Source organism: Brevibacterium spongiae (assembly GCF_026168515.1).
Classification (GTDB): domain Bacteria; phylum Actinomycetota; class Actinomycetes; order Actinomycetales; family Brevibacteriaceae; genus Brevibacterium; species Brevibacterium spongiae.
Genome location: NZ_CP093443.1, coordinates 2,927,956 through 3,043,298, shown reverse-complemented (window position 1 = coordinate 3,043,298; position 115,343 = coordinate 2,927,956). Strand labels below are relative to the sequence as shown.

The following is a 115,343-nucleotide window of genomic DNA, read 5'->3' as shown; positions in this document are numbered from 1 at the left end:
ACCGCCTCGTTCGCACGGATCGCCGCACACGGGGATCTCGACGAATCCCATGCGTCGACGAGCATCCACGAGACTCTCAACCGACAGCATGGCGAACCGATCGTGACCAAACGCCGGATCAGCGCCTTCACCGGCAGCGACCTCGAGGTGCTGCTGCGCGGGTATGGGGCACAGTCACTCGTCTTGGCCGGGGTGGCGACCAGCGGAGTCGTGCTCTCCACGCTGCGGCAGGCCGCCGACCTCGACTTCGAACTCACCGTGCTCACCGACGCCTGCGCCGACCGTGACCCGGAAGTCCACCGAGTCCTCACCGAGAAGGTGTTCCCGATGCAGGCGAAGGTGCTCACCGTCGACGACTGGACTGCGAGCCTCAGCTGACGCATGCCCGCAGAGCGCGTTCACGTCAGTACGGCAGCGTGTTCTCCAGCCCGGAGTTGACCATCGAGCTGAACCCGCGGCCGAGCACCTGCGGCGCAGGATTCTCGATCGCCCTTGAGTAGTGGCCCACGAGCTGTGAGCACACGCTCTTCCACGAACGGGACAGCACCTGCTCGCGCCCGGCCACCCCGAAGGCCCGACGTTTCGCCTCATCACCGAGCAGGTCGATGACATGGCTGCGCATGGCTCCGAGGTCCTTCGGAGTGTAGAGCCATCCGGTGCGCGAGGAGTCGACGAGGTCGAGTGGGCCGCCTCGGGCAGGGGCGATGACGGGAACTTCGGAGGCCATCGCCTCTTGGATCGTCTGGCAGAAGGTCTCGAGCTCGCCCGGGGCGACCATGAGGTCGAAACTCGCGACAGCCTGCGCCAGAGCCTCTCCTCCGAGGAAGCCGGTGAAGTGGGCACCGGGCAGCGTCCGCTCCAGCCGGGTCCGCCACGGTCCGTCACCGACGATGACCACCTTGGCACCGGGCACATCGTTGAGCACCGCCAGGTCCTCGACCTGCTTCTCTGCTGCCAGACGGCCGACGAACCCGATGATCTTCTCACCGTTCGGGGCCACGGACCGTCGCCACACCTCGGATCGGTGGCCTGGGTCGAAGCGGGAGGAATCGACCCCACGGGCCCACAGGGCCACCTCGGCGACTCCGAGATTCTCCAGCTGATCGATCGTGTAGCTCGACGGAGCAAGAGTCAAGGAGGAATGCTGGTGGATGTTGCGGACGTGGTTCCACAGCATGGCCTCGATGCCGTGCATGCCGTACCGGGCGGCGTAGGCGGGGACCTCGGTCTGGTAGATCGCGACGGTCGGCAGGTTGAGCGCCTGGGCGGCGAGTACCCCGCGCCAGCCGAGGACGAACGGGCTGGCCAGGTGGACGACGTCAGGGGCGAAGCGCTGCAGCAGGCGGCGGATGCGGGTGACGCCGCCTGGCGCGACTCGGATGCGGCGGTACTTCGGCAAGGCGATCGAGGGAACCCGAACGACACGGGCGCCGGCGACCTCCTTCGGTCCGTCTCTGCGGGTGCCCGGGGCGATGACGAGAACTTCGTCGCCTCGGTCGGCCAGATGGTCGAGGACCCGCAGGAGTGAGTGGGTGACCCCATTCATGTTGGGGAGGAAGGATTCTGCAATGATCGCTACTCTCACGGCTTCCAGCTAAATCCGCCTCGGTGACCAACGCATGACCCGAAGGCGACGCCGCGGCGACTTCTGGCCGAAATCGCCGGAACCCTTGTCTGCGGGCCGTGCCGCGGTGGGCTGCTCCGTAAGACGCCGGGCCGATTCGCCGTGCCTGAGGGGGTCTCCGGTATCCAAACGATGGCCCCGGTGTCTAGACGGTGGCCCCCGGTATCCGGATGGTGGCCTGTTCGCGACGAGTCTGAACCCCGCGTAAACTTAAGCCTCGGGCGAAGCGATTCGCAATGCGATGCGACGTGCCCGCAGCACCAGCAGTGACAACAGCGGCATAAGCACCAACAGCGGCACAGAACGAACGAGGGGAGCGGCAGTGGTCTGGTTCATCGTCGGCGGCTGCCTGATCGCAGCCCTCGTCATCGTCTTCGTCGTCTTCACCGTGCTGCGCTTCAACCAGCTGTCGATGGCCCGGTCGGTCTGCGATGAGGCCAAACGCCAGCTCATCGGCGAGATCCGGGCTCGTCACGCGCTCGTGCCCGCCTATATCGGCACCCTGAATCAGGTTGCCGGGCACGATCTGTCCAGGCTCGAACTCGCGCTCGCCTCCGCGGAACGGGCACCTTTCGACCATCGAGGCGCCGCCGCCGAGAACGCCCTCACCGAGGCGATCAGCGATGCGGCCCGGACACCCGCAGCACGCGCGGAGAGAGTCGCGACCTCGGAATTCGCGCGCACCCAGCAGGCAGCGGTCAACGAGGAGATCGACACGACGGTCCAGCTTCTGCACGACCAGCTGCAGGTGCTCACCGAGCGGATCCTCACCGCCTCCCGCTTCTACAATACGAACGTCGACCGCTATCACCGGCAGCGCCGACGCCCGATCTCCCGCCTGTTCACGCGCGTCTTCAAGGCACGCGAACCCTTCACCGAATCCGCCGTCGACGGCGACAGCGCAGACACTTCACCCGGCCGCGCCACGGCGGGGTCATCCTCGGCGGGGACGGCTTCGGCGGGCGCAGCCTCGGCGGGGACGGCTTCGTGACCCGCTTCCGCATCGATCTCGGCTACCGCGGCACGGACTTCCACGGCTGGGCGAAGCAGCCGGGACTGCGCACCGTCCAGGCCGCCGTCGAATCCGGACTCGCCCGCGTGACCGGCACCGATGTGACCACAGTCGTGGCCGGCCGCACCGATGCCGGTGTCCACGCCCGCCGACAGGTCATCCACATCGACGTGGACGAGGAAGCGATCGGCAAGCTCGTCGGGCGGTCGAATCGGTCCGCCGAGGCGGCTCTGCTCTCTCGTCTGCGCGGAGTCCTCGCTGCCGGTGAGTTCTTCGACATCGTCATCCACGCCGTGACCGAGGTGCCCGAGGACTTCGACGCCCGGTTCTCCGCTTTGTGGCGCTCCTACCAGTACCGACTTGCCGACAACCGGTCATTCATCGACCCGCTGCTCACGCCGGTCACTCCCCGGCACAAAGGCGAACTCGACGTCGAAGCCATGGCCGAAGCCGCCGCGGAAGTCCAGGGACTCCACGACTTCCTGCCCTTCTGCAAACCGCGCGCCGGCGCGACGACGATCCGCACTCTCCACGAGCTGCACGTCGCCCGCGACCAGGAAGCGGTGATCACCATCGACCTGCGCGCCGACGCCTTCTGCCACCATATGGTCCGGGCCTTGGTCGGCGGTCTGATCAAGGTCGGTTCCGGCAGCTGGGACGTGACTCGTCCCGCGGAGCTCATCGCCGAGGCGGACGCTGGGCTGACCCCGGACGTGCCCATGTTCGTCACGCCCGCCGAGGGCCTCGTCCTCACCGAAGTCGGGTACCCGGCCCCGGAGGACTACGCCGCCCGAGCCGCGCAGACCATGGCTCGCCGCGACCAGGAGTGAGCGCCTGACACGGACGACCGATGTCGTCAATATGAGAGAACACCTCTTCCCAGGTGTGAGAATCCTGTGTAGATTCACGTTGAGGTAACTCACAGTTCGCATTGGCACTGCAGGATGGAATCCGTCTTCATCCCCACCAGCACGGTTGATGTGCGCCTGACTCGATGATCGAAGGAACTGAATACATGTCGAAACTTGTGACCAAAGTGCTGGCCACCGGTGCCGCAGTGTCGATGCTGACGCTGCCGGGACTCGCGCCGGTCGTCGCGGCACCGTCCCTGGGTAACGGAAACTCAGCCGAAGACAGCGCCACATCGCCGAGAGAATCTGCTCCCGCCGACCCCGACGAAGCGTCGAACGACTCGTCAGCCGGCAGCCGGTCCGCGTCGTCGGGCGATGCCGCAGGCGACGAACCGGACTCCGGCAGCGATGCACAGTTCGCGCCCGAGGGGACCAAAGTCCAACTGCTCAACATCACCGACTTCCACGGACGCATCTCCGAGGCAGGCACTCAGGTCGCCTCGGTCGTCGAGGATGAGCGGGCGAAGTTCGGCACCGGCGGCGACAATGCTGGCACCGCGGTGCTGTCGACCGGTGACAACATCGGAGCGTCGACTTACACCTCCTCGTCGCAGAACGACACGCCCACGCTCGATGTGCTCAATGCGATCGGCGTCCAGGCCTCGGCCGTGGGGAACCACGAATTCGACAATGGCCTCGACGATCTCACCGGACGTGTGAGCGACGAAGCCGACTTTGCGTACTCGGCTGCCAACGTCTATGACAAGGGAACGGAGAACGTCGTCGACGGACTCGACGAATACTCCGTCGTCGAGGTCGCAGGGGTCAAGATCGCCGTCATCGGCGTCGTCACGAAGGACACCGCCTCGCTCGTCTCTCCGGACGGCATCGCCGACGTCGACTTCGGCGATCCCACCGACGCGGTCAACCGCGTCGCCGAGGACATCGAAGAGCTGCCCGAAGACGAACGACCGGATATGACGGTCGTCGAGGCGCACCTCGGCGCGTCTTCGACGGAGAGCCTCGAGGATGCGGAAGCCTCGAACGCCGAGTTCAAGAAGCTCGTCACCGAGGCCGACGCCTCGGTCGATGCCATGTTCACCGGCCACACCCAGCTGCCGTATGCATTCGAAGCCCCGGTGCCCGGAGAACCCGACCGCACCCGTCCCGTCATCGAGGCCGGCAGCTACGGCGAATACGTCGGGCAGGTGACCATGGAGGTCGACGGCAACCTTGACTGGCAGGCCAGTGGCATCGACCTCATCGAGACCAAGGACAAGAGCTACGACTCCGAGGTCGTCGACAAGGTCGCCGGCATCGTCAGCGATGCCGAGGACAAGGCGAAGGAACTCGGCTCCGAGGTCTCCGGGACGATCAGCGAGGACATCACGCGCGCATCGAAGGACGGCAAGGAAGACCGCGGTGCCGAGTCCACGTTGGGCAACCTCGTCGCGGATGCTCTGAAGGAAGGCGTCGAAGAGACCCAGCTGGAAGAGGCCGACTTCGGCATCACGAACCCCGGTGGTCTGCGCACGGATCTGCTGTGCGACGAGATCTACAACACCGAGGAGAAATGCGAAGTCACCGTCGCCGAACTCAACGGCGTGCTGCCGTTCGCGAACGACCACGGAGTCGTGACGATGAAGGGTGAGGATGTCATCGGTCTCTTCGAGGAGCAGTGGCAGCCCGATGGTGCGTCGCGTCCGTTCCTGCACCTGGGGATCTCCGATGACCTCGACGTCGTCTACGACTCCGATGCCGACAAGGGCGAGCACGTGGAGTCGGTCAAGGTCGACGGTGAGACGATCGATCCGAAGAAGGACTATCGGGTGGCGACGCTGAGCTTCCTCGCCGCCGGTGGTGACAACTTCACCTCCTTCGCCAAGGGCGACTTCGAGCAGTCGGGGCTGACCGACTTCGAGACCTGGGAGAACTACTTCAATAAGCACCAGGCCGAAGGCAAGGATGTCACCCCCGACAAGAACGAACGCCAGGCCGATGCGGCCAAGGACGTCATCGACAACGGTGACCTGACCGCGGAGCTGACCGGGCCGAAAGCGATCAAGCCTGGTGAGAGCGCCGACTTCGTCCTCAAGACGAACGCGAAGTCCGAGGTCGCCGGACCGATCGACGTCACCGTCGATCTGCCGGACGGCTACACCGCCGAGGCGGCCGGGAAGTCGTCGTCGCAGTCGGCTTCCGCTGACGCCCCCGAGGTCGATGCACCGCGGGCCGAGGCAGAGGCGGATGCAGCGAAGACGATCTCTCTCGACTCGATCCCGGCTGGGGAGTCCGAGACTCCCGTGACCGTGACCGCTCCGAAGGATGCCTCAGGTGAGGTGACCGTCAAGACCAGTCTGCAGGCCAATGCCGACGGCCCGTGGTGGGATGACAACCCGCTGCCGCTGGCGCACGAGTTCGAAGCCACTGCCTCGGTCGTCGACGATGCGAATGCTTCGGCCGGTGACGACGGTTCAGCCGATGGCTCGGCTGATGGCGGCAACGCTGATGGTGGCGCCGCTGACGGCGGCAATGCCGATGGCGGAGACAGCGCAGCCGGCGGTTCGGACGGTTCGTCGGATGCCGACGGAGCGAACGCTTCGGCCGACGGCGGCAACGCCGATGGCGCGAACGCCTCCGCCGACGGCGGGTCTGCCGACGGGTCCGGATCGGATGCGAACGGGTCGAAGGACGGCGGCGACCTGCCGCGCACCGGCTTCGAGACCTTCAACATCGTCGCAGCTGCTCTTGCGCTCATCGTCGCCGGCGGCACCGCGATCACGTTGGTTCGCCGCCGCAAGCTACCCACCTGAACCGACGCCACGCTGAAACACGACTGCGGGGCCGGAGAGAACTTCTCTCCGGCCCCACAGTCGTTTGTCGTGCCGTTCACACCGCTTCGCGGCTCCAGCATCCCTCACGGTTAGCCGCTTAGCGCACCGTTGCACCGGGGTGTATTGCCGCTCCCGCGGGGTTGTGCGGCGAACGGTAGGTGCCGTCGCTAACGGTGAGGGATGCTGCGGGCGTCGGCGGGGCCAGCGCCGTCAGCATCAGCTAGTGGGCATCCGCCACCAATAGCTCTAGATCCCCCTGGCAGCGGCTTAACGCACCGTTGCACCGGGGTGTATTGCCGCTCCGGCGGGGTTGTGCGGCGAACGGTAGGTGCCGTCGCTAACGGTGAGGGATGCTGCGGGCGTCGGCGGGGCCAGCGCCGTCAGCATCAGCTAGTGGGCATCCGCCACCAATAGCTCTAGATCCCCCTGGCAGCGGCTTAGCGCACCGTTGCACCGGGGTGTATTGCCGCTCCGGCGGGGTTGTGCGGCGAACGGTAGGTGCTGCGGCTAAGGGTGAGGGATGCCGTGGGAGTCGGTCGAGCCGTCGCCGTCCCGTTCGGGCACGCGCGGCAGGCTGGCGTGGAACGTCTCGAGGTGCACGAGGATCGGGACGAGGAAGAGGATGCCGACGGCCGGCACGACGATGCCCGAGTCGTTGATGACAGTGCCGACTCCCAGCAGGATCGCCAGGCTGATCATCGCCGCACGCAGCAGCGGGATCCGGCGGTAGGTGTCGAGAAGCCCGCGCAGCCGGAACCGCGTGGGATTGAGCGCCATCCAGAAGACGCCGATGATGATGAGCGGCAGCACAAGAGTCATCCACGATTGGGTGAGGATGTCGATGTTCATCCCGATCTTGCGGGCGAGCACGCTCAGCGCCTGGCCGCTGATGATCGAATCGAAGAATCGTCCGAAGTGTGTGCGCTGATCGGCCGGGCGCAGCCAGTCGAGGAACAGCACGGCAAGCATGACGAAGCCGGCGATGCCCACGGTCAGTCCCAGGCGCTTGAGGGAGAAGCGGATGCTCGCGGCGGCCAGCACGAGGTAGGCCACGCCGACGATGAGCGTCGGCACCGACCCGAACTTCGTGCCCAGTCCCGGTGCGGCGAGGATGACACAGGACACGAGCACCGGCACCGTGACGATGAGGATCCGGTGCAGCGGCTTCGTCACCAGGGACGCGAATCCGGCGACCGCCAACAGCAGCGCACAGCAGTAGAGCGCCAGCGCCGAGTTCCCGATCCCGTAGAACCTCGAGGCGATGAGCAGCGGCTCACCCAGCAGCGTCGACATCTGCAGCTGAGAACCGGTGACGACGTCATAGGCGAGCACACCGACGGTGATGGTCGAGACGAAGAGGACCGGCCCGAATTTGTGCCTGCGCCAGGGTCCGAGCAGCGCCGCCACCCCGAGCAGCAGCGACCATCCGGCCAGCGCCCCGAGCATCGCGATGTCCGGGTTCGTCGCCCGCTCCCACGGCACAGTGTTGACCAGGTACGTCGAGATCGGCATCGCCGCAAACATCACGCCGAGGCGGTACGCCCCGGAATGGACGAGGTCACGATGGTTCTTCCGCAGGAACCACGCGCAGGCGAGGAGCCCGACCATGAGCACGGCGACGACGGGGAAGAACCACGTCGACAGGTCGTTCTGCGTCTTCACCGCCACCTGCCGGTCGAGCACCGCCTGATAGCGCGCTTTCCAATCAGTTCCCGTCGAGCCGACCGTCATCGGCGCACCGGCCGCGTTGTCCATCTCCTCGGCACTGGTCAGCGATACGAGGGTGGGCGCGAGATCGGGTACCTGCACGAGCCCCGGCTGCCGGGTCGACGACGACGTGAGCAGCCCAGCCGACTGACCGGGACGGACCATCATCGTCGCCTGCATCGACGACCCGTCGTGCGTGCCGTCGGCGATCGAGGAGAACACCACAGGCACTGTCCCCTCGCCGAGGCGGTTCGGTCGGTCCGCACTCATCCAGCCGGTCGCTTCGAGGATGTCCCCGACCTCGGCGTCGAGCTTGCGCAGCGAGTATCCGTCGGCGGCGGTGTTGCCGAGATCGACGAGGGTGAGCTCGCCGTCTCCCGCGGCCTTCGCCACGTCCGTGCCGAGGTCGGAGCCGACAGGCGACCAGTTCTCGACGCGGCCGGACGGGGTGGCGGCGGCGATCGCGGCACCGTCACCGAAGGAGCGGATGTCGGGGACCGCCTCGGCGAGGGCACCGAGGGAGGCATCGTAGTTGTCACCGCGAGCGACCTGAGCGTACACGTCCCAGTCAGCGACCCACCCGTCGAGGGGAGGGGCCGGTTCGCGGCACTGGTCGCGGGGTTCGTCGGCGGCACGCCGCCCGGATCCCAGCCCCAGCCAGCCGTCGACCGGGCAGCTCGTCGAGCGCACGCTGCGCGGGGTGATCGTCCCGATCTGCCCGCCCTTCATCATCACCCACAGGTTGGGGGTCGTGCGCGGGTCGAGGTCTTCGAAGCTGAATCCGGAGACGCTGATCGAGACGGCCCCCTGACCTTCGGGATCGGCGCCCTGATTCGCCGAGGCGGCCGTGCTCGAATCCTCCGACGTGGCCTTGTCGTCGGTGCCAGATCCGGCACTCGCCGAGGCGGCCCCGCCGTCCGTCGACGTCGAGCGTTCGGTGGCTGCCGCAGGACCGGTCTGGCCGGTCTGGGGGAGTGCGAGGAAGACGAGCGCGATCGCCAGGGCGGCGAGCAGAACTCGAGCGGTCGAGGAGGGAACGGACGGCCTCATGGGCGGACCTCCTCGGTGCCGTCATCGGTCGCAGTGCCAGTGCTCGTGACCGTGGCGGCGTGGGCACCGGACTTCTCGACGTCGTCGGCGCTCAGCGCCAGCAGATACGGCAGCAGCACCATCGCACCGGTCGAGGGCACGGCGACACCGGAATCCGTGAGTACGAGCCCGACGCCGAGGCCGGTGACGGCGGCGAGGAACCCGAAGTGGAGATCGGAATCGGTGAAGACCTGCGGCAGTCTGCCGCCCCACCTGTCCACCAGGCGTGCGGTCCGGCCGGTCCCGGTGGAGGAGAACCGCGGGAAGTGAGCGAGATAGCGGAGGAAGATGAGGACGGCGATCACCGCGAGCGGGGTGACGATGGCCAAGGCAGGGTTGACCTGGATGATGTGCAGGTTCGCGCCGAGCTTCCGGCCGATCACCTGCAGGGCCTCACCCGAGACGATCTGGTCGAAGAAGGTGCCGAAGTGCGAACGTGAGCCGGCGGGGCGCAGCCAGTCGAGGAACGCGATGCCGATGAGCACGGCCAGGGACGCCGCGCCGATGAGCCCGAGGCGCAGCAGGGACAGGCGGATCTTCGTCAGCAGCGCCAGCAGGACCATGAGCCCGGCGAGGATGGCGATCGTGCCGCCGAACTTCGCGCCCCACGACGGATTGCCGGAGACGAACACGGCGAGGAGGCCGATGACGATCGGCGCGATGATGACCGCACGTCGGTGACCGCGGCCCCGCAGCCACGAGATCAAAAGGCCCAAGAAGATGAAGAGGCTGACGATGAAGATCGCGGCACCCTGATTGCCCAGACCGTAGTAGCGGCCGCCGACGATCGGGTTGTAGCCGAGCAGCGAGTTCGCCTGCAGATGCGAGCCGGTCGCCAGGTCGATGCCGATGATGAGCAGATTCGCCCCGGACAGAGCCGCGACCCGGCCCCGCCAGCTCCGGCCCCATGGCGGGATGAGCGCCAGGACGAACAGTGCGGCAGCGGTGCCGAGGACCGAGAGCAGCAGCCCCAGATCAGGCCGGTCCATCCGCGACCAGGGGATGAGCCCGGCGAGGAACGCACCCATCGGCAGAGCCGCGACGCCCAACGACACCCAGCCGAGCCCACGGTGGATGCGCGGTGCCGCAGTGCCGCCTCGGCGAGCGAGGATCGACCGGCTCAGCAGCAGCCCGCAGAGGATGAACAGGGAATAGAAGATGATGTCGAGGGTGATCGAGAACGTCGCCAGATGCTGGTGGATCGTCGTCGACTTCTGTGCCACTGCGACGAGATCGTCGATGCGCTGCTGCGGATCATCATCGGTGGCCGTCTGGGTGAGGCCGACGGCGGCCGGCGAGTCGATGCCGAGGGAGTCGAGGATGCCCGGGGCCAGGTCCGTGATCTGCAGCAGGCCCTCTGTGCGGGTCGTCGCCGAGGACAGGGAGCCGGGGGAGAAGCCGGGACCGGAGGCGATGAAGGCCCGCAGCTGCGGCAGCCCGGAGCTGTCGCCGAGGCCCGCGACGATGATCGTCGGCTCGGCGGCACCGTCCTTCGCGTTGTCCTCGATCGCTTCGAGCCTGTCGCCGAGGCGGCGATCCGCCTCGGCGACGCGGGTCTCCCGGTCGAAGTCCGGCGGCACCGTATAGGAGTAGTTCGGGATCGGGTCGAACAGCCAGGACCGGATGCCGATCGCGCCGAGGTCGACGAGATCGAGGCGGCAGTCGGTGGAGTTCGCGTTCTCCGCGTAGTTCGTCACGACCCCGTTCTCATCGGCGGCCGCATAGGCGGCACCGGGTCCTTCGGCGGCCACACAGGGTTCGAGGATCGAATCGACGCTGCCGGCGGACGTGCCCGCGGGCACGACCTTGCCCTGGTCGGCGACGATGCGGGCGAGCATCCCGTAGTCGACGGTGTAGCCGGAGCCGATATTCGGGTCCTTGACCGCGTCGAAGTCCTCGATTCGTGCCGTGGTCGCCCCGGCCACAGATTTCTGGGCATGAGGTTGGTCACTCTTCCCGGGCTCGTCGCCGGTTCCCTCGCCGGTCTCTTCGCCTTCGCGGATCGGGTCGGCGGCTCCGTCATCGGAGTCGAGCGAATCCTGTTCGAGGTCTGTGCTCGGCGCGATCATATTCGGGCACCGGGCCGTGTCCTGCTCATCGGCCGCCTCGGCGTCGGGGATGGGTCCGGCCTGCGCGCGGGCACCCGCACCGAAGGACAGCCACCCTGAGGCGGGGCATGTGGCAGCGCCGATCGTGCGCACATTGAGGTTCGCGGCCGCACCGTCGGAGAGCAGCCGGTAGAGGTTCGGTGTGCGCTCGCGGTCGATATCGTTGATGGTCAGGCCCGGTATGCCGAAGACGATGGTCTTCCCGTCGGGTGCCCGTGAGCGGTCGTCGGAGGTTGTGGTCGTTGAGTCGGCCGATGGCTGCACCGAGGCGCTCCCCTCCGCCGAGGATGTGCTCCCTGCCGTGGTGGTGCCTTCGGTCGACGCCTGCGCTGAGGCGGCGCTGAGTCCGAGTCCTGTCGCGAGGAGGCCGACCGTCAGGAGCCCGACCAGCAGACCCAGCATGAGGATTCTCGATGCGGGAAGTCGGAGAGGCTGGCTGGAATGAGTCGGCACAGATCAATAGTATCGGCTCAGGTTTCGGCTGGGTCTGAGACCGCTCTGAGCGTTTGCTCCTCGGGCCCGTCGCCATGTATATTTGATTGTCGTTGTGTGTGCTTGTCGCACTCCCTTACATAGCCTCATGCGTTGCAGGCCCGTAGGTGAGGGGAATGCGTCGATAGGTTCACCCGATTGAAGACAACCAGCGCTTGAGACCCATCGGACTCACGACTCGATGAGGATCCGGCGCTGCACTGAACAAGATACGAAAAGAAGGCTACTTTTGCGTACGTATACAGCTAAGCCCGGTGACACTGAGCACCAGTGGCACGTCATTGACGCCACTGATCAGGTGCTCGGTCGCCTTGCTTCGCAGGTTGCACGCCTCCTGCGCGGCAAGCACAAGACCACGTTCACCCCGAACACCGACACCGGTGACTTCGTCATCATCATCAACGCCGACAAGGTCGCGCTGACTGGTGCGAAGCTCGAGAAGAAGCGCGCCTACCGCCACTCCGGATACCCGGGTGGCCTCAAGAGCGTGAACTACGCCGAGCTCCTCGCCACTCACCCCGAGCGTGCAGTCGAAAAGGCTGTCGCCGGTATGGTCCCGAAGACTCGTCTCGGACGTGCCCAGATGCAGAAGCTGAAGGTCTATGCAGGTGCCGAGCACCCGCACGCCGCTCAGAATCCGCAGCCGTACGAACTCAGCCAGGTCGCGCAGTAAGCGCCTGAGCTCTAGACATCCCGAGGAGAACCGTGGCTGATACCACCAACGCGACAGAAACTGTCGACGAAGAGATCACCGAATACACTTCCGAGACTCCCGCATCTGCCGGCCTGGGCGAAAGCACCGCTGGCGGACGTGGACAGTCCCTGACCGCTCCCGGCAACGGAGTCGGACGCCGCAAGCAGGCAATTGCTCGTGTGCGCCTCGTCCCCGGCACCGGCGAGTGGACGATCAACGGACGTACTCTCGAAGAGTACTTCCCGAACAAGCTGCACCAGCAGCTCGTCAACGAGCCCTTCACCCTGCTGGACCTGGGCGGACGTTTCGACGTCATCGTCCGGATCTCCGGCGGTGGACCCTCCGGCCAGGCCGGCGCCGTCCGCCTGGGCGTGGCTCGTTCGCTCAACCAGATCGACGCGGAATCCAACCGCGCCGAGCTGAAGAAGGCCGGATACCTCAGCCGTGACGCTCGCGTTCCTGAGCGCAAGAAGGCCGGTCTCAAGAAGGCCCGTAAGGCACCTCAGTTCTCGAAGCGCTGATCGACCTGTTCGAGAAGCTGCGACTGGTCTGCCACTGAGTCGCAGTCATCGACAGTATCGACAGTTCAGTTCGACGAACTTTGGAATGCGGCCCCGAACCTGGTTCGGGGCCGCATTTCTCATATCCGGGGCGAAGCCGACCGTCACCACGGTGACTGCGGTGGTGCTCGGCCGCCGCGGTGAGCGCGGCGGTCACGGTCACGACCGGCCGCCTCGGCGAGGGAATCGACTAAGATCGACTCCGACATTGACGAAAGGAACCCCACTATGTCTCGACTCTTCGGCACCGATGGAGTGCGCGGACTGGCCAATCGCGACATCACGGCCAAACTCGCTCTCCAGCTCTCGGTCGCAGGTTCACGCGTGCTCAGCCGCGGCTGGACGGGTGAGAAGCGCCCCTTCGCCGTGGTCGGACGTGACACGCGCGTGTCCGGCGAATTCCTCTCCGCCGCGCTGAGCGCCGGCATCGCCTCGACGGGAGTCGACGTCCTCGACGCGGGCATGCTGCCGACGCCGGGCATCGCGCAGGTCGTCAAGGATACGGGGGCCGCCTTCGGCGTCGTCATCTCCGCCTCCCACAACCCCATGCCCGACAACGGCATCAAATTCTTCGCCGCAGGAGGCACGAAGCTCGACGACGCGGTCGAGGACGAGATCCTGGCGATCTTCGACGAGGACTGGGAGCGTCCGACCGGCGCGGACGTCGGCCGCATCTCCCGCTACCCGGCGGCAGCCGACGAATACACCGAACACCTCGTGCACTGCGTCGACGCCGAGAACGTGCGTCCGCTGTCCGGGCTCAAGGTCGTCGTCGACTGCGCCCATGGGGCGGCTTCCATCGTCGGGCCCGCCGCACTGCGCCAGGCCGGCGCCGAGGTCATCGTCTCTGCCGCCGAACCCGACGGCTTCAACATCAACGACGGAGTCGGCTCCACCCACCTCGAACCGCTGCAGCGACTCGTCGTCGAAACCCAGTCCGACCTCGGTGTGGCCTTCGACGGCGACGCCGACCGCTGCCTGGCCGTGGACTCGCTGGGCCGGGTCGTCAACGGCGACCAGGTCATGGGCATCCTCGCGATCGGGCTCAAGGAGCTCGGTGAGCTGCGCGGGAACACCCTGGTCACCACTGTCATGTCGAACCTCGGTCTCACGCAGGCGATGGACAAGTACGGCATCAACACCGTGCAGACGGCAGTGGGAGACCGGTATGTGCTCGAGCGGATGGTCGCTGACAGGTATGTGCTCGGTGGGGAGCAGTCCGGGCATGTGCTCATGCTCGACCACGGAACCACCGGCGACGGAGTGCAGACTGCCCTGCACCTGATGAAGCGGATGGCCGACGCCAAACGCACCCTGGCCGACCTCGCCGCAGAGATCCCGCAGCTTCCGCAGGCACTCGTCAACGTCAAGGGCGTGGACAAGAACAACGTCGACCACCCGCAGGTCGCCGCCGAGGTTGCCGCCGTCGAAGCCGAGCTCGCCGATACCGGCCGTGTGCTGCTGCGTGCCTCGGGCACCGAGCCGCTCATCCGCGTCATGGTCGAGGCATCGACCGAAGACGCTGCCACCGCGCAGGCCGAGCGTCTCGCCGCCTCGGTCAAGGAGCACCTGGCGCTGTAAGGAGCCGGGCTGCCGCTGTAAGGAGCCGGCGGCAGCAAGCCTTGAGAAACCACTTTTCGTCCTCTGCATCTGTTTCGATCCAGATGCAGGGGACGACATGTGTTTGCACGCGTATCTTTTGTGGGAGCAGGCGTTACAAATGTGGGTTATAGGCCAAAATGTGCTTGCCGAGGGGGCATCGAGGGCCCGTTGCCCCAGCTATCGCCAGTTAAGTGGGGCCAGAGTGCACATAATCCGCTGGAATCTGGCAATCTGAGCCCACTTAACTTGTGGGAATCCGCCCGCGCCCGCGCCCACGCCCTCAGCCCTCAGCTCGAGGCGAACTGGGTGGCGTAGAGCTCGGCGTAGCGGCCGCCGCGGCCGACGAGTTCGGCATGCGACCCCGACTCGACGATGCGACCGGCCTCGACGACGAGGATCGTGTCGGCCTGACGGATCGTCGAGAGTCGGTGCGCGATGACCAGGGCTGTGCGACCGTGCATCGCCTGCGCCAGTGCCCGTTGGATCGCGGCTTCGTTCGTCGAATCCAGCGCCGAGGTGGCCTCGTCGAGAACGACGATCTCCGGGGCAGCGAGCAGCATCCGTGCGATCGTCAGCCGCTGACGTTCACCGCCGGAGAGCCGGTACCCGCGTTCGCCGACGACCGTGTCCAAGCCATCGGGCAGCGCGTTGATGACTCCAGTCAGCTGCGCGCGGTCGAGCGCATCGAGCATCTCCGCCTCGGTGGCGTCGGGGTTGACGAGCTCGAGGTTCGCCCGGATCGACTCGTGGAAGACGTGGCCATCTTGGGTCACGACGCCGACGGACTCACGCAGATCCGCGAATGACAGATCCCGGACGTCGACGCCGCCGATGGTGATCTTCCCACCGGTGACGTCATAGAGGCGCGGCAGCAGGGACGCGATCGTCGACTTGCCGGCGCCGGACGATCCGACGAGAGCGACAGTGTGTCCGGCAGGGATTGTGAAGCTCAAGTCGTGGATGACCTCCTCGCCGCCGCGCGAATCGAGTACGGACACGTCCTCGAGACTGGCCAGGCTGACCTGAGAAGCGCTGGGGTAGGCGAAGTCGACGTGATCGAACGTCACATCGAGACCCCCGGCCGGCAGCGCACGAGGCTGCGAAGGTTCCTTGAAGTACGGCACGAGGTCGAGGATCTCGAACACCCGCTGGAACGATACGACGGCACTCTGGATGTCCAGGCGCGCGTTGGCGAGCATCGTCAGCGGAGTGTAGAGCCTGGTCAGCAGCAGCGCCAAGGTGACAACCTGACCGGCATTGAGGTTGCCGAGGACCGCCTGTGCACCGCCGACGCCGTAGACCAGCGCCAGTGCCAGGGCAGAGACCAGCGTCAGTGAGGACACGAACGTCGACTGCAGCATCGCGACCTTGACTCCGATGTCGCGGACCTGACCGGCACGGTCGGCGAATTCCTCGTTCTCCTTGCGGGGGTTGCCGAAGAGCTTGATGAGCGTGGCCCCGGCCGCGGAGAATCGCTCCGTCATCCGTGTCGACATGTCCGCGGAGTTGTTCGCGGCCTCGAACTGCAGGGACGCGAGCTTTCCGCTGAGCATGCGGGTGGGGATGATGAACAGCGGCAGCAGGAGGATCGACATCACGGTCACCTGCCAGGAGATCGTGACCATGACACCGACCGTCAGGGCCAGTGAGACGAAGTTCGACACGATGCCCGACAGAGTGTTCGAGAACGCCCGCTGGGCGCCGATGACGTCGGTGTTGAGACGCGAGACCAGTGCGCCGGTGCGGGTGCGGTTGAAGAAGGCGATCGGCATCGACTGGACATGGTCGTACACAGCGGTGCGCAGATCGAAGATGAGCCCTTCACCGATGCGTGAGGACAGGTACCGGTTCGTGATCGAGATGGCGGCATCGGCGATGGCCAGCCCGCCGATCGCCACGGCCAGCCACACCACCGTGGACACGGGACCCCCGCCGGTGATCGCATTGACGACGTCGCCGGCGAGCACCGGGTTGAGCACGCCGATTCCTGCGGTGAGCACGGAGAGGATGAGGAAGACGATGAGCTTGCGCTTATGCCGCGTCGCATAGCCGGCGATCCTCTTGTAGATGCCCGACTGGATGGTCGTCTCCGGGGTCCTCTTGCTTTTGACCGAGGAGTACATCAGGTGATGCGCTGAGGGCGTGCTCATAGTGGGTCCTTTTCTGCTGCCGAAACGACCGAGCATGCACGGGGACTCCCGTGACGGCGCGAGGATCGCTCGCATCCGGTCGCCGCCGCAGGCGGGTGGCCTGTCGGCGGTGAGTAGGTCAGTGCACACTGTGCAACCGCGGAAGGGGTGAAACTATTTCCTCACCCGCCGGCGACCCGTGTCACAAGCTCGCCGAGGCGGCCGACCCGAGCACGGGTTCCGATCCGACCGAACGGCTCCCGCGCACAGGCTCCGACTCTGCCGAGCCGCACCGGCTCACAGCTTGCGCAGCTGCACCTTGCGGATCGTGTGGTCGGCGGACTTATGGAGGACGAGGTCGGCTCGACCGCGGCTGGGCTGGACGTTCTCGCGCAGGTTCGGGAAGTTGATCGAGTCCCAGATCTCCGTGGCCAGAGTGATCGCTTCGTCGTCGTCGAGCTTCGAATAGCGGTGGAAGTAGGAGTCCTCGTCCTGGAACGCACCATGTTTGAGCTTGAGGAACCGGGAGATGTACCACTGCCGGATGTCGCGGGAGCGCGCGTCGACGTAGACGGAGAAGTCGAAGTAGTCGCTGATTGCCAACCCCACGGTGCCGTCCTGGCGGGGCCGGGCCGGTTGGAGGACGTTGAGCCCTTCGACGATGAGCACATCGGGGGAGCGGACGACCACCTCGGCGCCGGGGACGATGTCGTAGGTGTGGTGCGAGTACACGGGCGCGCGGACCTCGGGGGCCCCGGATTTCACTGCGGAGATGAACTTGAGCAGTTTGCGCCGGTCATAGGATTCGGGGAATCCCTTGCGTCCGTTGAGGCGGCGACGCTCGAGTTCGGCGTTGGGGTAGAGGAACCCGTCGGTGGTGATGAGTTCGACGCGCGGGGTATCGGGCCAGCGGGCGAGCAGTTCGCGCAGCACGCGCGCGGTCGTGGACTTGCCCACGGCCACGGAGCCGGCGACGCCGATGACGAACGGGGTGCGCTTGGCGTCTTGCGGTTCCAATCCGCGTTCGTGCAGGGGAGAGAAGAATTCCCTGGTCAGATCGTGTTTCGCACGGCGGGCGGAGACGTAGAGGTTGAGCAGCCGTGACAGCGGCAGGTAGACCTGGGCCACTTCGTCGAGGTTGATCCGATCGCCGAGACCGCGCAGCCGTTCGATGTCCCGCTGCTTCAGCGGCAGGGGAGTGGCCTGGGCGAGCGTGCCCCACACCTCGCGATCGAATTCCCAGAACGGGGACGTCGTGTCCGGCTCGCTGCGACGGGCGGTGTTGAGGCCCGCGAGCCGGCGTGCGCGGTCCAGTTGAGGGTCGACTGTGCTCATGCGCCCATTGTGTCATGCGTCATGTTCCCAACCCGCGCCGAGGTGGGGCGACGGCCCGTACCAACCCGCGCCGAGGTGGTGCCCGAGTACCGCACACACCCCCGCCGAGGTGGGGCTGAGGTGCCCCCGGCCCGTGCAGTTCGTCACGTTGACCCGATCGTGACTCGCCGAAATACACGAGAACGGCCGGGAGTGCGTAAAATCTCCCTCATGTGTGGAATCGTTGGCTATGTATCCAAGGCCCCCGTTGACAATGCCGATCATCAGGCGCTCGACGTCGTGCTCGGAGGGCTGAAGAGGCTCGAGTACCGCGGCTATGACTCGGCCGGAGTCGCGCTCGTGACCCCGGAAGGCGAACTCGCCTCGGCGAAGAAGGCCGGAAAGTTCTCCGCCCTCACCGAGGAGATCGAGGCCAATCCTCTGCCGGCCGCGCAGACCGGCATCGGCCACACCCGCTGGGCCACCCATGGTGGGCCCACCGATCTCAACGCCCACCCGCACCTTGCCGACGGCGGCAAGCTCGCGCTCATCCACAACGGCATCATCGAGAACTTCGCCCACCTGAAGAAGGACCTCGTGGCCGAGGGCGTCGAATTCCTCTCCGAAACCGACACCGAGGTGGCCGCCGCCCAGCTGGCCAAGAACTACCGGGCCACCGGCGACCTCACCGCTGCGATGCGTGCGACCGCGAGCCAGCTCGAAGGTGCGTTCACCCTGCTCGCCGTCCACGCCGACCTGCCCGGCCAGGTCGTGGCGGCACGCCGCAACTCCCCGCTGGTCATCGGCCTCGGCGAGGGTGAGAACTTCCTCGGCTCCGACGTCGCAGCCTTCATCGACTACACCCGCACGGCCGTGGAGATCGGCCAGGACGAGGTCGTGACGATCACCCCGGACGAGGTCACGATCACGGATACGGACGGCAACCTCGTCGAGGGTGAGCAGTTCGAGGTCGACTGGGACACCGCCTCGGCGGAGAAGGGCGGCTTCGCGTCCTTCATGGACAAGGAGATCCACGATCAGCCGCAGGCCGTGGCCGATACGCTGCTCGGCCGTCTCGACACCGAGGGCCGGCTGACACTCGATGAGATGCACATCGACGAGAACGTGCTCAAGTCCGTGGACAAGATCGTCGTCATCGCCTGCGGCACTGCCGCATACGCCGGTCAGGTCGCGAAGTACGCGATCGAGCACTGGTGCCGCATCCCCACCGAGGTGGAGCTCGCCCACGAATTCCGCTACCGGGATCCGGTGGTGACCGAGAAGACGCTGGTCGTGGCGATCTCGCAGTCCGGGGAGACCATGGACACGATCATGGCCGTCCGCCACGCCCGTCAGCAGGGCGCGAAGGTCATCGCGATCTGCAACACCTTCGGCTCGACGATCCCGCGCGAATCCGATGCCGCGCTGTATACGCACGCCGGTCCCGAGATCGCCGTGGCCTCGACGAAGGCCTTCCTGTCCCAGGTCGTCGCCTGCTACCTGCTCGGCCTCTACCTCGCACAGCTGCGCGGGAACAAGTTCCGCGACGAGATCGCCACGATCCTGTCTGAACTGCAGACCATCCCGGAGAAGATCCAGCGGATCCTCGACGAGACGAAGGACCAGGTCCTGGCCCTGGCCGACCGGAACAAGGACGTCGGCTCGGTGCTGTTCCTCGGCCGTCACGTCGGCTACCCGGTGGCGATGGAGGGCGCGCTCAAGCTCAAGGAGCTCGCCTATATCCATGCCGAGGGCTTCGCCGCCGGTGAGCTTAAGCACGGACCGATCGCCCTCATCGACGACGGTCAGCTCGTCATCATCGTCGTGCCGTCCAAGCGCGGCCGCGACTCGCTGCATGCGAAGGTCATCTCCAACATCCAGGAGGTGCGCGCCCGCGGTGCGAACACCGTCGTCATCGCCGAGGAAGGCGACGAAGAGGTCGACCAGTTCGCCTCCGAGGTCATCGCCGTTCCCGAGACGACGACGCTCATGGCCCCGCTGCTGACGACCGTTCCGCTGCAGATCTTCGCGATGGAACTGGCCACGGCCAAGGGCCTTGACGTCGACCAGCCGCGCAACCTCGCGAAGTCGGTCACTGTCGAATGATCCGCCTCGGTGCCGGGCCGGGCGATGTCCGGTCCGGCACCGTTTCGACAGCGTTCCGGTGAGGGGTTCGGGCACGGGGTGTGCCACAGGTTTCTGAGGAGGTTCGGTTATGGCGATTCTAGGGATCGGCACTGACATTGCCGATGTGCCGCGTTTCGCCGAGCACATCGAACGCGTGCCTGAGCTCCTCGACCGACTGCTCACCCCTGGTGAGCAGCTCAAACGCAACGGCAAGCGCCGCACGGACGCGTCGCTGGCGGCACGGTTCTCCGCGAAGGAGGCGCTGAAGAAGGCGATCGGGTTCCCCGGGTGGCTGCCTTGGCAGTCCGCCGAGGTGGTTCCCGCCCTGTCCGGTGCCCCGTCGTTTCGTCTGCGCGGGCTCGTCCTCGAACATTTCAAACGCATCGGCGGGACGAATATCCACTTGTCGATCACCCATGATGCGCACCTGACGATGACGTTCGTCATCGCCGAGGGGGAGGGGCCGTCTCTCAGCCCCGATATCGCAGGGGTCGCCGAGCACTTCACCCACTCGATGTACGGGCGAGATATTCGCCCGAATTCCTGAATCCTCGGCTGGAAGACTGACGTTGCAGCTGAGACCAAGATTCAATGGCCTCAACGACTTGCAATGTGGCGGTAGTGCTCTTCGACGGCTTCGAAGTTCTGGATATCTTCGGCCCCGTCGAACTCTTCAGCCGGCTATCCGACTTATTCTCTCTGTCCTATGTCGCCGCTCAGCCGGGTCGAGTCCACAGCGCTCAGGGCATCGAGGTCGTCGACACAGCGAACACCCCGGACATCGTCATGGTTCCCGGCGGGATGGGCACCCGGCGGCTGGTCGAAGATCGAGCATTCCTCGACAGCCTGGTTGAGTCGCGCCCGATCTGGGACAATAGCTGTATGGAATCTGCCGTGGTACTCGACGCCGACGCAATCAGGAGCGCGTGCGCAAGATTCGGTGTGGAACGACTTCGCATCTTCGGTTCCGTACTCACTGACCGGTTCAATCCGGAGACGAGCGACATCGACTTCCTCGTCTCTTTCCTGCCGGATCGGGACAATCTGTTCCACGACTACTTCGATCTGAAGCTTGAGTTGGAGCGGATCGTCGGACGGCGAGTCGATCTGGTCATGGAACGCTCGGTGAAGAACCCTTTTTTCAAAGCGTCTGCGTTCGAGAGTGCGCAGGAAATCTATGCAGCGTGAGACAGGCGCGCATCTCTGGGATGCTGCTGAAGCGGCCAAGCTGGTCCGTGAGTTCGCTGGCGGCAAGACCGAGGCAGAGTTCAATTCGGATCTCGTCGTTCGCTCAGCGATCGAGCGCCAGTTGGAGATTCTGGGAGAGGCGCTGAAACGCCTCCGCAGAGACGATGCTGACACCGCTGCTCGAGTGCCCGGTCTCGATCGAATCGTCGGGTTGCGGAATGTCCTTGCCCATGAGTACGGCGACATCAACTACGAAATACTTTGGCTGGCGACCACAACCGAAATCCCCGGCCTGATCACGATTCTCAATGATCTCGTCGATGAGGCCAGAGGCGCTGCAGGACTGTAGCGGTACCACTGCGAAGGCTGCTGCTCGATCACTGCCGCGGGTAGAATTGTGCATAATGCGCGGATTTCCAGGAAGGCTGAACGGCTTCAATCCGCCTGTTCCTGATGGGTAATAGACTCAGCACCATGAGCTCACTTCCCAACGACGTTGTCGATACTCCCAACGACACCGACACCGACACCGACACCGACACCGACACCGACACTCCCGCCGTCCACCTGCCCACCGCCGATGACGCGAACGACATCGCGCCTGGCCTCGTCACGCTCCGTCGGGCCCTGCACGAGAACGTCGAGGTCGGACTCGACCTGCCGGTGACGCAGAAGCTCGTTCTCGAGGCCATCGAAGGCCTCGATGTCGAGGTGAGCACGGGGGAGAACCTGTCGTCGATCGTCGTCGTCTTGCGCGGCGGAGCCCGCAAGGAGGACTCGACCGGCGTCGTGCCCGCCGTGCTCCTGCGCGGTGATATGGATGGACTGCCCGTCACCGAGGCGACCGGATTCGACTTCGCGGCCACCTCGGGGAGGATGCACGCCTGCGGGCACGACCTGCACACGGCAGGACTCGTCGGCGCCCTCAAACTCCTCCACCGCGACCGCGACTCCCTGCCCGGCGACGTCGTCTTCATGTTCCAGCCCGGCGAAGAAGGCTTCGACGGGGCCGGGAAGATGATCGACGAAGGCGTCCTCGATGCCGCCGGGCCCCGCGTCAAGGCCGCCTTCGGCATCCACGTCTCCGCCGACGCTGATCTCGGCGTGGCCAGCTCCCGCCCGGGCCCGTACATGGCGGCATTCTCGAAGATGACCATCACCGTCAACGGCAAGGGCACCCACGCCTCCCGCCCCGCCACCGGCAAGGACCCGATCCAGGTCGGAGCGATGCTCGTCGGCCAGCTCCAGGAATACGTCACCCGCCGCTTCGACATCTTCGACCCGCTCGTGGTCACAGTCGGCCAGTTCAACGGCGGCACCGCACCGAACGTCGTCCCGGACTTCGCAACCTTGGTCGTCAGCGTGCGCACCTTCTCCGAGACCGTGACCTCCCGCGCCGAGGCGGAGCTGCCCCAACTCGTGCGTGACCTCGTCGCCGCCCACGGTCTGTCCGCCGAGGTCGACTACGAGCAGATCCTGCCCCCGACGATCAACAACGACGCCGAGGCGGAGTTCTTCCTGGCCACCTTCACCGACCTCTTCGGTGAGGACCGGACCGTGCGCAAGGCGAACCCGCTGCCTGGCTCCGAGGATTTCTCCCGCGTCCTCGACGCCGTGCCCGGTGCGTACGGACACTTCGGGGTCGCTCTGCCGAACCTGCCGATCGAGGAACGCGAAGCGAACCATTCGCCGCGCGCTCGCCACAGCGACGACGGACTGGCCGATCAGGCGCTGTTCCTCGCCCACCTGGCCGGACGCAGACTCGCGCAGCTGGCCGAAGGCTGACCCGGCCGGCACGGGCCAGGCGTGCCCGACCGCCTCTGGCCCTGACGGGGGAGAAGGCATACGGTGCAATGAGGAACCGAAACGTGACAATGTGCAGGAGCAGTCGATGAGTGTGTTTGCCTACCCGAGCGAGGTCATCCGCGAAGCCGAGGTGCCGCTGCTCGAGGCAGGCGTCCCGCTCATGGCGCGAGCGGCCCGGGCGCTGGCGAACATCGGCATCGACACCCTTACAGCAGACCTCGGTCGAGTTACCGGCACCAGGGTGTGTGTGCTGGCGGGTCCGGGCAACAACGCCGGGGATGCGCTCTTCGCCGCCGCGACCTTGGGCAGACGCGGTGCCGCCGTCACGGTCATCGCCCTCTTCGACCGCACTCACGACGAGGGGCTGACCGCCGCACGCCGCTCCGGGGCCCAGGTCCTCGCGTTCGCCTCCACCGAGGCGGACGACGACCCCACCTCCACCGAGGCGGCCGACCCTTCATCCGATTCCACCCGCACCGTTCCCGCCCGCAACGGCTCCACCCGAGCCGAGGCCCTGCGCGAACTGTCTCGGGCCGATCTCGTCCTCGATGGCATCCTCGGCACCGGTGGGCGGCGCGGACTGCCCGGGCACATCGCCTCACTCATCGCCGCATGGGCTCCGCACCGCACCGGGAACCTCATCGCCGTCGACGTGCCCTCCGATCTCAGCCCGGACTCCGACGGCGCGGAGACGCGACTCCATGCCGACCGCACCGTGACCTTCGGCGGCCTGAAAGCCGAACTCGTCGACCCTCGTGTGCACGAGTTCACCGGCAGCATCGACGTCATCGACATCGGACTGGGACTCGACACCGGGCTCGCAGTCGCCGAACTCCTCGACGCCGACGATCTCGCAGCCGACTTCCCTCGTCCTGAAGCGAGCGGTCACAAATACTCCCGCGGCGTCGTCGGGGTCCTCGCCGGCTCCGAGGACTATCCGGGTGCCGGCGTGCTCACGACCACCTCGGCGGTGAATACCGGGGCAGGGATGGTCCGCTACCTCGGCTCGCCCTTCGTCGCCGAGTTCGTCATCGGCGTCCACCCCGAGGTGGTCAGCGCGTCAGGACGAGTCAACGCCGTCATCTTCGGGCCCGGTGACCCCGAACCCGAATTCGTCCAGGGCGCCACAGAGGCCCTCAGTGATTCGCATATCCCGGTGGTCATCGACGCCGGGGGACTAGACATGGTCGGACGCGCCGAAGCGATGATCGGCACCTGGATGGCCGAGCGTCCGATCATCATCACCCCGCACGCCGGCGAGCTCGCACGAATGCTCAGCCGCCTCCTCGGCGAGATCATCACCGCCGGCCGGATCGGGCAGGACCCGGTCGGGTGGGCCAGGCAGGCTGCAGAGGTGACCGGCACGATCGTGGTCCTCAAAGGCCACCACACGGTCATCGCCGCCCCCGACGGTCTGGTCGTCCTCCCCGAGCCGGGGCCGGCAAGCCTCGCGACGGCAGGATCCGGGGATGTGCTGGCCGGGATCCTCGGCACCTTGGCGGCGATCGCATCGGCTGAGCACCGCTACGACGGTGATGACAGCCCGCTGCCGCACGCCGATTGGGCACGGCTGGCGGGGCTCGGCGTGCTCGTGCACAATGCCGCCGGGCAGCGGGCCGTCTCCGCGTCCGGGTTCGCCGATGCCCTCACCGAGGTGGTCGGCGAACTCATCCACGGCGCCGAACTCATCTCCGGCACCGACTGAATCCGCGGCACTGACTGAATCAGCTCAGTGGATGACGATCTGCGTCTTCGTCGTCCCTTCCCACTTCATCGCCTTGACCAGGCTGGACTCGTACATCGACACGCAGCCGGCCGTCTTCATCGACTCGGTGTTCGCGTGGAGGAAGATCGCTGACCCCTTGCCCGGTGTGCGGGCTTCGTTGTAGCCGATGACCTGGGCGTATTTGTAGGGCTTCGGCTGGTAGAGGGATTCGCCCTTGTACCCCTTCGACTTCAGCTGCATCGTGTTGTAGCCCTCGGCCTTCGTGGCATCGCCGTCGACCCACACATGGTCGCGGGTGACCTTCGTCCACGCCTTCTTCAGCCCGGGATTGGCCGAGGTGCCGAAGCCGTCGCGCATCCAGAACACGCCCTTCGGCGTCTTCCCGTCGCCCTCACGTTTGTTCGCCGTCGTCCCGTTGTAGCCCAGTCGCGCCTTGTACGGGCCGGAATCACGAACATAGCGGGACCCGGATTTCCGACACAGGTAGATGTCGGCGGTGATCGTCGACCGCTGTTTGACCTCGATGGCCTTGCCGGCGGTGACCTTTGAATTCGATTCGATGCCGGTGCAGTACTTCGACGCCGCCGAGGCGGGCGAACCGTGACCGGCCACCGTGAGAACCGTGGCGAGCAGTGCGGTCACGAGCACCGCGGCGAGCGAACGGCTGAGTCGACTGGTGTGCATGATTGCTCCTTGTTCGTCGTTCAAGACCGCTGACAGGGGTGCCGGCGGCCGGGTCCGCGGTCGTCGGCAGGAGTGCGTCGGCAGAGACTGCCCCGGCAGGTCCACCGTCGATCGCGGAGGTTCATCGTAACCGCGGACTCCGGCTGCGGTTCCCCGTTTCGTGGTCCCGATTCCTCGTGGTCCGTTGGGTCGGCGGTAGTCTTATCCAGTGACATCTTTCGACATCCCCGAGGCGCTGGTCCGGGCCGAGATCGACGCGGCGGCCCTGCGTGAGAATGCCGCCGTCCTCGCGAAGCGACTGGCTCCCGCGCGTCTCAAATGCGTCGTCAAAGCCAATGCCTACGGCCACGGCGTCGACCTCGTCGCCCCGGTGCTCTTCGCCGCCGGGTGGCGCGAGTTCTGCGTGGCGACGATCCCCGAAGCCCTGCAGCTGCGGACCCTGCTCGGTCCCGATGCCGAGATCCTCGCATGGCTCTACGGCCCGACGACCGACCTCGACGAGGCGGTGCGTGCCGGCATCCAACTGGGAGTCTCGACGGTCGAGAGCCTCGATCGTCTCGTCGACGCCGCCCGCCGCACCGGTGCCACCGCACGCATCCATCTGAAGATCGACACCGGACTCGGCCGCAACGGTCTGTCCCCGGAAGCCCTCGTCCGCGCCTTCGACTGGCTGCGCAGCTATGATGAGGACCGCCTCGCCGCGGGGCATTCCGGCGGAACTGACGATTCCGGCCCTACCGCGGGCATCCGCATCGTCGGCATCATGAGCCACTTCGCCGTCGCCGACGAACCCGAACGCCCCGAGACCGCCGCACAGGCCGCCGTGTTCTCCTCCGCCCACGGGCAGCTTCGGGCGGTGCTCGACGCTGCGGACGGCCGCCTCGGCGAATCCGACGCACTCGATGTGCACATCGCGAACTCACCGGGGGCGCTCACCCTCGGACCGTGCCCGGGCACCTCGGCGCGGGTGGGACTCTCCCTCTACGGACTGTCCCCGCTCGAAGACGGCGATGCCGCGGCCCTCGGACTGAGGCCGGCGATGCGGCTGGTCTCCACTGTCATCAATCTCAAGGACATTCCCGCAGGTCACGGAGCCTCGTATGGGCTGACGTTCACGGCCGCGACCGACACCCGCTTCGCGCTCGTGCCCGGCGGGTACGGGGACGGGCTTCCTCGAGCGGCATCGAACCGCGCCGAGGTGGCCATCCGCGGTCGTCGGTATCCCGTCGTCGGGCGGATCGCCATGGATCAGATGATCATCGACATCGGGTCCGGCAATACCGAGGTGGCCATCGGCGACGAGGTCGTCATCTTCGGTCCCGGCGGTCCGAGTGCTGCCGAGTGGGGGACCTGGGCGGATACGATCAACTATGAGATCGTCACCCAGCTCAGTGCCCGCGTCGACCGCCGACTGATGTCAGGAGGCCACCGATGAGGCTCCGTGTGGAATCGCTCGAGCAGATGCGCCGCTTCGCTGCCATCCTGGCGGGCCACCTGCGTGCCGGTGATCTGCTCATCCTCACCGGCAACCTCGGTGCGGGGAAGACGACGTTCACCCAGTCGCTGGGGAAGGCACTCGACGTGGTCGGTCGGATCACGTCGCCGACGTTCATCATCGCCCGCGAACACCCCTCCCGCGGCGACGGACCAGCGCTGGTGCACGTCGACGCATACCGGTTGGCCGACGGGGAGGAACTCGAAGACCTCGACCTCGACTCGGAGCTCGACGAATCGATCACCGTCGTCGAATGGGGCGCCGGAATGGCCGAGCAGCTCAGCAGCGACTACCTCGAGATCACGATCACCCCGGTGTGGGGAGATGGCGGGGACGCCGAGGACGAAAGGCGCATCGTCGATCTCATCGGCCATGGTCCCGTATGGGCGCAGCGCCTGCCGCAGGTTCGCGCGGCGCTGACCGAATTCGAGGGAGACGAATCATGATCATCCTGGCCATCGACACCTCGCAGTCGGCCTCCGTTGCGCTCGTCGACGCTGATACCGGAGATGTCATCGCCGCCGAACAGGCTGATGACCAGCGCCGGCACGTCGAATTCATCGGACCCGCGCTCGCCCGCGTGCTCGCTGCGCAGAAGGCACCCGAACTCGTCGTCGTCGGCATCGGACCCGGCCCCTTCACCGGGCTGCGTGTCGGCATCGCTGCGGGAATCGCCGTCGGTCAGGCCCGCGGGATCCCGGTCAGGGGACTGCTGTCCCAGGCCGCGGTCGCCGAGGAATTCGTGCGGACGAGTTCTCAAAGGGCGACCACAGCCGACGACGCAAGCCGGCCCGGAGCCGATGCCGCCTCGGGCACCGCCGGAGGTGCTCCCGTCCTCATCGCCTCGGACGCCCGACGCAAAGAGGTGTACTTCAGCGTCTACGACTCGTCCGACGCCTCACTGAGCGCGGGACCGTTCGTCGCCAAACCCGCCGAGGTCGCCGCCGTTCTCGCCGATCACTCTTTCGCACTCGACGATCACGGTGACGCACTCACCGGGCACGCTGACGCACTCCGCAGCGGCGATGCGTCGGCCGATGCCGGCGAGATCCGGGAGCGGCTCGGACGCGGGTTCCTCCTCTACCCCGAGATCCTCGGCGCTGCGACCCGGGAGCCGATCACTGACCCCCGAGCCGAGTTCCTCGCCCTGGCCGCCGCCCGCGACATCGCCGCCGGACGCTCCTTGAGCGAACCGGTTCCCGAATACCTGCGCGAACCCGACGCGAAGGCGACCCCGGTGCGCGAGAGCTCACTGAAATGACCTTCACGACCATCGCCGAGCTGCCCTGGTGGGACCTCGCCGAGGTCGCTGACCACGATGCCGCCATCTTCGGCCCGACGGCGTGGACGCTCGGCTACTACTGGGCGGTGAAGGCGCAGAACGGCACGATCATGCTCGCCGCCAGGACCACCTCGGCGGGGGACACGAATGCGAACGTGAACTTCACTGACGACGGCGAGGACGCGACCGCCTCGGCGCGGGAGCTGGCCGCGAACGCGAACTTCGCGGACGACGGTGAGGACGGCACCGCCTCGGCGGGGGAGCTGGCCGGGTGGATCGTCATGTCCAGCGCCGGTGCGGAAGCCGATGTCATGACGATCGCGACCACCGAGGCGGCGCGCGGCAAGGGCATCGGCCGGGACCTTCTGCAGGCCGGGATCGACTGGGCGAAGGACTGTGGGGCCGACGTCGTCCACCTCGAAGTCGACGAACGCAACGCCTCGGCGCTGGCGCTCTATGCATCCTTCGGATTCGAAGAATGGGGGAGGCGACCCGACTACTATCCGGGCGCCGCAGGAATCCTCATGCGGCTGCGGACGACCGCCTAGCCGTACGCCTGCCGTACGCCTAGCCGACGGGGACCGCTCGTTCCTCCGTGGCCTCGGTGAGGTCGACGAGAAGGGCACCGTTGAGACGGAAGGCGACCATGGTCTCGTCGATGACGATCTGCTCATCACCACCGGTGGCGGCCACCTCGTCGAGGAGCCTGCGGTAGGCGTCCTTGTACGGCTTCGTCTTGCCGATTTCGGCGAAGTCCCACATGGTCAGCGCGTCAGTTCCCAGACCGTAATGGCGGCCCATGAGGGTGTCGATCGCCTGACCGCCGGAGAGATCGCCGAGGTAGCGGGTGTAATGGTGAGCGATGACCTGCTCAGCCCGTTCGAGTCCGGCGAGGCGGGCGGCATAGGCGTCTGCGCTGGGCATCACGGGCAGATCGCTGCCGTCGAGGGCGGTCAGGTCGGCTGCGATGCGCTCGCTGCGGAAGAGGTTCACATCGTGGAAGGGCGCGAAGACGGGATCGTCGGCGAACTGCCGCGATGTCGATTCGAGCACGGAGTAGATGGCCTGGTACTGACGCAGCAGCAGGGCGTAGGCCCGGGAGTCGAGGCGACCCTCCATGAGATCGACCATGAACGTGGTGTGCTCGACCTCGTCGTGGATGGCGGCGGTGCTGGCCTTGAGGCGAGCTGAGAACTGTTCGGACATGGTGTCTCCTCGGGGATCACTCGGGGATTGCGACGAAGATGTGATCGGCATCATCGCCTGTTCATAGCTTAGCCTAACCTGTGTTCCGGGTGGTGATCCGAGCCGAAAGCGCGGAAGCCGAACCGGTAGGCTGGAGGCATGACACGTGTGCAATTGGCAGATACCGATCTCTTCGTCCACCCGCTGCAATTGGGCGGCAATCCCTTCGGATGGGGCGCGGATCGGGATCAGAGCTTCGCGGTCCTCGACGCCTATGCTGCGGCCGGCGGAAACTTCATCGACACGGCCGACGCGTACTCGGCGTGGGTGGATGGGAACTCCGGCGGAGAATCAGAGACGATCATCGGCGAATGGATGAAGTCCCGCGGCAACCGCGACGAGATGATCATCGCGACGAAGGTCGGCATGCACCCGAAGCGCAAAGGCCTCGACCCGGCGAACATCCGCGACTGCGTCGATGATTCACTGCGTCGGCTGGGCACCGACCGCATCGACGTCTACTACGCCCACCAGGACGATGAGGACGTCGATCAGGTCGCCGTAGCCGAGACCTTCGATGCTCTCGTGCGCTCCGGCAAGGTCAGCTACCTCGGGGCGTCGAACTTCAGCCTCAAACGACTGCAGAAGGCCCGGAAGATCTCGACGAAGTTCTCCCTCGCCTGCTACCGCGTCGTCCAAGACCGGTTCAACCTCGTCTCCCGTACCGCGGTCGACGAGGCGAAGCAGGCCTACCTGCGAACCGAGGGCATCGCCGAACTGCCCTTCCACTCCCTGGCCTCCGGGTTCCTCACCGGCAAGCACACCGGCGGAGACGCCACCGGCAGCGTGCGGGGTGAGCGGGTGGCCGGCTTCGTCGAGGACCAGAAGGCGCTCGGCGCCCTCGAAGTCCTCCACGATGTGGCCTCGACTCATGATGCGACGATGACGGCCACCGCCATCGCCTGGCAGCTCAGTCACGACTTCATCCCCTCGACCATCGCCTCGGCTCGCGTGCCCGAACAGCTCACCGAGCTGCTCGCCGGCACCGAGATGCAGCTGAGTCCTGATGAGAAGGCCGCCCTCGACGGAGCCTGGGTGGAAGCATGACCGAGACGAGTCCGCGCCTGGTCACCTGGGAGAATGGCACCGACCTCGTCATCGAGCTGCCGGTGGCCCGCGATATCGAGACTGTCTGGAACGCCCTCACCGACAGCGGAAGTGCCGGTGCCTGGTTCGCGCCGTTCCGCCTCGGCGAAGGGGACGACTCGGGCGATGATTCGGCTGATGACTCAACCGACGAGCCGTCGGCACTGCCGATCACGTTCGAACTCGAGGACGCCGACTTGAACGGTTCGGTCCTCAGCTGCGAGGAGTACGACCACGTGCTGCTCGAACTCGAGGCGTTCGGGGTTGTGGGCGTCCGCCTTGTGCCGGCAGGCGGCGAGGCCGCAGACGCGGGCGAGGAGACTCTGCTCGTGTTCACCCACACCGCCGCCGACGTCGACTCCGCCCGCGCCCAGGCCGCCGATTTCGGGCCCATGTGGGACACCCACCTGCGGCTGTTCGCCCGCTCGCTGGGTCTCGACGTCGCCGAGGCGACGGAGCCCGAGCTCGACGCCGCCTATGCGGACCTCGACGTGGAAACTGCGGACTCGGCTGGCGGATTTCCCTCCGTTATCGCAGGGGACGACGCATGAGCGAACCACTCGTCCTCGGCATCGAATCCTCCTGCGACGAAACGGGAGTCGGCATCGTCCGCGGACGCACGCTGCTGACGAACACCGTGTCCTCGTCGATGGACGAACACGTCCGATTCGGCGGGGTCGTGCCCGAGGTCGCCTCCCGCGCTCATGTGCAGGCCATCGGCCCGGCCATCGCCCAGGCTTGTGAGGCCGCCGAGGTGGGGCTGACCGATATCGATGCCGTCGCCGTGACCGCGGGGCCGGGTCTCTCCGGTGCGCTCATGGTCGGTGTGGGAGCGGCGAAAGGGCTCGCCGCGGCTCTCGGCAAACCGCTCTACGGGGTCAATCACCTCGCCTCCCACGTCGCCGTCGACCTCGTTGCAGAAGACGTCGACGGACTGACCACCCCGACCATCGCCCTCCTCGTCTCCGGCGGGCATACGGAGATCCTGCGCATCGGCGATGTCGTCGACGACATCGAACTCCTCGGTGCGACGATCGACGATGCTGCCGGAGAGGCCTTCGACAAAACCGCGCGTCTGCTGGGACTGAACTATCCCGGTGGGCCGAACATCTCGAAGGCTGCTCTCGGTCTGCTCGACGGCACCGGAGTGCCCGGTGACCGGACCGCCGTGAAGTTCCCACGCGGACTGGCGAAGAAACAGGACCTCCGTGATCCCGAGCGCCGGTACAATTTCTCGTTCTCCGGGCTCAAGACCGCAGCTTTGCGCGAGGTGACGAAGGCCGAGACTCTCGGCACCGACCTGCGCGTGGCCGATATCGCCGCAGGGTTCGAAGACGCCGTCGTCGACGTGCTCGTGACGAAGACCCTGTTGGCTGCCGCTGACACAGGTATCAACTATGTGGTGCTCGGCGGGGGAGTGGCGGCGAATACGCACCTGCGTGAGGTGCTCGCAGCACGCTGCGCCGAGGCCGGCGTGACCCTGCGGGTGCCACCGCTGCGGCTGTGCACCGACAACGGAGCCATGGTCGCGGCTCTCGGTGCCGAGCTCGTCTCCCGCGGAATCGGGCCGAGCGACCTGTCCTTCGCCGCCGTCTCCTCATTGGATGTCGATCATGTCCTCGTCTGAGAACACCCCTGACAGCGCTGCCGAGCAGAACGCTCGGGCGGCGAAGTCAACACACCTGCCTGACGGTCGGCCGCCTCGGCGATCCGGGGACGGGTGGACGTACGGATCTGATGGGAAGAAGCATTGGGGGCTCAACGGGGCCGCCGGGCTCATGCTCGTCGACCCGGAGCGAGGCGTGCTCATGCAGCACCGGGCGCTGTGGTCGGTCGAAGGTGGGACCTGGGGATTCCCCGGCGGGGCCCGCGACGTGGGAGAGTCGGCCGTCGAGGCCGCGGTTCGTGAGTCCTGGGAAGAGGCCGGGGTGCCGGATCAGGACGGTTCGGGCATCGAGATCCTCGAAACGCATGTGCTCGACCTCGACACCTGGAGCTACACCACTGTGATCGCGAGGACCTTGCGCCGCTTCGAAGCCGTCATCAACGATCCCGAGAGCATCCAGCTGTCCTGGGTCCCACTCGATGAGCTCGTTGACTACGAACTGCACCCGGGAGTGGCCGCGAGCCTGCCCAGGCTGCTGGAGCTGCTGCGCCCTCATCTGTGAGTGGGGCGGGATGGCTGGTGCGCTGTGAAGCCACCTGCCTGGGATAAGAAGTGGTCACAATCGGATACTTCTGGCGCTCAGAAATGTCCGATTGCGACCTGGATTTGGATCAGAATGTCCGATTGCGACCTAGGCTTCTGGCCAACCGCGCAGTTTCCGCTCGACGAACGCGTTGAGTGTGGGCAAAGGTCTGATATCCCACGTAAATTCAGACTTATCGCCACTGTGAACTGCCTGACCACGTTAAGGACCACAGCACCATGATTCTGAGGATTGAGCTCAGGCCGCACTGGATCAACGGCTGGTTTGTCAGAGCGTTCTCGACGCCGTTTCTGCTCGTCGGTTCCACGGAGGATAGGGAGTATCGGCTGAGCTGGCTGGCTCCCACAGAAGTTGAAGTTGACGAGAGGCAGAGTCTCAAAGTCGGTGTCGGGGTTCGCTATTTCGGGAGAGGAGCGTTGCTGGGCGTGAGTATGAGCGAGCTGCCCGGAGAATCCACCTCTCAGACAGCACCAATTGATCTGACCTTCCGCAACGGGGCGTGGAATCACGATCCGTTCGTCCTTGCGGATTGATGTCGCAGCGTCAGTTCGTTGGGAGGAAGCCCGTTCGGCCTCTGACCATGCGAGTCATGGTGATGTCCGAATCTGCAATGCGATGTTGAGCGTCGATGTTGAAGCCGAACCGTTCGTAGAAAGAATGATTGCGTGGATTCGTGGTTTCGAGCCAAGAGCCGTCTGTGCCGTACTCGTCGAGACCAGCCTCGAGCAGTTTGGCACCGATTCCAGAGCTGCGACATCCATCATCGACAGCCAAATCGTGAAGGTAAGGGGTTTCAGGAGTTCTACCCGTCGCCCTAGCGGCTTTCATGGCCGAAGCGAGCTCCTTCAGTTTCTCGCCTAAGAGTATGGTCGCCACCGTCGTAGAAGAGGGAAGCACCGACGCGGGCCGAGTGGTATTAGGCAAACTCCACATTGAAGCACCGACTACCTCGTTTCCATCAAGTGCCACATGGCCGGTACCGGCTGCGGCATATGCTTCGACGTCGGGCCAATAGAAGATTGCGATGGCATCGAGACGCTGATCGAGGCTCATATCTGTCGGCGGGAACAACCAGTTGATGAGTGGATCGTTGGCAAACGCGCGGGCGATGAGCGTGCGTGCCTGCGGTCCGTGTTCAGGGGTGATGCGCGCAATCGTGATGCCCATGAGCACACGCTACACGGTGCCCGACAACCCAACAGGCCCTGTTGGCCACAGGACTCAGCGAGAAGTGGTCACAATCGGATACTTCTGGCGCTCAGAAATGTCCGATTGCGACCTGGATTCGGGGCCGGATGTTCGTTTGCGACCTGAGTTCCTGCCAACCCGCGTCCGCATCCGGCCACACTCAACCTCTCACTGGTACGAGTTGCGCAGGTCGCCGATGAGCGAACGAGTCACCTCGGTCAGCGACCCTGTGGCGCCGAAGACCTTCTGCAGACGCTGGTAGGGCACCCCGCGTTCGATGATCGACGTGATCGAGTGCAGCTCGTCGGTGCAGCCCAGTCGTTCGGCGACCGGTGAGAGACGCTCGATCTCGTCGGCCAGGCACTCGGTGACGAGTCGCTCGTCGGCTTCGGCGTTTTCGATGATGATCGCGTCCATGCCGTAGCGTGCGGCCCGCCACTTGTTCTCATTATGGAACCAGTCGGGCATCGTCGGCAGCGTCTCACCGGCGTCGAGGCGCTCGGACATGTCATCGACGAGGCACTGGATGAGGGCGGTGATCGCGAGGATCTCCTCGAGCGTGGGCAGTCCGTCGCAGACCCGGACCTCGACGGTGCCCCAGTGCGGGGCGGGGCGGATGTCCCAGCGGATCTCGTTGATGTGATCGATGATGCCGGTGGTGAGCATGTCGTCGACGTACTTCTCGTAGTCGGACCACTTGTCGAACTGGAAGGGCAGACCTGCGGTGGGCAGCTGCTGGAACATCATCGCCCGGTTTGAGGCGTACCCGGTGTCAGTGCCGCCCCAGAACGGGGAGGATGCAGACAGTGCCTGCAGGTGCGGGACGTAGGCGAGCAGGGCGTTGACGATCGGCAGGACCTTGTCGCGGGAGTCGATGCCGACGTGGACGTGCACGCCGAAGATGAGCATGTTCCGCCCCCACCACTGGGTGCGATCGACGAGTTCGAGGTAGCGGTCCTTGGCACGGACTTCCTGCGACTGCCATTGTGCGAAGGGATGCGTGCCTGCGGACATCAGCTCGACGCCGCGGGCCTCAGTGAGCTTCCGCAGCGCCCCGATCGAGGCCGCCAGATCCTCGGCGACCGTCCCGACCTCGGTGTGCACACCGGTGACGAGTTCGAGGGTGTTCGTGAGCATCTCGCCCACGATGTGCTTCTCGAACTCGGGAGCGTGCTCGGCCACATCCGCCAACAGGGTCTCGGCGGCAGGGGTCAGGTCCAAGCTCGGCGAGTCCAGCAGAGCCAGTTCCCATTCGACACCGAGGGTGGAACGAGGGGAGTGTGCGAAATCGACCATGGATCGATCATAAACGCGCGAACCCGTTTCGCCTGATTCTGCGGTGCGATTCGGACTGTGGGATCCGCCCCATCCCTCGGCTGAGGCGCTGCGGACTTCCTCCGGCGTGACGGCCTCTGCCGTTCGTGTGTCCCTCACGCGGCCTGACGTTCGCCCTCCTCGAGGCGGTGCCCCGATTCGGTGTCGAACAGGTGCAGGCGTGCCGAATCGGGGGTCACCCGAACGGTGTCTCCGCGGCGAATCGTCGACCGTCCGGCGACCCGGGCCACAACTGTCTTCTCTCCGGCGGGCAGGTTGGTCCGACCGTGGACATAGGCATCGGCACCGAGCTCCTCGACGAGATCCACCGTGACCTCAAGCCCCTGGCCGTCGTCGACTCGCAGATCCTCGGGACGCACCCCGACCGTGACCGTCTCACCGGTGACCTGCCCGCGCTGACTCTCCGTGAGCGGCAGGTCCACCTCGCCGAGGCGGAGCGCCGTCCCCTCGACCGGAACCTCAATGAGGTTCATCGCAGGCGAGCCCATGAAACCGGCGACGAAGAGGTTCGCCGGACGGTCGTAGAGGTTCGCGGGCGTGTCGACCTGCTGCAGGCGTCCGTCGGCAAGGACAGCAACGCGGTCGCCCATCGTCATCGCCTCGACCTGGTCGTGGGTGACATAGACGGTCGTCACACCCAGCCGGCGGGTCAGGGAGGCGATCTGTGCGCGGGTCTGCACGCGCAGCTTCGCATCGAGATTCGACAGCGGCTCGTCCATGAGGAAGACCTGCGGGGAGCGCACGATCGCCCGACCCATCGCCACGCGCTGCCGCTGCCCGCCGGACAGGGCCTTGGGCTTGCGGTCGAGGTACGCCTCGAGGTCGAGCAGGCGGGCGGCCTCCTCGACGCGTTCGTCCCTCTCCTTCCTTGCGACGCCTGCGATCTTGAGGGCGAAGGCCATGTTCTCGCGCACGCTCATGTGCGGGTAGAGAGCATAGTTCTGGAACACCATCGCGATGTCGCGTTCCCTGGGGGAGAGGTCCGTGACATCGTGGTCGCCGATGCGGATGTGCCCGGAGTCCACGGGTTCGAGACCCGCGAGCATACGCAGGGTCGTCGATTTCCCGCAGCCCGAGGGTCCGACGAGGACGAGGAATTCCCCGTCAGCGATGTCGAGACTGATCTCGTCGACGGAGGGCGTCAGCGCTTCCGGGTACTGACGCAGAGCTTTGTCGAAAGTGACTGTGGCCATTTCTTCTCAACCTTTCACGGATGCGTTCGCATCCGATGATCCGCGGTGATCGTGCAGTGAGCGATGAGTTCTGGACTGTGGCTCGTCGGTGACGGATTCGAAGGGGGTCTCGACGGGTGTCTGCTGCGCATAGGACCGGTACTGCTCTCGCACCCGAGACGGTCGCGGGTGCAGGGTGGCGACAAGCTCGACCTGCCAGTCCGGCAGCACACCGTTGAGCGTCCAGGCGGCCTGCCGGGCGGCACCGATCGCCACGTATTCGGCCTGTTCGGGGACGTCGATGGGGACGGTGAAGATGTCGCGGGCAACCTCTCGGACGGCCGGGTTGCGGGCGGCCCCGCCGATGAGCAGCAGCCGTTCGGCGACGATGCCGTGTGCCTGGACCGCGTCGAGCCCGTCGGCGAGCCCGCACAGCATCCCTTCGACGAAGGCGCGGGCGACGTTGGCCGCCGAGGCGTTGCCCAGAGTCATCCCCTCGAGGCGGGCCTTCGCATCCGGCAGGTTCGGGGTGCGCTCGCCCTCGAAATACGGCACGAGCGTGACTCCGTTCGCGCCCGGGTTCGAGGACAGAGCGAGAGCGGCGACCTCGTCGTGGCTGATGCGCAGGAGCGTGCTCGCTGAGACGAGGACGCGCGCGGCGTTGAGGGTCGCGACCAGCGGCAGGCGACCGCCGTCGGCTGAGGCGAAGCCCGCCACCGCTCCGGTGGCATCGGCGACGGGCAGGTCGGTGGTGCCGAAGACCGTGCCCGAGGTGCCGATGGAGATGACGACGTCCCCCGAGGTGACTCCTAGGCCCAGCGCTGCCGCCGCATTGTCGCCGGCTCCGGGCCCGACGAGGATGCCCTCGTCCGTGGTTCCGGCAGCTTCGTGGGGTCCGAGGACCCGAGGAACGACGATCGCCGAGGTGGTGCTCGGGTCAGTCTCGGCCGTGCCCGTCGCTTCGCGCGCTTCGGCCCCGAAGACGGTGCGGAACAGGTCGAGATCGTAGGTGCCCGTCGCCGGGTCGAAGTAGGCGGTGCCGCTGGCGTCCGAAGCATCAGTGGTCAGGGCCTCGAGCACGGGGCCTCTGGCAGTGCTGGCGGCAGGCCCGTAGCCGAGGAATCGCCAGGTCAGCCAATCATGGGGGAGAGCGACGGCGGCGACCTTCCCGGCGTTGTCCGGTTCCGCATCCCGCAGCCACCGCAGCTTCGCGGCGGTGAAGGAGGCGACGGGCAGGATTCCGGTGCGGGCGACGAAGTCCTCAGCACCCACCTCGGCGATGAGATCCCGGGCGGCGGCCTTGCTGCGCAGGTCGTTCCACAGCAGCGCATCGCGGATGACTCGTCCCTCGGCGTCGAGAGCGACGAGGCCGTGCTGCTGGCCGCTGATGCTCAACCCCGCGACATCGTCGAGTCCCCCGGCGTTCGTCAGCGCCTCGTGCAACGCGTTCCACCACTGTTCGGGATCGACCTCGGTGCCGGGAGGATGAGGGGCCGAACCGGTGCGGATGACTGCACCGTTCGCCGGATCGACGATGACGACCTTGCAGCTCTGCGTCGAGGAATCGACGCCGGCGACGTACCTGCGAGCCGTGCTCATGGTTCGTCCTCGGGAGCGGACGGCACGGACGACGCGGACGGCACGGACGACGCGGACGACGCGGACGGGGAAGCACCCGCCGCCTCGGTGCCGGTGTGCCCATCCTCGGGCAGAGCGCCGCCGGACTGGCCCGCCTCGGTGAGCACCGCCTCGGCGAGGGAGCGGTCGATGACGGCGATGTCGAGGATCCCCGCGGCACAAGCCGCCTGCACGGCACGGGCACGCTCGGCTCCGCGGGCGACTCCCACGGTTGTCGTGGCACGACGGAGCTGATCGAGGGTGACGGCGATGACCCGATCGTCGATCGTGGTCACGTCCTGACCGGCGGCGTCGAAGAGACGACCGGAGACTTCGGCGACAGCACCGTCGTCGATGCCGGCTTGGCGCTGGGCAGGCGAGCATTTCTCCCACACCGAGGACAGGCCCTCGGCCCACGAGGCGACAGAGACCACGGCGAGGTCGAGGTCATCGGCTGCGGCGAGAGTGCCGGAGATCTCGGGCAGGGCCCGCAGGTCGTCGGCGGTTCTGGACTCGGTGACGAGCAGCGGGGCCGGCAGGCGGACCATGCTCACGGCCGGATCCTGACCGAGTCGAGTGAAGATCTCGGCACTGGGGCGGTGGGATTCGAGTCGGAGAGCTCCGGCGAGCTGGACGATCGTGCACCGTGGCAGGGCAGGGGTGAAGGCGGCGGCGGAATCGAGGGTGCGCGACCAGGACAGGCCGATGCGCATCCCGGCGCGAGCATGGCGCCCGACCAGGGACAGCGCCGCCCGCCCCATCTGCTGGGAAGCCTGGGATTCGTCGGGGATGTCGACGATGACGACCGAGCCGAGGCCCAAGGCCGCGGCGACCTGTTCGGCCAGGCTGTTCTCCTCACCGGCATCGGCTTCTATGGTGATCGTGACGACGCCGGTGTCGACGGCCTCCTGGAGGAGACGAGCAACCTGAAACCGGCTGAGCCCGTGGGTCTTGCCGATCTCGACCTTCGACCTGCCCTCGAGGTAATGATCGCGGGCCAACTGCGCGAGAAAGCGGCGGTGACGGGCGGTGGGTGCTGTGCTCATGGTCCTCCCCTCGGCGTCGACGACAGTGTGTTCGCTCATATGTGAAGTGTTGCACATCTGATTGGTTCGTGACACAGTATTGCACATATGAGCACCGATGCTCATATGATTTTCTCGCAGCGAACCCGATGGCGGGCAGCAATCCCGCAAGGACGAGGGAAGGCACAATGATGAAACACCTGATCACGAGCCGAGGCGCCGTATGGGCGGCCATCGGAATGGTCGGAGCACTCGCACTCTCCGGATGCGGTGGTGCCGGCGGCAGCTCTTCCGGGGGCGGAGGCGATGAGGTCAACGTCCTCATGGTCAACAACCCGCAGATGCAGGACCTGCAGAAGCTCACCGCCGACCGCTTCACTGAAGACACCGGCATCAAGGTCAACTACACAGTGCTGCCCGAGAACGAAGTGCGGGCGAAGATCGGCCAGGAGTTCGCCGCTCAGGCCGGCAACTACGACGTCGCCTCGATGTCGAACTATGAGATCCCGACGTATGCGAACAACAAGTGGCTGACGCCCATGGACGACGGCGTCGCCGACGCTGAGGGCTTCGACCAGTCGGACATCCTCACCCCCATGGCCGAATCGATGACCGTCGACGGCAAGGTGTACGGCGAACCGTTCTACGGTGAGGGCTCGTTCCTCATGTACCGCACCGACATCTTCGACAAGGCCGGCGTGACGATGCCGGAGAAGCCGACGTGGGACGAGGTGGCCAAGCTCGCCGCGAAGGTCGACGGAGCCGAGGAGGGCACGAAGGGCATCTGCCTGCGTGGGCTGCCCGGCTGGGGCGAGATGTTCGCTCCGCTGACGACGGTGGTCAACACCTTCGGCGGCACTTGGTATGACAAGGACTGGAACGCCCAGGTCGATTCGAAGGAGTTCAAAGCCGCGACGAACTTCTACGTCGACCTCATCAAGGACCACGGCGAGTCCGGGGCTCCGCAGGCCGGATACACCGAATGCCTGACGAACCTGCAGCAGGGCAAGGTCGCCATGTGGTACGACTCGACCGCGGCCACCGGCACACTCGAAGCCGACGATTCCCCGGTCAAGGGCAAGATCGGCTACGTCGCCGCCCCGGTGAAGGAGACGGATTCGAGCTCCTGGCTCTACACGTGGGCGTGGGGCATTCAGGCGGCAGGGAAGAATCAGGACGCGGCGAAGAAATTCGTCGCCTGGGCCTCATCGAAGGACTACGAGGAGACCGTCGCCGAGGAGCTCGGCTGGCAGCACGTGCCCGCGGGCAAGCGAACTTCGACGTATGAGAATCCCGAGTACCAGAAGGCCGCCGAACCGTTCTTTAAGCAGACCGAGGACGCCATCAACTCGGCCGATCCCGAGAACCCGGGAGTCCAGCCGCGTCCGACGCTCGGCGTGCAGTTCGTGACGATCCCCGAATTCGCAGACCTCGCCACGGGCATCTCCGAGGACGTCAGCTCCGCCATCGCCGGACGCACGACCGTCGACAAGGCGCTGGAGAAGGGCCAGAAGGAAGCCGAGAAGGTCGGAGACAAGTACAAGAAGTGACCGCGCAGCCTCGGGGCGGATGATCGACCCCGCCCCGAGACGGCTCCTGCCCTACTTCCCAACCGGCCCGCATCACCCACCTGACGAAGGATGTTCGAAGTGTCAGCACCCGCCGCCGAGCGTGCATCGCAGCCGATCACGCCGCCCAAACCCCGTGCCAAGGACCGATGGCTCAAACGCGCGCCCATGCTGCCGGCGCTCATCTTCGTCATCATCGTCACCCAGATCCCGTTCGCGATCACGATCATCATCTCGTTCATGAACTGGAATGCCGCCTACCCGGATGACATCGCCTTCGGCACCCTGCAGAACTATGTCACCGTGTTCACCGACGCGAACCTGCTGCGGGCGGTGTTCGTCACCGTCGGCCTGACCGTCGGGGTGGTGCTCGTCTCGGCGCTGCTGGGTCTGGGCATCGCCCTGCTCCTCGATCGGAAGTTCATCGGCCGCGGCTTCGTCCGGACCCTGATGATCACCCCGTTCCTCGTCGTGCCCGTGGCCGCGGCGCTTCTGTTCAAGCATGCGATCTTCAACCCCTCCTATGGTCTGCTCAACGGACTGCTGACCACCGTCTTCGGTGAGTCCGCCCCGCAGCCGGACCTCATGACGAGCTTGCCGCTGGTGGGCATCGGGCTCGTCCTCGTGTGGCAGTGGACGCCATTCATGATGCTCATCATGCTTGCCGGCCTGCAGTCCCGACCGATGGATGTCTACGAGGCGGCTCTCGTCGACGGCGCCGGTCCCTGGCAGACGTTCCGCTTCATCACCCTTCCCCATCTGCGCCGCTACATCGAACTCGCCGCACTGCTGGGCACGATCTACATCGTGCAGAACTTCGACATGGTCTTCACGATGACCTCCGGGGGACTCGGCACGGCAAACCTGCCGTACGTCATCTACCAGGAGTTCTTCGTCGCCCAGGACTACGGAGTCTCCTCGGCCGTCGGCGTCATCGTCGTCGTGGCCTCCCTGATCATCGCGACCTTCGCCCTGCGCACCGCATCCACCCTGCTCAAGGAGGAGAACTCATGAGCACCCCCGACCTGACCGTGGGCACACACCCCGAGCCCGGAGTGACCCCCACCGCGATCGAACCGGGCTCACCAGGATCGGTCGAGCCGCCTCGGCGGAAGGCGAATGCACCGCGGCGGCCCGGCCAAGGTCGGATCGGAAAGGTCCTGCTCGGCCTCCTGGCTTGGCTGATCGGACTGCTCTTCGTCTCACCGCTGCTGTGGATGCTGCTGACCAGCCTCCACGCCGAAACAGACGCCTCGACGAACCCGCCGAGCTTCTTCGCTCCGCTCACTCTCGATTCGTACGTGAACTTCTTCGGCGGAGGCAACGGCGCGAACCCGTGGCCGTTCCTCATCAACTCCGCCGTCGCCGCGATCGTCTCGACGCTCATCGTCCTCGTGCTCTCCACGATGGCCGCGTACTCGCTGGCCATCCGCCGCATCGAACGCTGGTCCGATGTGCTCTTCTTCCTGCTGTCGACGAAGATGCTGCCGATGGTCGCGGGCCTCCTGCCCGTCTACCTCGTCGCGAAGTCCACAGGAATCCTCGACACCTGGCTGCTGCTCATCATCATCTACTCGGCGATGAACATGCCGATCGCGGTGTGGATGATGCGCTCCTTCCTCGCCGAGGTGCCCGTCGAGGTCCTCGAGGCCGCCGAACTCGACGGAGCCCGACTGCCGCGCGTCTTCGTCCAGATCCTGCTGCCGCTGACCGCGCCGGGCCTGGCCGCCACTGCGCTCATCTGCTTCATCTTCTCCTGGAACGAGCTCCTCTTCGCCACCGTGCTCACCTCGACGGCGGCGTCGACGGCACCGGTGTTCCTCACGAGCTTCGTCACCTCCCAGGGCCTGTTCCTGTCCCAGGTGTGCGCGGCCTCGCTCATCATCTCCGTCCCGGTGCTCGTCGCCGGCATCGCCGCCCAGGACAAACTCGTCCAGGGCCTGTCCATGGGAGCCGTCAAATGACCTCATCCGCTGCCGTATCCCCCGAACCTCGCCGAGGCGGCCCCACCCTGGCCCTGTCCGCGGAGAATCTTTCGGCGCTGTCAGACTGCGGCATCACCGTCCCGACCTATGATCGGTCGACAGTGACGCCGGGCATCGTCCACTTCGGAGTCGGCGGGTTCCACCGGGCACACATGGCCATGGTTGTCGATGACCTCATGGAGTCCGGCCTCGCGACTGACTGGGGGATCGTCGGCGCCGGAGTGCTGCCCCATGACGCGGCCATGCGCGATGCCCTGGCCGGTCAGGATCACCTCTACACGCTCACCCTCAAACACCCGGACGGAGCCAGGGAACGACGGGTGATCGGGTCGATCATCGACTACCGGTTCGGCCCCGATGACCCTGCCGGACTGCTCGACCTGCTCACGGATCCGGCCATCCGCATCGTCTCGCTCACCGTCACCGAGGGCGGCTACAACGTCAACCCCGTCACCGGCGAGTTCATCACCGACGAACCGGCGATCGTCGCTGACGTCGAGGCGCTGCGGGCAGGGGAGCTGCCGTCCACGGTCTTCGGCTACGTCGTGTCCGCGCTGCGGGCACGTCGGGACGCCGGTCTCGCCCCCTTCACCGTGCAGTCGTGTGACAACATCTCCGAAAACGGCGAGGTCGCGGCGAAGATGTTCTCCGCCTTCGCTCGCCTCGTCGATGCCGAACTCGCCGACTGGATCGGGGCGAACGTCGCCTTCCCGAACTCGATGGTCGACCGCATCACTCCAGCCACGACCGACGATGACAGGGCCGATCTGCTGACCGACACCGGCGTGCAGGACGCCTGGCCAGTCGTGGCCGAACCCTTCTTCCAGTGGGTGCTGCAGGATGTGTTCACGTCCGGGCGTCCGCCCTACGAGCAGGCCCGTGTGCAGGTCGTCGACGATGTGCAGCCCTATGAGCACATGAAGCTGCGGCTGCTCAACTCCGGACACCAGGGTCTGGCGTACTTCGGATTGCTCGGTGGATACACCTTCGCTCATGAGGCGATGGCGAATCCGGACTTCCCGATCTATCTGCGCCGCTACATGGACGAAGAGGGCACGCCGAGCCTCGCACCGCTGCCGGGAATCGACCTCGATGCTTATAAGGACTCGCTCATCGAGCGATTCAGCAACCCGGAGATCCGCGACACCCTCGCCCGGCTCGGCGCGGAATCCTCCGATCGGATTCCCAAATGGCTGCTGCCCGTCGTCAAGGACAACCTTGCCTCAGGGCATCCCGTTGACGTGGCCGCCGCGATCTGCGCCTCCTGGGCCCGTTATGCCGAAGGGCATGACGAGACCGGCGGTCGGTTCACCATCGTCGACCGCTACTCCGACCGGCTGCAGGAGGTCGCCGGCACCCAAAACGACGACCCGCTGGCTTTCCTCCGGCAGGAACAGTTCTTCGGCGGTCTGGCCCAGGAACCGCGATTCACTGAACCGTATCTCGCGGCACTGACATCGCTGCACGAGCGAGGCGCGAAGGAGACCGTGCGCCGCCTGGCCGCGCACGAAGAACTCTGAACGGGCGTCGAGTCAGGGTCAGCCATTAGCATGGAGGCATGTTGCGTTCTCGCCTGAGCATCCTGGCCCTGACCACGACTCTCGCGCTCGTCGGCTGTTCCGGCGGTGCGGCCGACCCTGCGACCTCTTCAGGCGAACAGAAACCCGGCACGAAATCAGAGTCACAAGCGCAGGCTCAGGCCGACGCCGAACCCACCTTGGACGACCCGGCCGACGCTGACCCGAAAGATTTCAAGAACGAGGCGAAGGAGATCGTCGGGAACTTCTCCGACGATGAGCTCGCCGGCTCGCTCATCATCGGCACCTGGGACGGCACGGATACGAAGACCCCGGTGGACATGGTCAAGGCGAACCACCTCGGCGGGGTCATCGTCATGGGCTACAACCTGCCGGAGAATCCGACGAGTGACCAGGTTACCGGCCTGACGGAGAAGATCTCGGGGGCACGCACGAAGGGTCAGCCGGTGTCGATCGGCGTCGACCAGGAAGGCGGACCGGTGTCCCGGCTCGGCACCGCGGCGCTGCCATTCCCGCCGCTCATGGGGCTGGCGGCCACCGATGATCCGAAGCTCATCACCGATGCGACGACGGTGCAGGGGCAGAACCTCACCGACCTCGGCTTCACCATCGACTTCGCTCCGGATTCCGACGTCACCGTGGGGCCGAAGGACAAGGCGATCAACGTCCGCTCGGCCGGCACCGACCACAAGGACGTCGCCGACGTCGTCGCCGATGCCGTCGAGGGATACCGCTCCGGCGGAGTCGCGAGCTCGGCGAAGCATTTCCCCGGACACGGCCGCCTCGGCGTGGATTCGCATGAGAGCCTGCCTGTATCGGAGAAATCGATCGACGAACTCGAGGACACGGATCTCCTGCCGTTCAAATCCGCGGTCAAGGCCGGGGTGCCGATGGTGATGATGGGCCACATCGGGCTGCCCGATGCGAAGACGACGCCTGCCACGCTCAACGACAAGGCCTATGACGCTGTGCGGGAGAAACTCGACTTCGACGGCGTCATCACCACCGATGCGCTGAACATGAAGGCCGTGCCCCAGAACCTCAAGGGCGGGGAGACCGTCAAAGCCATCGCGGCCGGAGCCGACGTTGCGCTCATGCCCCCGGATTCGGCAGCCGCGCAGAAGGCGATCGTGAAGGCGATGGGCAACGGGACGCTGAAGAAGAAGGACCTCGAGGAGAAGTCCGAACGCGTCGTCGCCGCGCAGCTGGCCATCGCCGAGGCGCAGAAGACCGCGAAAGCCGACGACTCGGGCGAGGATCCGAAGAAGGTGCTCACCGAGGTGGCCGAGAAATCCCTGACCGTACTCAAGGGCGAATGCTCGTTCGCCGGCACCGACGCGATCTCCATCGTCGGGGGCAGCGACAAGGAGAAGGCCGCGCTGAAGAAGGCAGCCGAGGACACCGGACTCACCGTCGGATCGGGTGGAACCTCGGTGAGCCTGAGCCCGAGCACGTCTGCCGAGGTGGCTGTCGGCACAGCTGCCCCGTGGACGATGCGCAGCACCTCCGCCGAATCGGCGGTGACCGCGTACGACTCGAACCCCTATGCGCTGAAGGCCGTGGCGAAATGGCTCAAAGGCGATCTCAAGGCATCGGGTCAGCTGCCCGCCGAGTATGACGGCAGCGACAAGGCTCCCGACTGCGGGTGAGGCTCAGTGCCGTTGAACCGGCGGTGACCGGCCGAGCACGGGCCGCCGCGGACACGAAGAACCCCTCGTCGGCTAAGCGCCGGCGAGGGGTTCTTGGGGTAGCGGATCGGATTGATCAGAGTACGCGGATGAACGTGACGTCGCCCATCCAGCTGTAGCTGCGCTTCGAGGTTCCTGATCCGGGCGAACCGGCGTCGTACATCTGTCCGTCTCCGGCATAGATGCCCACGTGTCCCGGACGCCAGATGAGGTCGCCGGGCTTCGCCTCAGACTGCGAGACGATCTGGCCCGCACCCTTCTGCGCACCGGAGCTGCGGGGCAGATCCACACCGACGTGGCTGTAGACCCAGGAGGTGTACCCGGAGCAGTCCCAGCCGCTCTGCGATGATCCACCGTAGACGTACGGAGTTCCGACGCCCTTCTCTGCCCAGCCGAGGACCTGCTCGGCCTTGGACCCGTCGATCGGGCCCGAGTCGTCAGAGCCGCCGGTGTCCTTCTTCGGACCCTCATCCTTTGAACCCTCGTCTGGGCTCTCGGAATTCGACGAATCATCCTCGGAGTTCTCGCTCGGCTCCTCCTCCGGCTCCTCGGCGGGCGCCGGCTCTGCGACGGTCGTCTCCGGCTCCTCCTTCGGCTCAGGCTTCGGTTTCGGCTTGGGCTTGGGGGCGGCTTCGGCGGTGACGACGTCTGTGTCGACGGTGACCGATGCTTCCTGATCGCCCTTCTTCGAGGAGCCGCCGGCGTCGATGGTCGGTGCTTGGTTCTTGAACTCGACCGGTGCCTGCTTCTCGGTCTCGGCCGAGACCGATGCCTTGTCGTCGGCTCCCTGTCCGGCGGCGGGGAGGACGGCTGCGGTGAGCAGTCCGCCGCTGGCGGCGACGACTGCGGCCCGGCGGCCGAATGCGCCGGAGTTCGCAGCGAGCAGTTCGCTCAGCTCGGTCAGTGGTGTCTTGGCCTTGACGTCGGCGGCGCGACGGCCGTGCTGCTTAGATGCCACGTGTTCCTCTCATTGCCTGTCTGATGTGACGATGTCCTCCACTGTAACGAATTCGTGATCTTCTGTCACGTTTTTGTTACAAAAGGATTTCTCGACGAATTATGAGGAGTAATCCCAGGTCACAGCGCTATAAGAGGTGAGACGGGTGGTCGAAAGGGTGATGATCCAGCACGATTGCATTCGTGATTCAGCGCGGATTCTCCGGCTTGAATAACTTTTCGTGACATTCGCCGAGGATGTTCTCCTCAGTGCGGCGGCAGCGCCGAGGGTCCCGGAAACGCCGGGAACCGAGTGGCGAGCGGTCGAGCGCGGATCGGTCGAGTTCCGGGCGATCCGTGCGGAAAGACTCTGGGATCCAGCACAGATCGACCGGAACTCCAGCTGTCAGTGGCGATCTTCAGTCGCCGGTGGCGACGGGGCGGTCGGGATCGGACGACCAGCCCGACCAGCTGGCGGGGTAGAGGCTCGCCTCGATGCCGAGCGTCGCCAGTGCCAGGGCATTGTGGCAGGCGGTGACTCCGGATCCGCAGTAGACGCCGACCGACTGATCCAGGGCACCGAGCGCTTCGAAGCGCTGTCGCAGATCTGCCTCAGGCAAGAACGTCCCGGCGGGGACGTTGTCGGTGGCCGGGGCATTCTTCGCTCCGGGAATATGACCGGCCTGCGGATCGAGCGGTTCGGTCTCTCCGCGGAAACGCTCCCCGGCACGGGCATCGAGCAGGACACCGTCGAAGCCGGCCGCCGCATCGGCGTCAATGACCGGCAGCTGGCCCGGGGTGATCACCATGGAGCTCGGCTCGACCGGCACCGAGTCACCCGTCTCCAGCTGCCCACCGGCGTCCCGGAAAGCCGCCAGCCCGCCGTCGAGGACTCGCGCGCTCACACCTGCCCAGCGCAGCAGCCACCAGGCCCGGGCCGCTCCGAGCGAGGCATTGTCGTCATAGACCACAACCTCGGTGTCGGCGTCGATGCCCCAGGAGCGCACCGTCTCCTGGAAGGCCTCGGGGCTCGGCAGCGGGTGCCGCCCGGCCGTGGGGTCGGTGTTGTCGTGGCTGGCGAGTTCGGTGTCGAGATCGACGTAGATGGCGCCGGGAATGTGCCCGGCGGCGAAGTCATCCCGGCCATCGGGTTTCGGCAGGGTCCAGCGGACGTCAAGCAGCCTCGGTGCCGGTGCGGACTGCAACCGGTTGAGCAGCTCATCGGCGCTGATGAGAACGTCGGTGCGGGACATTGGATCTCCTTCTGTCGGGTCAGCTCATACGGGTTGGGTGAACTCACACGGCCAACGTCAGTTCACACGGGTCCGGCGAACTCACACGGGCTGCGTGAGCAGCACGACGTGCTTATCGCCGAGGCGAGTGAATACGAGCGTGGCCTTCTCGCCCTTGGGCAGCTTGAGCTGCCGTCTCACCTGGTCGGGGACGATGTCGGCGCCGCGCTTCTTGATGACGACGGAACCGATTCCGCGGGAGACGAGCTCCTTGCGCAGGCTCGGGATCTTCGCGGGCAGGACGTCGACGACCTCGTAGGCGGTGACTCCTGCAGAGGCCGGTCCACTCGGTGCGACGTCGGTGGTCAGGTAGGCGATCTTCGGGTGCACGCGTCTGGCCTGCAGGGGACCGCAGAGGGCGGCGACGAGTCCTGCGCGCACGATCGCCCCATCGGGTTCGAGCAGGTATTTCCCGAGCTCGCCGATGCCCGCCTCGTCCTCGGTCGGCAGGTCATCTTCGTGGACGAGCAGGGTGCGCTCGCCCATGACGAGAGCTGCGCGGCCGGGACGCTGTCTGGCCGCCCCGAAGTAGAGGCAGACCTCGACGACCTCGCCGTTGTGGGAGACCCATTGGGCCTCGGCCTCATCGGGAACGAGGTCATGATCGAGGGCCGGGCCGAGTTTGACCCCGGCTGCCTTCGCGCCCAACGCCTGGTCGATGACCCAGGACAGAGAGGGGGAGAACGCTTCGGGATCGGTGATGCGGGCGGTCGATCCGCGTTTGTCGGCCTTGCCGATCGTGCGACGGGCAGGGTCGAACCACAGGGCATCGAAGCCGTCCAGGTCGACATCCTCGGCGCGGGCGTGTTCGACGGATGCGTCGGGGAGGTGACGGAGGTTGAAGGCGGCGATGGCGGCGGTGACCTCGTCGGCGTCGACGGCGGTCACCTGCGCGCCCATACCGGCGAAGGCGACCGAATCGGCACCGATCCCGCACCCGAGATCGGCGATGCGGAAGGCCGCATCCTCGGCGGCGTCCCCGGCCGAGTCCTCGGGTGAGTGGCCGATGAGGCGGCGCGCGTGGTGGGCGGCGACCGGCAGGCGGGTGGCCTGGGCGAGCCCGTCGCGGGTGAAGAGCATATCGTCGGCGAAGGGACCGAGCTTCGCGGCCGCCTCCTGCCGCAGTCTCGCCTGGGTGAGCAGGGCGGCGGTCACCTCGGCGGAATAGCCTTCCTTCCGCAGGGCCGATGACTTCGCGAGTTCATCGCCGGTCAGGTCGTCGATGCGGTCGAGCCGGTCGAGGACGGCGACGTCGAGCAGTTCGGTGAGGGTCTGCGGATCCATAGCCTTCACCCTATCGTTCGGGGGTGAGTTCCTCCGCCAACGCATCAGCGGCATCGACCCAGCCCGGGGCCCCGCCCTGCGCACCGACTGCCGCGATCGACTGCCAGAGGAGGATGATGGGGAACCACACCGATTCCGCCAGGCCGAGCGGCCGCACGGACTCATACCCCTCGCACAATGCGATCTGCGCGGCGCGTTCGGTCGGAGCCCAGTCGTGGAAAAGCGTGCCCAGATACACGCTGGCCTGGGCAAGATCGCGAATCCGATGATCGACGGTCATCTCGTCGAAGTCGAGGATCGCGGTGACCGCACAACCCTCGACGAGGATGTTCGCGGCCCGGAAATCGCGATGGATGAGCTGCGGTGCATCCTCGAGCGCTGGAGCAGACTCGAGTAGGTCGGCCAGCGCCGCCGATGCCTGCGGGGCCAGGCTCTCGCCTCCCTGCGCAAGCCAGGACCGGATCCGACCCCGCATGTCTTCGGGCTCAGCCGCGGAGACACCGACCGCAGAGCGGCGGGGCACCTCGCCTCGTGCCAGCGGTGCGGGAACATCGATGACCTCGCCGAGGCGGTTGTGGAGTTCGGCAAGAGCACGTCCGGCGGCAGCGACGGCATCGAGATCGGTGGTGTCCAGCCACTGTCCCGCGAGTTCCGGCAGCACCGCCACAGACAATGGGCAGCGGGGACCGTCGACGACCGTGCGCACTGACCCGTCTCTGTTGTGCACCGGTGGCGCCACTGGCGCACCGGTCTCGGAGAGGTGGGAAAGCACTGTCGTCGTTGCGTGCAGCCGGTCGAAGAGTCCGGTCTCCATCGACCATTTGACGACGAGGCGGTCGTGCCGGCGGGTGGTCACCCAGCCGATGGCGTTGTGGTCGCTGATGGCGATCCGAGTGCATCTGTCGATGTCGATGTCCCAGACATCGCGGAGGGTCTCCCGAAGCCATGACTCGGCGTGCCGGAGGTCGCGGAATCCGAAGCGGTCGGTCAGAGCGGCAGCGGAATCGTCGTTCTCCCACAGCATGGAGAGTCCGTCAGGAAGCATGTCACCACACTAGTTGCTGTTTCGGCTGAGCGTGCTCGGGATCCGTGGCGCGCGGTGATTGTGCCAGCCGGGTGGTGCGGTAAGTTGTTGGCTGTGACGTTATTGACCGCCCGCGACATCCGCGAACTCGCCGCTGACATCGGTCTGCGCCCGACGAAACAGAAGGGGCAGAACTTCGTCATCGACCCCAATACCGTGCGCTCGATCGTCACCGCCGCCGGACTCGACAAGCCCTCGAACGTCGTCGAGATCGGGCCCGGGCTCGGTTCGCTCACCCTCGGCCTGCTCGAGGCAGGGCACAGCGTCACGGCCGTCGAGATCGACGAGGTCCTCGCCGCGAAGCTGCCCGAGACTGTGGAGAGATTCGCCGGCACCGAGGCGGCCTTCTCCCTGGTCAACGCCGATGCTCTGCGCGTCACGGAGCTTCCGGAGTCCCAGCCCGAAGCGCTGGTCGCGAACCTGCCCTACAACGTGGCTGTGCCCGTGCTCCTGCACTTCCTCGAGACTTTCTCGAGCCTGAAGTCCGTGCTCGTCATGGTCCAGCTCGAGGTCGCCGAACGCCTCGCCGCGCCACCGGGATCGCGCACCTACGGAGTCCCCAGCGTCAAGGCCCAGTGGTACGGAGACGTGCGCCTGGCCGGACGGATCGGCAAGAACGTGTTCTGGCCGGCACCGAACATCGACTCCGGACTCGTGCGCATCGACGTCACCCGCACCGACCGTGACCCGGCGGACCGACGCCGCCTCTTCGGCCTCGTCGACGCGGCCTTCGCGCAGAGGCGCAAGACGCTGCGGGCCGCCCTGTCCGGGTGGGCCGGCAGCCCACAGCGCTCCGAGGCGCTGCTGACCGCAGCCGGCATCGACCCGAAGACCCGCGGTGAGGCACTGACCGTCACCGACTTCGAACGCCTCGCCGCCGTCGAGGAACCGTCACAATGACCACCTCGCTGCACTCACGCACGGTCAACCCGGCCCCGGTGAAAGTCCAGGCACCGGGGAAGATCAACATTCACCTCGGCGTGGGGGCGGCGAACGACGACGGGTATCACGAGCTCGCGACAGTATTCCAGGCGCTCAACCTCGGCGAGACGCTCACCCTCATCCCGGGCGGAACCCGGTCGATCCTCATCCAAGGCCGCTACGCGGATGCGGCGGTTCCGGTCGATGATGCGAACTTCGCCCGCCGCGCCATCGACCTCCTCATCGACGCGCTCGAGGGCGACCGTGACGTCGACGTGCTGCGCGACCTCGACATCGTCATCGACAAACAGGTGCCCGTGGCCGGCGGAATGGGCGGGGGATCGGCCGACGCGGCCGCAGCGCTCGTCGGCGCCGCCCACCTCATCGGGGGAGTCGACGAGGCGACCCTCCACGACTGCGCGGTCGCCGTCGGCGCCGATGTCGCCTTCCTCCTGCGCGGGGGCACGGCCATCGGCCACGGTCGCGGGGAGCTGCTGAGCCCCGTGCTCACCCGCGGCACGTTCCACTGGGTCATGGCCACCTCGGCGCAGAAGCTGCCGACCCCGGACGTCTACGCCCGCTTCGACGAACTCAACTCCGCACCCGCCTCGGCGCAGGTCCCTGACCAGGTGCTCACGGCGCTCGCCGCCGGGGAACCGGGGACCCTCGCCGAATTCGCGGCCAACGACCTCACCGAGGCGGCTGTGTCGTTCCTGCCCGAGATCGCCGAGGTGATGGAGGCCGGGGTCGCTGCCGGGGCGCTGCTGCCCCTGCTCAGCGGGTCGGGACCGACGATCGGATTCCTCGCCCGCGACGCCCACCACGCCCTCGACCTGGCCGTGCTCCTGCAGGCCACGCGAGGCGTCAACGAAGCCCTGCGCACCACCGGACCCGCCCCGGGAGCCCACGTCGTGGACGTGGCGTGATGGCCGCCGACGACAGAGAACCCGCCGAGGCGGCGCCCGGCCGGGCGGACGGTGCGGGCCCTCGCGACAGCCCGGGCAACCGCGGGGACTCCGGCCATCGCGGAAACCTCCACGAACGGCTGCGCGATCAGGTCGGGCAGGACATCGTCGCCGGGCGCCTCGCCGCGGGGACGATCATCAAGGCCGAGGATCTGCGTGCACGCTACGACGTGTCGCTGTCGGTGGTGAGGGAAGTCGTGCGGGTGCTCGAGTCCCTGGGGCTGCTGCAGCCGATCCGTCGGGTCGGCCTCGTCGTGCTCGCGATGAGCGAATGGATGCTGCTCGACCCGCTGGTCATCCGGTGGAGGATGACCGAGGCTCCGGCGCGGCAGCTGCGGTCGCTCACGGAGCTGCGGGTGGCCATCGAACCCGAAGCTGCCGGTCTGGCCGCGCAGCACGCGCCGGCTGACGTCGCCGAGGAGATCATGGGCCTGGCCGCTCGGATGCGGGCGAGCGGTCGCCAAGGGGACGTGGAGTCGTTCCTCGAAGCCGATGTCGCGTTCCATCGGGCGGTGCTCGGCGCCGGCGGCAATGAGCTCTTCGCCGCCTTCGACACCGTCATCGGAGAGATCCTCGCCGGACGCACCGAGGCGGGGCTGATGCCGAAGTTCCCGCACCCGGACGCCCTGCAGTGGCACTTCGACGTCGCCGATGCGATCGGCGGGCAGGACGCCGACCGCGCCAGGGAGGCGATGGCGAAGATCGTGGCGAAGGCCGATGCGGAGATGGGCAGCGTCTGGGCCGACGAGCCCCGCCACTGAGGCGGCTGAGCGCCCGGCGGCTGAGCGCCGACCTCAGAACAGGCTGACGACTCCGTAGAGGGCGAGGCTGAGCAGGAAGCCGACTGTGCCCAGCAGCGTCTCGGCGACGGTCCAGGTCTTCAGCGTCGTCTTCGTGTCCATGCCGAAGAACCGGGAGACGAGCCAGAATCCGGAGTCGTTGACGTGGCTGGCGAAGACCGAACCGGCTGCCAGCGAGAGCACGATCGCCACGACCTGCAGGCTCGAGAAGTCCGGGTTGCCGACGACGACGGGCTGCACGAGAGCCGCGGCGGTGGTCAGCGCCACGGTGGCCGAACCCTGGGCGATGCGTACGATCGCGGCGATGACGAAGCCGGCGACGATGACGGGCAGGCCGAGGGCAGCGAGCGAATCAGCGAGCGAATCGCCGATGCCGCTGGCGCGCAGCACCCCGCCGAACATTCCGCCGGCACCGGTGATGAGGATGATCGAGCAGACCGGTCCGAGCGCCGAATCGACGACGGTCTCGACGAGTGACTGACTCTTCTTATGCTTCCAGCCGAGCAGCCACATGGCGATGACGACGGTGATGAGCAGGGCGATCGGGGTTTCGCCGAGCAGCCGCAGGGAGGCGATGAGGGTGGACTCGGCGTCGACCCAGCCGGCCTCTCCGGCGAAGTTGAGCCCGGTGGTGAGGAAGATGAGCACCAGAGGCAGAACGAGGAGGAAGATGACGTGGCCGAGCTTCGGGCGGGAAGCGAACTCGGCGAACGAGCTGTCCTTGCCGGCAGAGAGGACGTCGGGCACGGCGACGTCGATGCGCTTGCCGATGATGAGCCCGAACAGGTACCCGGTGAGGTACCAGGCAGGGATCGCGATGATGATGCCGCAGATGAGGACGAGGCCCACGTTCGCCCCGAGCAGCCCGGAGGCGGCCACCGGTCCGGGATGCGGGGGAACGAAGATGTGCATCGCGGAGAACGCCATGGCCGCAGGCATTGCGTAGAGCAGCAGAGAACCGCCGAGGCGGCGCGCGATCGTGAAGATGATCGGCAGCATGACGACGAGGCCGGCGTCGAAGAAGATCGGGAAGCCGAACAGCAGCGAAGTCACACCGAGAGCCAGCGGTGCGCGTTTCTCACCGAAGAGGCGGATGAGGGCGTCGGTGAGCACCTCGGCGCCGCCGGAGAGTTCGAGCATCCGCCCGAGCATCGCGCCCAGTCCCACGAGCAGGGCGACGCTGGCCAGGGTGGATCCGAAGCCGTCGTAGAGGACGTCGATGAGGTCGCCGGGCATGATTCCCGCGGCCAGGGCCGTGAGCACGCTGACGATGACGAGGGCGATGAATGCGTGGACTCGCGCCTTGATGATGAGCAGGAGCAGCAGGGCGATGGCCGCTGCCGCGATTCCCAACAGTGCGGGCGTGGACAGGGTCCAGGCCAGATCGAGATCAGTCATAGTTCCTCTTCCTTGAGGTCAGGCGGATAGGTGGACAGCGGACAGGGCGATCACCGGGACGATCACCGAGATGATCATGGTGTCAGCCGTTCGACACGGTCGAGGATCGCGTCGAGAACCTCGGGGATCGATCGGTCGACGTCGACGGTGGCGTGGGCCTCCTCGGCGGCGAGCGGTTCGAGGGTGGCCAGCTGGGAGTCGAGCAGGTCCGGGGACATGAACTCATGATCTCGGCGGGCGAGGTGGTCGGCGATGACTTCGCGCGGACCGTCGAGGTGGATGAACACGAGTTCGGGGGCCGAGGCGCGCAGCAGATCCCGGTAGGTGCGTTTGAGCGCGGAGCAGGCGATGACCGGCGCCGGGGTGCGAGCCGCCTCGACGGCGACGCTGTCGAGCCAGGGCGCCCGGTCCTCATCCGTCAGCGGCACACCGGAGGCCATCTTCGCCTTGTTTGCAGCGGAATGAAGGTCGTCGGCGTCGACGAATCGACGGTCGAGGGCCTGCGCCACCTGTGCGCCGAGAACGGTTTTGCCGGTTCCCGAGACACCCATGATGACGAGCGGTGGAAGGAAAGGGTGGTGACCCATAACCGGAAACCTCTCGATAAAATATGAGGAGATATCTATAATCAGTTATTAAAACAGATTTATTGCACCGTAGTGCTGGTGGTCAGAGGCTGTCAACACTGCTGACAGCACCGCCGACAGCGTTGCCAACTACGCTGCCTGCACTGCTGATGACGCTGACGACCCAGGGAAGAGGAATGCTCATGAAGGCCGATGTCGCCGTGATCGGAACCGGTGTGATGGGGTCGAACCTCGCCCGCAACCTCGCCCGTCAGTCGGGTCACCGGGTGGCGGTCTATGACCGTGACGTCGAGCGCGCCCAGAAACTGGCCGCAGACTTCCCCGAGGCGGACTTCCTCGTCGCCTCCGACCCGGCTGACCTGGCCGGGAAGCTCGCCGAACCGCGGGTGGCCATCCTCATGGTCAATGCGGGAACGGCCACGGATTCGGCGATCAGCGACCTCGCCGAGGCGTTCGCCCCCGAAGACATCATCGTCGACGGCGGCAACTCCCACTTCCAGGACACGATCGCCCGGGGGCAGCGCCTCGAGGGCACCGGCATCGAGTTCGCCGGGGTCGGCATCTCCGGGGGAGAGGTCGGCGCTCTGCTCGGACCCTCGCTCATGGTCGGAGGGTCGGACGCGGCATGGCAGCGCCTGCGTCCCCTGCTCGAACCGATCGCGGCCAAGGCGAAGGAGGTGCCCTGCGTCGATCACATCGGCTCCGACGGGGCGGGACATTTCGTGAAGATGGTCCACAACGGCATCGAATACGCCGATATGCAGCTCATCAGCGAAGCCTTCACCCTCCTGCGCGACGGGCTCGGGATGGCCCCGGCCGAGATCGCTGAAGTCTTCGCCGAGTGGAACACCGGTGAACTCGAGTCCTACCTCATCGAGATCACCGCCGATGTCCTCGCCCATACTGACGCTGAGACGGGTGCGCCGTTCATCGACATCGTCGCCGACGCCGCGAAGGCCAAAGGCACCGGTGCGTGGACGGCGCAGACCGGGCTGGCTCTCGGTGTTCCGGTGCCCACCATCGCCGAGGCGGTCTTCTCCCGGTCGCTGTCATCCGCGGTTGATCTGCGCGCCGAGGGCCTCCGCCTGGCAGGCCCCCGTCCCGGCGCTGCGGCAACGACCTCTTCTGACGAGCGCGCGGCCCGCATCGCCGAGATCGGCAACGCCCTGCTGCTGGGCAAGGTGATGGCCTACGTCCAGGGATTCCACGAGATCGCGGCCGGAGCCCGCGAGCACGGCTGGGACATCGACCTCGGTGCGCTCGCCGGAATCTGGCGGGCTGGCTGCATCATCCGCGCACGCCTCCTCGACCGCATCGTCGAAGCCTTCAACGCCGAGACTCGACCGAAGAATCTGCTCGCGGCTGACTACGTCCGCGACGTCGCCGAGCGCTGCCAGGAATCCCTGCGCGCCACCGTCGTCCGAGCGATCGGCCATGGCATCGCCGTGCCCGGACTCGCCTCGACTCTGTCGTACTACGACGGCCTGCGCACCGAGGCGGGAAGCGCGGCACTCATCCAGGCCCAGCGGGACCGTTTCGGTTCGCACACATACGCGCGCACCGACCGTCCGGGTATCTTCCATACCCTATGGTCAGGGGATCGCAGCGAAGTCGAGATCTGAACCTCGGACCGCCTCGGCGAGGACTGAACCCAACGTCGCACCGGCTCCGTGAGGGGCGATTCGGACGTCGGACCGCCTCGGTGACGGTCTGGTGAGTCTCACTGAATGAGGGCGGTGGCCCGAATGGCGGACTGTCGATATGTTAGAGCCATGACTTTGCCACACGAAGATGTTGACCCAGACGGCCTGCTCGAATACTCGGTGGTCTTCACCGACCGATCGCTCAACCACATGTCGAAGCGGTTCGTGTCCGTGATGCAGGACATCAACCGGATCCTGCGCTCGGCCTACGACGCCGACTCTGTTGCCATCGTCCCAGGTGGCGGCAGTTACGCAATGGAATCGGTGGCTCGTCAGGTGGCCACCGGCAAGAAGGCGCTGATCGTGCGCAACGGTCTGTTCTCCTTCCGCTGGTCGCAGATCCTCGACGCCGGCGCGATCGCCGCGGAGACGACCGTGCTCAAGGCGTCCCCGGACAGTGACGCGCACCAGTCCGCCTGGTCGCCGGCACCCGTCGCCGAGGTGGTCGCCGCCATCGAGGCGCAGAAGCCCGATGTCGTGTTCGCTCCCCACGTCGAGACAGCCTCGGGGATGCTTCTGCCCGATGACTACGTCCGCCAGGTCGCCGAGGCCGTGCGCTCGGTCGGCGGAATCTTCGTCCTCGACTGCATCGCCTCCGGCGCGGTGTGGGCGTCGATGACCGACCTCGGTGTCGATGTGCTCATCTCCGCTCCGCAGAAGGGGTGGAGCGGTTCGCCGGCAGCCGGCTACGTCATGCTCAGCAAGGCCGGCCGGGCAGCGGTCGAAGCCACGACGTCGACGAGCTTCGCGATGGACCTGAAGAAGTGGCTGTTCATCGCCGACGAATACGAAGAGGGCCGTGCGCCGTACCATGCGACGATGCCCACGGATGCTCTCGCGCACAATGCGAAACTCATGATCGAAAGCGAAGAGCGCGGCTTCGACAAGCTCGCCGCGGCGCAGAACGAACTCGGGGAACGCGTGCGTGCGGTCTTCGCCGAGCGCGGACTGCCTTCGGTGGCGTCCGAGGAGTTCGCCTCGCCGAGCGTGGTCGTCGTCCACACCGACAACCCGAAGCTCGCCACCGGTGCCAGCTTCAAGGAAGCCGGAGTCCAGATCGCCGCAGGTGTGCCGCTGCAGTGTGATGAGCCCGAGGACTTCTCGACCTTCCGCATCGGCCTGTTCGGACTCGACAAGCTCGGCGACATCGACGGCACCATCTCCCGCCTCGAGGCCGCCCTCGACTCGATCGGCGTGACCGCGACCAAGTAATCGCAGCTTGATCGGCGTGACCGCAAACAGATAGCAGTCGCAGCACATACAGTCAGCGCCATAACCTCCCATTGCACCGAGAGGTTATGGCGCTGACTGTATGCGGTGACGCTGCCGGTGCGAAGCGACGCCAACGGTGAGGGATGCTTCGACCCTTCAAGCGGTGTCGCCGAGGTCGAACCCCCGACTGCTCAGGCGGTGTCGCCGAGGGCGACGACGTTGTCCGCAAGACGTTCGTTGCTGCCGTACATGAAGTGGTTGGCCATGTTCTCGGAGAAGCGACTGGCGTCGGTGGTCAGGCCGACAGCCTCGGCGACCTCACGGATGTGCATCGGGGTCGCGCCGCAGCACACGCCGATGTAGTTGACGCCGAGGTCGTACGCCTCCTTGGCGAACGCACCGATCTCGTAGCGGTTGGTCTGCAGCGGATCGAGTGCGGTGGGGAACGTGCGTCCGTGCGGGGAGGCCACCTCGGCGCGGGGGTCCGAGAGGTTGAAGAACGTCGGTTCTTCGTTCGTTGTGCGGTAGGGGATCGGCAGGGCGCCGACGTGACAGGACACAGCCGAACGGATCTCCTTGAGCCACGGCAGCATCGTCGCCGGTCCGCGGAAGCAGTTGAGGCCGACGACGTCGACGCCGAGCTGTTCGAGACGCTGAGCGGTTTCGACGATGCTGACCCCGTCGGCCATCTCCTGGAACGCCATCGGTGCGAGCGTGAGCACGACGGGCAGTCCGCTGGCCTTCGCGATCTCGGCGGCGGCGATGGCCTCACCGGCGAAGTAGAAGGTCTCGCCGATGATGAGGTCGGCACCTTCCTCGACGGCCCAGGCGACCATTTCGGCGAACATCGCACGGACCTCATTCTGCTTGGCCTCGTCCGCGGGATCCCAGATGTTGGAGTTCGAGATGTTGCCGGCCATGAAGTTGCCGGGCTTGGCGTCGGCGACGGAGCGCGCGATTTGCAGTGCCGAGCGGTTGAGCGGCTCGAGCAGATCCTCCTTGCCGATGACGCGCATCTTCTCGCGGTGCCCGTTGTACGTGAACGCCTCGACGATGTCCGAGCCGGCACGCTGGAAGTCGACGTGAAGAGAGCGCAGAGCGTCGGGGAATTCGAGGGCCACCTCGGGGACGAACTCGCCGGCGGAGAGGTATCCGCGCTTCTCGAGCTCGAAGAGGAAACCTTCGGCGCAGATCACAGGGCCGGCGTCGAGGCGTTGGGTCAGGGCGTTGGTCGCGGTCATGGGAACTCCGAATCGATGGTGGTGGATCGTCCGTGTCAGGGCGAGGGCCCGGACTCTGGTATCACACCACCGGCCGCGGTCACGATGTGCGTCACATTGACATAATCCGTCGTGAGGCGACGCGAAACGTCAACGAGGAATCCTCATCGCCGAGGCGGGACCGGGGTGGACGTGGCACACTGCCGGCGAGGCGCGACCGCTCATCGCCGAGGCGGCAGCCCAGTGGCCGCGGCAGCAGGAGTTAGGTGACCGGTTCGGTCAGTTCTCGTCGTCCGAGTATGCCCCGAGGTAGACCGGCAGACGGCGGTAGGGTGCGGGCCGCTGGGCGGCGTCGGCAGGAACTTCCTGCGTGGATTCGTACGTCGCGTTGTTCTGCGGCACCTGGTGAGAGCCGGGCAGCGGATACTGCTCGGCGCCGGCCGGAGACGTGCCCCACTGCTGATCACCGGGGTGACCGACCGTCTGCCCGGCGCTGTCGCCGCTTCCGGGGAACGGGTGCTGGGCGGGGAACGGATGCTGGGCGGGGGACTGTTCGTATGCGACGGTGTTCTGGTAGCCGGTGCCCGGCGGGGGAGTGAGCCCGAGGCCGCGGCGATCCGGCCCGTCGCCCTCACTGTAGGCATCGCCGGGAAAATCGCGGTAACCGGCACTTGCCGCGTCCGCGTAGCCGTAACCCGCGTCGTAGTCGGCACCCGCATCAGTGCCGTAACTCGCACCTCCTGCCGCGCCGCCGGAACCGGCACTCGCGCCGCGCGCACCCACCGCATCACCACGGCTGCCACGGCCACCGCGGCCGTTGCGCTCCGACTTCGGTCGCAGGAACGGGAACGGCATGAGCAGCAACCGAGTGATGGTCGAGGACCACCACCGCAGGGCCCTTTCGAACGGCGACCACGCCAGCAGCCCGGTCCAGGCGATGGCCAGGGCCACGCAGATGAGGAGGACGAAGGCGTCGTGGAGGACATTGCGGCTGTCGTCGAGGACCGGTTGGAGGGCGCGGACGACGAAACCGTGGAGGATGTAGATGGCCAGGCTGTTCTTGCCAATCGTGGCGAGCGTGTCCTTCGTATTGCTCAGCCACGACAGCAGCGCCAGCGTCAACAGCACCGCTCCGATGTCCACGATGAGGCGCAGTCCCACGCCTTCGGGGACGCTGACGTCGAAGTGGGCGAAGTTGAGGCTGCCGTAGAGCCAGTTGTAATCGACCTGGTCGAGATAGAAGTATCCGACGGTTCCGAGCGCGGCGGCGCTGAGGCAGAGCTTCTGCCAGATCGCAAGGCTGCCGGCCCAGTCGATGATCTGCTTGCCGTAGAGCTTGCCGAGGACGAAGAAGGGCCAGAACGCCATTGTCCGGGCTGCGGAGAGTTCGGTGTCGAGGATCGGCAGGATTCCGCCGAAGAGTCCGAGGACGAGTGAGGCGACGAGCATCGTGCGGGGGAAGCGTTCGATGAAGGGGACAGTGATCATCCACCACGCCATCGACAGCAGGAACCATGTGTACCAGAACGGTCTGAGGAAGTCGTAGTCGGGATTGAGTCCGAAGGCCCACATCCACACCCACATCAGCGGCAGAACGGTTGCCAGCAGAACGAAGTAGGTGAGAACCCGTTCGGCCAGTCTGTTCGACTTCGCCGTGATGCCGGCGAGGAAGACGAACGCCGGCATGTGGAACATGTAGATGAAGTACATCGGTGCGCCCAGGATCGGCGAGTCCCAAGGGGAGGTCCGTGCGAGAAGGTGGCCCAAGACCACCAAGAAGATGAGGATCCCTTTGGCGCGGTCGATGCGAAAGTCCCGTGTTGACACGCCGATACACTACCCCACCGAGCCGGATAAGGGGAAAGATCACACCTTCGCCGAGGCGGCCGCCCGGCTGTGTGCGACGGTGCACTCGCGCGTGCGATCGGGGAGTGGACGCCTATCCGCGGGAGGCGCAGTCCACGCATTTCGCGGCGTAGGGACGGATCTCCAGTCGCGCCTCGGCGATGGGACCGCCGCAATCGATGCAGGTTCCGAAACTGCCGGAATCGAGGCGGGCCAGCGCCTCGGCGATCTCGTCGAGGCGAGTCTTCGTCTGCTCGAGCAGGGTCGCCGCCTGTGACCGTTCGAAGGCCAGCGTCGCCCCTTCCGGGTCGTGTTCGTCATCGCTGTTGTCGCCGTCGCGGGCGGCCGAGACCTCATTGATGCCCTGCGTCAGCGAGGCGATGAGTGCCCGCGCATCGGCCCGTTCGGCTTCGAGCAGGTCACGCATCTTCTTCTCGTCGATCATCGTTGTCTCCTCGACGTCATCCGACCTCGTCGTCGGTCGTCGTCACGACCACTCAAGCCTCGAGCGCCTCGGACGCCTCGAGCCAGCGCATCTCGAGTTCGTCGAGTTCGTCCTGGGACTCGCGGATCGCGGCCGTGAGCTTGGCCAGTCCCTCGAAGTCGGTCTGGTCGTGGGCGGCCATCTCCTCGTGCTTCTTCGCGACCTGGGCGCCCAGTTTGTCCATCCGCCGCTCGATCGCGGACAGCTCCTTCTTCGCCGCGCGTGCTTCCGCGCCGGTGAGCTTCGCTGCTGAGCCCTCGTTCGCCGAGGGGGCCCCACCGGTGCCGGAGCCGCCGGCTCCCGTGTCGGTCCCGTTTCGCCCGGAGGTCGATCCCGAACCGTTCGCGACCGAACCTCCGGTGCGGGCCTGCTCGGCCCGCAGCTGCAGGTACTCTTCGACGCCGCCGGGAACATGCCGCAGTCCTTGATTCAGGATCGCGTACTGCTGGTCGGTGACTCGTTCGAGCAGGTAGCGGTCGTGGGAGACGACGATGAGGGTGCCCGGCCAGGAATCGAGGAGGTCCTCCATCGCGGCGAGCATGTCCGAATCCACATCGTTCGTCGGCTCGTCGAGGATGATGACATTCGGTTCGTCCATGAGCAGCGTCAGCAGCTGGAGGCGGCGCTTCTGCCCGCCGGAGAGCTCTTTGACCCGGGCGGAGAGGTGCTCCTTGGCGAAGCCGAGCCGCTCGAGCAGCTGGGCCGGGGTGAAGTCCTTGCCCTCGATGGTGAAGGTCGTCTTCGACTCGGCGAGGACCTCGCGCACCCGGGACTCGGCGATCCGGGCGAGATCCCTGAACTGCTGGTCGAGCACGCCGATCTGCACCGTCTTGCCGCGCTTGACCCGACCGGCATCGGGTTCGATAGTGCCTGCGATCAGGCCCAGCAGGGTCGACTTGCCGGCACCGTTGGGTCCGAGGATGCCGGTGCGCTCACCGGGGCCGATGCGCCAGGTGATGTCGTCGAGAATCGTCGTGTCCCCATAGTGTTTGGACACATCGAGGAGGTCCACGACGTCCTTGCCGAGGCGGGCGGTGGCCATCTTCTTCAACTCGATGGGATTGCGCACCTCGGGCACATCGGCGATGAGCTGATTGGCCGCCTCGATGCGGAACTTCGGCTTCGAGGTCCGGGCGGGAGCGCCGCGACGCAGCCACGCGAGCTCTTTGCGCATGAGGTTCTGACGCTTCGCCTCGGTGGCGGCCGCGATCCGGTCGCGTTCGACCCGCTGCAGGACATAGGCGGCATACCCGCCTTCGAAGGGTTCGACGATCCGGTCGTGGACCTCCCAGGTCTTCGTGCACACCTCGTCGAGGAACCACCGGTCGTGGGTGACCAGCAGCAGGGCTCCGGCATTCTTCGGCCATCTGCTGCGCACATGTCCGGCCAGCCAGGCGATGCCGTCGACGTCGAGGTGGTTCGTCGGCTCGTCGAGGATGAGCATGTCCCAGTCGCCGATGAGCAGGGCCGCCAGTGCCACCCGGCGCCGCTGCCCGCCGGAGAGTGAGGACACCTGGGCATCCCAGTCGAGATCGGAGATGAGGCCGGAGATGATGTCCCGGGCCTGCGGATCGGCGGCCCATTCGTGATCGGCCGCATCCCCGACGACGGAGTAGCCGACGGTCGCCTCATCATTGAGGTCATCACGCTGTCCGAGCATGCCCAGGCGCAGACCCCCGCGGTAGGTCACGCGACCGGAATCGGGTTCGATGGTGCCGGCGAGCATGCCGAGCAGGCTCGACTTGCCGTCGCCGTTGCGGCCGACGATGCCGATCATGTCGCCGGTCTCCACCCCGAGGGTGACGGAGTCGAAGACGACGCGGGTGGGGTATTCGAGGTGCAGGGCTTCGGCCCCGAGGAGATGTGCCATAACGCCCTCTAGCCTAGTTCACCGCGCGGCCCCGACTGACGGGGTGTTCGCCGTACCCTCGCGTCTCAAACACAGCCCCTTCTGTGTTCGCATTCCGGACCTATAGGCGCGGTGCGTGACGGATTATTGCGTTTTCATATCGGTGTCCCGAATTGACGTGATAGCAGACCTTTCGAATTGACCTCGGTGCATTAGACTGACCGAAACTCACCAAAATATGACAGTTCGTCCAGTGGTTTCACATCTTCGGCAGGGGCAGATAGGGGCCTCGACCGTGTTCGCTGTCTGAAACAAGAAAAGAGTCAACGTGAAGAAGCTCGCCTCTGCGGTGTCGATGATCGCCGCGTCCGCCCTGGTCCTCTCCGCCTGTGGTTCAGGTGGAGACTCCAGCTCGGAATACCTCGCCTGCATGGTCTCGGACTCCGGCGGTTGGGACGATCAGTCGTTCAACCAGTCCGGCAAGGAGGGTCTGGAGAACGCGGTGAAGAACCTCGGCATCGAGGAGAAGGACGCGGAATCCCAGGGCGACGCGGACTTCAAGCCGAACGTCGACAATATGGTCCAGGCCGGCTGCAACCTCACCTTCGGCGTCGGATTCCTCCTTGAAGACACGATCCAGGAAGCCGCCGAAGCGAATCCCGACCTCAACTTCGCGCTCATCGACTCCACGTTCTCCGACGCTGACGGCAAGCCGGTGACGATCGACAATGCGAAGGCCGTCGTCTTCAACACCGCCGAGGCCGCGTACCTGGCCGGCTATGTTGCCGCCGCCACCTCGAAGTCCGGCAAGGTCGGCACCTTCGGCGGAATCCAGATTCCGTCGGTGACGATCTTCATGGACGGCTTCTCCGACGGAGTGGATAAGTTCAACGAGGACAACAAGAAGGACGTCAAGCTGCTCGGCTGGAACAAGGAGAAGCAGGACGGATCGTTCTCCGGCGACTTCGAGAACCAGGGCCAGGGTCAGGAGCTGACCAAGCAGCTCATCTCCCAGGGTGCCGACGTCGTCATGCCCGTCGCCGGACCCGTCGGCCTCGGTGCCGCAGCAGCGGCGAAGGAAGCCGGCGACGTCAGCCTCGTGTGGGTCGACTCCGATGGCTACGAGTCGACCGAATACGGCGACATCATGCTCACCTCGGTGGTCAAGCAGATCTCGCAGGCCGTCGAGGACACGATCAAGGAAGGCACCGAGGACAAGTTCTCGAACGAGCCCTACGTCGGCACACTCGAGAACGAGGGTGTGGGCCTCGCCCCGTACCACGACTTCGAGGACAAGGTTCCCGAAGACGTGAAGAAGAAGGTCGAGGATCTGAAGAAGCAGATCGTCGACGGCAGCCTCGTCGTCGAGTCGGAGAGCACACCGAAGTAAGCTCGTCGGTTAAACTGCAGGGCCGAGTCCTTTCGGCCCTGCAGTTTTCAAGTTTGTGAGGAGAACCGGAAGCAGTGAAACTCGAGCTTCGCGGGATGACCAAGGTGTTCGGATCGTTTGTGGCCAATGACCACATCGATCTCACCATTCAGCCGGGCGAGATCCACGCCCTGCTGGGTGAGAACGGCGCGGGCAAATCCACCATGATGAACGTCCTCTACGGACTCTACGACGCCGACGGGGGAGAGATCCTCATCGACGACAAGCCGGTGAAGTTCTCCGGCCCCGGCGATGCCGTGGCTGCCGGAATCGGCATGGTCCACCAGCATTTCATGCTCGTGCCTGTGTTCACCGTCGCCGAATCCGTGGCGCTCGGCTACGAGCCGACGAAGAGCCTCGGGCTCCTCGACCTCACGGAGGCGCGCAAGCGGGTCAAGGAGATCTCCGACCGCTTCAACTTCAACATCGACCCCGACGCCCTCATCGAGGATCTTCCGGTCGGTGCGCAGCAGCGCGTGGAGATCATCAAGGCCCTGTCCCGCGACGCCGAGATCCTCATCCTCGACGAGCCCACGGCCGTGCTCACCCCGCAGGAGACCGACGAGCTGATCTCGATCATGCGCCAGCTCAAGGAGCAGGGCACCTCGATCGTCTTCATCACCCACAAACTCCGCGAGGTCCGCGCGATCGCCGATGCGATCACCGTGATCCGCCGCGGCAAGATCGTCGGTGAGGCCTCGCCGGACTCGACCGAGGCCGAACTGGCCAGCCAGATGGTCGGACGTGCCGTGTCGCTGACGACGGCGAAGGACGCCGCCGATCCCGGCGATGCGACGTTCCAGGTCCGCGGGCTCACCGTCGTCGACAAGGCCGAGAACGTCGTCGTCGATGACGTGTCCTTCGACGTCCGACGCGGTGAGATCCTCGCCGTCGCCGGTGTCCAGGGCAACGGCCAGACGGAGCTGGCCGAGACGATCATCGGGCTCACCGAGCCCCGGTTGGGCACGATCACCCTCGACGGGAAGGACCTTGTCGGGAACTCGGTCAAGGACCGCCTCGGTGCCGGTATCGGCTTCGTTCCCGAGGATCGGTCGACCGACGGCATCATCGCCGAATTCGCGATCCGCGAGAACATGATCCTCGACGTCTACGACCGTGAACCCTATGCGAAGGGTCTGAATATGCGGTCGAAGGTCATCACCGAGGAGGCGAAGAAGAAGGTCGACGAATTCGACATCCGCCTCGGCAGCGTCTCCGACCCGATCGCGACCCTCTCTGGAGGCAACCAGCAGAAGGTGGTGCTCTCCCGCGAGCTCGGCCGCGAGCTGCGCCTGTTCATCGCCAGCCAGCCCACCCGCGGTCTCGATGTCGGATCGATCGAATTCGTGCACAAGCGCGTCATCGCCGAACGCGACTCCGGCACCCCCTGCATCATCGTCTCGACCGAACTCGACGAGGTCTACGGCCTCGCCGACCGCATCGCCGTGATGTATGCCGGACGCATCGTCGGCATCGTCGGACCCGAGACCTCCCGCGAGGCGCTGGGCCTGATGATGGCCGGCGTCCCCGCCGACGAAGCACTCGCCGCCACAGCAAACGCAGACGAGGCCACCGGTTCGAGCGACGACGCCGGTTCGAGCGACGACGCCGGTTCGGGCGCCGACACCGACGACGCGCAGCCCCCCGCCACAGCGGCACCGGCTGCCGATGGCGACTCAGCCACCACCTCGGCGGAGGAGACCAAATGACGACTGATATCTCACCGGCGGCTCCCTCTCCGGCGCCGCCACCGGACATCGAAGCCGAGGACGGCAAGGAGCAGAACCTGCTGCAGGAGATCCTGTCGGGTTCCTGGCTCGTCTCGCTGCTGGCGATCGTGCTCGCCCTGCTGCTCGGCGGTGTGCTCATCGCCGTGTCGAATGCCGAGGTCGTCGCGGCCGCGGAGAACTTCTTCGCCGCCCCCGGTGACTTCTTCGCCACCCTCTTCTCCACCGTCGGCGAAGCCTATTCGGCGCTGTTCCGCGGTGCCGTGTTCGACTGGGAAGCGCGCACGACCGAACGCGCCATCCGCCCGCTGACCGAATCGATGGTCTCAGGCACCCCGCTCATCCTCACCGGCCTGGGCATCGCTCTGGCCTTCCGCTGCGGACTGTTCAACATCGGCGGTCAGGGCCAGGTCATCCTCGGTGCGACCATCGCCGGCTTCCTCGGCTATGCGCTGCCGCTGCCCCCGGTTGTGCACATGCTCGTCGCCGCGCTGGGCGGCATCATCGGCGGCGCGATCTGGGCCGGCATCGCCGGTGTGCTCAAGGCGCGCACCGGCGCCAACGAGGTGATCGTGACGATCATGCTCAACTCGATCGCCGGCTATGCGCTGGGATACCTGCTCAAGCAGAACTGGTTCACGCACACCACCTCGGCGAACCCGCAGTCGCGCGTCGTCGACGATTCCTCGCAGATGTTCCTGCTCCTGCCCGCCCCGTTCCGTCTCCACTTCGGATTCATCCTGGCGATCCTCGCCGCGATCTTCGTGTGGTGGCTGCTCGAGCGCTCGACCATCGGCTTCGAGTTCAAGGCCGTGGGCGCGAACCCGCATGCGGCCCGCACCGCCGGCATCTCCGTGTCGAAGGTGACGATCCTCGTCATGATCGTCGCCGGCGCCCTGGCCGGACTCGGCGGCGCCGCCCAGGTGCTCGGCACCGAGTTCAAGCTCACCGGCGGCATCAGCGGTTCGATCGGCTTCGACGCCATCACCGTGGCCCTGCTGGGCCGGTCGAAGCCCTTGGGCACATTCCTCGCCGGTCTGCTCTTCGGTGCCTTCAAGGCCGGCGGCTACCTCATGCAGTCGCAGACTGGAACGCCGATCGACATCGTCCTCGTCGTCCAGTCCGTCATCGTACTGCTCATCGCGGCCCCGCCCCTGGTGAGGTCGATCTTCCGGTTGCCCACACCGGTGCTCAAGCGGAAGGAGGACTGAGATGACTGCTCAGACCGTGGAGAACACCCCGTCGACCCAGGCCAAGGCCGTCGCGCCGATCGCCTGGAAGTTCCCGATCGTCTACACGATCCTCGCCCTCGTGTCCCTCATCTTCTTCGGCCTCATCGGCCGTGACGGGGAGACGACGTTCCGCGTCGCCACCGGCGGAGACTTCTTCGCCATCCCTGACTTCGTCGTGTCCTCGACCGCAGCCGGACTGACCTTGGGCATCCTGCTCGTTCTCATGGCCGCCGTGTCGATCTACCTCAGCGTCAAGCGGATCAGCCTCGGATCCTGGTTCCCGATGCTCTTCGGCATCCTCTTCGTCATCTCGTTCCTCGCCTGGGCCGGCGGCGGTTCCGGTGGTGTCATCCCTCTGACGACGCTGCTCGCCGGTGCTTTGGCTCTGTCCGTGCCGCTGATCTTCGGTGCCATGTGCGGACTCGTCGGCGAACGCTCGGGCATCATCAACATCGCCATCGAAGGCCAGCTGCTGGCCGGTGCGTTCCTCGCCGCGGTCGTCGCCTCCGTGGTGAAGAACCCGTATGCCGGTCTGCTGGCAGCCCCCATCGCCGGAGCGCTGGTCGCCGTGATCCTCACCTTCTTCGCGGTGAAGTACTGGGTCAACCAGATCATCATCGGCGTCGTCCTCAACGTCCTCGTCGTCGGTGTCACGAGCTTCCTGTACTCGACGGTGCTCACCGAGGATCCGGCACTGTGGAACGCACGCCAGAAGCTGCCGAATCTGCCGATCCCGGGCCTGTCGGACATTCCGGTCCTCGGGCGGGTGCTGTTCGACCAGAACATCCTCGTCTACATCATGTACGTCGTGGTCATCGCCCTGCAGATCTTCGTGTTCCGCTCGAAGTGGGGTCTGCGGATGCGCGCCGTCGGTGAGCACCCGAAGGCCGCGGACACCGTCGGCATCAAGGTCAACTTCACCCGCGTGCGCAATACGCTGCTCGCCGGTGCCATCGCCGGCCTCGGCGGTGCCTTCTTCACCGTCGGCTCCGGACTGGCCTTCGGCAAGGAGATGTCGGCCGGACAGGGCTATATCGCCCTGGCCGCGATGATCTTGGGCAAATGGAACCCGAAGGGCGCACTGTTCGCGGCCCTGCTGTTCGGCTTCTCCAAGAGCCTCGGCAACACCCTGCAGTCCATCGGCACCCCGGTGGCCAACGAGCTGCTGCTCATGCTGCCCTACATCGTCACCGTCTTCGCCGTCGCCGGCTTCGTCGGTCGGGTCCGCCCGCCCGCCGCGGAAGGTGTGCCCTACGTGAAGTGAGTCCATCCTCGGCGATGGGATGATCCCATCACACGGGCGCCGCGAACGATCCCCGCGATGGTTCGCGGCCCCACCCCTCGACACCCCAACAGTCAGACCCTGAAGGAAGAGGTATCCCCATGACTGTCCCCGACATCGACGCCTCCGAGCACGTCTGGAGCGACGAACCCACCCCGGTCAGCCCCGATGACCTCAGCGAAGGCACGTGGGAGCTGCTGCGCGCCGAGGCGATGCGGGCGATGGCGAAGGCCTACGTGCCGTACTCGTCGTACCCCGTGGGAGCCGCGGCACTCGTCGACGACGGACGCATCGTCGGCGGCTGCAATATCGAGAACGCATCGTTCGGTGTCACCCTGTGCGCCGAATGCTCGCTCGTGTCCGATCTGCTCATGTCCGGCGGCGGTCGCCTCGTCGCCTTCGACTGTGTGGACGGGGACGGCAACACGCTCGTGCCGTGCGGACGCTGCCGGCAGCTGCTGTTCGAACACGGCGGCAACGAGCTCATCCTCAACATGCCCAGCGGACGGTCCCCGCTGTCCGTGGTCCTGCCCGAGGCGTTCGGGCCCGATCACCTCAGCGCGCCCCGAACCGACCACAACGCAAAGCACTGACACCGGCACCGAGGTGGTTGTGCACCGACCGCACCACGTACCGACGATGTCCCACCACGGCGAGCCGTCGCCGCACCGGCGACATCACTGACACGATGACAACGAAGGATTGAGACTGTGACAGTAGAGGCATTCGACGCCGTCGACGTCATCGCCGCCAAACGCGACGGCCGGGCTCTGAGCAAGGAGCAGATCGACTGGGTCATCGACGCCTACACTCGCGGCGTCGTCGCCGAGGAGCAGATGGCGGCTCTGGCCATGGCGATCTTCATCAACGATATGGAACCGTCCGAGATCGCTGACTGGACGCAGGCGATGATCGCCTCCGGTGAGCGGATGGACTTCTCCACGCTGTCGCGGCCGACCTCGGACAAGCATTCGACCGGGGGAGTCGGGGACAAGATCACTCTGCCCCTGGCCCCGCTCGTCGCGGTCTTCGACGTCGCCGTGCCGCAGCTCTCCGGTCGCGGGCTCGGCCACACCGGCGGGACACTGGACAAGCTCGAATCGATCCCCGGCTGGCAGGCAGGGCTGAGCAACGAGGCGATCGTCGACCAACTCGAGGACATCGGTGCCGTCATCTGCGCCGCCGGATCCGGTCTGGCCCCGGCGGACAAGAAGCTCTACGCCCTGCGCGACACCACTTCGACCGTTGACTGCATTCCGCTCATCGCCTCGTCGATCATGTCGAAGAAGATCGCCGAAGGCACCTCCGGACTCGTCCTCGACGTCAAGGTCGGCTCCGGAGCGTTCATGAAGGACCTGAGCAAGGCCCGCACACTCGCCCAGACGATGGTCGACCTCGGCAAGGCAGCCGGAGTGAACACCTCGGCGCTGCTGACCGACATGTCCACGCCCCTGGGCCTGACAGTCGGCAATGCCCTCGAAGTCCGCGAATCCGTCGAAGTCCTCGCCGGCGGGGGACCGGCCGATGTCGTCGAGCTCACCGTGGCCTTGGCCGAGGAGATGCTGCGCCTGGCCGGCAAGACCGACGTCGATGTGCGTGCCGCACTCGCTGACGGTCGCGCCATGGACAAGTGGAAGGCGATGATCCGCGCCCAGCACGGTGACCCGGACGCGGCCCTGCCCGTGGCCGAGCACACCGAAGACGTCACCGCACCCGAATCCGGGGTGCTCACGAAGCTCGACGCACTGTCGGTGGGAGTCGCCTCGTGGAGGTTAGGCGCCGGACGGGCCCGCAAGGAGGACCCGGTCCAGGACGTCGCGGGCATCGAACTGCACGCGAAGCCCGGTGACACGGTCACTGCAGGTCAGCCGCTGATGACCCTGCACACGGCCACTCCGGAACGCTTCGCTCGGGCGATCGAATCGCTGGAGACAGCGGTCGAGATCGGCGGGGACGCCGCCTCGGTGCCGGACTCGATCGTGTTCGACAAGATCAGCTGAGCCCGATCCCACACCGCCAGAACTTCTGCGTGGCCGCCTGCCTCGCTACCCTGGAACCACAGCCCCAGACCCTGCAGCACTCACCTCGGAGGAACCCATGACCAGCCGCACCGAAGTCGCCGGAATCATCGACCACACCCTGCTCAAGCCCGAAGCGACCCCGGCCGATGTCGACGCTCTCGTCGCCGAGGCGAAGGAACTCGGGGTGCTCGCGATCTGCGTGTCCCCGTCCATGCTGCCCGTCACCGACCCGGGCGATCTGGTCGTTGCGACCGTCGTCGGGTTCCCCTCCGGTCAGGTCAAGCCGGAGATCAAGGCCGCCGAGGCCGCCCAGGCCGTGGCCGACGGTGCCGATGAGGTCGACATGGTCATCAACATCGGACAGGCCGTCGCCAGTGACTTCGACGGCCTCGAGGCCGATATCCGCGGAGTCGTTGAGGCCAGCGGGGACTCCCTGGTCAAGGTCATCATCGAGTCGGCTGCGCTGAACGACGAGCAGATCGTCGAGGCCTGCCGCCGCGCGGAGGCCGCCGGTGCCGGGTTCGTCAAGACCTCGACCGGTTTCCACCCGGCCGGCGGCGCCAGCGCTCATGCTGTGTCGCTCATGCGCGAGACCGTGGGCGATCGCCTCGGAGTCAAGGCCTCCGGCGGCATCCGCACCGCTGAGGCGGCCGAAGAGATGATCGCCGCCGGCGCGAGCCGTTTGGGCCTCTCCGGCAGCAAGGCCATCCTCGACACCCTCTGAATTACTACCCGACGGCGCCCCAGCAACCTCGCGCCGGGTTGCTGGGGCGCCGTCACGTAGTAATAAGGGGGTTCAGAGGCCGAAGAAGGCCTTGAGTTCGGTGCTGATCGTGGTCAGGCGTTCCTTGAGTGCGGGTTTGAGAGAGGCACTCGCCGAGGTGGCTGGCAGTCGCACTCCCGCGCTCGCGGCCGCACGCTGATCGGCCTCGGCCGCAGCCTCGAGTTCGGATGGTTCCGCAACGACCTCGAGATAGCACTTGAGCTTCGGTTCCGTGCCCGAGGGCCGGACGATGACCCGCGAATTCGACTCCGAGAGCAGCAGGATCCCATCAGTCGGTGGCAGGCCCTCATATCCGGACGACAGATCGTGGACCTCGGCGACGGGGGACCCGGCCAGTGTTGCCGGCGGGTTCTCCCGCAGCTTCGCCATGGCAGCGCCGATGAGTGAGACATCGTCGAGGCGGAAGCTCAGCGGAGCGGTCGCGAAGTAACCGTCGCGGGCGCGGATCCGGTCGAGTTCGTCCTCGATGCTGCTGCCCTCTGCCTTGAGACGCGAAGCGAGTGAAGCGAAGGTCACCGCCGCGGAAATTCCGTCTTTGTCGCGTACGATCAATGGATCGACGCAGTAGCCGAGCGCCTCTTCGTAGCCGAAGGCAAGCCAGAGACTGGCACGAGAGATCCACTTGAATCCGGTGAGCGTGTTCACTGAGGCGAAACCGTGGCTCTTGACCGCGGCCGCGAGAGCCCGTGAAGACACGATCGAATTCGCGAAGACCGTGCCGACCGCTCCGTTCTCTTCGAAACGGCCAGCAAGGTCCTCACCCAGCAACAGCCCCACTTCGTCGCCGGACAGCTGCCGGTACCCGGCCGCCGATGAGTCGTCCGGGATGGCGGCGGAGAACCGGTCGGCGTCCGGGTCGTTGGCGATGATGAGTTCGGCGCCGACCTCACGGGCCAACTCATAGGACTCATCGAGTGCCCCGGCTTCCTCAGGGTTAGGGAAGGACACGGTAGGGAAGTCTGGGTCCGGTGCCTGTTGAGAGGGCACCGGATGGAGGTTCGTGAACCCGGTGCGGGTCAGGGCCGCCTCGGCGACACCGGCACCGACACCGTGCAGGGAGGTGAGCACGATCGACAGGTCCCCGCTCGCCCGCACCCCCAGTTCGTCGATGCGCGACAGGTACTGTTCGACGATCGACTCGTCGAGGTGCTCCCACCCGGACTCGGCCCTCGGCACAGACGCCACGGATTCGATTCCGGCGATCTTCTCAGCGATGAGTCCGTCGGCGGGGCTGACGATCTGCGCCCCGGCACCGGCAAGGGCAGCGACCGGGTCTGACTCGATCGCCTGCAGAGGACGTTGTCCCAGATAGACCTTGTATCCGTTGTCAGCTGGTGGGTTGTGGCTGGCTGTGACCATGACACCTGCATCAGCCCCGCGCTTCAACAGCGCATAAGCGAGCAACGGGGTGGGCAGCTGCTCGGGAAGCTGAATTGCGACCCCACCAGCGGCGGTGATGACGGCGGCTGTATCGGCGGCGAACTCCGCAGACTTGTACCGGGCATCGCAGCCGATGACGACCCGGAACCCCTCACCGACAGTCTCTGCCAGGAACGCAGCCAGTCCGGCTGCCGCCCGGATGACGACGGCTCGGTTCATCCGGTTCGGACCGGCTGCGATCTCACCGCGCAGCCCGGCCGTGCCGAAGACGAGAGGGCCTGCGAACCGGTCCTCGAGGTCGGCGATCGCGGCGACGTCCCCGTCCTCAGCGGAGGCGAGGATGTGCTCCAAGGTGGTCGCGGTCTGCACGTCGGGGTCGTCGGCGATCCAGGCGCGGACCACCTCGGCGTCGAATCCATTCGTGAAGCGGTCGGCTACGCGGGTCATATGAGGTCCTTTGCGAATTCGCGGTCAGGGATGAGATGAGGTGGGGCGAGGGTGCGGGGAGTGCCGCCGGCTCAGAGCTTCGCGACGATGTCGGCGAGCAGGCGGGAGATGCGCGGAGCGGCGGCGACTCCGGCCTCGATGACCTCGGCGTGGGACAGCGGGGTCTCCTGGATGCCGGCGGCAAGGTTCGTCACCAGCGAGATGCCCATGAGCTCCAGTCCTGCCTGACGGGCCGCGATCGCCTCGAGCGTCGTCGACATGCCCACGAGGTCGGCGCCGAGGATCCCGGCCATGCGCACCTCGGCGGGGGTTTCGTAGTGGGGTCCGCGGAACTGTGCGTACACGCCTTCGTCGAGGGTGGGGTCGATCTCTTTGGCGATGGCGCGCATGCGTGGGGAGTACAGGTCGGTGAGGTCGACGAAGTTAGCGCCCTCGATGGGGGAGGTGCCGGTGAGGTTGATGTGGTCGGAGATGAGCACGGGTGTCCCGGCCGCCCAGTTGCGGTTGAGTCCGCCGCAGCCGTTGGTGAGCACGAGCGAGGAACATCCCGCTGCGGCCGCGGTGCGCACGCCGTGGGCGACCGCGCGCACGCCCTTGCCCTCGTAGTAGTGGGTGCGGGAGCCGAGCACGAGCGCGTGCTTGCCGCTGGCTTCGATGCGCACGGTGCGCAGGGTGGCGCCGTGGCCTTCGACTGCGGGGGCGTGGAATCCGGGGACTTCGGCGGCGGAGATCTCGGCAACGGTTTCGCCGAGGAGGTCGGCCGCCCCGCCCCAACCGGAGCCGAGGACGAGCGCGATGTCGTGGGAGTCGATCCCTGCGTTCGCGTTGATGGTCGTGGCCGCGGCGTGGGCGGCGGCGGTAGGATCGCTTAAGTCAGTCATGACGCCAAGATTATCAAGTTCCCCACCGCCCCAAGGAGCGAACACATGCCGATTCGACAGCTGAGCGACGGTGACGATCTGCGCCTGAATGAGGTGTTTGCGGATGCGACCACCCCGGCCGGTCATATGGCCAGGTCACTGTTCCGTCCGTCGTCGGATTCGCCGTTGATCCGCTCCGTCATCGCCGAGGTGGTCCCCGACGTTCCCGTCGGGGCCGCCGCGATCGCCGAATCCCCCCTTCACCCCCACCGGGCGTGGGTCCACGTCGAGGTCGCTGCCGAGGAACAGGGACACGGTCAGGGGCGGGAGCTCTTCGAGACCGTGTGCGCCGAAACGCGTGGCACCGCCCTCGAAGGCCTCGACCTGCGGGCCCGGGTGCAGGCCGGCAGCGCAGGCGAAGGTTTCGCTCAGGCGCTCGGGTTCACTCCGCTGACAACGACCCGAGTCATCAAGGTCCCCGCCGGTGCCCTGCCGCCGGCCGGAGGCGGCCGGGCCGAGGATCTCGAGATCGTCGCGACCGGTTCGGTGAAGCTGACGAAGGCGTTCCTGGGCTGGTACACCGCGGTCAATCGTGACGATGCGGTCGGTCCGCTGACCATCGGACAGGTGAACAACACATTCCTCTCCGAGGCGGCCGGAGCCCATGGTGCCGCACTGCTGAATGGTGCTGCAGGGACCGCCGAGGCGGGCGGGCTCAGCGCCTTCGCCGTGTCCTATGCGCGTGAGGCCGATGAGACCGCCGGAGTCCTGCCCTCGGCGGGCGAACCGGGTGCCGGCGAGGCTGCGGCCGGGGAGGGGAAGGCAACCGTCGAACAGATCGATGAGGAACCGCCCACCGAGCTCATCCTCGCGTCGATGTTCGAGACCCGCGACGACGCTGCCGATGCCGCCGGTGAGGAGTTCGCCGCGGCGCTCGCCGATGCCGAACTGCTGCTGGCACGGCTGTCGGTCGACGCCGATGTCGTTATCGAGGTCACGAGCGGCATGCCCGTGATCTCGGCACTCGCCGACCGCCTGCTCGAGACGGGCACGGCCACCGAGCTCTACCGGTACGAGACACTTTCCGGTCCTCCTGCCGACGCGAGCTGAATCAGCCTCAACTCCCTTCGGTGGTGAAGACCCTGACGGGACGCGCCTCATCTTCGGTGACTAACCATCCTGTCCCGGGCAGCCCGTCCAACGGTGCCTGCCGCAGCAACCCGAGACCGGTGAGATCCTGCCGGGTGTGTGACCCGAGCACGAGCAGGGGGCCGAGGCTCTGCGCCTTCGCCAGTGGTGAGCCGTAGCCGGGAGCGAATCGTGTCGGCACGGTGAGCACATGCCGGTTGCCGTCGAGCAGATCCCAGTCGACGGGTTCGGACTCCGAATGCGCGTCATCGTGGACGGCAGCATTGCCCAGTTGAGCCATGAGAGCGGCGAACTCGCTCTTTCCACTCTGCGGGGAACCGCGAACCGTGAGCACGGACCCATCCCGCCGCGGATCCCAGGTGACGAGTTCCCCGAAGGGATCGACCCCGATGGGAACGCGATCCGGATCGGCGACAGCACAGGGCGTGCCCGCTTGGCGGTCCAGACCCCGCCACCGAGGCGCGAAACCGTTGTGTTCGCCTGTCGGACGGACGGCCCCGGAGGAGTCATGCGATGATGCATCACCCGGCACGAGCTGGACATCGGCGCCCTCCCCACCGCAGGCCTGCACTGTCGGTCCGCGGATGACTGCGCGGTAGTCCGGCCACGTACCTGCGAACCTCTGCCGACTGAGTCCGACGTTCGTCCCATCCTCACCGGTCTCCGGTGGGAAGATGATCTGAGTCGCGAACAGAGAGTTCCGAAACGTCATGTTCCGGCACCCGGCAAGCAGGAAGCGAAGGCCGGAGGCGCCCGCGTGGCCGAGCAGCCGTTCGAGGCGTTCTGCCCAATAGTGGTCGAGCGAATCGACGAGCTCGGCCCAGTTCCCGCAGACCAGCAGGCTCGGCGGCTGACGGTTCGAGACCGAGTTCAGGCCCGAGCTCAAGCCCGAGCGAGCTTGAGCTCCCGACCCTGCTGCGAGATGGCCGAGCACCGCTTGCAATCGCCAACCGTCGTTCATGCCGCAGGTGATCTCTGCCCATTCGAGCAGCCCGGCGATCCTGCCCACGGCGATGATGCGGTGTGTCGACGCGGCGGAACGAGCCATGGACACGAGCACGGAATCCGCGATTGCGGGGTCGCCTCCGGTGAGGATCGTCGAGCCGTCCGCATCAGGGTCGAAGCTCCAGTTCTTCTGGCGCTGCTCGGTGGGCAGATCAATGATGCCCGTGGCGGCCGCCGATTCCTGCCCGGCGGTACCCGAAACCTGCCCGACCGCCTCCGAGCCCTGCCCGAATGTCATATCGTCGGGCCCCGGCAGGGGAGGGTGAACCACGTGTCGCATCTCGGACTGGTCAGCACTGGCCCCCGACCGGTCAGCGCTGTCCCCGGCTGCGGAGATGATGTTCGCGACACTGACGCCCCTGGCCCCACCCGCCAGGGACGGAAGGGGTCCGCGAACCCATGGCCGGACCCTGGGACGGCGGGCCGCCTCGGTGAGGGAATCGGTGCCGAAGGGAACGGCGACCCGAAACCGAGCTGTGCCGATCCCTGTGTCGAGGCAGGCAGCACCCGGCTTGTCCGCAGGCAGCAGAGCACCGGCTTCGGTGCCGATGACGTCGAAGGAATCGGTCTCTTCGCGCACGCGCAGGCACACGCGGATGTTGATGTTCGCCTTCATCTGCCCGGTGACGACGCCCAGGGGCCGCTGCGTGGCGAGGATGAGGTGCACGCCGAGGGACCGGCCGAGCGCGGTGAGATGTTCGAGCAGGTCAGCGGCACGAGGATGGGTGGCCATGAGGGCGTGGAATTCGTCGATGACGACGACGAGGCGCGGCGGCGGATCGGCGAGCTCCTCGACATCGGCGCAGCCGTGCTCGGCCAGCAGACGTTCCCTGCGGGTGATCTCGGCCCGAACGGAGACGAGGGCGCGGAATGCGAGACCGGAGTCGAAATCGTCGAGGACGCTGTCGGTGTGCGGCAGGTCCTGCAGCGGGGCGAAGGTGGCGCCGCCTTTGAAATCGATGAGCACGAACTGCAGGCGCCGAGGAGGCTGTGCCAAGGCCATCGACAGCAGCCAGGTCTGGAGGAGGAGTGATTTTCCGCTGCCCGTGGTGCCGGCGACGAGCGCGTGGGGACCGTCGGCGAACAGGTCGATGCCGATGTCGCCGTCGGTCCCGCGGCCGATCATGACGGGGTTCGGTGTGGGGTGGAGCCAGCGGGTGGCGATGGCCTCGGGAGTGTCGTCGCAGAGTTCGCCGAGGCCGTGGCTGGGCCACGGCGGAGAACTCTGAGCTTTCTGACGACTGCGGTGCAGAGTGACGAACCGGGCGGCGGGCATGAGTGATGCGGTGAGCGCCCGGTGCGGGACGGGACCGCGGGGAGCGGTCGAGGTCAGGGTTCGGGCCTGGGCGAGGGTCCCCACAGAGATGGAGATCGCCGAGGCGGGGCGCGGGCCGGACATCGTCAGGGTTCCCTGCTCGGCGGTGTCGTCGAGGCGCACGGTGATCGTCTCGTCGGCATCGTGGCCGGCGCGGCCGAGGGGGAGTGCAGAGGACTGAGCGAGATCGGCGGAGAACCGTGTGCCGGCCAGTTCCGGCAGCTGGGAGAGTTCGGGGCCGGGACTCCATGTGTACCGGCGATCGGACAGCCACGCGAACGCCATGGTGGCCAGGACTGCGGGGTCCCCGGTGACGGTGACGGTCGTGGTCCGCGGGTCGATGCAGATCGGCACAGCGTCGAGCACGATGCGTCCGTCGACGTGATCAGTTCCCTCCTGCAGCTGTTCGTCGACGGTGAGGCCGCTGAGGACGGGACCGAATCCCAGGCGCAGGCCCGGTGCGGTGAACGCTGACCGGCGGTGAGCCGTGATCAGTTCGTGCAGGCGGGCGCGGGCATCTGCCGCTGCGGCGGCCCGGCCACGGCGGCAGTGTTCGACATCGCGGGTGAAGCGTCTCTTCTCCACCAGGTAGGCGACGTATCCGGAGAGCGGGGCGGAGACGCTGAAGAGGAGAAACCACCACATGCCGGTGGCGAGAGCCAAGACCACGCCGATGCCGATGGGGATGAGGAAGGTCCACCATTGCGGTGGTCTGGCCGGTCGCGGATCGTCGACGGTCGTCGGGGCGATGTGGATGTCGTCGGCCCGTGACGTTGGTGGGGAGCGGATCTGCGGGGCAGGTTCAGGTGTCGGCGGCACGGACGGGGCGAGGACGGTGGCGCCGAGGATGCTCACACCCTGTCCGTTCGCGGCGTTGAGTTCCAGGAACTGCGGTGTGCGGGAGATGCACGGGTCGATGACGGTCAGTGACTGGTCGTGCGGCAGCCGGGACAGGCGGGCCCGTCTCGGGTCGAGGTCGAGTCTGAAGCCGGAGTCGGGTCCCGCAATGACGGTCACTGCGGCCAGCTGTGCCCTGCCGGGGTGAACGGCGGTGTCGTCAACTGTGCGCAGCATGTTCGCGCCGATGACGGTGATCGGGTTGAGGCTCTGCCAGCGGCCCCAGCTGATGGTCATGAGGTCGCCGTCGGGAACACTGTTGCCTGCCTCAAGGTCCTCATACTGGAGCTCCTGACCGAAGACGGAACAGAGAACCTCGAGGGCGGGGCTGGTCGAATCGGCTTCGATGCTCAGACTTGTCACGGCTCCGTTCGTTTCGATGCGGTGGGCGAGCCCCAGGGTTCTCATGGACACAGCCTGACCGGGCCGATTCGCCGGAGCAAGAGGTCGAGTGCGCCCTGTGCACGGACCTCGGCCATCCACAGCCGGACAGCGCGCGAGTGGGACGGGAGTCCACAGGTAACGGTGTCTGAGTGGGTGCCTGAGTGGCCGGTCCACCCACCCGTCGGCCGGCCCACCCAGCCGTGAGGCTGGCCGTCAGTCCAGGCGGAGGGCGCCCCGGGCGTAGGCCGTGGCGTGGAGGTCGATGAGCCCGGGCACGAACGGTGACAGCAGCGTTGGGGAGTAGCTGGCCTGGATTCGGATCCGCACCGAGTGCGCCCCATCAGCGTCGGCGCTCACCCTCAGATTGCGCATGTCCGTCGGGGTGGCAACGGCACTGATATAGCGTCCGGCTGCCCGTTTGGCCGCGGGCGGTGAGAACACGAGCCCGGGTTCGTCACCGGGTGCCGGTTCGAACGAGTCCGATGCTGCTAGCGCCGCTGAATCGGCGATGCCCTGCAGCTCCCGCCTGGCCATGTGCAGGTCGGTGAGTGCGGCGATGAGGAAGGCGAGCAGCAGCGCGATGACGACGAAGCCGATGGCCAACGGTGTGATCGACCCGCCATCCGACCTGCCATCTGATGCGCCGGTATCTGCTGCACCGGAATCCGAATCGTGCACGTGGTCGGTGTCCATCTCACCGGCCTCCCACGGCGACGACATCGGTGTGGTTCGCCCGCAGCGTGATGTGCGGTGCATGCACGGACCCGAAGAGCAGCGGGAAGCCCGGCAGCACCACTTTTGTCTCCACCCGTGCAGTGACGAGAGAGCCCGCCTGTCCACAGGGTCCGGCGCACGAGTACGAGATGGACGTGGGTGCATCGCGCAGTCCGAAATCCGCGAAATGCATCGCTGCCACCTCCTGGGCCCGGGCTTCGGACGGGTTCGCGTCCCGAGCCGCGATGCGCGATGCCGACATCGCCGCCGAGGTGGTCGCATAGCTGGCGGCCTGCAGCTGAGAGAGGGTGAGCATGAGGTAGATGACAGGGATGAGCAGGACGACGGAGGCGAAGATGAACTCGACGACCGCAGTCCCCGAATCGAGCGCGATCCCCGAATCGGCGTCGGTCCCCGAACCGGCGTCGGCCCCGGAGCCGGCGTCGCCGCTGCCCTCGACGTCGGGCTCAGCCACCGTCGACATCCTCGGCGATGGACCTGCCGCGCAGATCCCAGACCTCGGCCGGTCCCCACAGGCCGAGCACGGGCATCGGAGTCCGCACCCGGACCTCGACGATCTCGACCGCACCGTCTCGTAAGGTCGAGACGGTGACCTTCTGCGCATAGCGCTCGCCGACTGACACCCGGATGAGGTCGGCGGTCAGCCGCTGGCCGTCACGGGGACTCTGATCGGCCAGGCTCGCCTGGCGGGCCCCGGCGATCGCGGAGTCGATGACCGTGTTGCGGACGTGGATGACGAGCCCGATCTGCAGGGCGCCGGCCAGGATGAGTGCCAGCAGGGAAGCAATGAGAGCGAACTCGGCGATCGCTGATCCCGCATCACCGCGCTCGCCAGAGTCCGGCACCGAGGCGGCCTCCATCTGGTCGCCCCGTGACGTCTCATCGTCTCCGGTCACCGCTGCGTCACCCGCGTCCACGGTCACCCGGCTCCGCGGACCTTATTCATGGCATCTTGGAACATCGAGGTGAAGGCTTCACCGGCCAGTGCCCACAATGCGACCACGAGGCCCGCGGTCATCAGAGTGATGAGCACCCAGCCTGGCACGTCACCACGATCAGGCCGATCGGCATCGGCGGCGAGGTTCAGGTCGGCATCGGAATCGAGGTCGTTATCGGCAGCCGAGTCGGGATCGATGACCTGGTCGGCCGCCTCGGTGATGGTCGTGCCACCTCGGGGAGGGGGTGCGGGGATCAGTCCGAGCATGAGCGGGATGAGGCGGTAGGTGAGTTGGCGGAACATCGTGTCTCCTTCTTCGCAACGTCATCGTCGCGGTAGTCGGCTTATTCGGGGCGGCAGGTCGAGCGAAACGTGAGGTCGGAGGGTGGGCGGATGTGTCCGGGCGATGATCACGGGCTGAGGTCGAGCACGGTCAGGGACGGGAAGACGGCGAAGATGACGGTCACGGGAAGCACGAAGACGACCACCGGAACCAGCATTCCGATTTCCTTCTTCCCGGAGAGCTCGAGCAGACGTCGTCTGGATTGTTCCCGCACGTCAGCGGCTTGGGAGCGCAGAACTTCGGCCAGTGGTGTGCCGCGGGTCATCGACACAGCGAGTCCGTCGACGAACTGGACGATCTCGGGGATCGCGATGCGCGTGGCCATCCCGTCGAGGGCTTCGACCAGAGGGGTGCCGGTGCGGGTGGCGGACAGGGCCGCGCGGAGTTCGTCGATGAGATCACCCGAACAGGTTCGGCACACACGTTCCAAGGCTTCGACGATCCCTTCACCTGCGGTGATGGATAAGGCGAGGAGTTCTGCGACGGTGGGGAACTCGGCGAGCACCCGGGATTCGTGCCGGTTGATGGCCTGACTCAGGCGCCAATCGTTGAAGACGTGACCGGCGATGCCGCCGCTGATGACGAGGACCAGGGTGACGATGGGGGAGAACCCGCGCTGAGCCGACAGCAGACCGGCCAGACCGCCGGCGGCGATCATCCCGATGAGGATGCTCAGCACCTGATTGATGCGGAAGCGTTCGATCGTGGCATTCCCGCCGAGGCGGTCGATGCGCAGCCGCAGAGTCGCATCGGTGGTGATGCGCGAGGTCACCCACAGCGTCGAGGTGAGCAGGACGGACTTCGCCAGGCCCAGGAATCCCTCGCTGCGCGGCGTCGGCGGAGCATAGACGTCGACCAAGGACTCCTGATCGCGCAGATAGGGTGCGATCCGCGATGACAGGGACGGTCGCCGCAGCGGCGGAAGGGAGAAGACGAAGACGCACAGAGCGAAGCCGTTGAAGAGTCCGAGGATCAGGATGGTCAGAGGATCACCGAGGATGCTCATGCCGCGCGACCGTCCCGAGCACTGTTCGGCCCGGTCGAATTGAGACCGTCGAAAACGGTGACGCCGGCTTCGGCGTCGGCGGCGGCGTCGGCGAACCTGCGGTGCGCCGAACTCAGCGAGGATCCTTCGATGACGCGGGGTTCGGCGGGGAGCCGACCGATGCGCTTCATCGCCTGATAGGCCAACAGGGAGATGAGGAAGCCGGCGGCCAGAAGGACCAGACCGGTTCGGGAGTTGTAGGCGGTGGCAGTCTCGGGGCGGGTGGACAGGAACGCCAGCACCACCCAGGGAGCTGCCACGGCGAGTCGGGCGCCGTTGACGGTCCACTGCTGCCGGGCGGAGAGTTCGTTGCGGGTGCGGGCGTCATCGCGGACGAATTGGGCCAGGGCGCGCAGCATCGTACCCAGATCACTGCCGCCGACCTGGCGGGTCACGCTCAGCGCCACGACGATTCGGTCGGCCACCGGGTCGGCACTGACCTGCCGGAATCTCTCCAACGCCAGAGCGAAGGATCCGCTGGCTCGGTATTCCTCGGCGAAGACCTCGAACAGCGGTCGCAGGGGTTCCGGACCGCGGTGGGCCAAGGAGCCGAGCGCCTCGGGCAGGGACAGCCCCGCGCGAACACCGGAATTGAGGTGGTCGAGGGTTTCGGGCCACAGTTCCCGCCGCATCACCTGCTTGCTGCGTGCTCGATGTTGCAGAAGCCGGTGGGGCAGCCAGGAGGCGAAGAGTCCGAAGCACAGACCGATCGCCCACGATCCGGTGAATACGGTCGACAGAACGGCGACCATGCCGAAGACGGCAAGTGAGATCAGCAGCAGGTGGGCAGGGCGCAGTCGGGGGAATCCCGCGCCGGTGAGCATATCGTCGAGTTCGCGCACCCATCGCCGCTGCGTCCTGGCCCCCTGCGGGCGCTGCCACAGCGACATCCAGATGAGGAACAGCCCGGCACCGAGGCACGCGCCGATGAGCAGAGCGAACTGCGAATAGCTCACGCCGCCTCCAGAACGGCATGCAGATCCCGGCCGATGGCCGCGAATCGCTCGCCGAGGTGGCCGAACCCTTGGCCGCGGATGAGCGTTCCGCGCGGCGAATGGAAGATCGTATCCAGTTCGACGACATCACCTTCGACTCCGCCGGGGACGGCGCAGATCTCGTCGACGCGGCGGACCCCGGACGGGTCCCTGCGCAGGTGAACGACGACGTCGAGGCTGACGGCGACGGTGGGCACGACGAATGCCGAGGAGATGTTCGCCCCGGCCAGCAGCGGCAGAGTGCAGATCTTCGTGATCGCCGCCCGTGCCGAGTTCGCGTGCAGGGTCGACATCCCGGCAAGACCCGAATTGAGTGCGATGAGCATGTCGAGGCTTTCGGCCTCGCGGACTTCGCCGACGATGATGCGTGTCGGCCGCATCCGCAGCGCCTCCTTCACCAGGGCGCGGAGCGTGACTTCGCCGGTGCCTTCCAGTGATGGCTGTCGGCATTGCATGGGCACCCAGTCGCGGCTGGGCAGGTTGAGTTCGAAGACCTCTTCGCAGGAGATCGTGCGTTCCCTGGCCGGGATCGATCCGGCCAGGGCGTTGAGCATCGTCGTCTTCCCGGCCTGGGTGGCTCCGGAGACGAGGATGTTCGCACCGCAGGCGACGGCCGCATCGAGGAACTCGGCGGCAGGCGGGGTGAGGGAGCCGGTGGCGACGAGGTTGCCGAGATTGCGAGGCCGCGCGATGAACTTGCGGATATTCACGGCCGGGTGGGTGCGGGTGATATCGGGCAGCACGACGTGCAGCCTGGAGCCGTCGGGAAGGATGGCGTCGACGAACGGTTGGGATAAATCGACGCGGCGGCCCGACGTCCGCAGCATCCGTTCGATGAGGTCGTCGAGCTCGCCGGAGCTCAGTTTCGTCGTCGTCAACTGGTGGATTCCGTCGATGGCGATGAAGACTTCACTCGGGGAATTGATCCAAATCTCTTCGACATGCGGATCTTCGAAATAGTCCTGCAGGGCACCGAAACCCGAGAGTTGATTGTCGATATGGCGAAAGGTCGCTTCTTTGTCTTCGAGGAGGGGAAGATCGGCGACGAGGCTGCGCTCATCATATTCGGCGATGACAGTGCGGATGAGCTCGCGGGAGCGCTGAATATCGGCGCGCGGGTCCACATCGAGATCTCTGATCCGCTTGTGCACCTCGCTGGTGATGACTTCGGTGGCTTCCACTCTGAACCCTTGCCCGATCATTCAATTGACAGCGAAATTTGTTCTTTAACCTAGCTGTAGTCGAATGAAGAATCTAGTGATTTTCACAATCTGTGGATAACTTCGAGCGGGTTCCTCAAATGCCCGTCGCGTAGTTTCACCGCTGTCATTGCAGGGGATTTCGTTTTGCGCGCCGAGGGGTTTCGGTCTATATTTTCCTCACCGCTCTTCACTGGAAGCGATATGAGCCGCGCCGCCGGCGGGATGAATAGGATCTCCCGCCGGCGGCGCTTCTGTGTCCCTGGGTCGGGTGTCCACGAGGCGGATCCATTTATTACAATGGGAACCGTGAAAAACATTCGCAGGCACACCGACAGCGACTCGGCAGCGCTCGGCCCCGAACCGGCGGTCCCACAGACGGACCTGAGTCCGGCAGTTGCCTTCGTCCATGAGCACCTCGCCGCCCAGGCCGGGGCCGTGACGATCTCGGCGCTGGCGGCGATGACCGGGCTGCATCAGAACACCGTGCGCGAACATCTCGACCAGCTCGTCGAGACCGGGGCAGCGACGAAGACCAAAGCCGCCTCCTCGGGGCGCGGCCGACCGGCTTGGCTGTACCGGGCGAACGGATCACCACGGACGGGATCCTCGGAATACCTCGGTCTCGCCTCGGTGCTGGCCGCACAGATCGACCGGACGAGAACCGATCCGCGGGCCGACGGGATCGCGGCCGGACTCGACTGGGGCCGTGACCTCGCCCGCGAGGTCGCTGAGACCCGCACCGACACCGATGAAAGCACCCCCGCCGAGGTGGTGCCCGCCGAGGAGACCCTCGCCCTCCTCGATACTCTTGGGTTCGCCCCGGAAGCCGTACCCCAGACAGAGACTGACACCGACGCTGACACCGCCTCACGCAGCTTCCGACTCACCCGCTGCCCTCTGCTCGAGGCTGCCCACGAATATCCGGACATCGTCTGCGGGGTTCACCTCGGCCTCGTCCGCGGTGCCCTCGACGTCTTCGGCGACACCGACACCGAGTCCGAGATCGACCCGTTCTCCGAACCCGGAGCCTGCCGACTGCGCCTGCAGAGCGGCGGACCCGCCGCTGCCGACTTGGAATCCGCTCCGGCTCGGACGTCTCCGAAGTGACCCGTCGCCTCGTCTTCCTCGTCCCCGGCGCCCTGGCGCTGCTGGCCGGACTCGACGCCGCCCTGCTGCTGCTCGGCGGCTGGGCTCCGGTGACCACCGCGAAGCTGCCCGACCTCCACGGCATCCTCATGGTCTTCGGTTTCCTCGGCACCCTCATCGCCCTGGAGCGCTCAGTCGCCCTGGCCAGACCTGTCGGTTTCATCGCCCCAGCGCTGCTCGGGCTCGGCTCGATCGCCATCCTCACCCCGGCCCCTCTCCTCGTCGGACAGATCATCCTGCTCGCCGGCAGCCTCGCCTTCACCCTGCTCTACATCCCGCTGTTCAAACGGAACCTCGACGATGCCGTGCTCGTCCAAGCCCTCGGCGCGGTGATGCTCACCGCGGCGGCACTGATGTGGTTGGGCGGTGTCCCGGTCTCAGGACTCATCGCCTGGCTCACCGGGTATGTCGTACTCACCATCGCCGCCGAACGCCTCGAACTCGCACGCATGAGCATCAGCGGCCCTGCCGTGGTGCTCTTCCGCCTCCTGGTCGCGCTCTTCGCTCTCGCCCTGCTCATCTCATTGCTGTGGCCGGCCATCGGCATGCCGGCCCTCGGCGCGGCACTGCTCGCCCTCGTCGCCTGGCTGCTCATCAACGATGTCGCCCGGCGCACCTGGCGCGCCCCCGGCCAACCCGGATTCATCGGCGCCTGCCTCATGGCCGGCTACATGTGGTTGGCCGTGGCCGGACTGATCTGGGTCCTTGGTGGGGTGCCGACGAGCACCCGCGCCATGGACGCGACCATCCACTCGGTGTTCCTCGGCTTCGCGATCTCGATGATCATGGCCCACGCCTCGGTCATCCTGCCCGCCGTGTTGCGGATCCGCCTGCCCTACCACCGGAGCTTCTACGGACCGGCCGCACTGCTGCATGCCAGCCTCATCCTCCGCATCGGCCTCGGCGACGGGCTGGACCTGGCATGGGCCGTGGAATGGGGTGGCGTCATCAACGTCATCGCCCTGCTCGGATTCGCAGGTCTGGCCGCCGCCTCGGCGATCACCGCGACGAGGAAGAAGGCGAAGGCGACGAAGGGAACCGGTGGATCGGTGCAGACGAACCGCGGCACCACCTCGGCGAAGGAGGATTCGAAGTGATGACCCCACAGTCGTCCTCCCCACGCGAACGCAACCGTGATGCGGACCTCGGCATCGGTCGCGGACGCTGGCTCATCCGCGACATCCCCGTCGTCGTCTGGCTCGTGTTCCTCCTCGTCATCGTCGCCGCCCACCCGGGGCTGCCGGTGGCCAGGTGGCTGATGATCCACCTCCTCGTCCTCGGCGCGGTCAGCCACTCGATCCTCGTATGGTCCCAGCACTTCGCGCAGGCGCTGCTGCATACTCCCACCTCGGCGAACGACCGACGCAATCAGAGCATCCGACTCGGGCTGATCAACTCAGGCACCCTCGCCGTCGTCATCGGCATGATGATTCCGCTGTGGACCCTGGTCATCCTCGGTGCGATCGGCGTGGCCGCCGCCGTCATCTGGCACGGCGTCGACCTGTGGGGCAAGGCTCGCCACGCCCTGGTCTCCCGCTTCGCCGGAACGATCCACTACTACCTGTCTGCGGCCGCGATCCTGCCCATCGGGGTGACCCTCGGAGTCATCCTCGCCCGCGAGATCGCCGATCCTTGGCATGCCCGCCTCGTCGCCGCCCACGCCCTGCTCAACCTGCTCGGCTGGATCGGCCTGACCGTCATCGGCACGCTCATGACCCTGTGGCCGACGATGCTGCGCACGAAGATCATCCCCGGCGCCGAGGCGGCCGCCCGTCGCGGTCTTCCCCTCCTTCTCATCGGGCTGGGCATCGCCGTGGCCGCGTCGCTGCTCACCCAGCCGTTGGCAGCGGGCATCGGACTGCTCGTCTACCTGGCCGGGATCGGCTGCATCGCCCGTCCCTTCGTGCTCGCCGGGGTCGCGAAACTCCCACGCGAATACTCCACGTACTCGGCGGCCGCTGCGATGTCCTGGCTCGTCATCTGCCTCATCGCAACCGTGTGGGTGTTCTTCACCGCCGGTGACTGGGCCGCGGCGATCTCAGGATTCACCTGGCTGACCCCGGCACTGGCAGCAGGATTCGCCGCGCAGATCCTCTTCGGGGCCCTGTCCTATCTGCTGCCGGTCGTCCTCGGCGGGGGACCAGCAGCAGTGCGGGCAGCGAACCGGGAGTTCAACCGCCTCGCCGCGTTCCGCATCACCATCATCAACCTCGGCCTGGTGGTCTGCCTGCTGCCGGTGCCCAGCTGGGTCCGTGTCCTGTGCTCGGGGCTCGTCGCCCTCGGCCTCGCCATGTTCCTGCCGCTGCTCTTCCGCGGAATCCGCGCCTCCCGCAAGGCGAAGGCGAACCAGGACATCCATCGGAAGAAGCGCCCGACGAAAGAGCAGCGAGCCGAAGCGGCCAAACTCGACGACAAACGGGCGCTGGCTTCAGCGGCGGCCGGCATGGCGCTCGTGCTCATCGCCGTAGCCGGGGGAGTGGCCATCGACCCCAAGGCCACGACCGCGGTCACGGCAGGGGCCGCCTCGGCGGGAGTGACCCCCACTGGGGAGACCACGACGGTGCAGGTCGAAGCGAAGGATATGCGCTTCACCCCGGCCAGCGTCGACGTTCCGGCCGGCAACCGACTCGTCATCGAGGTGAGGAACACCGATGACCAGGACGTCCACGACCTCGTGCTCGACAACGGCGCAGACAGCGGCCGGCTCAGTCCCGGAGAATCCGCCACGCTCGATGTCGGCGTCGTCGGGGAGGACCTCGACGGGTGGTGCTCGATCGCCGGGCACCGCCAGATGGGGATGGTCTTCGCCGTCAACGCGATCGGTGCTCCCGGTGACAAGACGGCGACAGGGCAGGGCGGTACGGCCGGCGGTCATGGAACTGCCGACGGCAATGGAACCGCCAGCGGCGGCATGGACCACGGCTCTTCCGGCCACGATGGCACTTCAGGCGGCGGGGGCTCCGCGGGCGCCGGTGAGGCCTCTGCCGCCGATGATCTCGACTTCATGGCGAAGCCCGGCTCGGACTTCTCCGCTCGCGACGCGAGACTGCCGAAATCCGATGAGTCCGCAGAACCGAAGACGATCAAGAAGACCTTCACCGTCAGCGAGGTCGAACGCGAGGTCGCCGTCGGGGTGAAGCAGAAGCTGTGGCTGTTCAACGGCACCATGCCCGGACCGACCCTGCGCGGGAAGGTCGGCGACAAGTTCGTCATCACCCTGGTCAACGACGGCTCTATGGGCCACTCGATCGACTTCCACGCCGGGGAACTCGCCCCCGACCAGCCGATGCGCACGATCGCACCCGGCGAATCGCTGACCTATGAGTTCACGGCGACACACTCAGGTGCGTGGATGTACCACTGTGCGACGATGCCGATGACCGACCATATCGCCAATGGCATGTTCGGCGCCGTCATCATCGACCCGCCGAATCTTCCCGAGGTCGACCGCGAATACTTCATGGTCCAATCCGAGCTCTACCTCGGACCGCAGGGCGGGATCGTCGACTCGGCGAAGGCCACGCGCGAGGAACCCGATGCCGTCGTCTTCAACGGCTTCGCCAACCAGTACGACCACGATCCGATCCGTGCGAAGGTCGGCGAACGGGTGCGCATCTGGGTCGTCGACGCAGGCCCCAACCGGCCGAGCGCCTTCCACATCATCGGCGGCCAGTTCGACACCGTCTTCAAGGAAGGCGCCTACCGACTCAAACCCGACAACAAGGAGAAGGGCGCGAGCCAGACGCTCGATCTGGCCGCCTCACAGGGCGGGTTCGTCGAACTCGGATTCGCCGAGGCGGGACACTATCCCTTCGTCTCCCACGTCATGGTCGACGCCGAACGCGGAGCCCACGGAACCGTCACCGTCACGGAGTGAACACGACCGCCTCGGCAAAGTCGAATCCGTCCAGGAACTGAGCGAAAAATCTCAAATTCTACAAGCGGTAGAAATTGTTCTACGTGTCGTAGTACGGTCGAAACTGCAAAGAAGAACAGCGACCTGAACAGGCCGTTCCCGCTGCGCGGCGAACAAGCGCCGCAAAAGGAGCAGATGTGATCTCCCAACCCGCTCTCACCATCGTCAGGGACACCCTCCCCGTCATCGGATCCGCCATCGGCGATATCACCCCGATCTTCTACGATCGGATGTTCACCGCCCGCCCCGATCTGCTGCGCGACCTGTTCAACCGCGGCAACCAGGCTCAGGGTGAACAGCAGAAGGCGCTGGCTGGTGCGATCGCCGCCTATGCGAGCCTGCTCGTGTCCGAAGACGCACCGAACATCGATGCGATGATGAGCCGGATCGCGAACAAGCACGCCTCCTTGGGCATCACCGAAGACCAGTACCCGATCGTCTACGAACACCTCTTCGCCGCCATCGGCGAGGTCCTCGGCGACGCGGCCACCCCCGAGATCGTCGATGCCTGGACCGAGGTCTACTGGGACATGGCGAACACCCTCATCCGCGCCGAACGCAACCTCTACGCCCACCACGACGTGGACCCCGGCGACGTCTGGTCCGAGCTCACAGTCGTCGGCCGCCGACAGGAATCCCCGCACACCATCAGCCTCGCCCTCGCCCGCCCCGACGGCGGTGTGCTGCCCACCGCGCGACCGGGCCAGTACATCTCCGTTCAGGTGCAGCTGCCCGATGGGGCCAACCAGATCCGCCAGTACAGCCTCACGAAGGCGACCGCACGGACCAGCTGGACGGTGACGATCAAGGCCGAACCCGGCCGCGCCGAGGCGGGCGTTCCCGCAGGTGAGGTATCGAACTTCATCCACGGAAACGTCTTCGAAGGAGACACGATCCGCTGCTCCCTGCCCTACGGCGACCTTGTCGTCGAGGACGCCGAGGCCCCGCTGCTGCTCGTCTCCGCCGGAATCGGCTGCACCCCGATCCTCGGCGCGCTCAACGACCTCGTATCGAAGGAATCCCAGCGCGAGGTCACCGTTCTCCACGCCGACCAGACGATGGCCACCCATGCCCACCGACAGGAGATGGCACAGCTGGTCGACCAGCTGCCCGGAGCCCGGATGCACCACTGGTACGAGCAGCTCGGCGCGCGGTCGACGAGCGAGACCGTCCATGAGGGCTTCATCGACCTCGCCGAGGTGGACGTCCCCGTCGACGCGCAGGTCTACCTGTGCGGTCCGCCCCCGTTCATGAAGGCCGTGCGTCGCGGACTCGACGACCTCGACGTGCCTGAGGACAATATCCACTTCGAGGTCTTCGGCCCCGACACCTGGGCCACGGTTCCCGAGGCAGTGCCCGCCTGAGGCAGGCCGCCGGCGGTTCAGGGCGGGCGAATTCCCGCCTGGGCCGACGGATTCGTCCCCGCTCAGGCGGGGGATTGTGCAGATGCGCGCCGAGGTGGCCCCGCCTCGGCGCGCATCCCTCGGTTCAGGGCAGACCACGGATATGCACTAGAATCGGAGCATTATGGCCTCCACTGATTACGCTTCTGAAATCGCCAACCTTCGCCAGACGTACAAGGCAATCCTCGACGTGTCCGATCTGGACAATCTGCGCGACGAGGTTGCCGAGCTCACGGAGCAGGCGTCGTCACCGACGTTCTGGGACGACCCCGATTCGGCGCAGAAGACCTCGGCCAAGCTCTCGCATAAGCAGGGCACCTTGGAGAAGCTCGAGAAGTTCGGGCAGCGCATCGACGACGCCGAACTGCTCGTCGAGATGTCCCAGGACGAAGCCGATGCGGACTCCCTCGAGGAAGCCGATCGCGATATCAAGAAGCTGCACGATCAGCTGGCCGAACTCGAGATCTCGACCCTGCTCAACCACGAATACGATGAGCGTTCGGCCGTCGTGACCGTGCGCTCGGGCGCCGGCGGCGACGACGCGACCGACTGGGCGCAGATGCTCACGCGCATGTACATCCGGTGGGCGGAGAACCGCGGCTACAACGTCCAGGAGCTCGACACCTCGTATGCCGAAGGTGCGGGCATCAAATCGGCGACGATCCAGATCAACGCCCCCTACGCCTACGGCACCCTGTCCGTCGAAGCCGGCACCCACCGCCTGGTGCGCATCAGCCCGTTCGACAACCAGGGCCGCCGCCAGACCTCCTTCGCCGCCGTCGAGGTGGTCCCGCTCATCGAATCGACCGACCACGTCGACATCGATGAGAACGATCTGCGCATCGACGTCTACCGGTCCTCGGGCCCAGGCGGGCAGTCGGTGAACACCACGGACTCTGCAGTGCGCATCACCCACGTGCCGACCGGTGTGGTCGTGAGCATGCAGAACGAGAAGTCCCAGATCCAGAACCGTGAGGCCGCGATGCGCGTCCTCCAGTCCCGACTCCTCGACCTCAAGCGCAAGGAAGAGGCAGCGCAGAAGAAGGAGCTGGCCGGAGACATCAAGGCCAGCTGGGGCGACCAGATGCGCTCCTATGTCACGCACCCGTACCAGATGGTCAAGGACCTGCGCACCGGCTACGAGGTCAACAACCCCTCGGGTGTCTTCGACGGAGACCTCGACGGACTCATCGAAGCGGGCATCCGCTGGCGCAAGGAGCAGGAGATGGCCGAAGAGGCCGAGGCCTGAGTTCTCGGGCTCGCGTCTCTTCGCCTCGGTGCGGTTGCCGACCTCCGTGCTGAGGGGTCCTGCCGCCTCGGCGAGCTGCCTGCCGCCTCGGTGAGTCGAGTATCGGTCCGACTGTGAACTTCATCAGATCGCAACACACGCCCGTCCGCCTCCCCGAACATCACGGAACTGTTACGTACAGTGGAACCGGCCGAGCCACCCGAGACATGATTGAAGACCGACTTGATCAGATTCGACTCCGTTTCGAAGTCTTATGACACACGCTCCCGCAAGGCACTCGACGACATCTCGTTCGAGGCCGATCGCGGGGAGTTCGTGTTCCTCGTCGGCGCATCCGGATCGGGAAAGTCCACGGTCATCCGACTCATCCTGCGTGAGGAGGTGCCCACAGCCGGGCGCATCCACATCGCCGGGAAGTCCGTGGTGAAGATGCCCAGCTGGAAGGTGCCCTACCTGCGGCGGGGGATCGGAACCGTGTTCCAGGACTTCCGGCTGCTGCCGAACAAGACAGTGTTCGCCAATGTCGCCTTCGCCCTCCAGGTGATCGGAAAATCGCGGGCGGCCATGTCGACCCTCGTGCCCGATGTGCTTGAGACAGTGGGCCTGGCCGGCAAGGAGAAGCGGTATCCCAGTGAACTCTCCGGTGGTGAGCAGCAGCGCGTGGCGATCGCCCGCGCCGTGGTCAACAAGCCCGGAATCCTGCTCGCCGACGAACCCACCGGCAACCTCGACCCGACGACGAGTGCCGACATCATGAGTGTGCTGGAGAAGATCAACCGCAACGGCACGACAGTGCTCATGGCCACCCATGACGGGGAGATCGTCAACCGGATGCGCCGTCGCGTCATCGAGCTGCGCGAAGGCGAAATCGTCCGCGACGTCGAAGAAGGCACCTACGGAGTCGCCTCATGAGGGCCGGTTTCATCCTCTCCGAAGTGTGGTCGGGACTGCGCCGGAACTTCTCGATGGTGCTCTCGGTCGTCCTCGTGACCTTCGTGTCCCTGCTCTTCGTCGGGGCCGCGATCCTGCTGCAGATGCAGGTCGGGCAGATGAAGGACTTCTGGTACGACCGCGTCCAGGTCTCAGTGTTCCTGTGCCCGCCCGATTCGGAGGCGACGAACTGCGTCGACGGTGAGGTCACCGGCGACCAGAAGGACCAGATCCGGGCCGAACTCGAGAGCTCCGAACTCGCCCCGTACGTCGACAAGGTCTACTTCGAAGACAAATCCGAGGCCTACGAACACTTCCAGGACCAGTTCAAGGGCACGAGCCTCGAAGGCACTGTGCCCGAAGACGAGATGAATGAGTCCTTCCGCGTCAAACTCAAGGACGCCGAGAAGTACGACATCATCAAGGAGACGTTCTCATCGACCCCGGGAGTTGAGGAGGTCGTCGACCAGAACCAGCTGCTCGACCGGTTGTTCGGGGTGCTCAATATCGCGACCATCGTCGCCGTGGCCATCGCCGGGATCATGCTCGTCTGCGCGATGCTCCTCATCGCCACGACCATCCGCCTCTCCGCGTTCTCCCGACGGCGGGAGACCGGCATCATGCGCCTCGTCGGAGCATCGAACACGTTCATCCAACTGCCGTTCCTGCTGGAAGGAGTCATAGCCTCGGCGATCGGGGCGACTCTGTCCGCGGGTGCCCTGGGACTGCTCGTCCACTTCGGCATCAGCGGCTGGCTGCAGAATCAGGCGACAGGATTCAGTCTCATCTCCGGCTGGGACGTCCTTCTCATCGCCCCCGTACTCATCGTCATCGGCGTGCTCATGGCCGGCGCCTCCTCGCTGATCACCCTGAATAAGTACACGAAGGTCTGAGATGAGACGCAGACTCGGACTTGCCATCACCGCGGCCGCACTGGCCGTGGTCTTGCCTGTCACCGCTGCGGTCGCCGATCCGCGCGATGACAAGAGCGCAGTCGACGACCGGGTCAAGGAGCTCCAGCAGGAGTTCGAAGGCCTCGACGAGGACCTCGCTCGGGTCATCGCCGAACGCGATGCCGCGCAGGAGAAGCTGCCCGACGCCGAGGCGGAATCGAAGGCCGCCGACGACGCTCTGGCCGAGGCGATCGAGAAGGACGAGGATATGGCCGCACGCCTGACCTCGGCGACGAACGCGCAGAAGGACCTCAAGGACTCGATCAAGTCCGGTACGGAGGAGATCGACAAGCACAAGACCTCGGCCGCGCGGATCGGACGGCAGGCCTACCAGAACTCGGGCATCACCTCTGACCTGGCGATGCTGCTGCAGATGGCGGAGGGCACGAGCGCCGACGGCGGCATCGGTCGCGTGGATTCGGCGGTGCGGTCCCAGCAGCGCACGATCGACAAGCTCTCCGAGCAGAGGGCGCTGAATAAGAACAACGAAGAGCGCCTGTCGGGCGTGACCGAGAAGATCTCCGACCTCAAGGACGAAGCCGCCGAGGCGGTGCTGGCCAAGGAGGCTGCGCAGGTCGATGCGAAGAAGAAGGCCGACAGCCTCAACGATCTGATCTCGGCGAAGGACGATGCGGAGAAGACGATCTCCGACAACAAGGACAAGACCGAGAAGCAGCTGGCCGATGAGAAGGCCGAGCAGGATCGGCTGGCGAAGAAGGTCCGTGACTGGGAGAAGGAGCAGGAGAAAAAGGGCAGCTTCGTCTTCGGCGATGGTGTCCTGGCCAATCCGGCCGAGGGGTACCCGACGACCTCTCCGTTCGGCTATCGCATCCACCCGATTACCGGAGCGAAGAAGCTGCACACCGGGATGGACTTCGGTGTGCCTTGCGGAACCCCGATCCGTGCGGCCGGCGACGGCATCGTCGTCACCTCCGGGTGGAACGGCGGCTACGGCAACCGCGTCGTCATCTCCCATGGCAAGATCAAGGGCAACTCGATCGCCTCGACCTACAACCACAATACGAAGCTCAAGGTCCATGACGGGCAGAAGGTGAAGAAGAGCCAGGTCATCTCGTACTCGGGCACGACGGGCGCTTCGACCGGATGCCACCTGCACTTCGAGATCATGGAGAACGGCGGCTACGTCGACCCGAAGCCCTTCATCTTCTGACCCACTTGCTACCCGACGGGTCCCCAACAACCCGGCGCCACGGTGCTGGGGACCCGTCAGGTAGTTCGGGGAGGGGTGAAGCCTCGGAAGGCACGCCCGGCATGTCGTCTCTGCCTCTGATGGGATAGAATGGACGGCTGTGCGTGCGAATGCGCACACAGCTACGTGGAAGCAGAGAGGAGGCCGGTCATGCCGAAGGACACAGGCAAGAAAGTCATTGCGAGGAACCGCAAGGCCCGCCACGACTATCACATCGAAGAGACGTGGGAGGCCGGTCTCGCGCTCACCGGCACCGAGGTGAAGTCACTGCGTGAGGGCCGTGCCTCGCTCACCGACGGGTTCGCACTGATCTTCCAGAACGAAGCATGGTTGGAAAACGTCTACATCCCCGAGTACATGCAGGGGACCTGGACGAATCACACTGCCAGGCGCCGCCGGAAACTGCTGCTCCACCGCGAGGAGATCCTCCGGATCACGCAGAAGGTCAAGGAATCGGGCCGGACCCTGGTTCCGCTCGAACTCTACTTCGACGGTTCGCTGGTCAAGGTCGAGATCGCTCTGGCCAAGGGCAAGCGCGAGTGGGACAAGCGTCAGGCTCTGCGCGAGGCGCAGGACAAGCGTGAGGCCGAACGTGCCATGAAGTCCAAGCAGTTCCTGTAAGGACTTCACGACCGTCGCCGTTGAGCTCGCCGTCGTCTTCGACGGCCCACGCCATTTCCGATGCCCATCGCCGAGGCGGTTCTGCCGTTGATCGGCGATGTTCGGGAATGCAATTGGCTCGGTGCGTGTTGTACGAGTATGCTGGTGTTCCTGATCAACGCCAGCAGCCGCCTCGGCGGATGAAACAGCTGGTCAGGTTTGGTAACAGAATATGGGGATGATCGGTTTCGACGTTGGACACTGCGTCGGGAGAAGCGGGCCGAGAATGCAGAGTCATCTCGTTAATGTCCTCTGCAAAACAATAGGTGCTAAGTCTAACAACCGCACCGATTTCGCCCTCGCTGCCTGATAGAGCGCGAGCTGCGAATCCGTCAGCCTAGAGTTGCCTCTGCTCTAGATCCTGGCGTCGCTTAAGAGGCCACTGCTTCAGATATTTGTTGAGGGTATCTGAGGGACTTTTACTCAACTCCGTTCGTTGATCCACGTGTTCGTGCGAGGATCAGAACCTAAGAAACGTCTTCACGAACTGCGCCCGGAGAAGTCCTGACAATCTGCCGACGGACGCGGGTTCGATTCCCGCCATCTCCACTGACAAGGCCTCGGATTCGCGTGAAACCGGGGCCTTTCTCATGCCCGCGCGGCCATTGTCACACCCAAGTCCGGAAGGACGCGGCTGAGGACTGTTCGCAGGACTGCTCCAGCCACCAGTGACCCATTCGCGTTAGTGTGTCGTAACGACTGATTGACGGGGAGGAGCCCGCCTGTGTTCTACCCGCCGCTTATCGGCTACCTCATCATGGCGCTCACCGGCACCGTCCTGACGATCCTCATCAGCCGAAATCAACTGGCCCGCAACCGGGCGATCGGTTTCCGTTCGCGGCATACGTTGGCTTCGGATGCCGCCTGGCGGCACGGTCACCGAGCGGCCGTGCCCGCGCTCCTCACCCTCAGCGTCATCGCCATCGGATTCGCCCTGGCCCTGGCCGGCGTCGAACTCTTCTCCTGGCCGACCGCAACCGGTCACGTTCTCTCAATAGTGGGATGGGTGCTCATCCTCGGGGTGGGCATCAAAGCCTGGGCGGTGGCCAACACCGCAGCGAAGTCAGTCGACGACTGAACCTCGATCGCCTCACCCCGGACGATTCCATCCATGCGGCCGAGTCCTCTCAGCCATCTGGCTGAGGATCCGAGTGCCGGGATTCGGAAGGATCGGAAGTGTCATCACACACCGATCCGCAAAGGACCCCACCACCCATGAAGAAGGCACTCATCTCCCTCGCCGCCGTCGTCGTCATCATCCTCGCCATCATCGGCGGGCTCGTCATCGGCGAACAGCGCGCCAAGGTCGCGCTCGAATCCGACGTGGCCGACTACCTGCACGGCTGCGACATCGACCCGGAGTCGATCGACGTCCACGGCCGCCCCTATCTCGTCTACGCCGCGAAGCACACCGCCGACCTCAGCTATGTCGACATCACCCCCGACGACGGGACGAACAAGGATCAGATCCTCGTCCACCATCTCGTCGACGGCCACGCCGACCGGCTCACCCGCTTCATCACGTTCGACTACCCGTCCAGCCAGGTCCGCCCGGTGAAGAATCCCGATGACTCCTACACCGAGGCGGCCATCCTCGACGGTGAGAAAGTGACCTTCTCCGCCCAGATGGCAGGAAACCGGCTCGACGTCCTCGCAGACGGACACCGACTCACCGACCTCGCTCTGCCGCAGGCGGCCGAAGTGAAGAACGTGGCCGCCGGAGATGACGGAGTCATGGTCGAAGTCGAATACGCCGCCACCGACTGCCGCTGACCCCGACCGACGTTGACTAGACTATGAGCCAATGAGACGACTCCTCACCTGGCTGTGGCTGCTGCCGGTGCCGCTTTCCTTCGCCCTGGAACTGCTCATCGGCAGCGGTTGGCTTCTCATCCTCGGAAACATCCTCGCCGTCGCAGTCGCCGTACCGATCCTCATCCGTACTCAGGGCGACAGACCGGTTCGAACCGGCTTCACTGGGCGGTCCTCGGTCTCCTCGCCGCCCTCGCGCTGACCGCTGCCAGTGAGACGTTGAGCCTGACGTGCCTGTGGCTGAGCCTGGTGACGCTGGCGATGCTCACCCGTGCTGCCACCGGCGTGGGGAGCATCGCCCTCATCGTCGTCCTGGCCGCAGCGAACATCCTCGTCCCCACTCCCATGTCCGATGGCGCGACCTTCGCGCTCGCGGTGTTCGCCCTGGTCATCGCGGCGATCGCGATCGGGCTCATGCTGCGATCGAATGATCGCACCCTGATCGAGAAGCAGGCCACCGCCACCGAGGCGGAGCGGCGCCGCATCGCCACCGAACTCCACGACCTCATCGCACACGAGGTGACCGGGATCGTCGTCCTCGCCCAGGCCGCTGGGCGCAGCGACAACGACGCTCTGCGGACGACGGCGCTGACGAAGATCGAGGATGCCGGCACCCGCGCGCTCGACGAGATCCGCCGACTCGTCTCTGCATCGAGGACTCAGAACCTCGACTCCGAAACAGTTACCCGCACACCTGTCGCCGCCGGGCCGCAGGCGCTGCGCGACCGGGTCACCGCGTTCGGGGAGACCGCACACATCACCATCGAGATCCCCTCCGAGGTGAACGGCGAGGTCTGGCCGGTCCTCGACCGAGTCCTCGTCGAGTCGCTGACGAATGTGCGGCGCCACGCCGGAGCAGACGCGGAAGTCACAGTCACCCTCACCACCGATCCGACATCACAGGCCACCCTGCTCATGACCGTGACCAACGGTCCCGGGTCCGGCGGGATCGGTGCCGGCAGCGGAACGGGATTGCGCAGTCTGCAGGCACGGGTCGGCCACCTCGGCGGAAGGATCGAAGCCGGACCCGAGCCCGGGGGAGGATGGAGCGTTCGCGCCCGCGTCCCGACCGACCATGATCACCAGCAGGCAGGGGAGGGCCGATGATCACCGTCGCAGTCGTCGACGATCAGGAGATGGTGCGGATGGGGTTCTCCCTCATCCTCGACGCCGAGGAATCGATCCGCGTCATCGGCCAGGCCGCCGACGGGGTCGAAGCGATCGACCTGGTCAAACGCGAACAGCCCGATGTCGTGCTCCTCGACATCCGCATGCCCCGCCTCGATGGTTTGGCCGCACTGCCGCGGCTGACACCGTATTCGAAGGTCATCATGGTCACGACCTTCGACGACGATGACTACGTCGATGCGGCCTTGGACGGGGGAGCCAGCGGGTTCCTGCTCAAGGACGCCGGAGCTCACCTCCTCATCGCCGGCGTGAAGGCCGCCGCGAACGGGGACGCGCTCATCTCACCTTCGCTCACCCTCGACCTGCTGCAGCGGCGCACGGCAGCAGCTCAGAACACCAGCTCCCGCGTGGACCGGCTCAGCCAGAGGGAACACGATATCGCACGATTGGTGGCCGTGGGGCGAACGAATCAGGAGATCTGCGCCGAACTCTTCATCTCCCTGGGCACGGTGAAGACCCATCTGGGAAACATCCAGACCCGCCTCGAAGCGCGCAACCGGGTCGAGATCGCCGCACGGATGTGGGAATCCGGGGTAATGAACACGGGCGGCTGAGGGCCCACGTTGCCCACACCATCAGCCGAATGGCCGACCCCCGGTGACGATTCTCGACTGCACGGCCGATGTGCCCACTCCGGGAAACGGGAAGGATTGAGACCATGACACAGACTCAGACTGACACCTCATCACCGCCCCGGAGCCGTTCCCGGATCGCAGCCCTCGACGTCATCCGCGGATTCGCACTGTGCGGGATCCTGCTGGTCAATCTTCCGCCGATCATGGGCCTGAACAGCGTCGACGCCGCCGGAGAGATCCTCCCTCTCTACCGCTTCCTCGAGGACACGGTGCAGAACCGTTTCTTCCCGATCTTCTCGTTCCTCTTCGGCATCGGCTTCGGGCTCATGTGGCTGAGTGCCGGCCGCCGCAGCGAACGTCCCCGTTTGGCGCTGCTGCGACGATTCATCTTCCTCGGCATCCTCGGCGGCCTCCACCAGCTCCTCCAACCCGGCGAGGCCCTGCTTCCGTACGCGCTCGCCGGCATCATCCTGCTGCTCCCGGCCACATGGATCCCACCGCGCTGGCTCGGCTGGGTGACGTCCGTCCTCGGGGGAGTGCTGCTGGTCGCCGGTGTGGCAACAGGAGGAGGGATAGCTGTCATCCCGGGGCTGTTCCTGCTCGGCTTCGCCGTCGGCCACAGTGGGTTCGTCCGCTCGGTCCTGGCTCACCCGGGACGGGTCGCGATCGTCGGGGCGCTCGCTTTGACCGTGACGATCATCGGCTTCGCCACTACCGACTATGTCACCCGCCAGATCCACGGATGGATCAACGCCGGCCTGGGCGTGAGCATGGCACTGACCTATGTCGTCATCATTCTGATGCTGATGCGCACCCCCGCCGAGGCGGTCCTGAAGTTCGTGTTCGCCCCCTTGGGTCGCATGGCGCTGAGCAATTATGTCGGCGCCACCCTCATCCTCGTGAGCGTGCGAATGGTGATGCCCGACCTCGCCCGATTCGATGACCAGGGCGGATACGTCGCGGGCCTCATCGTGTGCGCGCTCATCATCCTCGTCCAGGTCATCGTGTCGAGCCTGTGGCTGCGATGGTTCGGACAGGGACCGCTGGAGAAGCTGTGGCGCCTCGTCACATGGGGACGGAACACGGGCCTCACGAGTTCACGCGGATGACTTCCTCCTGATACGGTGCGATGATCTCTCCGGAGATGCGCAGGTCAAGGAGCAGGAATTTCCGTTCCTCGATCGGTCGCGCCGTCCAGTCCGCGACGATGTCGAGGTCGGCCAGAGAATGCACGGCGATTCCCTGCCCGCCGGCGGCGGTGGCCAGTGCGGCGAAGTCGATCTCGTCGATGAGCATCGGAGATTTCTCCAGCCCCTTGAGCCCGTAGAGGTTGACCTCGGCACCGTAGGCTGCGTCGTTGAACACGACGGCGATGCCGCGGCCGCCGGCGACACGGATGGCCGTGTCGAGATCGGACAGCGCCATCGCCCCGCCGCCGTCGCCGGTGGTGAGCACGATCGACGACTCCGGGTTCGCGCGAGAGGCACCGGCGACGGAATGCCAACCGAGTCCGATCGACTGGAACGCGGTGCCGACCATCGCCAGTCGGTCCGGGGCGCTGGGCTCCCAGAACATGTTCGCCCATGCGATGAAGTGTCCGCCGTCGGAGACGACGACTCGGTCCTCGGGCAGCAGCTCACCGAGGCGGGCCGCCACCGCACGCGGATCGAGCCGTCCGTCGGCGGCGAATTCGGTGCCCGACTCGTAGGTGCGATCGGCGGCGGTATCGACGGTCTCCCTCCAGGGGGTGGTCTTCGTCGCCGCGCCATCGGAATTCGACGCGGCCAGTCGCGTTCCGAGCTCTGCGGCCGCAATCTTGGCATCGGAGCGGATGAAGCCGCCGACACGGGCATGAGTCGCACGGTCGTCGGTATCGACCTGCCATACAGATGTCTCCGGCGCGAACAGTTCACCGAACCGCATCGTGAACTGGTTGAGTGAGGCGCCGATGACAAGCGCCACATCGGCCTCGCGGATCCGCTCCATGGCTGCGGGGGCACCGAACCCTCCTGCGACACCGAGGTCGAACTCGGCCTCCGGGAAGATATTGCGTCCCAGCGCCGTCGTAGCAGTCAGGGCCCCGGTCGCCGCGGCCAGCGCACCGAGTTCCGCCTCGGCTCCGGCCAGCCACGCCCCACGGCCGGCGAGGAGGAGCGGACGCTCGGCGCGAGCGAGCTCGCCGGCCAACCGATCAAGAGCGGCCTGCGCGAAGTCGCTGCTCGGTGCCAGAGGCGTCGGGTTGCCGGGGCCCGGCACGGACGGAATCTCGCCGATCTCCAGGGTCGCAACATCATAGGGGATCGCCAGCACCACGGGTACCCGGTAGGTCAGCGCATGCTCGATGGCGGTCACCGTCGCCGCCGCGGCATCCACCCGCCCGACGGTGTAGGTGCGCACCCCCACTGCTGAGGCCATGGCGATCTGGTCGACGTCCCACGGTCGCGGACCCGATGTGGGCTCATCCCCGACGACGAGGACGAGGGGAACTCTGGCTTGGGCCGCCTCGGCGAGGGCAGTGAGCGTGTTCGTGAACCCGGCACCATACGTGGTCGTGGCCGCGGCGATGCGGCCCGAGGTGCGAAAGTGGGCGTCGGCGGCGACAACGGCCCCGGCCTCGTGGCGAACCGCGGTGAAGTGTGCCGAGGTCTCACGCAGCAGGGAGTCGAGGAAGTAGGCGTTGCCGTTGCCCATGAGGCCGAAGACCTCGTCGATATGGGCGGCGAGAGTGTGCGCGACGTGCGCAGAAGTATGAGCCATGGCAGGTCTTTCGCTGATGAGATATGGAAGATCGATCCATATATGTCTCACACGCGAGATCCGCGGCTTCGCACTCCTTTTTCGAGCACCGGCCGATCAGTGCTCGCCCGCGTTCGCCGTCGTCCTGCGACGCTGAGGGCGGCTCAGCCTGACTCTTCGAATATAGGTGACTGTGGCATGTGGCACAAAGTTGGGTGGCAGTTCGGCGCACATATCCCATGGCCCAGAACTACGTGACGGCGCCCCAGCAACCCGGCGTGGAGTGGTCCCCGAAAGTTGGACTGTGATCAACACAAGACAACTTGAAGGGACCAGTCCATGCGTAAGGACTGTCTGATCACAGACGAACAAGCCAAAGCCGCGATCGAGCTCTTCGACAAAGGGCACGGCTACGCCGCGACCGCCACGAAGCTCGACGTGCATAAACCCACGCTCAAACTCCTCCACGACCGGTGGCTGGTGCGTGGAACAATATCGGTCATGGAACCGCACCAGCCCCGCCGCATACCGGCAGAGACAAAGATCGCGACTGCGAAACGGTACCTCGACGGCGAACACAAAGTCGTCCTGGCTCAAGAGCTTGGCCTGGCATCCTCACGCACCGTCGTTGATTGGGCGAAGAAATACCGGGACAAGGGCGAAGACGCGTTCGCGACACCGCCGCCGGCCAAAGGCAAGACAGCACGAATACGAGCCCTCGACAACGGTCAGGACCCCGATGCTGATCCGGCCCCATCCAAGCCAGACCTGATGGCGAAGAAGACGCATGTCGAGGACATCAGCCTGGCCGAGTACCGGCAGCTACAAGACCGGCTGCTGCGGGCTGAAGCGGAGAACGCTTACTTGAAAAAACTGCGGGCCTTGAGGCAAAAAGGGCAGCTGTGAAAGCACGCATCGTTGCCAGTCTCAAGGCAGACTATCCACTGCCATTGCTGCTGCAGGTCGCGGGTTTGGCCCGGTCGACGTTCTTCTATCACCAGAAACGATTCGACGTGAGACCCGACCCATACGCGCAGGTGAGAACCCTCATCGAGGACATCTTCGAGAAGAGTCACAAACGTTACGGGCACCGCAAGATCTGGGCTGTCTTGGTCAAACAGGGCATCACGATCGCGAAGAAGACGGTGCTGCGATTGATGCGTGACATGGGTCTGCAGACCGAGGTGCGGAAGAAGAAATTCGACTCCCATCGCGGCACGGTCGGGGCCGTTGCTGACAACGTACTCAATCGGGAGTTCACCGCTGATGAACCGAACGAGAAATGGGTTTCTGACGTCACGGAATTCGCTGTTGAAGACAAGAAACTGTATCTGTCACCAGTGATCGATCTGTTCGATGCCGGTGTGGTGTCGTACTCGATGTCGACGTCACCGAACACGGCATTGACGAACGAATCATTGAGGAGTGCTTGTCAGGGGCTTCCGCCGGGTCAGACACCGTTGGTGCATACCGATCAGGGGTTTCAGTACCAGCACGTGTCCTGGGCGTCGATCCTGGCCAAGCACGGTGCGACAGCGTCGATGTCGCGGAAGGGAAACTGCTGGGATAACGCGATGGCGGAGAACTTCTTCGGGCAGTTGAAGTCCGAAATGTTCTATCTGCAGAAATTCGACTCAGTCGATGACCTCAAAGCCGCGATCGATGAGTACATTCATTGGTACAACTACGAAAGGATCTCGACACGACTTGGCGATCTTGCCCCGATGGAATATCGAAGCAAGACCGCCAAGGATGGTGAGCCTATTTACGAACTATGCTGACCTCACAGCAGTCCAACTTTTGGGGACCAGTCCAGCGCGAGGTTGCTGGGGCGCCGTCAGGTAGTAAGTGATTAGCGGTTGATGCGTTCCCTCCACGCCGCCATGATCTCCGGCGGAGTCGGCTTCGACGCGAAGGACCCGATGAAGTAGCCGAGCAGCGAGGCGATGAGACCCAGGTAGATGGCGGATTCGGCGTAGATGCCCGCCACGATCATCACGACGATGGTGGTCACGGCGCCGAGGATCATGCCGGCCATGACGCCGACGATCGTGCCGCGCTTGAACACCAGGCCGCCGAGGATCGGGATGAACAGGCCCGCCACCAGCAGGTTGTAGGCCACGGTCAGCGCCTCGACGACGCTGGGCATGATCATCGCGAGCACCAGAGTGACGACACCGAGCACGATGAGATAGATGCGCGAATCGCGGATCTCGTCCCCGGTCTCGCGAACCAGGGACCGCACGAGCGTCGACTTCGCGCCGGTACCGTTCGCCGCGGATCCGGATCCACTCGCCGAGGCGGCCGATCCATCCGTCGCCACGCCGTCGCCGTGTCCGCCGCCCTCACCCGCCGGCACGATGTCCTTGCGGGCGAGGATCGGTTCGATGATGTCCTGGCGGCACACGGTCGAGGCGGCCATGAGCGAACCCGAGGCCGTCGACATCATTGCGGCCAGAGCCGCAGCGAGCACGACTCCGCCGAGCACCGGTGTCATCGACGCATCGACGACGGCGACGAACACATCATCCTGGATCTCGATGCCGGGCACGATCTTCGTTGCGGCCATGCCGATGAGCGCTCCGGCGACGGCGTAGAGCAGGCAGTACACGCCGGCGGAGAAGCCGCCCCACCTGGCCACACCCGGACTGCGGGCGGTGAACACACGCTGCCAGATGTCCTGGCCGATGAGCAGGCCGAGGGTGTAGATGAGGATGTAACCGAGGATCGCCTGCCAGCCGATGCCCACCGGTGAGGTGTGCGTGGCGGGCAGCGAGGAGAACAGCTCACCGATTCCGCCGGACTTCGAGAGCACGATGGGCAGCATGATGAGGAAGATGCCGATCGTCTGGATGAAGAACTGCACGAAGTCGGTCAGGGTGATCGACCACATGCCGCCGAGCATCGAATAGAGGATGACGATGCCGCCGCCGATGAGCACCGACCACACCTTGTTGAGGTCGAACAGCGCGTGGAAGACCGTCGCATAGGCGACCGTCGACGTCGTCGAGATCATCAGGCCGTACGCAGTCATGATCGCACCGGAGACGAACCGCGAACCCTTCCCGTACCGGAGTTCGAGCATCTGCGAGACCGTGTAGATCTCGAGCTTCTGGATCTTCGGAGCGAAGAACAGCGACAGGGCGATGATGCCCAGACCGATCGACAGCACGAGCCACATGCCCGAGAGCCCGGCCGTGTAGCCGAGCCCCACACCGCCGATCGTCGACGCCCCGCCGAGGACGACGGCCGACATCGTGCCGGTGTACAGGAGCCCGCCGAGGCGGCGCCCGGCGACGAGGAAGTCCTCCTGGTTGTGGGCCTTGAAACGGCCCCAGACTCCGAATCCCACCATTGCGGCGAGATAGATGATGACTACCAAAGAGTCCACAGCGACCCTCTCTGTTGGATCGGCTCAGTGACCGACGATGATGTGAATGACGGTGGGCTGGGCGCGTCCGAGCGCCTCGGCGATGGCATCCGGCAGAGCGGAATCGATGTCCGCCTCGGCGATCGTCACCCCGGCCCCGCCCATGGACTGACCGAGCTGCGCGAAGTCCGGGCGGGCCAGCCGCACGGCGAACGGCGCGATGTCACGGTCGACCATCTGCCCCTCGATCTCCGCATAGCCGCCGTTGTCGACGACGACGAAGGGAATGCCCAACTCCAGTTCGGCGGCGGTCATGAGCTCCTGGATGGAGAACATGGCAGCACCGTCGCCGAGGATGCACACGACCGGTCGATCCGGGTCGGCGACCTTCGCGCCGAGCGCGGCGGGAATGCCGTAGCCCAGGGTGGCGAATCCGGGCATATAGAGCAGCTGGTCGGGGGTGCGCGCCGTCAGCGCGTGCACGGTCCCGTCGTAGGTGACCTGCGAGGAGTCACCGGAGATGACGACGTTCGGCCCCGCACCGGCTTCGACGAGGCGGGTGACCCTGGCCCCGATGAGCGAGAAGTCGAAATCGGCGCCGAAGCTCTCCCGGATCCGTGCGACCCGAGCGGCCCCGTTCTCCTTCGCCGAGGCGGCTGTGCCGTTCGCGACAGACGCGGCCGTGCCGTTCGCGACAGACGCGGTCGTGCCGTTCGCGACAGACGGGTCTGTCCCATCGTCCCCCGCCGAGGCGGTCGTGGACTTCCCCGTGTCCAGCGCGGTCATGACCGCGCTGAGGAATTCGGACGTGTCCGCGCAGGCGAGAATGTCCCCGGGCAGGTTCTTGTTCAGCTGATCGGGGTCGATATCACAGCGGATGACGATCTGATCAGTATCCTCGTCGCGGACGCCGATCGAAATCTGAGCGCCGATGGTCCCACCCCACAGATCCGAGTCGGCCAATTCGGACCCGAGCACGATGAGCACATCGGCGGCGGCCGATTCGGCCTGCACGCTGGGGAAGCGGACATTGGCTCCCAGCGACAGCGGGTGCTCCTCGGGCAGGATGCCCTTGCCGTTGGCCGTCGTCGCCACCGGGGCATCGAGCGCCTCGACGAATCGGCGCACCTCGGCGTGGGCACGTCGGGCTCCGCCGCCGGTGATGACCAGCGGTGCCTGCGCTCCTCGGATCGCCTCGGCGGACTGGGCCACGACATGCTCGTCGAGTCCCGGACGGCGACCGGAAAACGGGACCGGAACGCTGCCGTTCCATGCTCCCTCGAGCACGTCGAGGGGGACCTCGATGTGCACGGGGCCGGGTCGGGCGGAGCCGAACATGGCGAACGCCTCGGCGACGGCCTGGGCCGCTCCCTCGGCGGTGCGGGTGCGCTGGGAGGACACGAGGAGGTGGCCCACGGCCCCCGAGGAGTCCTTCGTCTCGTGGAGCATCCCGACGTCAGCACGTTCGAACCCGGTGGGCACACCGGGGGAGAGGATGAGCATCGGGCGGGACTCGGCGTAAGCCGTCGCGGCTGCGGTGATGACGTTCGTCAGTCCCGGACCCGAGGTCGTGATGACGACCCCGGGCTTGCCCGAGACGAGGAAGTACCCGTCGGCACCGTAGCCGGCACCCTGTTCGTGGCGGGGTGTCACGGCCCGGATCCCGAACTCCGGCAGGTGCCGGTAGAACTCGAGATTGTGGGTGCCGGGGATGCCGAAGATCGTGTCGACACCGTGGGCGGCCAGAGTCGCGACGACCGCGCGACCGCCGTTGCGGACGTTCTGCTCGGTGCTCATTCAGGCTCCGAGCGCGTCGCCGGCGGGGCCAGACGGAGCGGTCACGCCGTTGTTCTCCGCAGCCCACAGCGAGAGGACCTCGTAGCCGACGTGTGCGGCGGCGAGTCCGGTGACCTCGGCGTGGTCGTAGGCGGGGGCGACCTCGACGATCTCGGCGCCGACGACGTTGAGGCCCTGCAGCCCGCGGATCGAGTTGAGCAGCTCACGGCTGGTCATGCCGCCGGCCTCCGGGGTGCCGGTGCCGGGTGCTGCCGCCGGATCGAGCACGTCGATGTCGACGGACAGATAGACCGGGGCATCACCGAGGCGCTTCCGCATCCGGGCGACGACATCGGCCACAGAGGTGAACTGGTAGTCGTCGCTGCGGATGATCTGGAAGCCGAGCACCTCATCGTCTTCGAGGTCTTTCTGCCCGTAGAGGGGCCCGCGGATGCCGATGTGCATCGAGGCGGTCATATCGATGAGCCCCTCCTCGCTGGCCCGACGGAACGGGGTGCCGTGCGTGTAGGGCGCTCCGAAGTACGTGTCCCAGGTGTCGAGGTGCGCATCGAAGTGGAGGACGGCGATCTTCCCGTGCGTCTTGTGCAGGGACCGCAGGTTCGGCAGCGCCAGGGTGTGATCCCCGCCGAGGGTGAGCAGCTTGGCCCCGTCGGCGCGCATGGCATCGGCGTTGGCTTCGACGGTGGCGATGGCCTCTTCGATGTTGAAGGGGTTGACGCCCAGGTCACCGCAGTCGGCGACCTGCTGCCAGGTGAACGGATGGACGTTCGTGGCCTGGTTGTACGGGCGCAGCAGCTTCGAGGACTGGCGGATATGCGCGGGACCGAAGCGGGCTCCGGGACGATAGCTGACACCGGCGTCGAAGGGGATGCCGATGACCTTGACGTCGATCTTCTCACCGGGGCGCTCTGCTTCGACCTCGTCGATGCGCGGCAGCAGACCGAAGGTCGGGGGCCCTGCGTAGCGGGGTGTCTTGCTGTAGTCGGCGGGGCCGAGCGGTTGAGACGTCACTGGCTTCTCCTTCGTCGTGAGGCGGATTCGACCCAGGGCGGGCCGGATACTTGCCCTCAGCCTAGGACGTGGCCCAGGCAACATCGATATCCACTGAGGACAGAATGGAGAGCAGACTATCCAACTTGGATAGACTCGTTCGCATGGTCACTTTGGAACAGCTGTGGTCGCGCAGCGAACTCGCCCTCGAGATCATCGTCGACTCACCCACAGCGGCCGAGCAGGACGTCACGATCGTCCACTCCTCGGAGCTGCCGGAGGTCGACGAATGGCTGGCCGGGGGAGAGGTCCTGCTCACCATCGGCGTCGGTCAGGACCTCGGCGCGGATACCGTCGCGGACTATGTGCGCCGTCTCAAGGACGTCGGAGTCCACGCACTCGGCATCGGACTCGGATCCGATCTGCCGTGGCAGGAGGTGCCGGAACGGCTCATCGCCGGCGCCGAGGCGGTCGGGCTGGCAGTCTTCGGCGTGCCCGAGCCGGTGCCGTTCGTCGCCGTCGTCGACGCCTTCACCCGAATGCGCGAAGCCGAGACAAATCGGGAGCTGACCCGAGCCAGCAGCGCCGCCCGCCGATTCGCCAATGCCCTTGCCCATCATGGGCCGGGCGCGCTGGTGGCCGATCTGGCCGAGACCTTGGGCGCCGAGGTGCGTTTCGTCTCCCCGACGGGCAGGGCGCTGTCCGGTGAGAACGCCGAAGACGATGTGCGTGCCGCGCTCATCGAGGAGTACCTCACCCCGACGCTGAGTCCTCGCCTCATCCGCACAGGTGCCCGGATCATCGAGGCCGTGCCCTCGGGCAGCGACCGTCCGCTGGGGTGGATCCTCACCCCCGCCGAGGCGGCCGGATCTCCGAAGACTCGTGCCCTGCTGCTGTCGACTGCCGCCGCCCTGTTGGCGATGACTCTGACCGAACTGCCGGCCCCCGCCGGGCCCTCTCGACTGTTCGAATCGGAGCTGAGCACCGAGGAGGCGCGTGCCGAATGGACACGTGCCACGGGTCTGGCGCCGGTGGCGACGACCGGGGTGAGATTCTTCGCAGGAGTGCGTGGTGACACGGCAGAGCACCTCATCGCCGACATCGTCGGCGCCGCGTTGGTCACTCGCGCCGGCTCCCTGCTCGGCATCGCCGGTGGTGCCGACTTGGGCCTCGAGGACCTCGTCACCAGGGCCGCGACAGTGGCCTGTCTCGAGCCCGTGGCGGAGAAGCGGATTCCCGTCTCACAGATCCATCACATGTGGACGCTGCTGCGGACTCAGCATGAAACCGAGGCGTCCGAGGTTAAGGCCCTGCTCTCGGCCGTCGACGAGGAGACCGCGGATCGCTTCGTCGACCGGGTGCTCGGCGAGCTCATCCGGGCCCGGGGCGGACAGGAGCTGTTGGAGACGCTGCGTGCCTTCATCCAGGCGGGCGGGGCGAAGGAGCGCATCGCCGCCGAGCTCGGCATCCACCGGCACACGGTGCGGGCGCGGATGGCGAAGATCGAGAAGCTGCTCGGCCGTGATCTCTCCCGCGCCGAGACTCTGCAGGCAGTGTCGATGGCGCTCGAACTCGCCGAACTCTGAGCCGAGCCACGTCAGCGCGAGAGACGGAAAGTCACGGCGCGAGATAGCCGGTGCGAGATAGCCGGTGCGAGACGGCCGGTGCGAGCAACGGTTACGAGAAATGTTCGGCGCGGAATCTTTCGGCGATCTCGAGGACTCGGGCCAGGGCTTCGTCCTCGCCGATGCTGATGCGCACGCCAGCACCGAGGTTACGCACCGCCACTGCCTGTTCGACGCAGGCGTCTTCGAAGGCCGCGGACTTCTCACCCAGGGGCAGCCACACATAGTTCGCCTGCGCCTCGGGCACGTCCCAGCCCTGGTCGCGCAGGGCTGCGGCGAAAGCGTCCCGCGCCGCGGCGATCTGTGCGGCCCGTTCGAGCACAGCGTCCCAGTGACGCAGCGATTCGAGGGCGGCGGCCTGACTCATATCCGTCACGCCGAAGGGGATGACGGCCTTGAGCAGACCGCTGATGACCGCCGGGTGGGCAACGGCATAGCCGACACGCAGCCCGGCCAGACCGTGAGCTTTGGAGAAGGTGCGCAGCAGGACGAGGTTCTCATAGTCCTTGACCAGCTCGAGGCCGCGCACCCGTTCCGGGGCCGTGGCGAACTCCCAGTAGGCTTCGTCGAGAGCGACGAGGACGTGGTCGGGCACCCGGTCGAGGAAACTGCGGAGTTCGGCATCGCGCAGCACCGGACCGGTCGGGTTGTTCGGCGAGCACAGGATGATGAGAGTGGTGCGGTCGGTGATCGCCTCGGCCATCGCGTCGAGGTCGTGACGGCCGTCCGCGCTCAGCGGCACTTCGATGCGGGCGGAGCCGGCGAGCCCGGTCGTCTGCGGGTACATCTCGAACGACGGCCAGGGGTAGATCGCCTCGGTGGTCGCATCGGAGGTGATCTGAGTCAGGGCGACGAGGAGTTCGGAGGCACCGGTGGTGACGACGAGTTCGTCGAGCCCCACGCCGAGGCGCTTCGCCAGTTCCTCACGCAGCGCCACTGCCGCATCGTCGGGGTAGTGGGCGGGGTCCTTGGCGTGGGCGACCATCGCGTCGAGGACCTCGGGCAGCGGGGAGAGGAAGTTCTCGTTGGAGGAGAGTTTGAACGGCCGCAGCCCGGTGACCTCGCGGGGAGGCTTGCCCGGAATATAGGGCGGGAAGGTGTCGAGGGCGGCCCGCAGGCGCGGCGTCGACGGGGCAGAGGAGTCGGGGTTCTCGGCGTTCATGCCCTCATGATGTCACAGGCTGATGAGCTGCCGGGCGGGCGGTTAGCGCGTTCCTGCGAACCACCCGCCCGGTGCCTGACTCACCAGGGTTTGTCCGGTGAGGACCGTCCGCCGTTGCCTCCGGGGCCCTGCTGTTGCTGCTGGCGATCGGAGTCCTCGCCCCGCTTCTCCAGCTCCTCCCGCTTCTTCTCACGTTCGGATTTGCCTGAGGAGTCGTCGGGTTCCTTCTCACCCTGCTTCTCGTCATCGCCTTCGGAGGAGGAGCCGTCGTCGGATTTGTCCTTCGAGTCCTCGTCCTTGCCATCGGAGTCCTTCGAATCCTGGTCCTGGGAATCGTCGCCGCTTCCCTCCTCCTTGGCCTGTTCGCCCTTCTTCTTGTCCTCGACGCGTTCCTTAGCCTGACCGCTCTTCTGCTTCTCTTCGCTCTTCTTCGGCTGGCACTCTTCGGGGGCGTCCTCAAGCGTCTTCAGGGAACGGTCGTAGAGTTCCTGAGACTGGTCGTGATCCTGCGCCGCGATCTGATCGGCCTGCTTCTCATAGACAAAGGAGAGGTTGATCCGCACGGCGCATTCGGCCGAGGTCGGTGCGATCTCCAAAGCGGCCTCGAGATCGGTCTGCGCTGCATCGTAGTCACCGACGGCCGCCTCGGAGGTGCCTCGGTTGTAGTAGCCGATGTGGCGTTGGAAGGGACTGACGCGCAGGAACGCGGTCGCTGCCTTCTTCGCTCCGGGGAAGTCGTTCGAGGTGTAGCGGACCTGGGACGCGGTGCCGAAGTATGTGGCCATCGCAATATAGCCGAAGAGCAGGGCGAAGACGGTTCCGAGGATGAGATTGATCTTCGTCATCCGCGCCAGCCGTGCCCACAGGGAGGTCAGGCGATTCATCGAGGGCCTCCCGACTGTCCGGGCTCGGAAGCCCCGGACCGGTGGGGCACACCCGGTTGGGCAGGCACCCCGCCGTGCTGGTAGGGCACGCTTCCCGGTCCGGGTGGGCCGCCTCGGCGAGGTGGTCGCGGGGTGAGCTGCCTGAGGCGGAGGTATTCGCGGAAGCCTAAGACGAACTCCACGGCGATCCACGCGAACACGAGGATGAGCGGGATCCAGAAGTATTCGTCGACGGTGACGCGTCCGTCCTTCTTCACCAGCGCCTGATCGTACTTCGGGGCGTCGTAGACGCTGGAGATCGCACCCTTGCCGTCGCGGTGATGGTAGTCGACGCCGAGGTCGGAGGCGAGGGTCTTGAGGTTGGACTCGTCGATCTTCGAGACTCCCGGATTTCCCTCACTGTCGCGGATGTAATCGCCGGCCCCGCCTTCGTCCTGGGTATCCCCGTCGCCGCCGAGACCGGGTTCGTCATCGGCACCTCCCGGGTTGCCGACACCGGATCCGTAGCCGAAGGGCTGGGATTCGCGCATCTTCCCGCCGGCAGATGTGCCATAGCCGAAGACGGCGCCGCTGTCGATGCGGGAGGAGAACGAGGACCAGGAATCGGGGTTCTGCGACACGGTCTGCTCTCCGTCGCCGAAGTAGAAGACGACGTTCTCGTTCTCGGGACGGTCCTCGTCGTTCGCGCTCATCCGCTTCTCGAGTTCGTCGCCGGCTTCGGTGATGGATGAGCCCTTCGAATTCAGGGAGGTCTCCGGGGCGAGGACGTCGACGGCGGAGGCGAACGCCGCATGGTCGGTCGTCAGCGGCATCACGGTCGCAGCGGTCGAGGCGAAGGTGATGATGGACAGTCGGGTGCCGGGGAACTGCTCGGCCAGGTCGAGCATGTCCTTCTTCACCCCTGACAGGCGGGTCTTGTCCCCGTCGAAGTCCTCGGCCGCCATCGACGTCGTCGTGTCGACGACGAAGTAGACGTCGGCGCGGGCTTCGTATTCCTCGGTCGAGGATTTGATCGGAATGCCGGGCCGGGCCAGCGCGAGAGCGAGAACCGCGACGACGCCCATGCGGGCGAACCATTTCCATCGCGGACCGTCGCCGCGGATGGCGGGGATGAGGCAGACGGTGAGCAGGGCGAGGACGATGAAGCCCCAACCGAACCAGGTGAAGACGGGATCGAAGATCATGATTTGGTCCTCCATGCCAGCACGAAGACTCCTGCCAGACCGAAGACGGCAAGCCCGAGGGGCACCGCCGGCATGTCATGGACGACTGTGTACGAGCGGCCGGGAGTGTTCGCGGCCTCCTCGCTCTGGATCTCCTCGACGATGCGGTCGATGGTCGACGCCGAGCCCATGTCGAACTGTTTGCCTCCGGTGCGGTCGGACACGGACTCGAGCTCCTTCGTCTGTGTGGTCGTGAGAACCGAGGGAGGGGAGAGGGTGTAGACGCGGACCTTCGCGTCGACGGCGATATCGGCGGCCTCGTTGAGTTCGAACAGGGGGTCGCCGGCGAGCATATTGTCGGTGGCGAAGACGATCGAGCGGGACCGCTCCTCGTCCTGGCGGTCGAAGTTGTCCACGCAGCTGACCAGTCCGTCGCCGATGAGCGAGGACCCGCCGATGTTCGGCGGCGAGGTCGACCACGAATAGTCGGTGCCCTCCGAACCCCAGGTGCGGAAGCCGTCTTCGGCTTCGGCGAGGAAGTTCTGCACCATGTCGTAGTCGTCGGTGAGCGGGAACGCGGAGACCGCCGTGGAATTGAAGACGGTCATGCCGATGCGTTCGCCGTCGAACCGGTCGACGAGCTCCTGGTACGCCTCGAGGAGGTCGGCGTCGTAGCCGAGCATGGACCCCGATACGTCGAGGCAGAGCATGACATCGCGCATCTTCTTCTCCGGATTGACCGTCTCGATCCACGCCGGTCGGGCGATGCCGGCCAGCGCGGAGACTCCGGTGAGGACGATGACGCCGAGGAAGGCGACGGTCATGGTCAGCCGTGTGCGCATGGCCCGGCGGAAGCTCGGCAGACTCGTCATCCGGCCGCTGTGCGCCACCGCCAACGACGAAGCCGTGGCCTTGGGCCGGCGGAAGAAGAAGACCGCTGCGGCCGCGAGGACGAGCAGGATGAGGGCCAGCCACCAGAACATCAGGACCATCGGGCCACCAGCTTTCTGGCTTCGGCGATCTGGGCGTCCAGACCGACCGGCTCGGTCTCCGCGAACTCCGCCTCATAGAGTCCGAGCAGGCATGCGGCGAGGTCGTCGAGGCCCGAGACCGCGGCGTCCCGGTAGGTGAGGTGTTCGGCCTTGACACCCCAGGCGTCATGGGCGAATTCGCGGACGATCTTCGCCAGCTCCCTGGCCGAATCACGGACATCGGCGGTCTCCGCGCTCAGCTCCGACTCCACCGCGGCGATGCGTGAGAGGTAGGTGCTGCGCACGGGGATCGGAATCCGCGGACCGGTCGCCCCGGTTGCTCCGGCCGCGAGGCGGAACAGCGGAGCGAAGTAGTTGCCCAGGACGATGAGCAGCACGAACGTCGCCGCAACGTACCACGCGGGCGAGATCTGCAGCGGTCCGACGAGTTCAGCGGGGCCCACGGCGGTGCCTCAGCAGCAGGGTGTGGAGCCGGCCGAGGGCCGACTTCGGATGGTCGATCTCGGTGTGGGCGATGCCCAGCTTCGCGAGCAGGTCGATGCGCTGTTGGCGGCGGGCCGCCTCGGCGAGGGCGAATTCCTGTCTCACCTGGGGTCGCGACATCACGGAGGTGGGCAGGCCGTGGTCGGGTCGGGCGACGTCGAACGGCGCCGAGGCGGCTGGCAGGCCCGCGAGATCCGCATCGGTGATCGTGATCCACAGGACCTCGTGTTGGGCGCGGAGACGACGGATCGTCGCCTCCTCCTCGGGGCCTAGGGGCCCCTGATCGGAGATGACGACGAGCAGCATCCGGTGGTTGATATGGCTGGTGATCCACTGCAGCTGGGTGTTGATCGAGCCGGGGGAGTCGGA

General features: G+C 66.1%; 100 protein-coding genes and 1 other RNA gene (2 of these 101 only partly in view). 59 read left to right on the top strand and 42 right to left on the bottom strand.

Going from position 1 to position 115,343, the window contains the following annotated elements; translation table 11 throughout:
* Positions 1 to 378, top strand: partial view of a cysteine hydrolase family protein gene (locus tag L1F31_RS13685; protein ID WP_265417830.1) — the 3' portion only. 192 nt of this gene lie to the left of the window's left edge; 378 of the gene's 570 nt are visible here — the last part of the coding sequence; its start codon lies beyond the left edge, outside the window; its stop codon occupies positions 376 to 378.
* Between the two features lie 25 nt (positions 379 to 403).
* On the opposite strand, the gene L1F31_RS13680 is transcribed toward L1F31_RS13685, so the two are convergent.
* Positions 404 to 1,585: a glycosyltransferase family 4 protein gene (locus tag L1F31_RS13680; protein WP_488153987.1), complete on the bottom strand. Its 1,182-nt coding sequence runs from the start codon at positions 1,583 to 1,585 to the stop codon at positions 404 to 406.
* A 361-nt stretch (positions 1,586 to 1,946) separates the two neighbouring features.
* Here L1F31_RS13680 and L1F31_RS13675 point away from each other — a divergent pair, with 361 nt between their 5' ends.
* From L1F31_RS13675 to L1F31_RS13665, 3 genes are all read left to right on the top strand, one after another.
* The gene (locus L1F31_RS13675) at positions 1,947 to 2,615 is read left to right on the top strand and encodes a LemA family protein (protein ID WP_265417828.1); all 669 of its coding nucleotides are present in this window, start codon (positions 1,947 to 1,949) and stop codon (positions 2,613 to 2,615) included.
* Positions 2,612 to 3,466: a tRNA pseudouridine(38-40) synthase TruA gene (truA, locus tag L1F31_RS13670; protein ID WP_265417827.1), complete on the top strand. Its 855-nt coding sequence runs from the start codon at positions 2,612 to 2,614 to the stop codon at positions 3,464 to 3,466. The genes L1F31_RS13675 and truA overlap by 4 nt, the downstream gene beginning before the upstream one ends.
* A gap of 185 nt (positions 3,467 to 3,651) precedes the next feature.
* Complete coding sequence (locus tag L1F31_RS13665) at positions 3,652 to 6,300, top strand: 5'-nucleotidase C-terminal domain-containing protein (protein ID WP_265417826.1); 2,649 nt, start codon at positions 3,652 to 3,654, stop codon at positions 6,298 to 6,300.
* 528 nt (positions 6,301 to 6,828) lie between these two features.
* Here the strand turns inward: L1F31_RS13665 and L1F31_RS13660 are convergent.
* A complete protein-coding gene (locus L1F31_RS13660; RefSeq protein WP_265417825.1) occupies positions 6,829 to 9,078 on the bottom strand; it encodes a hypothetical protein in 2,250 nt (749 codons plus the stop codon).
* Positions 9,075 to 11,678, bottom strand: a complete 2,604-nt coding sequence (locus L1F31_RS13655) for a hypothetical protein (RefSeq protein ID WP_265417824.1) — start codon at positions 11,676 to 11,678, stop codon at positions 9,075 to 9,077. Before L1F31_RS13655 ends, L1F31_RS13660 begins: the two co-directional genes overlap by 4 nt.
* A 268-nt stretch (positions 11,679 to 11,946) precedes the next feature.
* On the opposite strand from L1F31_RS13655, the gene rplM reads away from it, so the two are divergent.
* From rplM to glmM, 3 genes are all read left to right on the top strand, one after another.
* Positions 11,947 to 12,390, top strand: a complete 444-nt coding sequence (rplM, locus tag L1F31_RS13650) for a 50S ribosomal protein L13 (protein ID WP_265417823.1) — start codon at positions 11,947 to 11,949, stop codon at positions 12,388 to 12,390.
* Positions 12,391 to 12,422: 32 nt separating this feature from the next.
* On the top strand, positions 12,423 to 12,932 hold the full coding sequence (gene rpsI / locus L1F31_RS13645; RefSeq protein ID WP_265417822.1) for a 30S ribosomal protein S9: 510 nt from the start codon (positions 12,423 to 12,425) through the stop codon (positions 12,930 to 12,932).
* 267 nt (positions 12,933 to 13,199) lie between these two features.
* Complete coding sequence (gene glmM, locus L1F31_RS13640) at positions 13,200 to 14,552, top strand: phosphoglucosamine mutase (RefSeq protein WP_265417821.1); 1,353 nt, start codon at positions 13,200 to 13,202, stop codon at positions 14,550 to 14,552.
* A 308-nt stretch (positions 14,553 to 14,860) separates the two neighbouring features.
* Here glmM and L1F31_RS13635 read toward each other — a convergent pair whose 3' ends face one another.
* Complete coding sequence (locus L1F31_RS13635) at positions 14,861 to 16,723, bottom strand: ABC transporter ATP-binding protein (protein WP_265417820.1); 1,863 nt, start codon at positions 16,721 to 16,723, stop codon at positions 14,861 to 14,863.
* Positions 16,724 to 16,999: 276 nt separating this feature from the next.
* On the bottom strand, positions 17,000 to 18,037 hold the full coding sequence (gene coaA / locus L1F31_RS13630; protein ID WP_265417819.1) for a type I pantothenate kinase: 1,038 nt from the start codon (positions 18,035 to 18,037) through the stop codon (positions 17,000 to 17,002).
* Positions 18,038 to 18,247: 210 nt separating this feature from the next.
* On the opposite strand from coaA, the gene glmS reads away from it, so the two are divergent.
* The 6 genes from glmS (at position 18,248) to L1F31_RS13600 (ending at position 24,842) form a co-directional block, all read left to right on the top strand.
* Positions 18,248 to 20,122, top strand: a complete 1,875-nt coding sequence (gene glmS / locus L1F31_RS13625) for a glutamine--fructose-6-phosphate transaminase (isomerizing) (RefSeq protein ID WP_265417818.1) — start codon at positions 18,248 to 18,250, stop codon at positions 20,120 to 20,122.
* A 109-nt stretch (positions 20,123 to 20,231) separates the two neighbouring features.
* Positions 20,232 to 20,690: a holo-ACP synthase gene (locus L1F31_RS13620; RefSeq protein WP_265417817.1), complete on the top strand. Its 459-nt coding sequence runs from the start codon at positions 20,232 to 20,234 to the stop codon at positions 20,688 to 20,690.
* 74 nt (positions 20,691 to 20,764) lie between these two features.
* Positions 20,765 to 21,331: a nucleotidyltransferase domain-containing protein gene (locus L1F31_RS13615; protein WP_265417816.1), complete on the top strand. Its 567-nt coding sequence runs from the start codon at positions 20,765 to 20,767 to the stop codon at positions 21,329 to 21,331.
* Positions 21,321 to 21,680, top strand: a complete 360-nt coding sequence (locus L1F31_RS13610) for a HepT-like ribonuclease domain-containing protein (protein ID WP_265417815.1) — start codon at positions 21,321 to 21,323, stop codon at positions 21,678 to 21,680. The genes L1F31_RS13615 and L1F31_RS13610 overlap by 11 nt, the downstream gene beginning before the upstream one ends.
* A gap of 125 nt (positions 21,681 to 21,805) precedes the next feature.
* The gene (locus L1F31_RS13605; RefSeq protein WP_265417814.1) at positions 21,806 to 23,116 is read left to right on the top strand and encodes a M20 metallopeptidase family protein; all 1,311 of its coding nucleotides are present in this window, start codon (positions 21,806 to 21,808) and stop codon (positions 23,114 to 23,116) included.
* Positions 23,117 to 23,222: 106 nt separating this feature from the next.
* Positions 23,223 to 24,842, top strand: coding sequence for a bifunctional ADP-dependent NAD(P)H-hydrate dehydratase/NAD(P)H-hydrate epimerase (locus tag L1F31_RS13600; protein ID WP_265417813.1), 1,620 nt, complete (start codon positions 23,223 to 23,225; stop codon positions 24,840 to 24,842).
* Positions 24,843 to 24,866: 24 nt separating this feature from the next.
* On the opposite strand, the gene L1F31_RS13595 is transcribed toward L1F31_RS13600, so the two are convergent.
* A complete protein-coding gene (locus tag L1F31_RS13595; protein ID WP_265417812.1) occupies positions 24,867 to 25,547 on the bottom strand; it encodes a hypothetical protein in 681 nt (226 codons plus the stop codon).
* Between the two features lie 208 nt (positions 25,548 to 25,755).
* Between L1F31_RS13595 and alr the strand changes: the two genes are divergently transcribed.
* The 4 genes from alr to L1F31_RS13575 are packed head-to-tail and all read left to right on the top strand — an operon-like array spanning position 25,756 to position 28,872.
* The gene (alr, locus tag L1F31_RS13590) at positions 25,756 to 26,982 is read left to right on the top strand and encodes an alanine racemase (RefSeq protein ID WP_265417811.1); all 1,227 of its coding nucleotides are present in this window, start codon (positions 25,756 to 25,758) and stop codon (positions 26,980 to 26,982) included.
* The gene (gene tsaE / locus L1F31_RS13585; RefSeq protein WP_265417810.1) at positions 26,979 to 27,488 is read left to right on the top strand and encodes a tRNA (adenosine(37)-N6)-threonylcarbamoyltransferase complex ATPase subunit type 1 TsaE; all 510 of its coding nucleotides are present in this window, start codon (positions 26,979 to 26,981) and stop codon (positions 27,486 to 27,488) included. Before alr ends, tsaE begins: the two co-directional genes overlap by 4 nt.
* Positions 27,485 to 28,303 (top strand): tRNA (adenosine(37)-N6)-threonylcarbamoyltransferase complex dimerization subunit type 1 TsaB, encoded by an 819-nt coding sequence (tsaB, locus tag L1F31_RS13580; RefSeq protein ID WP_265417809.1) that lies wholly within the window; start codon positions 27,485 to 27,487, stop codon positions 28,301 to 28,303. Before tsaE ends, tsaB begins: the two co-directional genes overlap by 4 nt.
* On the top strand, positions 28,300 to 28,872 hold the full coding sequence (locus L1F31_RS13575) for a GNAT family N-acetyltransferase (RefSeq protein ID WP_265417808.1): 573 nt from the start codon (positions 28,300 to 28,302) through the stop codon (positions 28,870 to 28,872). The genes tsaB and L1F31_RS13575 overlap by 4 nt, the downstream gene beginning before the upstream one ends.
* A 19-nt stretch (positions 28,873 to 28,891) precedes the next feature.
* Here the strand turns inward: L1F31_RS13575 and L1F31_RS13570 are convergent, their stop codons facing one another.
* On the bottom strand, positions 28,892 to 29,530 hold the full coding sequence (locus L1F31_RS13570; protein ID WP_265417807.1) for a biliverdin-producing heme oxygenase: 639 nt from the start codon (positions 29,528 to 29,530) through the stop codon (positions 28,892 to 28,894).
* A 138-nt stretch (positions 29,531 to 29,668) separates the two neighbouring features.
* Here L1F31_RS13570 and L1F31_RS13565 point away from each other — a divergent pair, with 138 nt between their 5' ends.
* The 5 genes from L1F31_RS13565 to L1F31_RS13545 all read left to right on the top strand — a co-directional run bounded on the left by L1F31_RS13565 (position 29,669) and on the right by L1F31_RS13545 (position 33,398).
* A complete protein-coding gene (locus L1F31_RS13565) occupies positions 29,669 to 30,616 on the top strand; it encodes an aldo/keto reductase (RefSeq protein ID WP_265417806.1) in 948 nt (315 codons plus the stop codon).
* On the top strand, positions 30,613 to 31,206 hold the full coding sequence (locus L1F31_RS13560) for an SRPBCC family protein (RefSeq protein ID WP_265417805.1): 594 nt from the start codon (positions 30,613 to 30,615) through the stop codon (positions 31,204 to 31,206). Before L1F31_RS13565 ends, L1F31_RS13560 begins: the two co-directional genes overlap by 4 nt.
* Positions 31,203 to 32,282, top strand: a complete 1,080-nt coding sequence (gene tsaD, locus L1F31_RS13555) for a tRNA (adenosine(37)-N6)-threonylcarbamoyltransferase complex transferase subunit TsaD (protein WP_265417804.1) — start codon at positions 31,203 to 31,205, stop codon at positions 32,280 to 32,282. Before L1F31_RS13560 ends, tsaD begins: the two co-directional genes overlap by 4 nt.
* On the top strand, positions 32,269 to 32,823 hold the full coding sequence (locus tag L1F31_RS13550; RefSeq protein ID WP_265417803.1) for an NUDIX domain-containing protein: 555 nt from the start codon (positions 32,269 to 32,271) through the stop codon (positions 32,821 to 32,823). Before tsaD ends, L1F31_RS13550 begins: the two co-directional genes overlap by 14 nt.
* Positions 32,824 to 33,083: 260 nt before the next feature.
* Positions 33,084 to 33,398, top strand: a complete 315-nt coding sequence (locus L1F31_RS13545; RefSeq protein WP_265417802.1) for a hypothetical protein — start codon at positions 33,084 to 33,086, stop codon at positions 33,396 to 33,398.
* Between the two features lie 10 nt (positions 33,399 to 33,408).
* On the opposite strand, the gene L1F31_RS13540 is transcribed toward L1F31_RS13545, so the two are convergent.
* The 5 genes from L1F31_RS13540 to L1F31_RS13520 form a co-directional block, all read right to left on the bottom strand.
* Complete coding sequence (locus L1F31_RS13540; RefSeq protein ID WP_265417801.1) at positions 33,409 to 34,032, bottom strand: GNAT family N-acetyltransferase; 624 nt, start codon at positions 34,030 to 34,032, stop codon at positions 33,409 to 33,411.
* Between the two features lie 189 nt (positions 34,033 to 34,221).
* Positions 34,222 to 35,349, bottom strand: a complete 1,128-nt coding sequence (locus L1F31_RS13535; RefSeq protein WP_265417800.1) for a glutamate--cysteine ligase — start codon at positions 35,347 to 35,349, stop codon at positions 34,222 to 34,224.
* A gap of 134 nt (positions 35,350 to 35,483) precedes the next feature.
* Positions 35,484 to 36,581: an ABC transporter ATP-binding protein gene (locus L1F31_RS13530; RefSeq protein ID WP_265417799.1), complete on the bottom strand. Its 1,098-nt coding sequence runs from the start codon at positions 36,579 to 36,581 to the stop codon at positions 35,484 to 35,486.
* 6 nt (positions 36,582 to 36,587) lie between these two features.
* A complete protein-coding gene (gene xylB, locus L1F31_RS13525) occupies positions 36,588 to 38,159 on the bottom strand; it encodes a xylulokinase (protein ID WP_265417798.1) in 1,572 nt (523 codons plus the stop codon).
* The gene (locus L1F31_RS13520) at positions 38,156 to 39,262 is read right to left on the bottom strand and encodes a sugar-binding transcriptional regulator (protein ID WP_265417797.1); all 1,107 of its coding nucleotides are present in this window, start codon (positions 39,260 to 39,262) and stop codon (positions 38,156 to 38,158) included. The genes xylB and L1F31_RS13520 overlap by 4 nt, the downstream gene beginning before the upstream one ends.
* Before the next feature lie 131 nt (positions 39,263 to 39,393).
* On the opposite strand from L1F31_RS13520, the gene L1F31_RS13515 reads away from it, so the two are divergent.
* The 5 genes from L1F31_RS13515 to L1F31_RS13495 all read left to right on the top strand — a co-directional run bounded on the left by L1F31_RS13515 (position 39,394) and on the right by L1F31_RS13495 (position 45,942).
* Positions 39,394 to 40,752 (top strand): ABC transporter substrate-binding protein, encoded by a 1,359-nt coding sequence (locus tag L1F31_RS13515; protein ID WP_265420444.1) that lies wholly within the window; start codon positions 39,394 to 39,396, stop codon positions 40,750 to 40,752.
* A gap of 90 nt (positions 40,753 to 40,842) precedes the next feature.
* On the top strand, positions 40,843 to 41,784 hold the full coding sequence (locus tag L1F31_RS13510; RefSeq protein ID WP_265417796.1) for a carbohydrate ABC transporter permease: 942 nt from the start codon (positions 40,843 to 40,845) through the stop codon (positions 41,782 to 41,784).
* Positions 41,781 to 42,734, top strand: coding sequence for a carbohydrate ABC transporter permease (locus L1F31_RS13505; protein WP_265417795.1), 954 nt, complete (start codon positions 41,781 to 41,783; stop codon positions 42,732 to 42,734). The genes L1F31_RS13510 and L1F31_RS13505 overlap by 4 nt, the downstream gene beginning before the upstream one ends.
* Complete coding sequence (locus L1F31_RS13500; RefSeq protein ID WP_265417794.1) at positions 42,731 to 44,275, top strand: mannitol dehydrogenase family protein; 1,545 nt, start codon at positions 42,731 to 42,733, stop codon at positions 44,273 to 44,275. Before L1F31_RS13505 ends, L1F31_RS13500 begins: the two co-directional genes overlap by 4 nt.
* 38 nt (positions 44,276 to 44,313) lie before the next feature.
* Positions 44,314 to 45,942, top strand: a complete 1,629-nt coding sequence (locus L1F31_RS13495) for a glycoside hydrolase family 3 N-terminal domain-containing protein (RefSeq protein ID WP_265417793.1) — start codon at positions 44,314 to 44,316, stop codon at positions 45,940 to 45,942.
* A 115-nt stretch (positions 45,943 to 46,057) separates the two neighbouring features.
* Here L1F31_RS13495 and L1F31_RS13490 read toward each other — a convergent pair whose 3' ends face one another.
* The 4 genes from L1F31_RS13490 to L1F31_RS13475 form a co-directional block, all read right to left on the bottom strand.
* Positions 46,058 to 46,939, bottom strand: coding sequence for a C40 family peptidase (locus tag L1F31_RS13490; protein ID WP_265417792.1), 882 nt, complete (start codon positions 46,937 to 46,939; stop codon positions 46,058 to 46,060).
* A 397-nt stretch (positions 46,940 to 47,336) separates the two neighbouring features.
* Entirely contained in the window at positions 47,337 to 48,170 is an 834-nt protein-coding gene (locus L1F31_RS13485; RefSeq protein ID WP_265417791.1) for a sulfurtransferase, read from the bottom strand.
* A gap of 81 nt (positions 48,171 to 48,251) precedes the next feature.
* Positions 48,252 to 49,493, bottom strand: coding sequence for a class I SAM-dependent methyltransferase (locus L1F31_RS13480; RefSeq protein WP_265417790.1), 1,242 nt, complete (start codon positions 49,491 to 49,493; stop codon positions 48,252 to 48,254).
* Between the two features lie 10 nt (positions 49,494 to 49,503).
* Positions 49,504 to 50,538 carry a phosphotransferase gene (locus tag L1F31_RS13475; protein WP_265417789.1) on the bottom strand — a complete coding sequence of 345 codons (1,035 nt, stop codon included), beginning with the start codon at positions 50,536 to 50,538 and terminating at the stop codon, positions 49,504 to 49,506.
* Positions 50,539 to 50,631: 93 nt separating this feature from the next.
* Here L1F31_RS13475 and rsmA point away from each other — a divergent pair, with 93 nt between their 5' ends.
* From rsmA to L1F31_RS13460, 3 genes are read left to right on the top strand one after another with little or no spacing between them, the layout of a single operon-like run.
* Positions 50,632 to 51,477 (top strand): 16S rRNA (adenine(1518)-N(6)/adenine(1519)-N(6))-dimethyltransferase RsmA, encoded by an 846-nt coding sequence (gene rsmA / locus L1F31_RS13470; protein WP_265417788.1) that lies wholly within the window; start codon positions 50,632 to 50,634, stop codon positions 51,475 to 51,477.
* Positions 51,474 to 52,424: a 4-(cytidine 5'-diphospho)-2-C-methyl-D-erythritol kinase gene (locus L1F31_RS13465; protein WP_265417787.1), complete on the top strand. Its 951-nt coding sequence runs from the start codon at positions 51,474 to 51,476 to the stop codon at positions 52,422 to 52,424. The genes rsmA and L1F31_RS13465 overlap by 4 nt, the downstream gene beginning before the upstream one ends.
* A complete protein-coding gene (locus L1F31_RS13460; protein ID WP_265417786.1) occupies positions 52,424 to 53,224 on the top strand; it encodes a FadR/GntR family transcriptional regulator in 801 nt (266 codons plus the stop codon). Before L1F31_RS13465 ends, L1F31_RS13460 begins: the two co-directional genes overlap by 1 nt.
* A 33-nt stretch (positions 53,225 to 53,257) precedes the next feature.
* Here L1F31_RS13460 and L1F31_RS13455 read toward each other — a convergent pair whose 3' ends face one another.
* Together L1F31_RS13455 and L1F31_RS13450 are read right to left on the bottom strand one after the other, a co-directional pair.
* On the bottom strand, positions 53,258 to 54,661 hold the full coding sequence (locus L1F31_RS13455) for a GntP family permease (protein ID WP_265417785.1): 1,404 nt from the start codon (positions 54,659 to 54,661) through the stop codon (positions 53,258 to 53,260).
* A gap of 74 nt (positions 54,662 to 54,735) precedes the next feature.
* On the bottom strand, positions 54,736 to 55,248 hold the full coding sequence (locus L1F31_RS13450) for a gluconokinase (protein ID WP_265417784.1): 513 nt from the start codon (positions 55,246 to 55,248) through the stop codon (positions 54,736 to 54,738).
* Between the two features lie 149 nt (positions 55,249 to 55,397).
* Between L1F31_RS13450 and gndA the strand changes: the two genes are divergently transcribed.
* Together gndA and L1F31_RS13440 are read left to right on the top strand one after the other, a co-directional pair.
* Complete coding sequence (gene gndA / locus L1F31_RS13445; protein ID WP_265417783.1) at positions 55,398 to 56,870, top strand: NADP-dependent phosphogluconate dehydrogenase; 1,473 nt, start codon at positions 55,398 to 55,400, stop codon at positions 56,868 to 56,870.
* A gap of 150 nt (positions 56,871 to 57,020) precedes the next feature.
* Entirely contained in the window at positions 57,021 to 58,163 is a 1,143-nt protein-coding gene (locus L1F31_RS13440; protein WP_265417782.1) for a pyridoxal-phosphate-dependent aminotransferase family protein, read from the top strand.
* Positions 58,164 to 58,354: 191 nt separating this feature from the next.
* Here the strand turns inward: L1F31_RS13440 and L1F31_RS13435 are convergent, their stop codons facing one another.
* The 4 genes from L1F31_RS13435 to L1F31_RS13420 all read right to left on the bottom strand — a co-directional run bounded on the left by L1F31_RS13435 (position 58,355) and on the right by L1F31_RS13420 (position 63,582).
* Entirely contained in the window at positions 58,355 to 59,404 is a 1,050-nt protein-coding gene (locus L1F31_RS13435) for a homocysteine S-methyltransferase family protein (protein WP_265417781.1), read from the bottom strand.
* Positions 59,405 to 59,662: 258 nt separating this feature from the next.
* Entirely contained in the window at positions 59,663 to 61,210 is a 1,548-nt protein-coding gene (locus L1F31_RS13430) for an acyltransferase family protein (protein ID WP_265417780.1), read from the bottom strand.
* A gap of 112 nt (positions 61,211 to 61,322) precedes the next feature.
* Positions 61,323 to 61,673 carry a TraR/DksA family transcriptional regulator gene (locus L1F31_RS13425; protein ID WP_265417779.1) on the bottom strand — a complete coding sequence of 117 codons (351 nt, stop codon included), beginning with the start codon at positions 61,671 to 61,673 and terminating at the stop codon, positions 61,323 to 61,325.
* Between the two features lie 52 nt (positions 61,674 to 61,725).
* On the bottom strand, positions 61,726 to 63,582 hold the full coding sequence (locus tag L1F31_RS13420; protein WP_265417778.1) for an ABC-F family ATP-binding cassette domain-containing protein: 1,857 nt from the start codon (positions 63,580 to 63,582) through the stop codon (positions 61,726 to 61,728).
* Positions 63,583 to 63,889: 307 nt separating this feature from the next.
* On the opposite strand from L1F31_RS13420, the gene L1F31_RS13415 reads away from it, so the two are divergent.
* From L1F31_RS13415 to deoC, 7 genes are all read left to right on the top strand, one after another.
* The gene (locus L1F31_RS13415) at positions 63,890 to 64,951 is read left to right on the top strand and encodes a BMP family lipoprotein (protein WP_265417777.1); all 1,062 of its coding nucleotides are present in this window, start codon (positions 63,890 to 63,892) and stop codon (positions 64,949 to 64,951) included.
* 74 nt (positions 64,952 to 65,025) lie between these two features.
* Entirely contained in the window at positions 65,026 to 66,699 is a 1,674-nt protein-coding gene (locus L1F31_RS13410; RefSeq protein WP_265417776.1) for an ABC transporter ATP-binding protein, read from the top strand.
* A complete protein-coding gene (locus L1F31_RS13405) occupies positions 66,696 to 67,928 on the top strand; it encodes an ABC transporter permease (protein WP_265417775.1) in 1,233 nt (410 codons plus the stop codon). The genes L1F31_RS13410 and L1F31_RS13405 overlap by 4 nt, the downstream gene beginning before the upstream one ends.
* A gap of 1 nt (position 67,929) precedes the next feature.
* Entirely contained in the window at positions 67,930 to 69,213 is a 1,284-nt protein-coding gene (locus L1F31_RS13400) for an ABC transporter permease (RefSeq protein WP_265417774.1), read from the top strand.
* Positions 69,214 to 69,332: 119 nt separating this feature from the next.
* Positions 69,333 to 69,824 (top strand): cytidine deaminase, encoded by a 492-nt coding sequence (locus L1F31_RS13395; RefSeq protein WP_265417773.1) that lies wholly within the window; start codon positions 69,333 to 69,335, stop codon positions 69,822 to 69,824.
* 117 nt (positions 69,825 to 69,941) lie between these two features.
* Positions 69,942 to 71,231, top strand: coding sequence for a thymidine phosphorylase (locus L1F31_RS13390; RefSeq protein WP_265417772.1), 1,290 nt, complete (start codon positions 69,942 to 69,944; stop codon positions 71,229 to 71,231).
* 97 nt (positions 71,232 to 71,328) lie between these two features.
* Positions 71,329 to 71,976, top strand: a complete 648-nt coding sequence (gene deoC, locus L1F31_RS13385; RefSeq protein WP_265417771.1) for a deoxyribose-phosphate aldolase — start codon at positions 71,329 to 71,331, stop codon at positions 71,974 to 71,976.
* A gap of 72 nt (positions 71,977 to 72,048) precedes the next feature.
* Here deoC and L1F31_RS13380 read toward each other — a convergent pair whose 3' ends face one another.
* Positions 72,049 to 73,863, bottom strand: coding sequence for a phospho-sugar mutase (locus L1F31_RS13380; RefSeq protein WP_265417770.1), 1,815 nt, complete (start codon positions 73,861 to 73,863; stop codon positions 72,049 to 72,051).
* 71 nt (positions 73,864 to 73,934) lie between these two features.
* Positions 73,935 to 74,744 carry a purine-nucleoside phosphorylase gene (locus L1F31_RS13375; protein ID WP_265417769.1) on the bottom strand — a complete coding sequence of 270 codons (810 nt, stop codon included), beginning with the start codon at positions 74,742 to 74,744 and terminating at the stop codon, positions 73,935 to 73,937.
* A 45-nt stretch (positions 74,745 to 74,789) separates the two neighbouring features.
* Here L1F31_RS13375 and L1F31_RS13370 point away from each other — a divergent pair, with 45 nt between their 5' ends.
* Entirely contained in the window at positions 74,790 to 75,833 is a 1,044-nt protein-coding gene (locus L1F31_RS13370; protein WP_265417768.1) for a GNAT family N-acetyltransferase, read from the top strand.
* 7 nt (positions 75,834 to 75,840) lie between these two features.
* On the opposite strand, the gene L1F31_RS13365 is transcribed toward L1F31_RS13370, so the two are convergent.
* From L1F31_RS13365 to L1F31_RS13330, 8 genes are all read right to left on the bottom strand, one after another.
* Entirely contained in the window at positions 75,841 to 79,497 is a 3,657-nt protein-coding gene (locus L1F31_RS13365) for an FtsK/SpoIIIE domain-containing protein (protein WP_265417767.1), read from the bottom strand.
* A gap of 189 nt (positions 79,498 to 79,686) precedes the next feature.
* Complete coding sequence (locus L1F31_RS13360) at positions 79,687 to 80,166, bottom strand: pilus assembly protein TadG-related protein (protein WP_265417766.1); 480 nt, start codon at positions 80,164 to 80,166, stop codon at positions 79,687 to 79,689.
* Between the two features lies 1 nt (position 80,167).
* Entirely contained in the window at positions 80,168 to 80,662 is a 495-nt protein-coding gene (locus L1F31_RS13355; RefSeq protein ID WP_265417765.1) for a hypothetical protein, read from the bottom strand.
* Positions 80,655 to 81,131, bottom strand: a complete 477-nt coding sequence (locus tag L1F31_RS13350) for a TadE/TadG family type IV pilus assembly protein (protein WP_265417764.1) — start codon at positions 81,129 to 81,131, stop codon at positions 80,655 to 80,657. The genes L1F31_RS13355 and L1F31_RS13350 overlap by 8 nt, the downstream gene beginning before the upstream one ends.
* Positions 81,128 to 81,448, bottom strand: a complete 321-nt coding sequence (locus L1F31_RS13345) for a hypothetical protein (protein WP_265420485.1) — start codon at positions 81,446 to 81,448, stop codon at positions 81,128 to 81,130. The genes L1F31_RS13350 and L1F31_RS13345 overlap by 4 nt, the downstream gene beginning before the upstream one ends.
* Positions 81,449 to 81,555: 107 nt before the next feature.
* A complete protein-coding gene (locus L1F31_RS13340) occupies positions 81,556 to 82,494 on the bottom strand; it encodes a type II secretion system F family protein (protein ID WP_265417763.1) in 939 nt (312 codons plus the stop codon).
* Positions 82,491 to 83,489, bottom strand: a complete 999-nt coding sequence (locus tag L1F31_RS13335; RefSeq protein ID WP_265417762.1) for a type II secretion system F family protein — start codon at positions 83,487 to 83,489, stop codon at positions 82,491 to 82,493. Before L1F31_RS13335 ends, L1F31_RS13340 begins: the two co-directional genes overlap by 4 nt.
* Positions 83,486 to 84,709, bottom strand: a complete 1,224-nt coding sequence (locus tag L1F31_RS13330; protein WP_265417761.1) for a TadA family conjugal transfer-associated ATPase — start codon at positions 84,707 to 84,709, stop codon at positions 83,486 to 83,488. Before L1F31_RS13330 ends, L1F31_RS13335 begins: the two co-directional genes overlap by 4 nt.
* A gap of 327 nt (positions 84,710 to 85,036) precedes the next feature.
* Between L1F31_RS13330 and L1F31_RS13325 the strand changes: the two genes are divergently transcribed.
* The 16 genes from L1F31_RS13325 (at position 85,037) to L1F31_RS13250 (ending at position 100,881) form a co-directional block, all read left to right on the top strand.
* The gene (locus L1F31_RS13325; RefSeq protein WP_265417760.1) at positions 85,037 to 85,837 is read left to right on the top strand and encodes a helix-turn-helix transcriptional regulator; all 801 of its coding nucleotides are present in this window, start codon (positions 85,037 to 85,039) and stop codon (positions 85,835 to 85,837) included.
* On the top strand, positions 85,834 to 86,973 hold the full coding sequence (locus tag L1F31_RS13320; RefSeq protein ID WP_265417759.1) for a hypothetical protein: 1,140 nt from the start codon (positions 85,834 to 85,836) through the stop codon (positions 86,971 to 86,973). The genes L1F31_RS13325 and L1F31_RS13320 overlap by 4 nt, the downstream gene beginning before the upstream one ends.
* Complete coding sequence (locus L1F31_RS13315; protein ID WP_265417758.1) at positions 86,973 to 89,753, top strand: multicopper oxidase domain-containing protein; 2,781 nt, start codon at positions 86,973 to 86,975, stop codon at positions 89,751 to 89,753. Before L1F31_RS13320 ends, L1F31_RS13315 begins: the two co-directional genes overlap by 1 nt.
* A gap of 176 nt (positions 89,754 to 89,929) precedes the next feature.
* Positions 89,930 to 91,156, top strand: coding sequence for a globin domain-containing protein (locus L1F31_RS13310; protein WP_265417757.1), 1,227 nt, complete (start codon positions 89,930 to 89,932; stop codon positions 91,154 to 91,156).
* Positions 91,157 to 91,319: 163 nt separating this feature from the next.
* Positions 91,320 to 92,444 carry a peptide chain release factor 2 gene (gene prfB / locus L1F31_RS13305; RefSeq protein WP_265417756.1) on the top strand — a complete coding sequence of 375 codons (1,125 nt, stop codon included), beginning with the start codon at positions 91,320 to 91,322 and terminating at the stop codon, positions 92,442 to 92,444.
* Between the two features lie 222 nt (positions 92,445 to 92,666).
* Complete coding sequence (gene ftsE, locus L1F31_RS13300; RefSeq protein WP_265417755.1) at positions 92,667 to 93,356, top strand: cell division ATP-binding protein FtsE; 690 nt, start codon at positions 92,667 to 92,669, stop codon at positions 93,354 to 93,356.
* The gene (gene ftsX / locus L1F31_RS13295) at positions 93,353 to 94,267 is read left to right on the top strand and encodes a permease-like cell division protein FtsX (protein ID WP_265417754.1); all 915 of its coding nucleotides are present in this window, start codon (positions 93,353 to 93,355) and stop codon (positions 94,265 to 94,267) included. Before ftsE ends, ftsX begins: the two co-directional genes overlap by 4 nt.
* 1 nt (position 94,268) lies before the next feature.
* The gene (locus L1F31_RS13290; RefSeq protein WP_265417753.1) at positions 94,269 to 95,498 is read left to right on the top strand and encodes a peptidoglycan DD-metalloendopeptidase family protein; all 1,230 of its coding nucleotides are present in this window, start codon (positions 94,269 to 94,271) and stop codon (positions 95,496 to 95,498) included.
* Positions 95,499 to 95,687: 189 nt separating this feature from the next.
* Entirely contained in the window at positions 95,688 to 96,158 is a 471-nt protein-coding gene (gene smpB, locus L1F31_RS13285; RefSeq protein WP_265417752.1) for an SsrA-binding protein SmpB, read from the top strand.
* Positions 96,159 to 96,371: 213 nt separating this feature from the next.
* Positions 96,372 to 96,749: a transfer-messenger RNA gene (gene ssrA, locus L1F31_RS13280) on the top strand.
* Between the two features lie 172 nt (positions 96,750 to 96,921).
* Complete coding sequence (locus L1F31_RS13275; protein WP_265417751.1) at positions 96,922 to 97,275, top strand: SdpI family protein; 354 nt, start codon at positions 96,922 to 96,924, stop codon at positions 97,273 to 97,275.
* 137 nt (positions 97,276 to 97,412) lie between these two features.
* Positions 97,413 to 97,970 carry a hypothetical protein gene (locus L1F31_RS13270; RefSeq protein WP_265417750.1) on the top strand — a complete coding sequence of 186 codons (558 nt, stop codon included), beginning with the start codon at positions 97,413 to 97,415 and terminating at the stop codon, positions 97,968 to 97,970.
* 31 nt (positions 97,971 to 98,001) lie between these two features.
* Positions 98,002 to 98,211 (top strand): hypothetical protein, encoded by a 210-nt coding sequence (locus L1F31_RS13265; RefSeq protein ID WP_265417749.1) that lies wholly within the window; start codon positions 98,002 to 98,004, stop codon positions 98,209 to 98,211.
* A 17-nt stretch (positions 98,212 to 98,228) separates the two neighbouring features.
* Complete coding sequence (locus L1F31_RS13260; RefSeq protein WP_265417748.1) at positions 98,229 to 99,116, top strand: sensor histidine kinase; 888 nt, start codon at positions 98,229 to 98,231, stop codon at positions 99,114 to 99,116.
* Positions 99,113 to 99,751 (top strand): response regulator, encoded by a 639-nt coding sequence (locus L1F31_RS13255; RefSeq protein ID WP_265417747.1) that lies wholly within the window; start codon positions 99,113 to 99,115, stop codon positions 99,749 to 99,751. The genes L1F31_RS13260 and L1F31_RS13255 overlap by 4 nt, the downstream gene beginning before the upstream one ends.
* Positions 99,752 to 99,855: 104 nt before the next feature.
* On the top strand, positions 99,856 to 100,881 hold the full coding sequence (locus L1F31_RS13250; protein WP_265417746.1) for a DUF418 domain-containing protein: 1,026 nt from the start codon (positions 99,856 to 99,858) through the stop codon (positions 100,879 to 100,881).
* On the opposite strand, the gene L1F31_RS13245 is transcribed toward L1F31_RS13250, so the two are convergent.
* Positions 100,862 to 102,529, bottom strand: coding sequence for a thiamine pyrophosphate-binding protein (locus tag L1F31_RS13245; protein ID WP_265417745.1), 1,668 nt, complete (start codon positions 102,527 to 102,529; stop codon positions 100,862 to 100,864). The genes L1F31_RS13250 and L1F31_RS13245 overlap by 20 nt on opposite strands.
* A 318-nt stretch (positions 102,530 to 102,847) precedes the next feature.
* Here L1F31_RS13245 and L1F31_RS13240 point away from each other — a divergent pair, with 318 nt between their 5' ends.
* Positions 102,848 to 103,414: a helix-turn-helix domain-containing protein gene (locus L1F31_RS13240; RefSeq protein ID WP_265417744.1), complete on the top strand. Its 567-nt coding sequence runs from the start codon at positions 102,848 to 102,850 to the stop codon at positions 103,412 to 103,414.
* Positions 103,411 to 104,289: an IS3 family transposase gene (locus L1F31_RS13235; protein ID WP_265417743.1), complete on the top strand. Its 879-nt coding sequence runs from the start codon at positions 103,411 to 103,413 to the stop codon at positions 104,287 to 104,289. Before L1F31_RS13240 ends, L1F31_RS13235 begins: the two co-directional genes overlap by 4 nt.
* A gap of 71 nt (positions 104,290 to 104,360) precedes the next feature.
* On the opposite strand, the gene L1F31_RS13230 is transcribed toward L1F31_RS13235, so the two are convergent.
* Genes L1F31_RS13230 through speB form a run of 3 tightly spaced genes read right to left on the bottom strand, consistent with a single transcriptional unit; the run spans position 104,361 to position 108,686 of the window.
* Positions 104,361 to 105,899, bottom strand: coding sequence for a sodium:solute symporter family protein (locus tag L1F31_RS13230; protein ID WP_265417742.1), 1,539 nt, complete (start codon positions 105,897 to 105,899; stop codon positions 104,361 to 104,363).
* Positions 105,900 to 105,923: 24 nt separating this feature from the next.
* A complete protein-coding gene (locus L1F31_RS13225; protein ID WP_265417741.1) occupies positions 105,924 to 107,675 on the bottom strand; it encodes a thiamine pyrophosphate-binding protein in 1,752 nt (583 codons plus the stop codon).
* The gene (gene speB, locus L1F31_RS13220) at positions 107,676 to 108,686 is read right to left on the bottom strand and encodes an agmatinase (RefSeq protein WP_265417740.1); all 1,011 of its coding nucleotides are present in this window, start codon (positions 108,684 to 108,686) and stop codon (positions 107,676 to 107,678) included.
* Between the two features lie 143 nt (positions 108,687 to 108,829).
* Between speB and L1F31_RS13215 the strand changes: the two genes are divergently transcribed.
* Positions 108,830 to 110,251: a PucR family transcriptional regulator gene (locus L1F31_RS13215; protein ID WP_265417739.1), complete on the top strand. Its 1,422-nt coding sequence runs from the start codon at positions 108,830 to 108,832 to the stop codon at positions 110,249 to 110,251.
* A gap of 91 nt (positions 110,252 to 110,342) precedes the next feature.
* Here L1F31_RS13215 and L1F31_RS13210 read toward each other — a convergent pair whose 3' ends face one another.
* The 6 genes from L1F31_RS13210 to L1F31_RS13185 form a co-directional block, all read right to left on the bottom strand.
* Positions 110,343 to 111,452, bottom strand: coding sequence for a histidinol-phosphate transaminase (locus L1F31_RS13210; protein WP_265417738.1), 1,110 nt, complete (start codon positions 111,450 to 111,452; stop codon positions 110,343 to 110,345).
* Positions 111,453 to 111,532: 80 nt separating this feature from the next.
* Positions 111,533 to 112,336 carry a tetratricopeptide repeat protein gene (locus tag L1F31_RS13205; RefSeq protein ID WP_265417737.1) on the bottom strand — a complete coding sequence of 268 codons (804 nt, stop codon included), beginning with the start codon at positions 112,334 to 112,336 and terminating at the stop codon, positions 111,533 to 111,535.
* Positions 112,333 to 113,520 carry a vWA domain-containing protein gene (locus L1F31_RS13200; RefSeq protein WP_265417736.1) on the bottom strand — a complete coding sequence of 396 codons (1,188 nt, stop codon included), beginning with the start codon at positions 113,518 to 113,520 and terminating at the stop codon, positions 112,333 to 112,335. The genes L1F31_RS13205 and L1F31_RS13200 overlap by 4 nt, the downstream gene beginning before the upstream one ends.
* Positions 113,517 to 114,491, bottom strand: coding sequence for a vWA domain-containing protein (locus L1F31_RS13195; RefSeq protein WP_265417735.1), 975 nt, complete (start codon positions 114,489 to 114,491; stop codon positions 113,517 to 113,519). Before L1F31_RS13195 ends, L1F31_RS13200 begins: the two co-directional genes overlap by 4 nt.
* Positions 114,482 to 114,934 carry a hypothetical protein gene (locus L1F31_RS13190; protein ID WP_265417734.1) on the bottom strand — a complete coding sequence of 151 codons (453 nt, stop codon included), beginning with the start codon at positions 114,932 to 114,934 and terminating at the stop codon, positions 114,482 to 114,484. The genes L1F31_RS13195 and L1F31_RS13190 overlap by 10 nt, the downstream gene beginning before the upstream one ends.
* Positions 114,921 to 115,343, bottom strand: the 3' portion of a protein-coding gene (locus L1F31_RS13185; protein WP_265417733.1) for a DUF58 domain-containing protein. It continues 462 nt past the right edge of the window; only the last 423 of its 885 coding nucleotides appear in the window; its start codon lies beyond the right edge, outside the window — the gene reads right to left on this strand; it ends in the stop codon at positions 114,921 to 114,923. The genes L1F31_RS13190 and L1F31_RS13185 overlap by 14 nt, the downstream gene beginning before the upstream one ends.

Coding starts and splice junctions, on each gene's coding strand:
- tsaE (WP_265417810.1), top strand. CDS start 26,979: ATGAGGCTCCGTGTGGAATCGCTCGAGCAGATGCGCCGCTTCGCTGCC.
- L1F31_RS13245 (WP_265417745.1), bottom strand. CDS start 102,529: ATGGCTCATACTTCTGCGCACGTCGCGCACACTCTCGCCGCCCATATC.
- xylB (WP_265417798.1), bottom strand. CDS start 38,159: ATGAGCACGGCTCGCAGGTACGTCGCCGGCGTCGATTCCTCGACGCAG.
- L1F31_RS13205 (WP_265417737.1), bottom strand. CDS start 112,336: ATGAATCGCCTGACCTCCCTGTGGGCACGGCTGGCGCGGATGACGAAG.
- L1F31_RS13560 (WP_265417805.1), top strand. CDS start 30,613: ATGACCGAGACGAGTCCGCGCCTGGTCACCTGGGAGAATGGCACCGAC.
- L1F31_RS13290 (WP_265417753.1), top strand. CDS start 94,269: ATGAGACGCAGACTCGGACTTGCCATCACCGCGGCCGCACTGGCCGTG.
- L1F31_RS13515 (WP_265420444.1), top strand. CDS start 39,394: ATGAAACACCTGATCACGAGCCGAGGCGCCGTATGGGCGGCCATCGGA.
- L1F31_RS13465 (WP_265417787.1), top strand. CDS start 51,474: ATGACCACCTCGCTGCACTCACGCACGGTCAACCCGGCCCCGGTGAAA.
- L1F31_RS13460 (WP_265417786.1), top strand. CDS start 52,424: ATGGCCGCCGACGACAGAGAACCCGCCGAGGCGGCGCCCGGCCGGGCG.
- ftsX (WP_265417754.1), top strand. CDS start 93,353: ATGAGGGCCGGTTTCATCCTCTCCGAAGTGTGGTCGGGACTGCGCCGG.
- L1F31_RS13480 (WP_265417790.1), bottom strand. CDS start 49,493: ATGGATCCGCAGACCCTCACCGAACTGCTCGACGTCGCCGTCCTCGAC.
- L1F31_RS13495 (WP_265417793.1), top strand. CDS start 44,314: ATGTTGCGTTCTCGCCTGAGCATCCTGGCCCTGACCACGACTCTCGCG.
- L1F31_RS13550 (WP_265417803.1), top strand. CDS start 32,269: ATGTCCTCGTCTGAGAACACCCCTGACAGCGCTGCCGAGCAGAACGCT.
- L1F31_RS13440 (WP_265417782.1), top strand. CDS start 57,021: ATGACTTTGCCACACGAAGATGTTGACCCAGACGGCCTGCTCGAATAC.
- L1F31_RS13505 (WP_265417795.1), top strand. CDS start 41,781: ATGAGCACCCCCGACCTGACCGTGGGCACACACCCCGAGCCCGGAGTG.
- L1F31_RS13530 (WP_265417799.1), bottom strand. CDS start 36,581: ATGGCCACAGTCACTTTCGACAAAGCTCTGCGTCAGTACCCGGAAGCG.
- L1F31_RS13435 (WP_265417781.1), bottom strand. CDS start 59,404: ATGACCGCGACCAACGCCCTGACCCAACGCCTCGACGCCGGCCCTGTG.
- L1F31_RS13425 (WP_265417779.1), bottom strand. CDS start 61,673: ATGATCGACGAGAAGAAGATGCGTGACCTGCTCGAAGCCGAACGGGCC.
- L1F31_RS13660 (WP_265417825.1), bottom strand. CDS start 9,078: ATGAGGCCGTCCGTTCCCTCCTCGACCGCTCGAGTTCTGCTCGCCGCC.
- L1F31_RS13395 (WP_265417773.1), top strand. CDS start 69,333: ATGACTGTCCCCGACATCGACGCCTCCGAGCACGTCTGGAGCGACGAA.
- glmS (WP_265417818.1), top strand. CDS start 18,248: ATGTGTGGAATCGTTGGCTATGTATCCAAGGCCCCCGTTGACAATGCC.
- L1F31_RS13405 (WP_265417775.1), top strand. CDS start 66,696: ATGACGACTGATATCTCACCGGCGGCTCCCTCTCCGGCGCCGCCACCG.
- L1F31_RS13365 (WP_265417767.1), bottom strand. CDS start 79,497: ATGAGAACCCTGGGGCTCGCCCACCGCATCGAAACGAACGGAGCCGTG.
- L1F31_RS13540 (WP_265417801.1), bottom strand. CDS start 34,032: ATGGGCATCACGATTGCGCGCATCACCCCTGAACACGGACCGCAGGCA.
- L1F31_RS13500 (WP_265417794.1), top strand. CDS start 42,731: ATGACCTCATCCGCTGCCGTATCCCCCGAACCTCGCCGAGGCGGCCCC.
- L1F31_RS13565 (WP_265417806.1), top strand. CDS start 29,669: ATGACACGTGTGCAATTGGCAGATACCGATCTCTTCGTCCACCCGCTG.
- L1F31_RS13195 (WP_265417735.1), bottom strand. CDS start 114,491: ATGGTCCTGATGTTCTGGTGGCTGGCCCTCATCCTGCTCGTCCTCGCG.
- smpB (WP_265417752.1), top strand. CDS start 95,688: ATGCCGAAGGACACAGGCAAGAAAGTCATTGCGAGGAACCGCAAGGCC.
- L1F31_RS13605 (WP_265417814.1), top strand. CDS start 21,806: ATGAGCTCACTTCCCAACGACGTTGTCGATACTCCCAACGACACCGAC.
- L1F31_RS13610 (WP_265417815.1), top strand. CDS start 21,321: ATGCAGCGTGAGACAGGCGCGCATCTCTGGGATGCTGCTGAAGCGGCC.
- L1F31_RS13380 (WP_265417770.1), bottom strand. CDS start 73,863: ATGACCCGCGTAGCCGACCGCTTCACGAATGGATTCGACGCCGAGGTG.
- L1F31_RS13375 (WP_265417769.1), bottom strand. CDS start 74,744: ATGACTGACTTAAGCGATCCTACCGCCGCCGCCCACGCCGCGGCCACG.
- L1F31_RS13315 (WP_265417758.1), top strand. CDS start 86,973: ATGACCCCACAGTCGTCCTCCCCACGCGAACGCAACCGTGATGCGGAC.
- prfB (WP_265417756.1), top strand. CDS start 91,320: ATGGCCTCCACTGATTACGCTTCTGAAATCGCCAACCTTCGCCAGACG.
- L1F31_RS13400 (WP_265417774.1), top strand. CDS start 67,930: ATGACTGCTCAGACCGTGGAGAACACCCCGTCGACCCAGGCCAAGGCC.
- glmM (WP_265417821.1), top strand. CDS start 13,200: ATGTCTCGACTCTTCGGCACCGATGGAGTGCGCGGACTGGCCAATCGC.
- L1F31_RS13420 (WP_265417778.1), bottom strand. CDS start 63,582: ATGGCACATCTCCTCGGGGCCGAAGCCCTGCACCTCGAATACCCCACC.
- L1F31_RS13250 (WP_265417746.1), top strand. CDS start 99,856: ATGACACAGACTCAGACTGACACCTCATCACCGCCCCGGAGCCGTTCC.
- L1F31_RS13340 (WP_265417763.1), bottom strand. CDS start 82,494: ATGAGCATCCTCGGTGATCCTCTGACCATCCTGATCCTCGGACTCTTC.
- tsaD (WP_265417804.1), top strand. CDS start 31,203: ATGAGCGAACCACTCGTCCTCGGCATCGAATCCTCCTGCGACGAAACG.
- L1F31_RS13665 (WP_265417826.1), top strand. CDS start 3,652: ATGTCGAAACTTGTGACCAAAGTGCTGGCCACCGGTGCCGCAGTGTCG.
- L1F31_RS13200 (WP_265417736.1), bottom strand. CDS start 113,520: ATGATCTTCGATCCCGTCTTCACCTGGTTCGGTTGGGGCTTCATCGTC.
- L1F31_RS13475 (WP_265417789.1), bottom strand. CDS start 50,538: ATGCTTCCTGACGGACTCTCCATGCTGTGGGAGAACGACGATTCCGCT.
- L1F31_RS13345 (WP_265420485.1), bottom strand. CDS start 81,448: ATGTTCCGCCAACTCACCTACCGCCTCATCCCGCTCATGCTCGGACTG.
- L1F31_RS13370 (WP_265417768.1), top strand. CDS start 74,790: ATGCCGATTCGACAGCTGAGCGACGGTGACGATCTGCGCCTGAATGAG.
- L1F31_RS13620 (WP_265417817.1), top strand. CDS start 20,232: ATGGCGATTCTAGGGATCGGCACTGACATTGCCGATGTGCCGCGTTTC.
- L1F31_RS13510 (WP_265417796.1), top strand. CDS start 40,843: ATGTTCGAAGTGTCAGCACCCGCCGCCGAGCGTGCATCGCAGCCGATC.
- L1F31_RS13545 (WP_265417802.1), top strand. CDS start 33,084: ATGATTCTGAGGATTGAGCTCAGGCCGCACTGGATCAACGGCTGGTTT.
- L1F31_RS13485 (WP_265417791.1), bottom strand. CDS start 48,170: ATGTCCCGCACCGACGTTCTCATCAGCGCCGATGAGCTGCTCAACCGG.
- L1F31_RS13255 (WP_265417747.1), top strand. CDS start 99,113: ATGATCACCGTCGCAGTCGTCGACGATCAGGAGATGGTGCGGATGGGG.
- L1F31_RS13570 (WP_265417807.1), bottom strand. CDS start 29,530: ATGTCCGAACAGTTCTCAGCTCGCCTCAAGGCCAGCACCGCCGCCATC.
- L1F31_RS13575 (WP_265417808.1), top strand. CDS start 28,300: ATGACCTTCACGACCATCGCCGAGCTGCCCTGGTGGGACCTCGCCGAG.
- L1F31_RS13600 (WP_265417813.1), top strand. CDS start 23,223: ATGAGTGTGTTTGCCTACCCGAGCGAGGTCATCCGCGAAGCCGAGGTG.
- L1F31_RS13265 (WP_265417749.1), top strand. CDS start 98,002: ATGAGACGACTCCTCACCTGGCTGTGGCTGCTGCCGGTGCCGCTTTCC.
- L1F31_RS13360 (WP_265417766.1), bottom strand. CDS start 80,166: ATGGACACCGACCACGTGCACGATTCGGATTCCGGTGCAGCAGATACC.
- coaA (WP_265417819.1), bottom strand. CDS start 18,037: ATGAGCACAGTCGACCCTCAACTGGACCGCGCACGCCGGCTCGCGGGC.
- L1F31_RS13240 (WP_265417744.1), top strand. CDS start 102,848: ATGCGTAAGGACTGTCTGATCACAGACGAACAAGCCAAAGCCGCGATC.
- L1F31_RS13635 (WP_265417820.1), bottom strand. CDS start 16,723: ATGAGCACGCCCTCAGCGCATCACCTGATGTACTCCTCGGTCAAAAGC.
- deoC (WP_265417771.1), top strand. CDS start 71,329: ATGACCAGCCGCACCGAAGTCGCCGGAATCATCGACCACACCCTGCTC.
- L1F31_RS13450 (WP_265417784.1), bottom strand. CDS start 55,248: ATGGGTCACCACCCTTTCCTTCCACCGCTCGTCATCATGGGTGTCTCG.
- L1F31_RS13270 (WP_265417750.1), top strand. CDS start 97,413: ATGAAGAAGGCACTCATCTCCCTCGCCGCCGTCGTCGTCATCATCCTC.
- L1F31_RS13210 (WP_265417738.1), bottom strand. CDS start 111,452: ATGAACGCCGAGAACCCCGACTCCTCTGCCCCGTCGACGCCGCGCCTG.
- L1F31_RS13595 (WP_265417812.1), bottom strand. CDS start 25,547: ATGCACACCAGTCGACTCAGCCGTTCGCTCGCCGCGGTGCTCGTGACC.
- L1F31_RS13520 (WP_265417797.1), bottom strand. CDS start 39,262: ATGAGCGAACACACTGTCGTCGACGCCGAGGGGAGGACCATGAGCACA.
- tsaB (WP_265417809.1), top strand. CDS start 27,485: ATGATCATCCTGGCCATCGACACCTCGCAGTCGGCCTCCGTTGCGCTC.
- L1F31_RS13225 (WP_265417741.1), bottom strand. CDS start 107,675: ATGAGCACCGAGCAGAACGTCCGCAACGGCGGTCGCGCGGTCGTCGCG.
- L1F31_RS13455 (WP_265417785.1), bottom strand. CDS start 54,661: ATGACTGATCTCGATCTGGCCTGGACCCTGTCCACGCCCGCACTGTTG.
- gndA (WP_265417783.1), top strand. CDS start 55,398: ATGACGCTGACGACCCAGGGAAGAGGAATGCTCATGAAGGCCGATGTC.
- L1F31_RS13535 (WP_265417800.1), bottom strand. CDS start 35,349: ATGGTCGATTTCGCACACTCCCCTCGTTCCACCCTCGGTGTCGAATGG.
- L1F31_RS13215 (WP_265417739.1), top strand. CDS start 108,830: ATGGTCACTTTGGAACAGCTGTGGTCGCGCAGCGAACTCGCCCTCGAG.